Below are 115,343 nucleotides of genomic sequence, written 5' to 3'. Positions count from 1 at the left end.
ACCAAAATGGTGAATCTTCGCATAATTCTCTTTGTGCGGATACACATGTGTTCGGCAAAGCAGAAACATATTTAATTAATGATGTTCCTAAATGGATACGCAAACATTTGCCAGTAAGCAAAGATCCTAAAATGTGGCTTATGGGCGGCTTCTCACAAGGAGGCACTTGCTCAACGCAACTAGTTCCATCTCACCCTGATATATTCGGAAACATTTTTTCTGCCGGAGGGGAACTAGAACCAACGTATAAGAATCGCCAAGAAACAATTAATCATTATTTCAATGGAAACACATCAGAATATGAGCGACACGTACCTAGTGTGATAATGCGTAAAAATGCTCCTTTGAAACAAAATTATTACGCTATTGCAGGCTCATGGGATACTAAATCTCAAGCGAATCAGGCAACCATTGCATTAAGCGCACATCGCGCTGGAATGAATGTTATAACCATGCTTTCTCAAGGCAATGGTCATGATTGGCACACAGTAAAAGCTGGATTAAAAATAGCAATTGATCAATTCTGCAAAAAAACAGGTATTTCAAGCACTGCACCAAAACTTAATACCTACCAAAATGTACAAATTCTTATCAACCAGCAGGTGAATCGAGACTAATATGATGCTGTCTTTCTTTCATAAACGTTGTAAGAAAAATGATTCTGATTCTAAACATTCAGCAATTCGGCATACAAAAATATTGATGCACGATTTCATAGCTTGGATGCAACATAAAGTTTTTGCATTAACACTTACGTGCATTTTTATTGTTATAAATTGCATACATTGGGTTGTATTAACGCTTATGCATTTTTATACTTATGGCACAAGCGCTACTCTTGCACAATTGTTTATGCGGCATCATCGCTCAAAAGGTCCAAGCCTATTCTTCGGGCACGGAAACGTCACAGAGCTGCTGATAAAAGTATGTCATTCGCTTATTTTCGTAAATAATATGCCATCTCTTATGGTTAATTGTTTACTTGTTGCCGTACTTATTGGCGTTGCAGAAACTCGTATAAGTAGACTCAATATTATTTATATTGCAATATTTAGCACACTTATTGGCATAATTGTAGGATTAACAATCATAGGTAATCTTTCAATCATTATTCGAAACATGCATTGGATTACCAAGATTCCTATTCGACTATCTCCATTCACACTGTTTATTGGCGCTTTTATGGCTTCTGCATCTTACGAATCTATTTTGTGGCGCAGAAGAACTTTAGTAATTGGATACGCTACTACTTCAGCAATGCTTCTTTATAGTGGAAATCCTGGCGATTATTGCACTATTATTGCAGCTCTTACAGGGCACATCATCGGCAATATTATGAGCAAAACAAAAGGCGTTAAACGAAGTGTAAACTGGTGGGAAGGTACAGATTACGAAATTCGCAGGCTTTTTGCAGTAGCTCAGAGCATTATTGCATTAGGTCCAGTGTTGGCATTATCTTCGCGCTCTCACGCAGGAATTCTTACTACTCTTGGTTTGTTTATGTCACCGCAACTAGGCTCTAAAACATGGCTTACGCGATGCATGACAAATTACAGCACAAATAATTGTTTTCTTCATTCAGGTCTACATCACGCTGCAATTGGCGGATTATGGATTCGCATTCTATTACCAAGCATCACACTGATGATTATTGCGTGGGGAATGTTACGAGGGCGTAGACTAGCTGCATTAACTTCTATATTTATAAACGCACTAACTGTGCTATATGCAGGAATGTATTTCACTGTTTTGCCTTTAATTGCCACAAAACAAAATATTTTGGAACATCAACATAATGCTGTTGCTGTTGCTTTTATGCTTACAGCTCTCCCACCATTATTGCTTACTATTTTGTTGATAATTAATTTAAAGCATTTTTCTGTTCATACGAGCAAACTACAGGCACGTTTGGGACTAATAGCGATTTTTATAGCATTGTACATAACTGGCGCTGGATATGTTGCTTTTGGTCTTATGATACCTGAAGAATTTACTCCATCTGCTGATGTTTACCACTTATTGCGAGATTTACCAGGGCGCTGGATGCCTATGGGATTTGGAAACAGATCTAACGCAATGCTTCGCACTGAAACACCTCTATCTTCTTTACTAGCACAAAGCGTGGGCGTGATATTCTGGGCAATATTGTTTATTGTCTGCTTTACGTGGTTCCGCAGCAGCATCTCTACAAGCGAAAACGATAGAAAAAAAGCAAGCTCATTAGTAGAACTTGGCGGAAACACAATGAGCTTTATGACGACTTGGGCAAATAACCATTATTGGTTCTCTCAAAGCGGGCAATCTGCAATCGCCTATAGACTAAATTACGGTATTGCACTCACTCTTACAGAGCCTTTTGGAGATGAAAAAGAATATTCGCAAGATATTCGAGGATTTATTAAATTATGCGAACAAAATTCGTGGTCTCCAGCATTCTATGCTGTGCACGATAAAACGCGTCAAGAACTAGAAAAACTTGGATTTACTTCTATTAAAGTCGGAACAGACATGCTAGTAGACCCTAATGCTTGGCAGACGCGAGGGAAAAAATGGCAAGATATTCGTACAGCTATAAACAAAGCAAAACGAGATGGAATTGCCGACGTACTTACAACATATAACGAAGCCTCTTGGGACATACAGCAACAAATTGTAGAAATTTCAGAAGAATGGGCAGAGTTAAAAGCTCTTCCAGAAATGAAATTTACTCTCGGCGGACTTGACGAACTTCAGGATAGCCGCGTCAAAATTTTATACGCTATTAATGAAGACGGCAGGGTACTTGGAGTAACTAGCTGGATGCCAACATATAGAAATAATCGAATTATTGGTTGGACGCTTGATTTTATGCGTCACCGCACAGATAGTCCTAATGGGATTATGGAATTATTAATTGCTAGAATGGCAGAACGTTTAAGAGATGAAGGATTAGAAAACCCAGATTGCGCTGTAGAATTTATGAGCCTTTCTGCAGCACCTCTAGCTGGCATAAACGAAGACACATTGAACGAAAATGGTCAAAAATCTTCTAACGTTATTAATCATGCGCTAGAAATGATGTCTGACATTTTGGAACCAGCTTATGGATTCAAATCACTATATTTCTTCAAGAAAAAATTCCAACCATCTGCAAGTTCCGTATATGTTTGCTATATGGATTCTGCAAAATTAGCTCAGATTTCACTAGCTGTAACTCACGCCTATTTACCGGAAGCTAATCCTAAACAAATACTAGAAATGGTAAAATCATTGCGACCAAAAAGCAATGAAGCGAACAAATAATTTGTTAAGTTTTAGATAAACTTCGGCGAGTTCTCCCTAGTGTTGCGTAAAGTAACAAGTGCACGTCAGGGAGGTTCATCGTGTCAGAAGTAAAGCCAACCGTCGCTGTCGTAATGGGATCCTCAAGTGATTGGGAAACCATGCGTCATGCTTGTGAAATTCTAGATAAATTCCAAGTTCCGTATATGAAACGAGTTATTTCCGCACATCGTACACCAGAATTAATGGCAGATTTTGCGCATAATGCTCGCTCAAACGGTTTCAAAATTATTATTGCTGGAGCCGGCGGAGCTGCCCACTTGCCTGGCATGATTGCGGCACAAACCACGCTTCCTGTTATTGGAGTGCCAGTACGCTCGCATGCGCTATCAGGCTGGGATTCATTGCTTTCAATAGTACAAATGCCAGGAGGTATTCCTGTTGCAACTACTGCAGTTGGAAACTCTGGAGCAACAAATGCTGGATTGCTTGCTGTAAGCATTCTAAGCACAACTGATAATCGTCTTGCTAAAGAACTAGCAGAATATCGCAATGAACTAAAAGAAAAAGTCGAGGAATCAAATGCCAACCTTATCTGAAGTAACTAATGGCGCTGTTGAACGTTTAATGCCAGGATCCACTATTGGAATTATTGGTGGCGGCCAGTTAGGGCGCATGATGGCTATTGCAGCTCGCCATATGGGTTTTCGTATTGGTGTTCTTGATCCTACGCTTGACTGCCCTGTGTTCCAAGTAGCAGATTTGCAGGTTGAAGCCAATTACGACGATCCTGAAGGCTTGCGTGAGCTTGCTGAACGTTGCGATGTATTAACTTACGAATTTGAAAATGTTAACGCAGACGCACTTGATAAAGTTCGTCATTTAACCGCAATCCCACAAGGAACTGACCTGTTACGCGTAACTCAAGATCGCGTCAGTGAAAAAACGTTCATTAATAGTCATAAAATCGAAACAGCTCCGTGGCGTGAAGTAAATAATTTAGACGACTTAGATACTGCTATTGACGAAATAGGCTTGCCAGCAATTCTTAAAACTCGTCGCGGCGGCTACGACGGTCATGGCCAAGATGTTTTGCGTACAGAAGAAGACGTTGCTAACATTCACCATCGCTCGGATCGCGGAGGAAAATTCCCTCCTTCAATTCTCGAGGGTTTCGTTGATTTTGCTTTTGAAGCATCGATCCTGGTTTCTGGAAATGGTAAGGATTTCGTAACTTATCCTCTAGTAAAAAACGTGCATCACAATAGTATTTTGCACATGACTTTAGCTCCTGCAGTAGTTGATCCTGAAGTTGAAAAAACAGCTCACGAATTAGCTTTGCGCTTAGCTAAAGGATTCGAACTAGCAGGAACATTAGGAATTGAGCTTTTCATCACTAAAGATAATCGCGTAGTAGTAAACGAACTCGCTCCTCGCCCTCACAATTCCGGGCATTATACGATTGAAGCTTGCGATATGGATCAATTTGAAGCACATATTCGCGGTATTGTTGGTTGGCCTTTAAAGAAGCCTAAGCTACTTTCCCCTGCTGTTATGGTAAATGTTCTTGGACAACATGTGGCTCCTACGCGTTCGCTGATTTTGGAACATCCAGAATGGCATATACACGATTATGGAAAAGCTGAAGTTCGTAAGAATCGCAAAATGGGTCATATTACTGTGCTATGCGATAATCCTGTTGATGCCGCTGCCGCATTAGATGCAACAGGCTGCTGGGACGACGAACTAGACTAAAAACGACGAAAGGATGCGAAATGTCTAGTGAGCCTATGCGTAGACATACAAAACAAAAAGAAATAGTACTCTCCTACTTACGCGAGTCTCGTAATTTTGTTTCTGCACAAGATTTGCACAGAATACTCGCCAAAGACGGGGAGATTATTGGCTTAGCAACAGTGTATCGTCAACTTAATTCGCTTACTCAAAGCGGCGAAGTAGACACAGTGCGTTTTAACGGTCAGCAATTATTCCGCATTTGCGACGAGAATACGCACCACCATCATTTAGTTTGCGAACGTTGCGGAAAAACTGTTGATATTGAGCCGCCTGACGACGAAGGCTGGATTCATAAAGTAGCTGAATCTCACGGGTATACTGTGGTGGATCATACGCTAGAAGTATTCGGCTTATGCGAAAGCTGCCGCGAAGAAGATAAGTAACCTGCGCGCGTCTTATTGACGCGTGCAGACCTCGCTTGCGTTGAAAGCACACCGTGCTTTCAACCTTGAGCAAGCTCGGCACCATGAAAAATCTTGAAATGCGCTATGCTATTTCAAGATTTCATAGTGCCCCCGACGCGACTCGAACGCGCAACCAACGGATTAGAAGGCCGTTGCTCTATCCTTTGAGCTACAGAGGCAAACAAATGGTTATTATACCAAAAAACTACTATCAACGCGCCATAAAATTATAAATATCAAACGTTTATATAAAAATTGTTATTCAATAATCCACGCAAGTGACATCAACACTGCAAGGAAGAACACATTGACAATAGTATACGTGAGCAAATAACGCCCACGGTAATGCGAATACTGGTGTGTAATTCCCTTATAAGAAATAAGCGAAGCCATAGAAGCAATCAAAGTACCCATTCCACCAAGATTCGTGCCAATAATAAGAAGCTTCCACTGATCACAGAATCCAGAAAGCAGAATCGTCGTCGGCACGTTGCTAATAAATTGGCTTGAAGCAATAGAAACTTCCATCGGATGCGTACCAACCCACATTTGCGCAAGATCGCTAAATCCAGCAACTCGACGCATATTGCCAATAAAAACAAAGAACATAATAAACGTGAGCGGCAAAGCCCAATCTAAAACACGGAATACGTGGCGGTCGCAAACAAGGAAAGCTGCAACCATAATGAGCACCATAATCCAGTCAGGAATCCATCCACTAACACCACACAAACAAACAACAAACAGCAAACTATAAACAGTAACACGCCAGCGAGTAAAACTCATGCCGTAACCCATAACACGAATTTCATCAGGCTGCGGATGACCATGTGAAGGGGCCAACACGCTTTGCTCAATATCGTCACCATGCAAACCTGCAAACTGGTCAACTGTGCGCGACTTAAAGAATACGAATGCAAATACGATCATCAACAGTGCTGCTGTAATCGTATAAGGCGCCATAATCTTCAAAAAATCTTGCGTAGACATATGAGTCAACGCCTTTAAATACAGATTGTGAGCATTGCCAATAGGAGTGAGCATACTTCCAACATTGGCACCAATAGTCATAAGCGTAATTACAAGAATTGACTGCTTTTCAGCATTCGCCATTACGAGCACAGATAGTGCAAAAGGCACAAAAGTTACGAGAGCAACGTCGTTCGTAATCCACATCGCCGAAAAGAATGTTAACGACATAAGCACGAGCACCAAGCCGCGCTCAGTGCGCACATGCCTTAGCAAACGCGCACCAATAGATCGAAACACACCAATGCGCTGGAATCCGCACACAACCATCATAAGGCACACTAATTGCGAAATAGTGTTGAGATGAATATAACTCAAATATTGCGGATCTGGAGGTACCAAAAAACAGGAAATAACTGCCAAAATTGCAGCAACAATAAGAATGGTTTCACACTTGACCACATTCAACAGCCAGCGCTTCATCATTCCTCCGTAACGCAATAGACATAATGACTCTATTATACTAGAAACCCAGTCCCACAATCGGGTTAAATTCCCGACAAAATCGTTGCAATAACAATAAATTAGCAACTATTAATAGCGTGATTTAGCCTAAAGTAGCTAACATAAAATTCCGCCCTTTTTTATGACACGCGCATTGAAAAAATTGCATTTAAAGACAAGATTGCGTATATCATAATAAAACAAAGAATTTGTTGTCTACACAAGAAGCGAATTATGGCAGAAATAAACAAAACAGAAGATCAAAAGCTTGAACAAAAACTTGCTCGTCAAATGCATCTTCGTGAAAACCACAAGCGCAATACTGCAGATTTAGTTGTTGAATGCTTGGTAAACGAAGGAGTTGAAGTAGTATTCGGTATTCCAGGTGAGGAAAATATTCCGCTTCTTGAAGCAATTGAGCGCGATGGACGAATTCGTTTTGTGCTTACTCGCCACGAGCAGGGCGCTGGTTTTATGGCAGCGACATACGCTCATATTACTGGAAAACCAGGCGTATGCTTGGCAACTCTAGGTCCTGGCGCATTGAATTTAACACTTCCTGTAGCTCAAGCAAACGCAAGCACCACACCGCTTGTAGCAATTTGCGCACAAGGTAACGTTTCTAGGCTTTATAAGGAATCTCACCAAATTATTGATTTGGTTGCACTCTTCCAGCCAATTACGCAATGGTCTTCTATGATGCTTGCTCCAGAATCTGCGCCAGAAATGGTTCGAAAAGCTTTCTCAATTGCCGGTCGCAACCGTCCGGGAGCCACATGCCTTGTTATTCCGGAAGATATCAGCGAAATGCCAGCACCTGACAACGCAAAGCCTCTTCCACTTCCACATCCGCTGCATATTATGCCAGCGCCAGACACTATTGAAGAAGCTGCGAAAATTATTAGTCAAGCAAAGCAACCTATTATTTTGGCTGGAAACGGCGTTGCGCGCTCTCACGCTGAGGATCAGCTTCTTGCGTTTGCTGAGCAGCTTAATGTGCCAGTTGCAACTACTTTCGAAGGTAAGGGCGTTTTCCCAGATAATCATCCGAATGCACTTGGCGTAGTCGGCTTCATGCATCGCGATTACGAGAACTTCGCGTTTGACACTGCTGATTTGATTATTGCTGTCGGCTTCTCAATTCAGCAGTTCGACCCGAAGAAAATCAACCCAAATATTGATAAAACTATTATTCACATCAATACTTTTGTGGAAGATACCGACGCACACTACCCTACTGCGCTGAATATTATGGCGAATATTGGCCAAACGCTTAAAACTCTTACAGAAGTATTAAAGACACGAAACATTACTTTTGACGTAAGTCACCCACGTATTCGACAACTACTTACGGAAGAATTACATTCTTGCGAAAACGACGAAAGCATGCCAATGAAACCACAGCGCGTAGTTTACGATATTCGCCGCGCTGTTCCTGAAGGCACGAAGGTTCTTGTAGATACAGGCGCTCTTAAAATGTGGATGGCACGATTGTACCCAACTATGCACCCGAATACTTGCATAATCGACAACAGTCTTTCAACTATGGCTTGGACGCTTCCAGGTGCTGTTGGAGCTTCGTTTATTCGCGATAATTCCGGCAAAATTAACACGAAACCGGTTTTGGCTGTGATGGGTGACGGAAGCTTTATGATGAACGTGCAGGAAATTGAAACTGCAGTGCGCGTTGGCAGCCGAATGGTAGTTCTTGTTTGGGAAGATAACGCGTACGGCTTAATCAAGTGGAAGATGGAGCTTCATGCAGGCGAGCACGAGTACGTTGATTTCCATAATCCGGACGTGCCAAAACTAGCTGAAAGCTTTGGCGCGCGCGGTCATGCTGTTAAAAAACCGGAGGATTTGTACAACATGCTTCGTGAAGCGCTGGATCAGGAAAGCGGCGTCGACGTGATTTCTTGCCCAGTTGACTACAGTGAGAATATGAAGCTTATTGAAAAGCTCGGCGATATTGACTTTAGTAACTGAGTTTCAATAAATTTTTGCAAACAAAAGGCTACGTAATCACGCTAGATTACGTAGCCTTTTGTTTGTTAGTACAGTTTTGTACAAAAGATTGCATGAAAGGCTACATGATTTGCGATTGTAAGTTTTTGCGAGCCGCTTCCATTGAAGTAATTTTTCCTAGAAGCTCAAGCTTTTCCTGACCATCCTTGAGTTTCGCCATACGCACTCTAGCAGCACCGATTCTACGCATATAGCCGATATCAAGAAGGCGAATAAGCAGCTCGTTTGCATACTTACTTTCTGCACTCGTAGCTTTCCGCAAAAGATCTGAAGGAGATCCGTTTGAAACTTGCTGATTCTGTCGATTGCCGGTATCTTCCAATGTATCTGCAGGAGAAGGAAGCGGCAACGGCATTACAGAAAGTTCTGTAATAACGGATTCAAGCAAAGGACCTGCAGCTTTTGTCATCATATGCAGCCACAATCCTTGCGAAACATTGCCAACCGGCAATCCACCTGCAGCTACAAATGCTTGAAACAGCGTACGAAATACTGGTGTAATAAAATTATTCAAAGTCAATTGCGCAAACAATTTCTCATCAAAAGCAAGCGGAACTTGCAAAAGTAACGCCATAAATTGTTGTTCGCACATAAATACAGCATCATCCACACGATAATAATGCTGATTTTTAGCAGAACTTTTAATAATTTCCATACGCGAAGCTTTAAAACCTGCATTACGATCGTCATTAATTTGCTGACCAAAAGTTGGAATAACGTTATGCTTTTGCGCATAAGCATCGTCGTCACGCACTTTCAAACGTCTACGTGCAGACTCAACTTCATTGCGCATAACAGCTAAATCAACGCCAATTGAACGCACGGCTTTGCGCATATACAAGTCAAGCAGCGAACGGTCTCGAATTTGCGCAATAAGAGGAGCGACAGCCTTTATAGCGCCCATTTGACCAGTAGTGTACGAAGTCTCAAAACGATTAATTACTGTGTCAATAACGAAATCGTATAGCGGACTTGCATGTGCAACAAGCGAACGCACAGCCTCATCACCGCGCTGAATACGCAAATCGCAAGGATCGAGATTATTGTCTGCTACAGCAACAAAAGTTTGCGTCAAAAACGCAGAATCCAAACCAAAAGCGTGTAGCGCAGCCTTTTGACCTGCAGCATCACCGTCGAAAGTAAAAACGATGCGCGAACTTACAGACTGTCCATCCACCTTCAGTGGGCCAACAAGCTGAATTGCCCCCAAAGAATCGTCTGCAATAAGGCGGCGCACAATTTTTGCATGCTCAACGCCAAACGCAGTTCCGCAAGTTGCAACAGCAGTATCAATACCAGCCAAATGACATGCCATTACATCTGTGTAGCCCTCTACAATTACAACTTGACGCTTTTTTACAATATTTGCCTTAGCTAAGTCAATTCCGTACAGAACTTGCGTTTTTCGATACAGTGCAGTATCGGGAGTGTTAATATATTTCGCGCTAATAGAATCGTCATCATAAAGCTTTCTTGCACCAAAGCCAAGAGTTCGACCAGTCGAGTCGCGAATAGGCCAAGTTAAGCGGCCACGGAAATAATCATATATTCCGCGCTGACCGAGTCTAGCGAGACCAGCGTCGAGAAGCTCTTGACGCGTAAAACCTTTATTCGCTAAGTATCTAACTAAATTATCCCAGCCTTTAGGCGCGTAACCGCAAGAAAAACGCGCACTTTGTTGCGGAGTAAAGTTTCGCCCTGCAAGTAATTCGCGCGCAGGAGCTGCCTCTTGAGTGCCGAGATTTGAAACGAAAAACTTTTGCGCTTCTTCATTTGCTTCTAAAAGCCTGGCTCGCTTAGAACCGCGCGATTGAGAATCACTATTTTGCTCCTGCTTATAATGCATCTCAATGTGGTAACGATCTGCTAAAAACTCGACCGCTTCACGAAAATCAATATTCTCTTTTTGCTCAACGTACTTAAATACGTCGCCGCCAGCGCCGCAACCAAAACAATGCCACACTCCCAAGCTTGGTCGCACACTAAAACTTGGCGTTTTTTCATCGTGGAATGGGCAAAGACCTACAAAAGTGCCAGTTCCGGAAGGCTTAAGCGTCACTGTTGCAGACACAATGTCATACAAATCTGCCGCAGCGCGCACGCGCTCAATGTCTTCTTTCACAATCATTCCAACCATGCTATCTAGCTTATCGCAAATCTGCGGCGAGTGGTATTGCGCACATAACTTTAGTGTTTCAGCCACTTTTCACCGCTTTTCCAAAGCATAATACAAAAATAGGCGATGCGAACACAGAATATACTGCGTTAAGCACCGCCTTAAAATCAATTACTCGATTACAACAGATACAAATGCAATTTATAAACGCAATTTATAAGCATTAATACCTAGAAATAACTAGAGAAAAGATTAGCGAATAAACTATTTAGTGACGACTCTTGCAAAGAACAGCACCAATACCGGCAAGCATGGAAGCAGTGACAGCAGCCAAAACTACAGAAGAACCAGTATTAGGAAGTTTAGCAGTCTTATTGCTATCAATCTTATCGCTATCAATCTTATCGCTATCAGTCTTATTGTTATCAGCTTTACTATTATCGACACGATGCGGAATAGAAGTATCTACAGATTGAGTGTCAGCCGATTCAGAATTTTTTTGAGAATGTCCGAAGTAATCAATAGCAGCTACAAACCTATTGAGCGCGCCATCAAACTTTGGATGGTGCAAACTAAGATAATAAGATTCAGCTTCATCTGCCTTATTCTGAGCTGCGGCTTTTTCTTCTTCTGTAGAAGCGTTATCAACTTCATCTAAAGCTGCAACCCACTTAGCCTTAGCTTCGCAAATCTCATGATTTACTTCCAACAATGCTTTAGCTTCGGCGTACCCCTTAGCATTCGTATCGCCTGCGGAAACGATTTCATTTGCGCGAGACAATACTTCCAAAATCAAATTATCAACATCTTCTTCTTGACTATCATTGGAATAATCATCAGCCATCGCTGGAGTAGAAAAAGCTAATCCGGATAGCAAAGTTGCAGCAGCAGCGAATACTGCGATAGCTTTCTTGTTTAACATAATTTTCCTTTCTTCTTCCTTCTCACGTACAGCGTGCGAAGAATTTTGCACTAAAATATGTTAGTGTAACTTTGGGTCAAACATGTGACCTATATCACAAAATACCCCCCCCCTAGAAAATGAATGAAGTAGAAGGAAAAATAGAACAAAGCTATATAATTTTCAGGCTAAATTAATGACAGCAAATTTGCGAGAATTCACCATATAACTGATGCAAAACCGTCGAAAACACATAATCACTTGGTGAAATAAACAAAACGAGACGAAACTGTCGAAAACACCAAATCAACGATAATATCGACAAAATACGCTACGAAATCAGCGGAAGACGCACAAATCGCAAATAGTTGCGCAAGCCGCATCTTCCGCAATCTTTCGTAATCTTTTGCTACTTTACAATTCCCGATCTTTAATGAAACCAGTAAAATCAAACGGCTTCTCAACTAGGTAGTAAACGTTTGAATCATCCGGAGCTGGAGCAAAAGGTATTGCTTTATGTTTAGAAGTTGGAACAAAAGGATTGTCTCTCATATCACCATCTTTTGAAGCAACTGTTATCTCTGATTTACTGTAATATTTAGGATCTCTGCGCAAAATAAACGGACGATCCATATCCGGTTTAGTCTTGCCTTTGCCTTTAAAGAATCCGCTTGCTTCTAGTTCGTCGAGCTTTGCACTAACCGGAACAAGCACAAAATACGCGCGCATCTTATACGTTATACCCTTATTTACTCCCGGCACATCAATAAAGTTATTGCTAGAATAATCTGGATAATTGCTATCTAAATCTTGGTAATCTTGGAATTGTCCGTTAACACACAACCCCGAATGCACATTGTATACCTTATTGCCACAATAAGGATCTCCACCATCGCGAAATATTTCAGTCATGCCAGAATCACCAAAAATCAATGTATTGTGCAAAGGAAGAGAATTCTTATCTTCATCACTATCATCAGTATCAATTGCATCACCCAATAATTGCTGTGTATACTGCCACATTCCGAAACTGTGTGCATAATCTTTATTATTTTCATCATCTACTAAATCATCCATAGCATGAGTGCCACGAAGAAGCACTCTAGTATTCTCGCCTATTTCTGTATCATAATTTGTAGGTTCAAACTCTAAGCAATCTCCAGATTTAGTGCACCATTTTCCAACAAATGGAACTAATGTAGAAACTACAGTTGCTTGATTACTTTCACCATATCCACGCTTGCTAGTAAACATTTTCTTAGTTTCAGAAGCATCAGCGCCATAGTAAAGCGTTATGTCGGTATCTCCCCTATGTGATTGCCCTAATCCAAGATTAGACCCAACAATTTTGCCTAAGTGTTTTCGGGATGAATATTTTGGTACAAGTCTAACTTTGAATCCTTCATCAGACATCATTTTGTACGCTTCGTCTTTATCTTTATCGAATAATTCAACAGGAACAGACCTGCCGCTATCAGGATATTTATCTTCTTCTCCAACGCCTATGAAGATTTCTTTATTTTCATCTAAAGGCTCGCCTGGCATTGGGTTAGTTGCAGCAATTTTTCCAGGATGAAGTGAGGCTACTTTGTAAACTTTTACTGGAACTCCCATTGATTTTAATAGAGGCGCTGCTTCTTCAACAGTTTTTCCAATCACTCCCTTTTCCGGCATTCCAGGACCTTTGGATTCAACGACCGTTACAACGTGATTCCCGCGAATAACTTGCCCAGGTTTTACGTTTTGATATCGCGCAAAATTACCTGGTTTACTTCCTCCGAAATCTTTTATTACGTGAGTTTCAATACCTTTTTCTTGCAGTTCGCGTACAACATCTTGTGCAGATTGTGAGGCTTTTGCTTTAGGTACGACTATGCGATCACTTGGCGATGCTTTATGAAAATACGAAGAAGTAAAGAAGAAGATTGCTGCAGCAATAATTGCAACCGCTGCTATAACACATGCGCTTATAATAATTAGTTTGCGATTTTTTATAAGCGGAGTTGCATATTCAGGCTGAGCTATCTGAATTCCGGGCTGCATCACTTCCGTAGGCTGAGATTGTTCAACGTTATTCCCGTATGAAACAGAAGCACCACAGTTACCACAGAATTTTTCTCCAGGAATAATATTATTCCCGCAATTTGCACAAAACATCGTAGCCTTCTCTCGTGCGCGCAACAATCTCATCTACAGAAAAATCTAATTTCTATACTACAGCTACTTGCGCAATTTTTTAATGCGACAACAAACGCCGTGAATATTCACAGCAAATGTTTCCACATAACGCCGAAACGGCAACAAACGCCGGGAAAATAACACGGCAAATGTGGTTAGACGCGGCCAAATCACAGTGATTCGCCAGGAATTGCACTCCAGTCGAAAGGTTCTTCCACAAGATAGTACGCGTTTGAATCGTCCGGAGCTGGAGCGAACGGAACCGCGCGACTACGCTCCGTAGGTACAAAAGGATTAACCCAATCGCTTCCTGCGTTCTGGTCCATGCGCGTTTCTTTGTATAGCTTAGGATTTCTGCGCAAAATAAACGGTCGTGTCAAATCAGGCTTATTCTCAACTTTTCCAACGAAATATCCGCTATTTACAAGCTTATCGAATTTCGCACCAACAGGCACAACTACCATAAAATCTCGCATTGTATAGTAGAAACCAACACCATTGCCTGGATCATCTTGAATACGGTGATATTCGTCTGGATCGTTATCTGGATACTGAACGTATTTTCCATTCAGGCATGCGAATCCAGCACCCATAATAAAAGTATCCTCACCGCCGCATTCTATAACTCCTCCACCAGAATACAGTTCAACAGCACCAGTATCACCAGAAATAAGGTGATTTCTCATCATTGAACTATTTGGAAGATTCTTATCAAATACAGCGTAATCCGTAGGATCTTGGCCCGTTGAATTTAGTGTAAGAACACCTTTCATATTTATATAATCTTTGTGGTCTTTATCAGGTATTCTACCGTTTTTATCAGCAATATCTGCCGGTATAAGTTCCGTAATGTCCTTCTCTTCCGTGTCTAATTCGGAAACTCCACTCATAAAACGCGGAATAAGATTTATGCAATCGCCACTCTTCGTGCACCACTTGCCAACAAAAGAGCCTGCTCGAGTTACAAGATAAGCCGTTTCGTCTCCGAAAGTCATCGGCTCAGTCACCACATCCTTAGCTTTGGACGCGTCAACACCATAGTAAAGCGTTACGGCTTTAGGATTGCCTTTAGTGCCCAAAGCTGGGTAGGCGCCAACGATTTTGCCAAAATACTTTGCAGACGAGAACTTCGGGCGAAGATCCACGCTGAAAGGCTTAGAAGATAGCATGTCCTTGGCTTTGTCTTTATCTAATCCAAACACGTCAACTGGCACGCCATCGCACTTTTCGCCAACCGCAATATTTATTACGCCGTCTTTGCCAACAGCATTTCCAGGCATAGGGCTAGACGCAACAATCTTACCGTCTGCAGTATCGGTGGAAGGAACGTGATGCAGTTTTACTGGAACGCCCATTGACTTCACAATTTTCTTAGCATTGTCCAGACTTGCGCCAACAACGCCTTTTGCAGGAACACCCGGGCCTTTAGATCTTAGAATTTTTACAACTGTTTTAGTTGACACTTTAGAACCCGGCTTAACGTTTGCGTATCGAAGGAAGTTGCCCTTCTTTTCGGCGCCAAACTCGTCTATAACTTTCGCACGGAAACCCTTATTTTCCAAGGATTTTACAACTCCATCCGTATCGTCTCCAGCTTTTGCTTTAGGAATTTTAGCGTAGGCTTTTGCACTGGTTAAGTTTGCGATTGAATTAGGATTTTTTACGCAATATAAAACAGTGCCTGTAATTACAAGCGCGATTGCAAGAATAATGCTCGTAATCATAATTATGAGTTGCTTGCGATTATGAAGAGGGTCGAATTTGAAGGAATTATGAGATTGCGACGAGCTTGATAAGTTGGACGAGTTTAATGAGCTGTATGAATCGGCTACATCGCTTTCAACAACAGCTCCACAAAAACTGCAGAACTTGTTACCTTCATCAATCTTATTCCCGCAATTTGCACAAAACATTCTCAACCTTCTTCGCACACTTTAGTCTTTACAACAAATCTACACTCACAGCTCACCCAGAACAAAGCACTTAGCAAAAGCACCTAGCACAAAGCCGCGTGAAGAGTTGTAGCAGAACCGTCTGTAAGACTTGCCACCTGGTCGATTGCAACACGAAGACGCTCATCATCGTTAGTGCACTCGTTCCAATCTCCCACGAATACTTCCTCCATTGCATCGTGCGAGCGCGGCGACTTGCTCATAAATACTTCTACTAAATCTGTCAAAATTTTCTGTTCGCGCTTATAAACTTCACGCTCGCGAGGAGCGATTATAAAGTGCACAGCTAAGCTTTTCAGCATCACAATTTCGTAGGAAGTATTTTCCGGAATCACAAGGTTTGCGCGGTAGCGAACAAGCGGACCGTTGCCATAACGCTCACGCGTAGCGTGCTCAACAGAGCTTGCAAAACGACCAATAAGAGCACTAGTAATATTTTTCAACTGCGCTAGCGCTCGACGAGAACCGTCGAAAGAATTAGGAAACATGTGAAGCGAGCGCAAACGTTTCAAAGCATCCAAAAGTTTATCTACATCCCAACGTTCACCATACCATGCATGGGTTTCTTCAATAACTTCATCTACAACTTTTGAATCCGCAACTAAAGCAGGGTTAAAAGCGCCAGTTACAATCGCATCCTCAATATCGTGCACACTGTAAGCAATGTCGTCTGAAAGATCCATTATTTGACATTCCATTGGTTTTGCTTCGCGTGGAGCACCAATTTTCAGCCATTCAAACACATCTCGATCATCCGGATACACACAGAATTTCAAATCACGCTCGCCTTTATCGTGCGCTTTTGCTTCTTCTAATCCCCACGGATACTTCACTGCAGCATCTAATGCTGCGCGCGTAAGATTTACTCCTGCACTTCTACCGTTTTCGCGAAAAACTTTCGGTTCTAAGCGCGTAAGTAAGCGAAGAGTTTGTGCGTTTCCTTCAAATCCACCAATATTTTTCGCTAATTCTGCGAGCGCGCGTTCTCCGTTATGGCCAAATGGTGGGTGCCCTAAGTCGTGCGATAAGCAAGCGCAATCAACAACATCCGGATCGCATCCAAGCATTGCTGCAATTTGCCTACCAATTTGCGCAACTTCCAAAGTATGTGTCAAGCGAGTTCGAGCAAAATCATCCGAACCCGCAACTAAAACCTGGCTTTTTGCACCCAATCGACGTAGCGCAGATGAGTGTATGATTCGCGCACGATCTCGTTCAAAAGGCGTTCTCACACGAGTGTGATGAGGCTCACTCGCCCAGCGCTCAGTATCATGCAAATCGTATTCGCCAACGATCTCATTATCCGATGCAATTACTTCGTTGCACATACAGCACCTCTTTTATTTGCAATTAAGGCTAATTTAACCTTCTAAAAAACCAAGCAGCAACAAGCTATATAAGACTTTTTGCGTCCAATTTTGCAATATCGCTAGAAGATAGCACTTCGTAAGCATTGCGGTAAAGCCGCGGCACGCGAGGTCCGATTCCAGTCATGATTTCGTAGCTGATTGTTCCTGCAGCTTCTGCCCAATCGTCGGCAGTAGGCTCAGCAAATTCCACACCTCTTCCAGGACCAAAAAGCGTTACAGTATCGCCTTCTCGGACGCCTAACTCTGCAGCATCGCCTTTTAAATCAACTATGAACTGATCCATGCAAACTCGCCCTGAAACATTCAAAATTCGCGCACCTTTATTGGTTTCTACTCTAACCGGTCCGCCCTGCTTATCAACATGACGCGCACCTTGCATATCAAATCCGGAAGCAGATCGCAAAATTCCGTCAGCGTAACCAAGCGGCACAATAGCAGTACTCGTATTATTTGGAGTTAAATACGTGCGCCCGTAGGAAATTCCATGCCCTTCTTCTACAGCTTTTACAGTGCCAAGTTGCGCTTGAAGCGTCATAGCTGGTTGCAATCCATAAGTTTGAGAATCCCCCATTGCAGGATCCGGCTCGTATCCATACAAACCAATTCCTGGTCTAACAAGCTCAAAACGAATTTCTGGACGATTAAGCGTTGCAGCAGTATTCGCTAAATGGCGGATTTTAGGTGCCACAGATGCTTCTTTCATGCGATTTGTAAACTCGTGGAATTGTTGGATTTGCCGGTCGGTTGCATCTACAAATTCTGGAACATCAGGAGAATCTGCCACAGCTAAGTGACTCCATTGGCCAATAACCTCAATTACGCCTTCACTAGAGTATTGTTGCAATTTTTCTAGAGCGGCACTAAAACCTTCTGGCGTAAAACCGTTTCGTCCAAAACCAGTATCGACTTTTACGTGCACGCGAGCAGGTTTACCTAACTTTCGTGCAGCAAAAGCTACAGCATCAAGAGAGTCAACAGAGCCTACTGAAATATCGATATCTGCTGTAATCAGATCTGCAAATCTCGTAGTTGGAGCGCTAGTAAGCCAAGTGAGAATATGGCAACGGCTAGAATCAATACCAGCTGCACGCAAACGCAACGCTTCGTACGGTTGAGCTGTGCCAAGCCAAGTAGCACCTCCAGCCAAAGCCGCGAGCGCACTAGGAACAAGCCCGTGACCGTATCCGTCTGCTTTTACGACTCCCATAACTTCCGGCGCATTCTGACTAGGCTGCAAATCTTGCGAAACGCGCTCAACCAAAGTACGCATATTGTCTCGAAGCGCCTTCAAATCGACAATTACTTGCCCAGGGTATACGCTTAACGTGCGAGCATAGTTTGCTTCTAACATTGCCGCATTACGTGCACTATTACTTGCCGCATTACTTAAATCTGTACTCATAACTCACCTAACTGATTTAGTATGCTTTAATGCTACATGCTCTTTTGCATACTCTCCATAAGCTTTTTAAGAACACATGCGCATTTCATATGACATGATTAAGTGTTTGCACCCATTGGTATGCAATACGTACTGCACTGTGCGCACGATCTGGAATAACGACCAATCCACAACGACTAAACCCTGCACGCGTAATTACTTTTTGCATAATCACGTTATCTGGATGCGTATCAATGCGTACATTATTATAGTTTTGCTGCACCCAATGCAAGCACGCTGTTGCCATTTTTGGTTTTATTCCCGAAGATGCTAAGCGGTGAATTGTTACATAAGGGGAAATATCATCAAGCCATGCACCGTCAATACTGGCATACACTTCATCAACACCTTCGCATAATGCGAATTGCGCTAAAATACGCTCGTTATGCGATTCTGGATCCTCGTCAACAATCAAATAGAAACGTTTTAAACGAATATCCTCAATAACACTTGAAACAAGTGGAAAACTATTCCCCCACTGATGAGGATTGCCTGTAACACGCATAAATTTGCGAGCATTTTCATAAATATGCTCAATATTTCGCAAGTCACCAAGAGTTGCTTTTCTCAATGTTATATCTTCCATGCCAACCTCTAAAAGAAACCAAATAAAATCACGCAAAATTAGCTAATTATTACTTACACAAGTTTGCGCTCAAAAGGATCCGAACTAATTCCCTTCGCTAGAATATCTTTACACCATTGACTAGCACCAAATAAACTGTGGTCTCTATAGTTGCCGCAAGATTCAATAGTTGTTGCAGGAACATCATCCCAGGTGGCATTAAACGCAATAAACTCAAGAGATTCCTTTAAAGCGCGCGCCACATCTTCTGTGCTGTGTTCGCCCCAAGTTAGCAGATGAAAACCAGTTCTGCAGCCAAAAGGCGAGCAATCAATATAGCCATCAATACGCTCACGAAGTAACACTGCAATCATATGCTCAATTGTGTGCAAAGCTGCAGTAGGAATCGCTTCCTCATTAGGCTGCGTTAAACGAATATCATAGTTGGAAATAACATCCCCATTAGGACCTTTTTGCGTATTGATATAGCGCACATAAGGTGCTTTTACTTTAGTATGATCTAGTTCAAAACTTTCTGGTCTAGGTCTAGACGCATCCTGCTTATTCATAAGTATTCCCTTCACTTAACTACACAATAAACAACGTACTCTTTAACGTAGTGAGTACTTCTATAGTAGACGGTAGTTGCCTAATTAGTTGAAAGATTTATTAGTAGAAAGATTTATTTACATGATTGCTGCGTTTACAAGAGCACGAGTGTAGTCATTTTGTGGATTATTGAGCACATCATTTACACTGCCACATTCCACAACTTTTCCTTCATTAAGAACAATAACTCGCGTTGCTAAATGCCGGATCATACCCAAATCATGACTTACAAATATGCATGACATGCTTTTACGCTCGGAGCGAATGGATGCAAAAGCGTCTAAAATGCGAGTTCTTTCCGCAACATCAATTGCACTCATAGGCTCGTCAGCAAGCAAAACTCGAGGATTATTGATTAATGCGCGAGCAATACAAACACATTGCGCTTGACCGCCAGAAAGCTCGTGAGGATGACGTTCCAAAAAATCTTCAGGTTTTAAGCCTACTAATTTCAGCATTTCACAAACACGCTGCTCAATAGTTGCATCGTCTAATTTAAGCGATTTTTGCCATATTCTAAGAGGCTCAGCAACACTTTTTTGAACTGTCCAGCGTGGATCCAATGCGGCAAACGGATGCTGAAATACAAGCGACGATTCGCGTCTCATAAGCGTACAAGCATTTTTATTTACTTCTAATAAATTGGCATTATTTACAATTTCACCGCAATAAGTAACGTTTCCTTCGCAAAGAGTTTCAAGCCCCAACATAGCGCGTATAAGAGTTGTTTTGCCGGAACCAGATCCGCCAATAATCGCCAAAGATTCGCCGATATTAAGATTTAAATCTACGCCTCTTAACACTTCAGCACGAGTTTTTGCGCGACCTAAAATAACGTGAATATTTTTTGCATTTATAAGCGAATTTTCTTCACTATTGCCAATACGGGAATTAAATTTCTTAGAATCAACGTTTGCAGAACCAGTATTTGCAAAATCAACATTTGCAGAACCCACTTTTACAGAATCTAAATTTTTAGAACCTAAATTTTGCGCTCTAAAAGTCAACTTTTTAGCAGCACTCACTAATTGTTTAGTAGAAGAAATACGCGGATTATCAAGCAAATTCTTAATATTTTCACTATCGACCACACGCCCAGAATCAAGCACATAGCAACGATTAGCAGCATGCGAAAGCACAGAAAAATCGTGCGTTACAAAAAGCATTGAAGCGCCCATATCATCTACAAGTGAAGCAAGCATTCGCACAACTTCACTTTGTGTAACCGAGTCAAGCGCGGTAGTAGGCTCATCAGCCAAAATCAAACGCGGAGAAGTAATCAAAGCTGTAGCAATACCAACTCGCTGCTGTTGACCTCCAGAAAGCTCAAACGTGCGTTTAGATGCGAGATTTTTCGACAACCCTACTTTTTCAAGCATCATGCATACTCGATTGTGAATATCGTCATCATCTAGATTGTAATGTATTCGCAAAGGCAAAGAAATTTGTTTTTCAACGCTTAACATTGGATTAAGCGCTCTATTAGCCTGCTGAAATACTACACCAACGTATTTTCCGCGAATAGAAGCTAAATTTTCATCTTTTGCTTTCACTGTTTGAAAATTGCCAAGCATACAAGAGCCTGAAATTTCAGCATTTGACGGCAATAATCCAGTTATAGCTCGAATTAGCATAGATTTGCCAGAGCCAGAGGAACCAACTAAGCCAACACGCTCACCGTCAGAAATCTCAATTGATACGTTGTCAAGAATTAGTTTTCCGCCAAGTTTTAGCGTGAGATTTTGAATATTTAAGCTCATTTTTCCCCTACTTTATTCGTACTTTTTGATGAAGGATCTAAAACTTTGCGCAATACGTCACCAAAAAGATTAAGAGCAACAACAACCACAGTCACAATCAAACCCGGCCAGACAACCGATAAAGGATTTACGTGAATTAACGAAACAGAAGTAGCCAACACGCGCCCCCAGCTAGGAACTCCAGAAGGAACACCAATACCCAAGTATGTTAAGCCACTTTCAGCCAAAATAACAGTTCCTGCAGAAAGAGAAAGCTCAACAAAAGCAACAGGAATAATATTTGGTAAAACATGATGAATAAGAACATATTTACGCGAGGAACCTTGCAAAACAGCTGAAGTCACATAATCAGATTGCAACGCAAGCTGCGCACTAGGTCGTACAATACGTGCTAAATTCAAGCCATAGCCAGTTCCACAAGCAATAACAATCACAACAACACTAGCTCCAAACGGAACTGCAAGTATAAGCGCAATTAAAACAGTTGGAATAGAAATCAATGCGTCAACAGACATAATGCTTATTGTGCGAACAATTTGTGAACTAGAAATCATAAAGCTCAAAACAATAAACCCAATACAAGTAGCAACTAGAACAGTAGAAAAAACGAGAATCAGCTCAATTCTTGAACCTGCCATAAGCCAACTAAGCATATCTGAACCAGTGCCGTCCGTGCCAAGCCAATGCGAAAAAGACGGCTTCTGCCATACTTTAAAACCATTAGTTTCTAAAAGTGAGTACGGAGTCCATAAAAGCGAAAGCAAAGCAACAAAAAACCATATTGCAAACGTTAAACACACAAATTTACCGAAAGTAGCATTCCATATGCGCTTAAACAAAGTAGATTTTACTTTGATACTTTTTTTAGACATATTGCACATAAAAACTCACCTTATTCGCATGTTAGATTCAACAATAGGAAATTAATTCAAACTATCTTTAGATAACCTAGGGTCAAGTAGTCGATGGGTAATGTCAACTACAAAGCCGATTAGTAAGAACAGCGCAGCAAGCATAAAAAGCTCACCTTGCACTGCAATTAGATCGCGCAAACCAACATCTCGAACCATTCCCGTACCAATACCAGGTAAGGAAAACAGGTTTTCAATAACCATCACGCCCATAACCATATGAGCGAAAGTTAAACCAATAACAGATACAAGTTGAGGAAGAGCAAGTCGCAAACCAACACGCCACACAACTTGTTTGCGAGTCATTCCGCAAGCCATAGCTTGAGAAGCTACTTCACTTTTAACAATATTTTCAACAGTTGCAGCAGTGTAACGCATAAAACTAGATCCAACAATAAGTCCTACTGTAAGAGCCGGAATAAGAAGAGACGCAAAAGCTTCAGGAAATTCGCTCCAGCCATCTGTAGGGAAACCTTGAGTTGGCAACAAACTGAACACACCAATACCGCGTCCTAATAGCAAAATAAGTAGCATGCAACCCCATAATGCTGGAACAGAGCCTGCTGTAATAGCCAAAAAGCGCATAATTGCCTGTGAAAGTTTGCCTTCATGAGTAATTTGCAAACATCCAAGTGAAATACCAACTACTAAAGCAATAAACAGACCCAAAAGAATCAGCGGAAAAGTAATAGAAGCACGCATCGCAATAGTTGAACTTACAGAACGACCAGTTAACATAGACACGCCAAAGTCACCGCGGAAAACACCACAAATCCAGTCAACATACTGCGTAAAAAGTGGTTTATTAATACCAAGTTCTGCTCTAAGCTCCTCTACTTTTCCGCTAGGAGCGTTTAAGCCGGCCATAACTTGCGCAACATCGCCCGGAAGTACACGTAACGATATGAAAATAACTACAGAAATACCAAGTAAAGCAAGAGTAAACAGCAATACTCTGTAGCAAATCATGCGAAACATAAAATGCCTCCTTTCTATGTTCTTCTAGTCGAAACGCACCACAAATACACAAATTCGGGCACTAGTGCAGTTTGCGCGCTGCGCGAGTGTCTCATTTTGCATATTTTGAGACGCTCGCGCGGATTACGCTCGCACACTACGCTCTATGCGCGAAGGCAGGTCGTCAGCGTACACAACCACAACCAAATTCCCAATGTGCCCACATGTGAGTCTTCCCTGCCTTCGTCAATCGAGACGGAGGCAGACCTCGCTTGCGCTGAAAGCACACTGTGCTTTCAACTTGAGCAAGCTCGGCGCTCCGAGTTGCCTTCGCGCGCTACGCTCTATGCGCGAAGGCAGGTCGTCGCGCACAGCTAACACAAAATCAGTTAAGCCGCAGGTTGTATAGCGGCAAAATCTCTTGATTCATGTCAAAAGGCATTCCTTCAAGATTCTTCATTTTCGCAGTTACAACGCGATAGTTAAACAGCCAATCAGCAGGAGCATCCTCGCTAATAATTCGCGCAGCTTTAGCAAGCAATTTATTTGACTCTTTAGGATCCGCACAAAGCATAGCTTTAGCATACAAATCCTGGACTTGCTTATTGTCGTAACCGTAGTAATACGTAGGATCCGCCCACTGCCCAAAATCGTGACTCTCATTGTGATCAACCATCGACAAATCATACTGCTTATTCTTATAAACATCTTGAAGCCAAGTAGTAAACTCAACAATATTAACTTTCAAATTGATTCCAATAGGCTTCAATTGCGAGCGCAGCTGATCGCCAATTTGCGTGCCGTAAATATTCGGATAAGTAAGCGTCAAATCCATAGGATGAGATTCGTCAAATCCGACTTCCTTCATTAGCTCCTTAGCGCGCTGCAAATCATGAGGATACAGCTTAGTTAAATCCTCATAACCAGGGTCAAGAGAAGGAATTGGACCACCAAGAGCTAAATCCGTGCCGCCACGAGATGCAATAATTTGCTTGTGATCAATCGCGTAACGAATAGCTTTGCGCACGCGCTTATCCTTAGTACGTTCGCCTTTCATATTCATAGCTAGAACAAATTTATCTGTGCCATTACCTGCACTGACATCGTAACGCTTGGAATCATCTTTAAAAGGCTTAGCAAGTTGACCAGAAATAGGAGCTAATGCTTGCACAGAACCGGAAGAAAGTGCGTCAACCGCTGCGTTATCGTCAACAAAATAGCGAACTACTATCTTATTAGTTTGCGCACGATGAATACCTTTATAACGCGGATTTGCTTTTAAAACAACACGATCATTTGGCACAAATTTGTCAATTAAATACGGTCCAGAACCAACTGCTTGAGTTTTTGCATCATACTTTGCGCTTTTATCAAAAACTAAACCTGAACGACTGCAAAGTGCCCACAAAAGCTTAGCATTTGGCTCTTTAAGAGTGATTTCAAACGTGTAATCATCTTTTGCTTTAGCAGACTCAACTTTTCCAACCATGTTAGAGCCGCGATATTTTTTAGCAATAAGCTCGCTAAACGACCATTCTGCATCATGCGCAGTAAGCTTATTGCCGTTAGAAAATACAGCACCCTTACGCATGTGGAATGTGTAACGCAAACCATCTTTACTTACTTCCCAGCTTTGAGCTAACGAAGGAACTACCTGATTAGTAGCATTGCGAGCAACTAAGCCTTCATACACGTTACCAATAAGCAACTGGTCGAGTGAGGAACCTGATTGATTACGGATATCAAGATTCGTAGGAGCTAACTTTAGACCTATAGATATAGTTTTGTTCGAAATTTCCGATACTGAATTTGATTTATTTGGTTTATTAGATGTAGTAAGAGTTGCAAAAATTGCACTAAACACTACTACCAAAACAATAGCTAAGCTAAATAGCCAGATCTTGCCCATTTTGCGTTTCGAGCCTGAATAAGCATATTTTTCAGCTTCATTCAGCGAAGAGTCAGTGCTCGCAGCGAAAGAAGTGCTTTTATTAGTCTCATTGTTAGTTTTACCGGAGAATTTTTCAGTCGCGCCGTTTTCTTCGTGCACGCTTTCCTCAGGTTTGCTGTTAGCCATACCATAAACCTTTCTTAATGGCATATAAACATTATTTATTTATTATTATTTATTTTTTTATTTATTCTTTATTTATTTTTGTCTTATAGCTCGCCGCTTTATTGGAAATGCACATTTGCAAACATAACTATTTGCATACCACATAAACCCAAATACAAGTCGACTGCATTACTAATCGTAGTCGATTGACAAGCCAGTCTCACCTATGGCGCGTCCAAAAAATCAAATCATATTTTGTATATTTTTGTAATATTTTTATACCAATACATATGAGATATATCCTACGAATGTGGTTAAATTCCAACAGAACGTAAACTTGCAAACGTACGCAATAATCGACATAAGATTAAAGCGTAGAAGCGCGCAAATTCACGAAATATTAAGATGCATACACGTATCTCATATGTTAAAGCTCATATGTTAAAGCTAAAGCGAGGAATGATGGCTGAGAACTTGAATACTACGGTAACTGTGAACGAATCCTCGGATCCGCAAAACAAAAGCGGCGAAGACCGTACAGCATTGAACCGTCAACTGGCACAAATGCTTAAAGGCGGCGTGATTATGGATGTCACCACCCCAGAGCAGGCGCGAATTGCTGAGGATTCTGGCGCGTGCGCAGTTATGGCTTTGGAACGTATTCCTGCTGATATTCGCGCAGCCGGCGGCGTTTCTCGTATGAGCGACCCAGCAATGATTCACGGCATTCAAGAGGCTGTGTCTATTCCTGTTATGGCAAAATGCCGCATCGGTCACTTTGTTGAAGCACAAGTGCTTGAAGCTATCGAGATCGACTACATCGACGAAAGCGAAGTGCTTTCTCCAGCCGACGACGTGTATCACATCAATAAGCGCGATTTTGCTGTGCCTTTCGTTTGCGGTGCTAAGGATTTGGGCGAAGCTTTGCGCCGAATTAACGAAGGTGCTTCCATGATTCGCACTAAGGGCGAGCCTGGAACTGGAGACGTGATTCAGGCTGTGCGTCACATGCGCATGATGAATTCCGCAATTCGTAAGCTTACAAGCATGCGCGAGGATGAGCTTTTTGAAGAAGCCAAAAATTTGCGCGTGCCTTTCGAACTCGTAAAATACGTTGCACAAAACGGCAAGCTTCCTGTTGTTAACTTCGCAGCCGGCGGCGTTGCTACCCCAGCCGACGCTGCTTTAATGATGCAGCTTGGTGCCGAAGGCGTATTCGTTGGCTCCGGCATCTTTAAGTCTGGAGACCCAGCAAAGCGCGCTGCCGCAATCGTTAAGGCTGTAACTAATTACAAGGATGCCAAGATGATTGCTCAACTTTCCGAAAACTTGGGCGAAGCTATGGTTGGCATTAACGAGCAGGAAATCAAGCTTTTAATGGCTGAGCGAGGCGAGTGATTTTGTCAAACTCACCTACCAATACTGATAACTCCGCTCATACTGTAGCAGTTTTAGCTGTTCAAGGTGCTTTTCTTGAACATCGCTTAATGCTTGAAAAATTAGGCGCGCACGTTATTGAACTTCGTCAAGCGCGCGACTTGGAGCAGTCTTTTGACCGCTTAGTACTTCCGGGCGGCGAAAGCACTGTGCAAGCTAAGCTTCTTCGTGAGCAAAATATGCTCGAACCTTTGCGCGAGCGCATTGCAGGAGGGATGCCTGTTCTTGGCACTTGCGCAGGTTTGATTTTGCTTGCGAAAAACGTGGAAGGTGACGAAGTAAACGGTTTTGGCACTTTAGACGTAACAGTTAAACGCAATGCTTACGGACGCCAGCTCGGAAGCTTCCATTGCGAGGCTGAATTTGGTGAGCTAGGCAATGTGCCGATGACGTTTATTCGCGCGCCTTACATTGCAGAAGTAGGCTCTAATGCCAAAGCTCTTGCAACTGTAGATGGTCATGTTGTCGCCGCGTGCCAAGGAAAGCAAATCGGCACATCCTTCCACCCGGAGCTTGACGACGATATGCGAATCCATCAGCTTTTCCTGGATTTGTAATCGAATTTGCAAATAAAAACGTAAGTAAAGCGCCAGTTAAAGCGTAAATCTTAAATAAGTTACATACAAACCTTCGCAAGTAGCAATATTTGCGGAGGTTTTTGATTCTGAACATTGACACAGAACGAAAACTATCCTGCCTTCATATTTATCGACGAAGGCAGACCTCCCTCACATTTGGAGCACAACACAACCCAAAGCCCTCCAAGCACGAGCAAAATTACCCACGTTTGGAGCAAAAAACAACAAATAAACGATATTTACTATTAGCGCAAGTTTCGTTGATAAATCGAAGCCATACCTTTGAAAATAAGATCCGGATCGTAATAGTCAATCGATTGCACGTCATTTTCAAAAAGCCTACCCAAGCCACCAGTAGCAACTACCTTAAATGGCTCGTCTATTTCAGTTTTAAATTGTGCAATTGTACGCTCAATTCCACCCAAGAAGCTGTAATATAATCCAGCTTGCATTGCGAGTTTAGTAGATTTTGCAAGAACAGACTGCGGTCTAGCTATTTCCACTTCTGGAAGCTGAGCCGTGTTATCCCAAAGTGCCGCAGCTGCAGTACGAATACCTGTGCAAATAAGTCCGCAAGTAATAGCACCACTTTTATCTATATAGTTATAAGTTGTTGCCGTACCAAAATCAATAACTAATACAGATCCTCCATACTCACTAAACGCACCAACACAATCAGCTAAACAATCCGCGCCAAGAGTTCTTGGCTCATCAATACGAATATTCATACCGGTTTTAACACCAGGACCTACAATCATAGGATCAATATGAAGAAATTTGATAATACTAGCGCGGAATGAATGCATAACTTTCGGCACAACAGAAGCAACGATAACATCTTCAACATCGTTTATTGTAAATCCGCTTAAATGCAAAAATTGCGCAATCATAATGCCATACTCGTCTGATGTATGATTAGACTTTGTTGTCATACGATAAGTGCCAACAATTTGGTTATTTTCCAAAAAACCCAGCACAATATTCGTATTACCAATGTCTACTGCTAATAACATGTGTGTCTACTTCCTATATTGGCATTTACGGATTAATTAAGTTAATCTGCAATCATGCGCGCACGTATTGTATGTGTATTTATACTATCCTATTGTATTTATACTACTTTTGCTAATGATCTTACTTTTACGCAAAATTAAGCTGCTTTTACGAAATCACTTAATTTTAATACGTTACGAAATTATCTAACTACAAATCCTTGATTGTAACCATATTCTTGAAGATCTTTTTCCCACAATAAAAGACCATCTTTTAAAGAAATACGTTTACCAGGATCATCTGGAAGCCACAATTTACTTCCATCATCTTGAGTAACACCAGCATCAATCATGGCTTGCACGTTTAATCTAGCTAAAGATTTAACACTCCAGTCATATGCTTGACCCATAGTTGCTCTAAAATCACTTCGCGAATACACTTCAAAAGGCAAATACCTGTATCCCGTATCCACGCGATTAGCGGCATCTGCAAATACACGATTAAACTTCTGGCCGCCAAAATAAGGTATATCAATGCCTCGTGAATCACGAATAGTAGCTCTATCTAAAAATGACTTATCTCTAAGCGTAACAACATCTGCAGGAAACGCTCCACCATTGACACGAGTACGAATTCCATGCATATCATGGCATACAAAATTCACAAATCGCATTGCTGCTTCAGGCTTACGACTCGATTTAAGCACAGATAACGAAGAACCGCCCATTTCTGCATTACGCTTTTCTCCGTGCATAGTTGGCACATTCGTCACCTTCCACAATCCTGCAGTTCCAGGCACATTTTCCAGAAGCAAAGACGGCATCCAGGCTCCTGAGAAAACAGAAGCAATCTTGCCAGCTCCAACACCGTTCTTCCAGCGTTGACTCCAAGTTGTAGTTCTAATGTCAATCAATCCTTCATCAATCATTGATTGCCAGAACTTTGTAAACTCTTCAGTACCCTTATCTTTGCTCAATCTAACAGTAACTGTTTTCCCATCATGAGAAGTCATAAACGGGTGTCCACCTGCAAGCCAAATCATAGCGTTATAAAAACTTGCGTCACCTGAGTCTGCTGCAATATACACACCGATATCTTTAAGCTTACGAGCAGCGTGACGGTAATCTTCCCAAGTGTGTATTTTTGTGGCATCTACACCAGCCTGCTTAAACACGTCATCATTATAAAACCAAGCCATTGGGCCAGAATCCATCGGCAAACCGTAAACACGTCCACCAAGTTGCACAGAAGACCATGTTCCAGGAGTATAGAATGTGCGAGTATTTTTCACACGATCAGTAATATCTAAAAGCTGTCCACTTACAGCATATTGCGGAAGAGCAAAATATTCTAATTGAACAATATCTGGCACACCATAGCCATCTTGAATAGCACTATTAAGATTGCTATATCCGCTAGTATCTTTTACAGTTACATGAACATCTGGATTATGTAATTCAAATTCTTCAGCAAGTCGTTTCATGCTTGGTTCCCAAGACCAAACACTAATTTGAGTTCTAGAATCTTTAGTTCCGCATCCGCAAGAAAACAGCAAAGAAAAAACACAAAGTATCGACAGAAGCAAGCGTCCAAAATGATTGCGTTGTTGCAAAATTCTTGCAAATGCAGACATAAGATTTGCCATCCGTTACTTTATGTTACTCAACGTTGTTATGCGCTTACTCAACAGTTACAGACTTTGCAAGATTACGAGGCTTATCAACATCATAACCTTTTAACTTTGCCATATCCATTGCAAATAATTGCAATGCAACTACATCTACAAGAGGACTTAGCAAAGTCGCACATTTAGGACGCCAGAACACAATATCTGCATAGCGAGAAGCATCTGGATCACCCTCTTCTGCAACAGCTATAGTGAAAGCTCCGCGCGCTTTAACTTCTTCAATTCCAGAAATAACTTTCGCATGAAGCACATCACGACCGCGAGAAGATGGCACAATCACAACTACCGGCTCACCTTCATCTACAAGCGCAATAGGACCGTGCTTAAGCTCACCCGCAGCAAAACCTTCAGTAAACGTATACGCAATTTCCTTAAGCTTCAACGCACCTTCTAGCGCAACAGGATATCCAACATGTCGACCTAAGAAAAGGAAAGATTTAGCTTCCAGAGTATGCTCAGCAGCTTTCATAATTGATTCAGATTGTGTATCAAGTACATGCTGAATTTTATCCGGCATCTCTTTTAATTGCGCAACGATTTGCTGAATTTCGTCGCGATACATAGTGCCTTTTACTTGCGCCAAAAACAGACCAAGCATATAGGCTGCAACTATTTGCGCAACAAAAGCTTTAGTAGATGCAACTGCTATTTCTGGACCTGCATGCGTGTAAAGAACTGCATCAGATTCGCGCGGAATGCTAGAACCTTGCGTATTGCAAATTGCAAGAACTCGACTACCTTGCTCGCGCGCATGGCGCAAAGCCATAAGCGTGTCCATTGTTTCACCAGATTGCGAAATAGCAACAACCAGCGTGCGATGAGTCAAAATAGGATCACGATATCTAAACTCATGCGCTAATTCAACTTCTACAGGCACACGAACCCAATGCTCGATAGCATATTTTGCAACCAATCCGGCATAACTTGCAGTTCCGCAAGCAACAACAATAATTTTATCTATTGAACGCAAAACATCTTGGCTAATATGCACTTCATCTAGCACAATATTTCCTTGCGCATCAAAGCGACCTCGCAAAGTGTCAGCGACAGCATGTGGATCCTCATGAATTTCCTTATCCATAAAGGAATCCCAACCGCCTTTTTCTACTGCAGAAGCATCCCAATCAACCGTAAAACAAGTAGGATTTTCAACAATATTATTGTCAAAATCAGTTAGAAGCAAAGATGCCTTGCCGCTGCCATCTACATCTCCAATGCACACAGCTTGATCTTGACCAACTTCCAAGACTCGATCCGTATAAGCAACAAAAGCTGCAACGTCAGAGCCAAGGAAATATTCACCGTCTCCAAGACCTACGACCAAAGGCGAATCGTGACGAACAGCAGCCACAATACCAGGCTGACGAACGTCAACAGCAAGTAATGTGAAAGCTCCTTTTAACATTTTTGCAGTACGACGAAGAGCTGTGAATAAATCAGGCTTACCAGTTTCGTTTACAATATCATTCGCAATTTTGCCAAGTAATTTTGCAGCAACTTCAGTATCTGTTTGAGAAGAAAATTCGTATCCTTCTTCGTGAAGCTGCTCTTTTAATACAACAGCATTTTCAATAATGCCATTATGAATAAGCGCGATTTTGCCATCTGCACTAGTATGAGGATGCGCATTAATGTCACAAGGAGCACCATTAGTAGCCCAACGAGTATGACCAATAGCTGCACTCGCCTCAGGCATAGGGTTTGCATCAATATCATTGCGAAGAACAGATAAACGACCAGCTTTCTTTCTCACAGTCGCACATTTCATCCCAGGAGCAACTAAAGCTACGCCCGAAGAGTCATATCCGCGATATTCTAGACGCTCTAACCCACCTAAACAAACTTCTAAAGGTTTTGCACAAACTTTTCCAAAACCTGCGTATCCTACAATGCCACACATAATCTTCTATTGTACGTTATGCGAGCGAGTGCACGCCAGAGAAGCACACAAAAACTATGCAAAACTACATAAATAAGATACGTTTCTTACGTAAATTACAATACGTGATTTAGGAAATCTTTAAAACGATCAGTTTGCGGATTAGTAATAATATCTGCACTACCCTGCTCAACTATGACACCGCCATCCATAAACACAACCTGATCTGCAACCTCACGCGCAAAACCAATTTCGTGAGTTACTACAATCATAGTCATGCCATCTTTAGCAAGATTTCGCATAACGGTTAACACTTCACCTACAAGCTCTGGATCTAGCGCAGATGTTGGCTCGTCAAATAGCATAATTTCCGGTTTCATAGCAAGAGCGCGAGCAATTGCAACGCGCTGCTGCTGACCGCCTGAAAGTTCTGCAGGATAATGGTTCATACGCTCATCCATGCCAACTCGCTTTAGTTCTTCAATAGCTAAATCGCGCGCTTCTTGAGCTTTCATATGCATAACATGAACAGGAGCTTCCATAACGTTTTCTAAAGCCGTCATATGAGGGAATAAATTAAAACGCTGGAATACCATGCCAAGCTTCGCACGCTGTTGAGCAATTTCTTTGTCGTTAAGAGCCTGCAGACATTTCTCACCTTTATGCATTACTTGCTTTACACCGATGCGCTCGCCATAAATACTTATATTTCCTGCAGTCAAAGTTTCTAGTTGATTAATTAAACGCAATAACGTCGATTTTCCAGAACCGGACGGACCCAAAATAACTGTTACGCTACCTGGATTCACTGTCATATTAATACCGTTAAGTACATGCAATTGACCGAAAGATTTCTGCACGTCGTTAATAGCAACCGCAGGAAGATTAGATTTTGCTTCTACCATTTATTCACATCCAATTTGTTTGTTTCATGCAAAATTTAAAGTTTACAAAGAAAAATATTTAAAATTTAAGCTATTATGCGTTTATTCAGGCATTAAATCCGAGCATAGCAGCATCATTTCGTCCTTTAACATTTTTCCGTTTAGCATCTAATGATTGATCGCCGCGCTGATCAGAATCAGTATTAAGTTGAGCATGCTTTACAATATCTCTTGCTTCAAAACCTTTAGCAAAATGCTTCTCGAGCATGTATTGCAAAACCATCAAAATGGAAGTAATAATCAAATACCAAATACTCGCAACAAGAAGAAGCGGAATTGGTTTATAGATACGGTTAGCAATAGCATTTGTAGCAAATTGCAATTCAAGAGTAAACGGAACTGCAAGAACTAACGAAGTCGTTTTTAGCATACCGATTGTTTCGTTACCAAGCGGAGGAACAATAATACGCATTGCTTGAGGAAGAATTATACGCCTCATAGTTAAAGCTCTACCCATTCCAAGAGCCTTAGCAGCTTCAACTTGTCCACTATCGACAGCTTCCAATCCTGCGCGAACAATTTCCGACAAATAAGCGGATTCATTCAAAGACAAACCAACTACAGCAGCAGTAAGAGAAGTCATAATCACATTAGAATCAATAGACCAAAATTCTACAGAAGTAAAAGGAATACCAATACTAATTCTCGGCACAAGAACCGCAAACATGCCCCAAAATACAAGCTGCGTATAAACAGGAGTACCACGGAAAAACCAAATAAAGAACCAACTTACGCCACGAAGCACAGGATTAACTGACTTACGCATCATCGCTAAGCCTACAGCAAACACGATTGAAATTACCATAGCAATTAGCGTAAGAAGCAACGTCCAGCCAATACCAGAAAGCACATTATCGCTTATTAGATATATTCCGACTACTTGCCATTCAAAACGAGGGTTAGTAATAATACTGTAAAGAAGCGAACATGCTATTACAGCTACAATGACTCCGGCAATAATAGGTCCTGGCTTTTTTACTGGCAAAATACGTTCAGAGTTAGCTACTCCGGACTTGCTCTTAGCAGAGTTACCAATTAAAGAATTCAAAATATGCTCCAATAAGTACGTTTATACAAAAACAGCAAAGTAAAGAAACAATCTGAGCCGAGAATTAAATCACGACTCAGATTAACGATATCATTTTAGATAATTATTCGATTATTTGATAGCTAAAGTTTGATAGCTAAAGTTTTATAGTTTTGGATTAACTACAGACTTTTCAATAGCAACATCTTCAACGCCCCACTTCTTCAAGATATCCTTGTAGACGCCGGACTTCATAAGCTTATCAATACCAGCTTTTACAGCCTTCAACATCGCTGCATCACCCTTTTTAACAGCCGCTCCCATTGGTTCAGAATCCTTGCTGTTTTCCAAAATTTCAAGCTTTCCAGGATTCTTAATTGAAGCGTAACCGGCAACAGGAGTATCTGCATACATAACATCAGCGCGACCGGAAAGAAGTGCGGTAGTTGCGTCAGTTTGCTCCTTGAAGCTCATGATTTCAAGAGGCTTATTCCCTTTAGCTGCGCACTGTTTCTTTGCTTCTTCCATAATAGGTTCGCCAACAGTTCCAGTTTCCAAAGTTACTTTCTTGCCACAAAGGTTCTTTGGATCTACTTTAGTAGGATTTCCCTTACGCACTTCAAAAGACAAACCTGCGTTTGCATAAGTAATAAAGTCTACAGACTTCATACGTTCAGCATTTACTGTAAAACCAGAAATACCGACATTATATTTGCTTCCTATTGCTGGAATGATTGAGTCAAACTGAGCATGCATAATTTTTGCTTTTAAGCCCATGACCTTTGCAAGAGCCTTCGAAAAATCAATTTCGTAACCTACAGGAGTTTTACCGTCTGCAGCAAAGAATTCTGCAGGGGCATAACTTACGTTTACACCAACAGTTAACTCTCCTGTTTTTGCAACTTCTGCTGGTACCAATGCTGCAACAGCATCATCTTTTTGCACATGACTTATATCATAGCTACGAGCAATATCAGGGTCTGCTTCTTTAGAATCAGCAGGTCCACATGCAGCAATACTGCCAATCATTACTAAAGATGCAACAATAGCAACAGGCTTCATAGATTTAAACATAGTTCTTCTCCTCATGTATGTACTAAGAATCTATAATTTGCATTAATGTGTATAACTATACACGATAACCCTACAAATTCAACAGCCTTTTATACGATTATTGAATATACGAAGATACTCATGCAGTACATCTGCACAATAATTATGCTTTTCATAAACAAAAACTGCATATTATGCGCAATAATGTATAATATGTGCGTGTCGTATTGTCGCACTTTCTATCCCATGCAAAGCGCACATGCGTTTCAAAAACGTATAAAAAGAAGCATCAACTCTTAATCAATACTACGAGAACGCAGATTACGGTAACGCATTTCACGCAGAGCCTCTCGCTTATCTTGCTCCTCACGCAAAGCCTGACGCTTATCAAATTCCTTTTTACCGCGAGCTAAAGCAATTTCTACTTTTACGTAGCTTCCCTTAAAATACAAACGCAAAGGCACAACAGTGTAGCCTTTCGCCTCAGTTTGCCTAGAAAGCTTAGCAATCTCAGCAGCATGAAGCAGAAGCTTACGCTTGCGCTTAGGAGCATGATTATTCCATGTGCCGTTTAAATATTCAGGAATATTTGCTCCTTCAAGCCACATTTCACCACGACGATCAATATTCACAAATGATTCAGCTAAAGAAGCACGCCCTTCGCGAAGTGACTTAACTTCAGTACCAGTAAGAGCAAGACCTGCTTCATAACAATCTTCAATTACATAATCATGATGCGCTTTACGGTTTTGTGCCACAGTAACAGTGCCATCTTGCGCAGGCTTATTTGCCATAATTCCCCTCCAGTACACATCACACACAAAAGAAACTTGCCATAAGATACTACTATCTTATGGCAAGAACAATAAGTCGTAAATCTTACAACGTTTTCAATTTCAATAAATTGAAAACTATGAAGTGCTTATATTTAATAATGAATGTACTCATAATCGCCTGGATTATAAATAGTTTCATAAGCAGGGAATGTTGCAAAACCAGTTCCACCTTCAGAAATAAGAACTGATCCATCAGCATTCACACGTTCCACAACCGCAACATGTCCATATTGCCAATCAGCATTCCAATTACCAACACGTTGGCCACGAGCAAACACCATAACAGCACCAACATGTGGAATTCTATTAACTAAATATCCAAGCCTACGAGCAGTATTCGCCCACTCAGCACCATTACCCATGTAGGAGCCAACAGGCAGACCAAGTTGCGAACGACGCAAATAAGCCCATAACGTGCATTGACGAGCAGGATAAGCAGAACCACCAACAGTGTTTCCAGTATTATGCCCGTAGCAGAACTTAGAACCTTCTGCGCAATTTCCAGGAACAGTATAATTCATACCATTAGCAGCGCCATTAGAAAGTTGCATCGGAGGAAGGTAAACATTCTTCCCAGAACTTCCATTCAATTGCTGACGATTACCAGCATTCGGATCGGCTTTAGCGAATGACTTATTAGCAAGAGCACGCGCTTGAGCATCGATGGCAGATTTCATTGCTATAATTTCTGCAGCCTCACGCGCAGACTGAGAAGTCAAACTACTCTTTTGACCTTCCAGCTGCTTACGAATCTCTTCACCATGATCTCGCAAACTTTGCAAGGACTTTTTGCGATCATTGGCAGCTTTCGCAGCGATTTGAGCACTTTGCGCTTGGGCATCCGCCTGCTGCTTTAACTTGGTTATTTCTGCTTCAATAGCAGCCAAACGCTGACGACGATTCATAGAAGTATTCAACTTGATAGCAGCATCATTAGCAGCGTTTGCTTCACTTCTAGCAACAGCAGCCTCGGATTGTAACTTTCCAACAAACTGTTCTGTGGTAGTTGATTTAGTCACAATATCCATAACATTAGATGCCTGAGAACCATGGAAACTCTTACGAGCAAGCTGTGCTACAGCAGCCTTAGCATCATCAAAATCTTCACCAGTTTTTTTAATTTTCTCTTCCAAATCACGCTTATCTTTTTGTGCAGACTCTAGACGCTGCTGCGTTGATTCTACAAGACTGCGCGCCTGAGAAGCTTGCTCTTCTGCTTGTTGAGCAGCTCGTATTTGATTTGGAATTTTATGCTCATTTAAATCATTCAATTCAATGATCTTATTTGCAAGTTGTTTACTTACACCAGCAAGTTGGCGCTTCAAATTCTCGTTTCGTTGTATTTTGCGCCTATATTCCTTCATGTTGACAGCACTTGCTGTAGACGCATTAAATAATGCACCAGCAACACCAGCAAACATCATTGAAATAGCAACTATTAAACTCACTACAGTATGAGTGCGTCGAATTGCATACATGCTATGTCGATCTTCGCTCATATCACTTCCCTTTCAACATCACTATTGCGAATTATACCGTAATGCAAGGAATCACGCGAGTTTCTACTTCAAATCTTCTAAAATAGTACTTTTATAATACTCATACGAAAATAACGCAAATAATTACACACCTATTATTTTGCATTTTAAGCTTTTAAGTATCGCCTCAAAGCAATAGCAGAAGCAACTATAGATAACACCACTGCACCAGCTACAAGTATTGGAACGCATAGCCACACAGTTGTTTGAGTAACAAATGGCATCCAACGCACATTCTGAGCAAGCCAATCAGTTACAAAAATTTTAACTACTAAACTTAACGCAGCACCAGCAAGTAAAGAACCTACAAACGACGCGAACGCTCCTTCAAGAATAAACGGCATACGAATAGTCCAGTTAGAGGCACCAACTAAGCGCATAATTTCGGTTTCTTGACGACGGCTAGCAGCAGACATTCGAATCGTAGTGCCAGTAAGCATAATAGCTACAACAACCATAACCGCTGCAAGCACAATTGTCACAACAGTAGCGCGATTAAGTACACTGAAAACAGGATCAAAAATCTGACGCTGATCAACAACTTCTTCCACACCATCGCGTCCAGAAAGAACTTCTGAAACAACCTGATATTTCATAGGATTAGTAAGCTTCAAGCGCAACGAATCTTGCATGTCTGCCGCAGTTAAAGTACGTCCTTGATACATTCCGTTAGGATATTGCTTTAAGAATGTGTTTTTATAAAATTCATTGCGGCTAACATAAGTGATATTTGAAACATCATCGCCTAATTCTTGGTGAATAATATGCTCCAATTTTACAATTTCGGCACTAGTGGGCGCTTTCCCAGAAGCACAAGAAGGAGATTGGCTAGTTCCATCCGGGCACAGCCAGGCAACCACTTCTACTTTGTCATACCAGTCACCTTTTGCCTTGGTAATCTGCGCTTGCATAAGCACTGAAACACCAATAAAAAGGAAAGAAATGAACGTTACAAGCATAACCGAAAGAATCATCGAAACATTACGACGCAAACTAATGCAAGTTTCGGAAAAAATAAATCGTAAACGCATTACTCTGCTCCTTCAGTTTTATTAATGTCATTATTGCTATCGTCAACACTAATGTTCTCATTATTAGTATTTTCAGCTGCAACAGGTGGCTTAGGCGGAGCTGGAGGCATAGGAGGAAGCTGAGATTTACGCTCAGATTCAGCATCGGATTGCAACTTACTTTCTGCTTCTGATTGCGACTCATCGCTGGTTTCGGATTGTGATTCTCCGCTCACTTCAGAGTTTTCAGTAGATTCATTAGTTTCATTAGTTTCATTAGTTTCAGCAGTTTCATTAATTTCAGCAGTTTCGTGAGATTCGGCAGTTTCGTGAGATTCGGCAGTTTCATAGGATTCTTTATTATCTTCCGAAATCTCAACTTCTGAATCATTCTCTTCAACATCTTCATCATCATTTGAAGAAATCAATCCGCGTCCCCAAGTCATCGTTGTTTCCAAAGACTGGAACACTTCGCCGTAACGACCAGTTCTGCCAGAATGAACAGACTGAGCCAAACGTGCAATTCCTTCATTTTCTGAAGTGTCACTCTTCAACGATTGCGTTACCATGTCAACAACTTCACGCGCCTGAGCAGCACGTTGAGCTTTTTTAGAAAGCCTCTTATGACGTTCAGTATGCTCAGATTGAGCAATTGATTTTTGAGCATCACTATCTGATTGATCTTGAGAATTTTCAACAGTTTGTTGTGCTTTAGAATTATGCTCAACTTCACTATCCGGGAAATACAACGCAGAATCATATGATCCTTCACGCTCATCACGCACAATTTTGCCGGCATGAAGCTCCACAACTCGCTTACGCATTGAGTTCACAATTTCCTCATTATGCGTAGCCATAACAATCGTTGTACCAGTTCGGTTAATAGCATCCAAAACTTCCATAATTCCAAGAGAAGTAGTTGGATCCAAATTACCAGTAGGCTCATCTGCAAGAATAATTTGAGGGTGATTGACATATGCGCGAGCAATTGCAACTCGTTGCGCCTCACCACCAGAAAGCTCATGTGGGTAATTATTTTCTTTACCAGTCAAACCAACCGTTTCAAGAACACGAGGAACAAGTGAACGAATCGTAGACCGACTCGTGCCGATCACTTCCAAAGCAAAAGCAACATTTTGGTAAACTGTTTTATTATTAAGCAGCTTATAATCCTGAAAAATAAAGCCAAGAGATCTACGATACTGCGGCACCTGTCGGTTAGAAAGTCTGCGCAAATCGTTACCAGCTACGTGAATTTCCCCACCATTTGCTTCTTCTTCGCGAAGCAGCAAACTAAGCAATGTAGTTTTACCAGAACCGGAAGCGCCAACAAGAAACACAAAATCTCCGCGATCTACATGCAAAGACACATCGTCTAATGCAGGACGTGTACCTCGAGGATATATTTTTGACACATGATCTAATGAAATCAGCGACATTGTTTCAATTCCTTCCGAAGATTATGTGTAATTGTTGGTTTTTAGTTCTAGCTTTAGTTTTATTTAAGATTCTGCTTCAGCTTCTTTTTGAGCCGCAACTCGCTGCTCGTGACGCCAACGAATACCAGCTTCAATAAAACCGTCAATATCGCCGTCAAAAACAGCCTGAGTTTGCGAAGTTTCGTAGCCAGTGCGCAAATCCTTCACCATCTGATAAGGGTGAAGCACGTAGGAGCGCATTTGATCACCCCAACTTGCCTTAATATCTCCAGCAAGTTCCTTCTTTTTTGCAGCTTCCTCAGCATGCTTAAGCACAAGCAAACGCGATTGCAAAACTGCCATTGCAGCGGCGCGGTTCTGAATCTGACTTCGCTCATCTTGCATAGAAACAACCAAGCCGGTTGGCAAATGCGTAATACGAACAGCAGAATACGTAGTGTTCACGCCCTGACCTCCTGGCCCTGAAGCCTGGAAAGTATCCACGCGAATATCCGAATCCGGAATATCAATATGATCCGTAGCTTCAACAAGAGGAATTACTTCAACAGCAGAAAAACCAGTTTGGCGACGTCCTTGATTGTCGAATGGCGAAATACGAACCATTCTGTGAGTGCCACCTTCTACAGAAAGACGACCATACGCGTACGGGGCATCCACTTGGAAAGTGGCTGATTTAATACCAGCCTCTTCTGCATAAGACGTGTCCATCATCTTAGTTTTATAGCCGTTTCGCTCAGCCCAGCGCAAGTACATACGAAGAAGCATTTGAGCAAAATCGGCAGCATCCACACCGCCCGCACCAGAACGGATCGTAACAACCGCAGAACGAGCGTCATACTCGCCGTCAAGAAGAGTCTGAACTTCCATATCGTCCAACTCGTGAGCAATATTTCCAAGCTCTTCTTGAGCCTCATTCATTGAATCAGCATCGCCTTCTTCTTCACCAAGCTCAATTAAAGTCTTAGTATCTTCAATACGCTGTTCAACAGCTTGCAAACGCTTCAATTGAGACTGAGCTGCAGAAAGCTTACTCGTGACTTGCTGAGCATGCTCAGAATCGTCCCAAAGTCCAGGCTCTGCAGCCTGCTTTTCTAAATCAGCAATCGTAGCCTTCAACGAATCGACATCTAGTGCTTTAGAAATCAAAGAATACTTTGCTTCAACATCATTTAACGCTTGGGAAAAATCAAATTCCGCCATTTACTTAAAGTACCTCTTTACATACCTGTTTTACGCAATTACTACTCGCAAAATACTTACAAAATCAACTATTGATAAGTTTAGCGCACGGTCAAAATCTCAGGACCGTTTTCCGTAATTGCAATCGTATGCTCAGTGTGTGCACCGCGAGAACCATCAGCAGAGCGAAGAGTCCAACCATCCTTAGGATCCTGGTAAATTTCGTCAGTAGTCTTTAAGAACCATGGCTCAATTGCAATCACAAGACCTGGGCGAAGCTTGTAGCCATGGTGAGCAGTTCCATCGTTAGGAACATGCGGATCGCCGTGCATAATATGACCGACTCCATGACCGCCAAACTCAAGATTTACGCTATAACCATACTCGTGAGCAACGCAACCAACAGCTGCAGAAATATCGCCAAGACGGTTGCCAGGCTGAGCCATATTAATACCAGCCTCAAGAGCTTCCTCAGTGCACTTAATTAAGCGTAAATCCTCAGGATCAGCATGCTTTCCAACCACAAAACTAATAGCGGAATCACCAACCCATCCATCGACGTTAATTGCCAAATCAAGGGTCAACAAATCGCCGTCTTTAAGGTTATAATCAAAAGGAACTCCGTGAAGGACAGCATCGTTTACAGAAGTGCAAATATAGTGCGCAAAAGGACCTGTACCAAAATCAGGAGCGTAATCAACATAGCAAGAAGACGCACCTTTGCGGCTCATAATTCGCTGACGAACGAAGTCATCAATCTCAAGAAGATTCGTGCCAACTTTGGTCATTGCTTTCAAGTCTTTAAGAATACTACCGACGAAGCGACCTGCAGGCTTCATCGCTTCAATTTCAGATGGAGTTTTAAGTTCAATCATGCTTCAAGACTAACGCGCAGGCACGAAAATAAAGCAAAATATAGCGAAAATACTAACTAATAGTGTCGCTTAATACTTGTAAGCTAATCACATGTCTAACAACAATGAAAACAATAGTAATAATAGTAATAATAAGGAATCGCAGAAGGAAATTTCTGCTGTAGATTTCGACCCTGCCTCCTTCTCGTCGGCTACTCGTCCACAAGACGATTTATTCCGTTACGTAAATGGTCCTTGGATTGACACTTACACTCTCCCAGAAGACAAACCAATGTATGGTGCTTTCCACAAGCTTGCAGAAGATGCAGAAAAGCAAATTCGAGATATTTTAGAAAACGAAAATTGCCCAGCCAAAAAGTCGCAAACCTTATACCGTAACTATTTGGATACCGCATCTATTGAAAAAGCTGGAATTACGCCAATTAAGGGCGATCTAGACGCTGTGGATTCAGCAGAAACTAAGGAAGATTTGGTTCGCACTATTGGCGCGCTTAATCCGTACGGCGGTCCAGATGCAATGTTTTATTTTGGAGTTTACGGAGATCCTAAAGATCCTAAGACGAATATTATGCATATTGAGCAATCGGGATTGGGCTTGCCAGACGAAGCATACTATCGCGAAGATAACTACGCTCCAATTCGCACTGAATATGTAAAAATGGTAGCTTCGTTGTTGAGATTGGCTGGTTACGGAGATACCGCCACTACCCAAGCTCAAGCCGAGCGTTTTTTGAATGTTGAAACTAAAATCGCGAAGCATCATTGGGATAACGTGGCAACTCGCGATTCTCAAAAAACTTATAATCCTTGCAATTATGCTGATTTGGCAAAAAATCTTGAAGCGCTGAATCTCGACGCTTTCTTAGATGCTGCACAAAAAGCGTACGAAACTTGCGAAGAAGCAGAACATCAACCAATCAATCTTCGTGAAGCTTTTAGCAAAGTAGTAGTTCACGAGCCAAGCTTTATAGAAGGATTGAATAAGATTTGGCAGGAAACTAACTTAGAAGATTTAAAGCTTTGGGCACGCGTGCACGTGATTTTGTGCTGGGCAATCTTACTGAGTGAAGACTTTGCCGAAGCTAGATTCGACTTCTACGGCAAGGTGCTTTCTGGAGCCACAAAGCAACGCGACCGCTGGAAGCGAGCAGTCGGAGTTGTTGACGATGCTTGTGGCGAGGAAGTTGGACGCGAATACGTGCGATTGCATTTCCCTGAGTCTTCTAAGGAATATATGCAAGGCTTAGTTGACAATCTTATTAACGCTTACCGCGAGTCGATTTCTCACAGCAGCTGGCTTGGCGAGGAAACTAAAGCGAAGGCTTTGGAAAAGATTAGTAAATTTGAGCCAAATATTGGTTACACAAACCATTGGGTTGACTACTCTGCGCTAAATATTAAGGAAGACGCTGATTTAGTTGAGAATATGCGCGAAGTTTATCGATTTGGCTTTGGTAAAAATACTGCAAAAGCCGGAAATCCTGTGGATCGCGAAGAGTGGCAGATGACTCCGCAAACTGTGAACGCTTACTACGATCCTCTGCTGAACGTAATCGTGTTCCCAGCTGCTATTTTGCAACCACCATTCTTTAACCCAAGCGCTCCAGACGCAGCAAATTATGGTGCTATTGGTGCCGTGATTGGTCATGAAATCGGTCACGGTTTTGACGATCAAGGTTGCGAATACGACGGCGACGGCGTACTTAACAATTGGTGGACTGAAGAAGACAAAACCAACTTCACTGAGCGCACTAAGAAGCTTATTGAGCAATACAATGCTTTCACACCAACGCAGCTTATTGTTAAGTACTCTCACTTGAAGAGCAAAGAAGAGCGCAATGCGATGCCTCACGTAAACGGTGCTTTAACAATCGGCGAAAATATTGGCGATTTAAGCGGCGTGACCATTGCGCTTAAAGCATACGCTTTCGCCTTGCAAAAGAGCAAGGGACAAGAAATCAACGGAAGTGATGATGCTATTCGCGAAACCTTGCTGAACGCTCCTGAAGTAGATGGTTTCACTGCTTTGCAGCGATTCTTCTTAAGCTACGCGTTAGTATGGCGTTCCAAGGCTCGTAATGAAATTGCGGAACAGCTGCTTCAAATCGACCCGCACTCCCCAGCCGAATGCCGCACTAACGGCATTGCTCGAAACGTTGACTTGTTCTACGATGCGTTCGATGTTCAAGAAGGCGACGAGATGTGGCTCGACCCAAGCGAGCGCGTGCACATTTGGTAAAGCATCTCAAATTGAGCACAGAAAATAGAAAATAAGAAATAGAAAAGCCTGCAAGCGTTCTTTACTAATCGTTTGCAGGCTTAATTTATATAACCTTATAAGTTTTTATTCTTCCGCAGAGGCAGAACCTGCAGAAACAGCTTCTTCTGCAGCAAAATCTTGCGAAATAGTCTCATTTGAAACAGCTTCTTCTGCTACAACAGCAGTATTATCAGCAGCTTCTTTTACAGCAGTATCAGTATTAGCAACAGCAGTATTAGCAACAGCAGTATTAGCAACAGCAGTGTCTACAGAAGCAGCTTTTGTACGCGCATTTTTGCGTGACTTATAAAGTAAAATAGAAAATACAACTACAGCACAAAGAATAATTACCATTGCAATTACAGCAACCACCATTCCAGAAATACCAGTTTTTTCAGTATTTTTAGCGGAATCTTTACTATTTGCAATTTGAGAATTAACCTTATTGGCTAAATGCTTATTTTTCCCAAATGCTTTCTTTTTGTTAGATCTATCACCCTTATGTTTTTTCTTATTTTTATCGTCCTTCTTATCTTTCTTATCTTTTTTATCCTTGTCGTCCTTTTTATCCTTATCGGATTTAGCTGCCTTAGTATTATTCGCTACTGCAGCAGGACGCTGATAAACTTGAGGGCTTCCATAACCAATTTTGCCATCAGGATAGTCAATATCACCGTTATATTCCGACAAAGTTAAATCACCAACAATGCCGTACGGACCGCCTTGAGCTTCACCATAACCAAAGGAGATATTTCGTGGATTCAAGATTTGATACAAATGACCATTCTCGTCAGTAAAGGCACCACGAGTAGCGCGCAATGGTCCCTCTTCATTTTGAATCCATAAACGCATAGAACCAGCAAGATCTGTACCCCAGCTTAAGTTTTCACCCCAAGCTTTTCTACCATTAAAATCAGGTGCGCTTTTACCATCTGGAGCAAAATGACCAAATTTACCATGTTGAGCAGTCTCTTGTGCGCGACGATACGCATCCTCTTCATTTGCGGAATCGTATTGAATATTATTCACATAAGCTTGTTTAGTTAAACCGCAACGACTCACATAATCTTGCAAAGGAATTCCTTCAAAGTAAATACTACGATCGTCGTATAAACGCGAACGTGCATTACGAATTGAAGCCAGCACATAGCGCACTACATCAACAGATCGAACCCAGCCAACACTACGTGCAACGTTTTTTTGTTTAATAATCGGGTTTTTAATAGACAGGTTTGACGTAGACGAATTAGATGCTTCTTTGCTTAATTCTAACGAATTTATGCCCATCAAATTCATATTCATGGAGCTTTGTGCAGACAAGCACACAAAGGATACTACAGCAAGCAGGCTTATCAGCGAACATACAATATGCTTCACTACAGCACTTTTAACTATCGTATTCTTCGAATTCATTGAACTATTCGATTTAAAACCAAATGATTTAAATAAATTAGATGAGCATGAATTTACATGCATAGCTAAATTGCGCACCAATCCCTGCTTATTATTTTTCATAGTAAAAAACTCTTCTTCTGTTCATTCAATGCAACAAATATAGGTTAATAGTATCTCTTAATAAGGAATTATTGCGAAAATGCTTGCAATCTTGCTGTTTTACAAGTGATTTTATTGTCAATATTTTTAATAAATTGTGGTTAAAACATAGCTTTTAACCACAATAAAAGAATTTTCTAGAACAATTCTCGCAAAACATTCATAGTTGTTATTACTGCGGCATTTCCTTGTGGCTGCGAAGCTCAGGGGCAATGATGGCTCTGATTTCGGGGCTGAAATGGCTGCAGTCCAAATCGTGAAAGGATGATGAATATGGTACAACAACAGTCAACTGTGACTATTAGCGGATTTGTAGGCGCAGAACCAATAAGTTTTGGACGCAACGAAAATTCTCCTGCTTGTTCTCTACGAATTGCAAGCACACAATCTTATTATCGAAATGATGAGCAGCAATGGCATGAGCGTCCAACCACATGGATGACTGTGAAGGCGTATCGAACTTTGGCTTCAAACGTTCTTAAAAGCGTGCATAAAGGTGATGCAATTGTTGTTTCTGGAAATTTGAGTACTGAAAGTTGGACAAAAGACGGCAATGATTATAATCGCATAATTTTAGAAGCGGCTACTATTGGTCACGATTTAAATCGTGGAACTACTCAATTTACAAAGCGAAACGCTGATTCCGCTAAAAATGATCATACGAAAGAAAGTAATCAAGCACAGCAGAACAATAGGGCACAACAAAATAACTCTAACGCAAACATTTTGAATGATGAATTTGGGGGCGAAACTGATATTTAAGAAAAATAAAATCGCAACTCAAGAAATCCCTCAAACTCGCGCAACGGTAAGCAAATTAATATGAATAAAATAAAATAGCCGCCAAGAATCAACATTCCTGGCGGCAAATCTATTTATTCTCTATTTCGCAAATTAAGTATTTCCTAATTTACTGAAACTGAGATATCTACTACTTAATCACATGTATGTCATCAGAAGAAACCGATGGCTGACCATAAGGCAAATCACCACCATGATACATAATGCCATTAGGTTTCGTTGCAATAGTAATTCTCTTACCTTCGTATTGTTTGAAATTATTACTAGTTCCATCATTAGAGTCACTGATAAGCACAGCTACTTTATTAGCGAAAGTAATAGTTGGTCTTAAAGCACAATCCATAAAACCATTAGCCACTGTAACTGAAGATGGATTATCTAGCAAAAGAACAGTAAAGCGTGCATTATCATCATAAGTGTCTGGGAAGCCAGTAGTATCATCCTTATCAGCGCCAGGTAAGTTCTTAGCTTCTTCCTTACTTAAGGTCTTTATTGTTCCAGTGTAGACTTGGTAACCCTTTTCAATCCAATTCTGAACATTCTTATTATGCTCACGCACTTTTTGTGAATTCTCTTCATTATTCACTAATGCGTCAACGCCTCTCATGTCTGAAATTGAAATAAACGACGGCATTACTACTCTTGATAATTCATCAGTTCCTTGAACAACACCATCGCTTCCTAACGGATGCTCAACAGTTTCAGAACTAGTTGTGAATTTATGATGTTTATTTAGGCGATATATTGTTTTTGTCCAAGGCATATCTCCATCACTTGTAGCATCAGAACCAAATGGAGCAAGTGTAACTATTCCATCATGATTCTTGTTAAAATACAAAGTTGCATATGAATCGCTACTAGTGGTCAAATCTTCAGATTTTATAAGCTTTTTACCATCGTAAGAAGCAACACGAACACCATATGTAGCGTCTATCATTCTAGTAGTATCAGCGCTGCGCGAAGACGCAATCACTAAATCTGGGATAGAGTCTTTGTTTATATCCCATAGCGTGTAGTAATACTTCATGTCACTACTGTCGGAAGATTTGGTTTCGCTAAAATCTTTTAGAACTTTTTTATATTGTTTTCCAGCCTCACTAATTACGTTATTATGAGACCCATCAGCACTATTTACTCTTTTATTTAGATTCAAAAAACAAACTATTCCAGCAATTACCACAACTAATGCAACTACTGCCGAAATAATAATTGTTAATTTTGAATACTTACTTTTCTTATTCTTAGGCGCGTCTACAGGCTGCTCATAAACCTGAGGATACATCTGCTGTTCTGATTGGTTATAAACTGCTTGCTGTGGATTATTTATTTGTTCTGCAGAAGTTTGCGAACCAATAGAAGAATCAATCCTCGCTCCACACTCATTACAAAATTGCTGATCATCACTAATTTGTGATCCACATTTTTCACAAAACATATGTGTAACTTCTTCCTATTACGTATATATAAAACAAGTGGGATGCAAACGCAGAGCCCACAAGTTATTAATATTTCTCACGATTCAAAATTACGCATCAAATTTTACTTATTCAAAAGTATTTTGACACGCTCTACAATGCGGCTTGCAGCTTCGTCAACTGGAACTGCTTCAACATTTGAGCCGTTTCGATCGCGGATTTCAATCGTACCGTTGTTCACGGTATCGCGACCTACTACAGCAATCAGCGGCACGCCAACAAGCTCAGCATCCTTAAACTTTACGCCTGGAGAAACCTTTGGACGGTCGTCAAAGATTACTTCGATTCCCTGCTTACTAAGCTCTTCAACAACCTTTTCAGCAGCGTCGAAAGCAATCTGATCCTTGCCAGTAGCAACGACGTGAACTTGAGCTGGAGCAATTGCCATAGGCCATGCGAGACCAGCGTCGTCGTGATGTGTTTCTGCTAAGCATGCGATCACGCGGCTAACGCCGATACCGTAGCAGCCCATCCAAACTGGCACAGCTTTACCATTTTCGTTAAGCACACTTAAGCCCAAAGCCTTAGAATACTTTAAGCCAAGCTGGAACACCTGTCCGATTTCCACACCGCGTTCGAAGCTAAGCGGACCGGAACCATCTGGGCTCATATCGCCGTCACGAACCTGGGCTGCTTCAACAACGCCGTCAGCCTCAAAATCGCGACCGTAAACAGCGTTGTAAACGTGCTTTCCGTCTTCGTCAGCTCCTGTAATCCAGGCGCTTCCCTTCGCAACGTGAGCATCCATCAAGTAGCGAACAGGATTTTCAATACCACTACCCTCTTTGCGAGCTTGAGGACCTAATACGCTAAAACCAATGTAGCCCTTAACAAACTCAGGATGAGACTTCAAATCATCCTCAGTTGCTTCTTCGATTTCTGCAGGAGCAAACTGAGCTTCAAGACGCTTCATATCTACCTGGCGGTCACCTGGAATACCAATAGCAACAATTTCGCGCCATGGCTCCTCATGCTCGCCACCCTCAGCATCAGCCGGGTGCTTAACAGCAATAATCAGATTCTTCAAAGTGTCGTCTGCTTGCCATTCGCGGCCATCTTTACGCGGATGCAAATCGTTAGAGACCTTAACCAAAGCTTCAATCGTCTTAGCGTCTGGAGTTTCGAGCGCTTCTGCTGTAGGAGTTGCAGAATAATCAACCTCAGACATTTCTGGAGTGGTAAGAGCCTCAACATTCCAAGCTTTTCCGGAAGGAGCAAGAGCAAAAGTATCTTCACCAATTGGCATTGGAGCCAAGAATTCCTCAGAATCAGAACCGCCCATTGGACCGGAAACAGCGTGAACAATCACGTATTTAATGCCCAAACGGTTGAAAATTCGAGCGTAAGCAGCGCGCTCTTCAACATAAGCAGACTTCAAACCATCTTCGTCAATTGAGAACGAATAAGCATCCTGCATAATAAACTCGCGACCGCGGATAAGACCTGCGCGAGGACGGAATTCGTCGCGATACTTCGTTTGAATCTGATACAAAGTAACAGGCAAATCCTTATACGAAGAATACATATCCTTAACAAGGAGCGTGAAAACTTCTTCGTGCGTTGGAGCAAGAAGATAGTCAGCTTCATGACGATCCTTAAGGCGGAAAATGTTGTCGCCGTATTCTTCCCAACGGTTTGTAGCCTCATAAGGCTCACGTGGAAGAAGCGCTGGGAAGTGGACTTCCTGCGCACCGATACCGTTGATTTCTTCGCGAATAATCGCTTGAACCTTGTTTAAAACCTTGAGTCCGAGCGGCAACCAAGTCCACACACCTGGGGCAGATTTGCGAATATAGCCTGCGCGCTGCATAAGTTTTGCGGAAGTCACGTCCGCGTCTGCAGGATCCTCGCGCAGCGTACGAAGGAACAGCTGAGACATACGAAGTACATTGGAATTCATGCGTTCCAATCTATTTGCGCATGAGGACATAAACACTTGTTTACACAGCTAAACAAACAAGCCAAAGCAGCGACAAAAACCCAGTTAAAACTCCGGCAAATGTTCCTGAAGCTTTGCAGTAATGCTTCTGCGAACGGTGAGTATTTATTGCCTAGAGAACACTAGCGTCCGTGCTGTTGCACACACCACGCCAAGCACACCTACCACACCACAAAACAACGGTGGGTGAATTTACTAGTGGGAGATAGGAATTGCTTGGTCGAGCAATATAAAAGCGGAACGATAGTAATATCTTGTTGACGAATACTATTTTTGCAGAAAAAGTAAGTAAAAAAAAAAACTAAACTTAACTACACAACCGCTAAGTCTAAATAAGGTATAAGAGCGGAGCGCTGCGAGACAAGTAATTCCTATATCACACAACCACGCAAGAAACCCGCCAGCCAAAAACCAGTCCAGCGACAAAATCCGGAGAAAAAGCCGCGCGCCAGTAAAAACGCGTATCGCACTAAAACTCGTCATCGAAGGAAAACTCTTCATTATCTGCGTAATTGACAGCGCCAAAAATGTCAAACTCTTGCTGATTTGCAGAATCGCCCTCAAACTTATCTGTCAAAAATACAGAAGCACCATCGCTAGCAAGCATCTCACTCGCACGTTTGGAAGCATCGCGCAAAGATCCATCTAGTAGAACGGCATCAACTGAAACGCTAAACGCGCGATCGTTAATACCTTCCAAATAAAGACCGCCCAGATTTTCCACGCGAGAAAGCGCAACATATCCCATTCCAGGAGCGAAAGTTCTACGCAAATCCATTACCGCACTATCGAGCGTCATACCTTGCGACTTATGAATCGTAATTCCCCACGCGCAACGAAGAGGCACTTGATTTACGCTAGCAAGTACAGTCTCACCGTCCGTCATTTCCCACGCAGCTGGCTTAAGAGTGATAATATTTCCGTTTTCAAACTCAACAATCGGCCAGCCACCTTTAGATTCAGGCACAAAACGCAACACACGTCCAACAGAGCCGTTTACATACTGCTTTTCTTGGTCATTACGCAATGCCATCACAGCAGCTCCGACCTTCAAAACTAAACGCTCCGGAGCAAGCATATTCTTCTTTAAGCGCTCAACGAGATTTTTAGGTCCTGCTTCCGTTGCAACGAATTCGTGAGGCTCAGCATTAATTTCCGCAAGCTGCATATTATTTAAGCCATCTGCTTGCGCGTTCGTTGGGAAAAGATGTACTGCAACTTCGTCATCTTGCGGATACTCACCAAGACGGCTGGCCAACACTTGCTTATCGTCGTCACTTACTAGACCGCTACGAATATCTGTTAAAACATCAAGTAACTTACCGTCGTCTTGACGATGTTGCTCAGTTAAATAGCACACAACAGGTTTCAAAGCATCCCAGGCGAAAGATTCCGTAATATAGCCTTCCGGATTTTTTCCAGCTGCAGCATACTTTTCGCGCGACGAAATAAACTCCGGGCTCGGCTCGAACACGTCACGATTTCGCATAGAAGTGCTAACAGGAGGCAGCTGGAAGAAGTCGCCCGAAATAACTACTTGAAGCCCGCCGAAAGGAGCGGGATTTTTGCGCACTTTTCGGCATACTTCGTCAACCATGTCGAAAAGCCACGCGTGTATCATTGAAACTTCGTCCAGCACGAGCACGTCCGTGGCTTTTATGCGCTTTCCTCGCCTAGCTCTAATGGTTTTAAGAAGCGTATCCGTAAGTGCGTTTGCAACTCCAACTCCACTCCAAGAGTGAATGGTTTGACCGTTTAAATGAGTTGCTGCGATTCCGGTAGAAGCCGTTACAGCCACGCTTAAACCGTTCTTTCGCATTTCGCGAATAGCTTCGTTTAATACGTAGGTTTTACCTGCACCCGGAGCGCCGGTAATGAACGCGCTTGCACCAGCGTTGATTATGGTTAGAGCTTCGGATTGCTTCATCGGCAGTACCTTTTATTGTGTTTAATACGTTTAGTAGTCGCGCTTTTCTGCGGAATTTACGTCTTCTAGCGCCTCTCCGCGGCGTTCGTAGTCACGAAGCAAGCTCGTGCTTTCAATGTGCTGTGCGCCAGCTTTTGCTTGAGACTCACTTGGGCCTGGAGCTGGAACGAACATCATATCGCGGTAGTAACGAAGCTCGTCAATCGACTCAATAATATCCGCGAGCGCACGGTGACCGCCATGTTTTGCCGGCTTATTGCGGTAAACGTCCGGGTAAAGCCTGCGCGAAATTTCCTTCAACGTGCTTACGTCTATTACACGATAGTGCAGATTTGCCATTAAATCTGGCATGTAACGGTCGAGGAACTTTTTATCGGAACCGACGGAGTTTCCAGCAAGATGAGCTTTTCCGCGAGCCGGCAGGAAGCGCTTTACGTATTCAACTACCTGCTTTTGTGCTTCTTCCAAAGGCAAACCATTCTTATTCCACTCGTCAACAAGTCCGGAAGAAGTGTGCATATTGCGCACAAAATCGTTCATATGAGCCACAGCAGCTTCGCTTGGCTTAATCACTAAATCAATGCCGTCGTCCAAAACTTTCAGATTAAAGTCGGTTGGAACTACAGATACTTCGCATAATTCGTCGTGGAAAATATCGAGTCCCGTCATCTCGCAATCAATCCAAATTAAGCGCGACTCTTCCGGCGTAAACGTAAGATCTTCCTTAGCTTCAGCCATTTTCGTTCCTTTCCTAATATTTTTTCGAACCCATCAGCCTACATCTTCCCACCGACTACTAGACCCTAAAACTAATTAAACAAATCATCATGAGAACCAGTTCTAGTGAGTACAAGCTGCAATTCTTCTTTCTCAATCTTATAAATTAGAAGCCAATCCCCCTCAATATGAATTTCCCTATACCCTTTCCAATTACCAGTAAGAGAATGATCTTTATATCGAGTAGACAACAGTTGCTTATCTTGTTTCATTAGGGCATCGATTGCATGCTTGAATTTTATTGGATCTACATGCTTTTTCAATAAAGCTTTGAACTCTTTTTTGAATTGAGTTGTACGAAATACTGATTTAAGCATCTAATAAATCCTGCATAAGTTCATCTGTGTTATTAAATGATTTTCCCTCATGAGCTTCAGCTTGACGACGAGCTTCGTCAGAAAGATCAACTGATTCAGAGACTTTGCCAATATTAAAATTGCGAATTGCTTCATCCATACTTTTAAGAGTTCTAGAAGATATACTCTTTGGAATAGTAAGCTCACGAGGCTCTAATAAAATACAACCATTATCGCATTCTTTAACATTGTAATAAGGATATTTAGCCCCACGCAGAGTTACACGCTTTTTACTATCAAGACGCACGTCATAATCTTTTACTACTTCCACAAAATCACCTCATTTTTTAGTGGGATATCCCACTAACTATATAATAATTTTATCTGTCTTGTCAAAACAAAAAAACGACGAAAAGCAGGCAAGTTGTGAGTAACTTGCGTAACTTTTCGCCGTTTAATGCAAAAATAGTTGCGACTTACACGCGACTTACACGCGCAACTTACGTAATATGCACAACTTGCGCACCACGCGATTTAGTTGTGGAAACCGCTGTAGTTTGGTGCTTCTGCAGTCATCACAATATCGTGAGGATGCGATTCGCGAAGACCTGCATCCGTAATGCGAATAAAGCGGCCGCGCTCTTGCATTTCCTTAATATTGTGAGCACCAACGTAGAACATGGACTGATGCAAGCCGCCAAGCAATTGGTAAAGCACAGCGTTAAGTGGACCGCGATATGGAACTTCGCCCTCAACGCCTTCTGGAACCACCTTATCGGAGCTGGTAACGTCTGCCTGGAAGTAACGATCCTTCGAATAAGACTTCTTACCGCGAGGAGCCATTGCGCCAAGCGAACCCATGCCGCGGTAAAGCTTGTACTGCTTGCCGTGAAGAAGAACCTTCTCACCAGGAGCTTCCTCGCAGCCAGCCAAAGTACCGCCGAGCATAACGGTGTCAGCACCTGCAACCAAAGCCTTAGCAATATCGCCGGAATAGTGAATGCCGCCGTCTGCAATGCATGGAATACCAGCAGCCTTGCAAGCCTGAGCAGCGTCGTAAACTGCAGTAAGCTGAGGTACACCAACGCCTGCAACAACACGCGTAGTGCAAATAGAGCCTGGACCAACGCCAACCTTTACAGCATCAACGCCAGCATCAATCATAGCCTGTGCGCCTTGGCGAGTTGCAATATTTCCGCCAATAATTTGCACGCCGTCGAAAGCCTTATCTGCCTTAATGCGACGAATCATGTCGAGAGCCAAGCGAGCCTCGCCGTTTGCGGTATCGACCACAAGCACGTCAACTCCAGCTTCCATAAGAGCGCACGCACGCTGCCAAGCATCACCAAGGAAGCCAATGCCAGCAGCAACGCGCAAGCGACCTTGATCATCCTTAGTAGCATCCGGATACTGCTCAGTCTTCACAAAGTCTTTAACAGTAATCAAGCCTGTAAGCTTACCTTCAGCATCAACCAAAGGCAACTTTTCAATCTTGTTATCCGCAAGCAAGCGGTGAGCATCTTCCTTAGAAATATCGGAAGGACCAGTGACGAGATTTTCACGCGTCATCACGTCCTTAACTTTCAAGCGATCGTAATCTTCGGAAGCAATAAAACGCATATCGCGGTTGGTAATAATACCAACTAAATGATTTTCGCTATCCACTACCGGAAGACCAGAAATATGGAAACGCCCGCACAATTTATCTAAATCGGCGAGCGTAGCATCTGGGTGAACAGTAAGCGGGTCGGTAATCATACCGGATTCACTGCGCTTAACAATATCAACCTGCGCAGCTTGATCATCAATAGAAAGATTGCGGTGAAGTACTCCAATACCACCGTTACGCGCCATGGCAATAGCCATATCGGACTCGGTAACAGTATCCATAGCTGCCGAAATAGTCGGCACTTTCATGGTAATTTCGCGAGTCAGACGAGTGGAAGTATCCACTTCGGACGGAATAACATCAGTTTCGTTTGGAAGCAAAAGGACATCGTCATAAGCGAGACCGAGCTTCTCGAAAATTGGTGGAACAGGAGCATACACGGATTTCGTGTTAATATCAGTTGTAGCCATAGGGTTACTATACGTTTTTGCTATGACGTTTGCCGAAACTCCGAACGAAACGCTACGAATTGCGAAGTTCGGGCAGGCGACGACGCAAGTACGGCATCATTGTGAGCACAGTAAGCAACGCAGCAGCAAGGATCATTCCAACAAGCACATACACAGCTTTAAAGAACAAAATCATAATAGAGCCAAACGCAATTAGCGCAGCCCATCCCCATAAAATCAGCACAGCACCCTGCACAGAATGTCCGATTCTAAGCATGCGGTGATGCAAGTGCATGCGATCCGGATGCATTGGCGACTGCCCTTTAGCAACACGCCTAAAAATAGCCAAGCACATGTCAAGAACCGGCAAAAACAGCACAAGAATCGGCAACAAAATCGGCATAAATACAGGCAAATAAATACTCGTATGCACAGCCGACGGATCCAAATGACCGGTCATAATAATCGACGCGCAAGTAATTAAGTAGCCGATTAGCATGGAGCCAGAATCGCCCATAAAAAGTTTCGCAGGATGCCAATTGTGCATGATAAATCCAACGCACATACCTACCATTGCAACGTCAATAAGAGTTGCCATTGATGCGTAGGATGGCGACGTGCGCGCGAGTATGTAAGAGTATGTTGCGAAGGCAATGCCGCCGATTGCAACGATTCCGGAAGCCAGTCCGTCCAGCCCATCTACAAAATTTACTGCATTAATTGAAGCAACGATTAGTATTGCAGTTATTGCGATTGACACGCTTGGAGATGCCGTCACGAGCGAGCCGAGCGGCAAAGTTACGATTTGCAACCCTCCCCACGCCACAAAAACAGCTATAAGCAGCTGACCGGCAAGCTTTAGCATCCAATCTAAATCCCAAATGTCGTCGCATACCCCAAGCAGGCATATCATAACGGCTCCTGCTAGTACAACCCACGGCTGGTGCGTTCCTGCAAAAAGCCCGGAAATAAATGGCATAGAACTAGCGAATGCCATCGCAACTGCAAAACCAAAAAGCATACCTACACCACCCATACGTGGCGTTGGAATAGTATGCACGTCGCGAGCGCGAACTTTGCCAACAGCACCCATACGGATCGCAAGGTGACGAACAAGCGGCATAATAAGCCACGTAGCACCGCCTGCAATTGCTGCAATAAACAGGTATACCCTCATGAATGCGTCCTTTGCTATGCGATTACTTCGTTGGGTTTAGCAGCGTTTGCTAAATTTTTCGCTTGCTTATTTTGATTGTAGCGATTTGTTAGTACCAGAAATTTAGTATCAGAAATAAGTTAATAAACTTACTCACTTAACGCATTACGAATTTCGCACTCCGAAATCACACCTTCGCGCAAAATCACAATACCGTCTTTATCGCTTGAATCCGCACCAACTACCGTGCTTGCCACGTGCGAGCGAGTCGGACCTGCGTTCAAATACAGCGGAATTTCGTTGCCGAAAGCTTCAAATGCTTCCTCGACGCTGTCTGCACTTTCGTTACCACTGCGATTCGCGCTAGAAGCAGCCAGCGGGCCCGTAACGCGCAAAATTTGCATTAATTCCGGGCAATCAGGCACGCGCACACCTTGAGTTGATTCGATTGCTTGAGTTGTTTCAGTTTCTTGAGTTTTCTCATCAGTCTCATTCGTTTTGCACAGCGTTGCAAGTTTGGACGCAACCGAGTCCTTCTTAGCGCGCGCAATCGGAGAATATCCACCCGGAAGGAACTTTTTGCCTAAAATATCCAGCGGAGACGGCAAATACAGCCCAAGTTTTTCTAAATCTTCCACTCCGCTCATTAAAATTTGCAACGCCTTCGTGCGCGGTCTGCGCTTAAGCTCGTAAATTTTTGCAACTGCAGCTTCATTAAATGGGTCGCAAGCAACGCCATACACAGTGTCAGTTGGCACTACGATTACGCCGCTTTCGTTAATAATTTGCGCTGCCATTTGCAGTGATTCTTCGTTGATATTGCAAATTTTGCTCATTTTTGCCTCTTTTGTTGCTTTTGTTGTTTATTTTGCTTATTTTCTTCTATTTGATTCAAGTCATATATCTGATTCAAGTCATATTTTTGCGCAAAAGTGTATCGCGGTCTGCCTGTTAAGTCGTTTCCAACTCGAGTACAAACAAAACCTAGGCTTTCCGCGTACTTTTTAAGCGCATCTCCTTGCGAAATATCATGCTCCATAACCATAGCTCCCCCGGGTTTAAGAAGCGCAAAAGCCGCACGCATAATCTGCTCCGGAATAAGCAAGCCGTCCACAGAGCCGCCGTACAACGCAAGCGGAGGATCATATTCTCGCACTTCAATCTGTTCCGGCACTTGATTTTCCGGCACGTAAGGCGGATTCGTTATTACTAAATCTACTTTGCCGCAAATTGCGTGAAGTTCAGGAGTTAAATCTGAAATATGCGCTTTTGTTGCATCTGCAAGAACAGCATGGTATCGACTGGAAATCTGCATATTTTCGTAATTCTTTGCAGTTTCTTCAAAATTTTTTCGCAAATATTGAAAAGCTTCAGGAGATTTTTCTACAGACCACACTTGCGCGTCTGCAACTTCCGTTGCAATCGACAATCCGATTGCTCCCGAACCTGCGCATAAATCGACTACCGTAGGCTTGCTAATATGCGATTCACACAACCAATCTAGGCCAGCATCAACAACAACTTCTGTTTCCGGACGCGGCACAAAAACGCCCTTGCCAACGCGCAAATCCAAGTAGCGGAAAGGCGCGCGACCAATAATATGCTGCAACGGCTCGCGAGAAGCACGCCTAGATACAAAATCGCTATATTTGCTAGCATAATCGGGCGAAAAATTCTTGTAATCACCCATAAGCAGAGCTTTGTTCAGCTCAGCTAAGCTCACTCCGCAAGCGTGAGCCAGCAGCAAGCGCGCATCATATTCTGCTGACTCCACGCCTGCAGAATCAAGCTTTTTAACAGCATCGCGCAAAACTCGCAAAAGTTCTTGCATTTTAAGAATTGTTTAGAAATTTTAATCGGCTACTTACTTGGCTTGCGCTAAGCGGTCAGCTTCATCCGCCTGAATATCACTGTCGATAACAGGCTGCAAATCGCCGTCAAGAACCTGGTCAAGATTGTAAGCTTTGTAATTCGTGCGATGATCCACAATACGATTTTCTGGGAAATTGTACGTGCGGATTCGCTCAGAGCGGTCGAGCGAACGCACCTGTGAGTGGCGCATATCCGCCGCTTCTGCTGCCTCCTGCTCGTGCTTCATAGCGAGCAAACGAGACTTTAGCACGCGAAGGGCTGCCGCACGGTTTTGAATCTGCGACTTTTCGTCTTGCATGCTAACAACAATTCCGGTTGGAATATGCGTCATGCGAACCGCGGAATAAGTAGTGTTCACGGACTGTCCACCAGGACCGGAGCTCATGAAAATGTCGATCTTCAAATCTTTTGGATCGATTTCGATTTCGTCGTCATCTTCGTCTGCTTCTGGAAACACGATTACGCCGGCTGCGGAAGTCTGTATGCGCCCCTGCGATTCAGTAACTGGGATTCGTTGCACACGATGCACGCCACCCTCGTACTTCATGCTTGCCCACACGCCGTCTTCTGGAGCAGGAGTACCTTTTGCGCGAATCGCAAGCTGCACGTCTTTTACGCCGCCAAGTTCCGTTGAATTTTCGCTTTGGATTACGGTAGTCCAGCCGCGCTTTTCGGCATAACGCATGTACATACGCAATAAATCGCCAGCAAACAGAGCAGCTTCTTCGCCGCCTGTGCCAGCTTTAATTTCCATAATCATATCGCGCGCATCATCCGGATCCCTAGGAATTAATGCCGTGCGAAGCTTTTCTTTTGCTGCTGGAAGCTGCTCTTCTAAGCGCTTAGCTTCTTCAGCAAAATCTGGGTCGTCGCTTGCCATTTCGTTTGCGGCTTCAAAGTCGTCGCAAAGCTGCTTGTAATTTAGGTAAGCGTTTACGATTGAGCCGAGTTCTGCGTGCCTGCGGCCGAGCTTGCGAATAGCGTCCGGGTTTGACGCAACTTCCGGGCTTCCCATGCGACTTTCAATATCGCGATACTCTTCTAACGCGGTAACTGCTGCCGGGAATTGTTCCTCTACTGACTCAGCCATCATATTCCTTTGTAGTCGCGCTTAACGCGGATTGTAAATCAAAAATTTAAATGTTAAATGTAGAACACTAAACACACATGTTTAGCACATAAAACGCCAGCCCCGATTCCGCGAGTTACACGAAAACAGGGCTGGCGTCACAAAAGCTACTTAGTCTTCTTACCGTAGCGCTTCTCGAAGCGAGCCACGCGGCCGCCGGTGTCGAGAATCTTCTGCTTACCGGTATAGAATGGGTGGCACTTTGAGCACACGTCAACCGTCATGTGATCGCCATCAGCGGTGGAACGAGTTACGAAAGTGCTTCCGCAAGAGCAGGTAACCTGCACTGCGTGATAGTCGGGATGAATACCCTGCTTCATAATGTCTCCTATGGAATTCGGGCGACCCGGGTCGCAAAGCCCCAATAGCTAAGCGTGAACCGGAACCTTCGTTATTTTAGTCACCACCCTCGACGCGCTTATAATTCGTATAAAAATGGAGCGCATGAAAAATTCAAACGCTCCAAATTTAAATAAATTATTTATTATTGCGACGCTTGCGATGGTGCTTGCCAGTCTTTACTACCGCAAGACCAATTGCTGCGATTGCTGCCGACAAAATACCAGCAGATGCAGAAGAAACCGTGTCGCTACCAGTTTTAGCTAATTCCAGCTTTGCTTCAACAGTTTCTTTTAGATCCTTTTCTTGCTTCTTTTCATCCTCAATAGTTACGTCATATGAAATAGAAGAATCAGGAGAAGGAATAACTTGCTCAGGCGCTGGAGTTGGCTGCTCAGGCGCTGGTGCTGGACTTGGAATTGGTGCTGGAGTTGGAGAGTTTGGTTTGCTCTCAGAAATCACATCAATTTCAACAGCAATTTCCGCTTCGCGACCATACTTATCGGTAGTAGTAAACGTTAGCTCAACTTTTGGCTTTCCATTCACAATCTTAGGAGTGCCGGAAATCTTGCATACAGTACCAGCGCAGGTTGCGTTAATACCGTTTACAGAATTCGTAACCTCTGAGATTAACTCGTTAATGGTTACTTCCTTACCATCTACCGTAATCTTGTTAGTAGCATCGCCAGATCCTTCAGTCATGTTTTGCAAAGTAAAGTTCGTTAACATACCCTCGCGAGCAGAACCACTAAACTTAAACCTCATAGGAGCCATCTTCTCGAAGTTTGCAGTAATAGTGATTTCGTGTTTTGAGTGAGGCTTTGGCAGCGAAATCTCTGGATTTACTCCAGCATTGCGCAAAACCTGCTTCAAAGCTTCCAAACTAGACTTCTTGGAGCTGCGAATTATCTTTGCAACAAATGGCTTATCTGCTTCATCAGCAAGCTCAGCGAGCACTTCTCGCTGTTCATCAAGAACATAACTATCAATTGCGTTCTCAAGATTAGCAAATGTTAAGTCTATTCCTGCTTCTTGCATCAAATTCTTCAGCGCTTCTATTGAAGAATACATAGAATTGGAAATTTGCTTGGCAAGCCATGGTTTTCCAGCTTCTTTAGCAAGTTTTACAAGCAAAGTCTTTTCATGAACTTGCTCAATGACTTTGTCAACATCAATGCCATTTTGGACAAGCTTATCCTTAATCTTTTGTAAGGAATCATGAGACTGACGAATTTCAGAAGCTAGATCAGTCTTATGATTTCTTTCAGCAACCTGAGCTAATTCTTCACGCTTAGCATTGTAGACTTGCGCAGCATGTTGCTTTTGCGCTTCGTTCAGGAGATTTTGCAAAGCAGCAAGCGTAAATTTATCTGAGTTACGAATCAACTTTGCTACATATGGCATACCATCCATAATTGCCATTCGAGCCAAAGCTTCTCGTTCTTCTTCTGTGGCCTTGCGTTTATCTGCCAGAGCCGCTGGCTTTTCAGTCGTATCAGACGACCAATCCTTGAACATGTAGCCTTTATCGGCAAGCACATCTGGAACTGGCATAAGCAAATTAGTAGCGCCGTTTCGTACCCAATATACTGAAACTATCTTGTCGCCAGCACTCTCAAGAGGCGATTTTTGCAAACTTCCGCCCTTACCAGCTACATACGTCACCTTCGTGTAGTTCTTTTCTATGAACTTAGCCGCAGCAGTGCCCTTAGCCGGCAAATCGTTATCTGCAATCACGTTAGGCAAAACATACACATGCACAGGCAACTTAGTTGTAACAGTTTTTTGCTTTCCTGTAGTCTTATCAATTTCATCAGTAGGCTTAGTTACATTCACCATAATTGTTGAAATTCCAGGCTTTGAAACATCAACCTTAGCATTCTCATCTACAGATGCACTCACTTTAGGGTCAGCACTATGTACGAGCTTATTGACGTTTGGAATCTTATCTCCAACGCCAACAACTGTTTCTGGAATCTTCACACCATCAGCGCCATTTTGTTCAGCAACGAAAATGCGCGGCCTGCTGATATCCCAATTGTCGTGTAAGAGTATGTTTGACTTACGGCTCTTTGCATCATACATTTGCCACTTTGCAAAACCGGAAAGTTCTGCAGCAGTATCGTTTGCAACTTTTTGAGCAAACTTAATGTTATCTTCTTTATCTTTTCCGTGACGAATATACAGAAGTTTTGGCTTATACGAACCGTCAGCCCACGTTCTACCAAATCCTGGAAGGAATATGGTTGCAACGTAGCCATCTGGAATATCGTCTTGTTGAGAAGCGTCAATTACGTTTGGCACAAGCTTATAACGTGCTATAAAAGTGGTGTTCCCACTAAACTTCATACCAGCAATTTCAGCACTAGAATATAGCTTAATTTTTGGTGGATTCGACACAGTAGTAGGTGTTGGAGCCGCAGTAGCAACAAGTGTCACAACAGGGACTACTGATGCAGCAGTCTTTGTACCATTCGTAATATTTGGCGTGTTGGTCGAATTTGCTACAGGTGCAGTAGCTGCCTGCATCTCCCAGCCTTGGAACTCGTAATGGTATCCTTTCGCATCGTAATCCTTGCCAATAACCTGCGGTGCACGAACGCCACTAGCAGATTGCTTATATGCGTAGTACAACTCGCGCGAACCTTCAGCAAATTCACCCTTGCCATTTGGTGACTTATTATCACTCTGAGCATTTATAAAGTTGACTGAAACATACTTAGTCTTATCAAAAACTAGTTTGCGTTCAGCATTAGCACCAGTTTGCGTAGTATCCTGCGTATTCTCCTTCGGCAAGCTTTCTGGGTACATCAACTGATAAAGCACTTTTAAGCGTCCTACAAGTCTATAAGTCTTGTAATCCACTGCATCCTTATACTTAACTGTAACTTTCAAAGGAACAGTGTACAAAGCAGGCTTCTTAAGCATTTTTTGTTTTAACTTATTTTGTTCAGCTTCAGTTGGTAAATCGTATTCGACTTTTATGTCTTCTATGCCATTATTCACAGCAGCATCTGCTTTGAGCTGAGACATATTAGTTATAAAATCGGTTAGCTTTGGAAGCGTGTCAGGGTCATCTTGCACAGCAACAAGGTAATCAGTCTGCACTGCTGGCTCTGTCCAAGGGGTTTGATCTGCCACGAACTCTTGGAATGGTTCATTGACTTTCCAGCCATCTTTCCAATCACCGGTCACGTCAGCAACATCTTTAACTTCAGTAACTTTCTTACCGTCATTAAGCATACTGCTTCGTTTCCAAGTGCCAGTAGCTCCAGTGAGACTGCCTTTCAGCATCTCAAGAACATTCACTTGCTTTCCATTAATGATCTTCGTAATTTGGGAAATATCAGTGCCCTTCTTTACGTAGAACACTTTAGGTCCACTCGTGCCGTCACTCCACAATCGTCCTGGAGCAGGCTTGAAGATTGCAACTACAGCATCTTTAGGAACTTCACCGCCGTCAGAGGAACTCGAGAAGTATTCAATCTTCTTGTAAACAGCGTTATAAGTTATGCCGGAATTATCGTTAACCTTAACATCTTTATAACGACCTTCAGAATCGATATCGTACTTCTGCTCTGGATTCGGATTCTCAGCAGTCGGCTTTACAACATTAGTTGCCCAGCCCTTAAACACGTAGTGGTAATTATCGGCACTATGATCCTTACCGAAAGCTTGCGGCACACGGATTCTAACATCCTTACCTTTATAAACGTACGCAGTAAGCGTAGTGTCTCCGTCATCAGGATGATTAGAATTATCTCCATCGTGACCAATAATAGTGCCTTCATCGTTCTTACCGGTAAAGGTAATCGGCACGTACTCGTCTTTATGCTTGCTACCGTAGTCAGTAGCCTTAAACTTCTCCCACTCGCTTCCGTACACCAAATCCGGCAGCGTGCGGTACAGCACTTCAGTTTCAGCAATGTTGCCATCAAGATGCACTTGCACTTTAATCTTGTGCAAGCCTGGAGTGTTGTCAAACTTTTCGTCTTTACCGAATGAGAACGTAGCATCACTTGGATACTCATCAGCATTCGTTATAAGAGCTTTAGCTGCAGTTGGATCAGCCGGATTCAAAGTATCTATTGGCTTCAAAACCTTAGTATCAATTGCAACAGGAGCTTTTATCTTGAAGTTAGCAGTGTAAATTACCTCAGGATTGTTCTGCTCTTCGGAGCGAATCGGCAAGCGATTTACACCATCGGAATACTGAAGCGTATGCGAGCCAACTTCAGACGAACCGACTTTCGAAGTCCAGCCTGCAAACTCAAATCCAGGCTTTGCTTTCACTGTTGGAAGTGGCATTTGATAAGCTTTTGTGCCCTTAATTGCGTCGTACACAAGAGCAGAGCCGTCAGCTACATCCTTGTTCTGCCAGTCAACAACGCTGCCCATAGAGTCTTGACCATCAGCCACTTTAAACACGTAACGCGTGTAGTGATCTGGGCGAGCTTGATAATCGTCCTTACGCTTAAGCACGCGTACGTCATCATATCTAAATGTGATAGTACGAATATCGTCAGCTTTTTGCTTGCCGTAAGGATCAGTAACGTATTCAATACGCTGCTGCGTATTTTCTGGCTTAAAGCCTTCAATAGGCTTGTAGAATACTACGTCATACTTTCTATTTACAGAGCTAACTTCGCTTTCTGGAAGAAGCTCCTTTTCTTTACCGTCCTTACCAATAGTTACATAGCGAACTTTGTACTTGCGCATATTATAAGTTTGGTAAATAAACTCGCCAGTATTCTCAGATTCAGTACTCGAAGCTTCAAAGCTCGTGAAATGCTTATCTGGGAAGTGCGTTTCGTCACTATAGACTGCTTCCGCATTGTAGCGCAAATGCTCGCGCAAGCCGGAAACCGTTTGCTCGGCGGTATGGTCTACCATCGCAGCTTTGGCTTCTTTCGTAGCAGCATCCTTATAGTCAGAAATCGTGTATCCAGGCTTTAAGAATATATGCTTAAAAGTGCCCTTGTAGCGAGTATCCTTCACCCACACTGCGTTAAGCGTTATATCTTCTACTACTTTGTTGCCAAAGGCGTACGGCAAAGTTTTGCCATTCTTGTTGATTTCCCAACCGTAGAAGTCGTAGCCTTTGCGAGTTGGAGTGCCTATTTCATCCTTTTCGTCAATAACATGGTAGCGAGCGAACTCCTTTTTCTTAACTACGTTTGTGCCAGCTACCTCATTACCGTTTCCATCGGTATTTGGCATATTGTAGTTAAACGTTACCGTGTGCTTAATATTAGTTGGCTTACCCCACGCAGCATAAAGCTTAATGCCATTAACTGGCATTGTAACATCTTTAGCTTTACTTTTATCTTTGCTTTCACCTTTAGCATCTTCACTCTCGCCATTTATAAGCTGACTACCAGCTTGATCAACAGCCCAGCCTTTAAACACGTAGTCTTTTGGCAAATTGTTAGGACGAGTGATGGAGTAAGTTTTGCCGTTAAGTGTGAATGTGTACTTGCCATCGAACTGAGTTGCGGTGTTATCACCACCCTCTTTAGTTACAGAATCATCGTAAGACTTAACGTTGCCGTATAGCTCTTTGTCTTCGCCCGTCAAATCTTTTTTGCCGCGCTTAGTCAAGCTATACTCGTACGGCAATCTCTCTTTAGCAGCGACATTGCCATCTGTTATAGCATTGCCATCCGCATTATAAAACTGCACGTCGTACGACTTGCGGTCGTACCTAAACTCAAGTGGTTTGTTATCATTAAATTCATCTTCATCACCTTTATAATTTTCTTGTTCATCTACTGGAACGCCCCTATACTTTCGAAATGCTAAATGATACTTTTTAGCAAAAGCTTTCTGCTCATCCTCACTTAAATCATCCCAATTCCCATGAGCATGAGATTCGTTATACCACACTTCCAGATTATCTTTAAAGTCGTCTGAATCTAACGCATCACCAACTTTTGTCTTATCATAACCATCAGCAGGATTAAAACCAGCAATAGATGGAGCTGGATAATCATAGCCAGTGTTGGGAGTATCATCTTTGCTATAAGAATCGGTAGAAAGCTCATAATCGTCATCGCTTGCTGTACCACCCTTTTTAGCGGATGCAATACTTTGCTTCCTAATAATCACCTGTATAGGCTGACTTTGATCACTGCTATCAGCAGTAAGCAGACGCTGATTATCTTTTAACTCATATTGTTTTGCATCAGGATTCGAAGGGTCATCACTAATTTTAGGCGCTTGGTTCTTACCCACTACACGCCAACTAGGGTCAGCAAATTCTTCTTTAGTAAAACGATACGGAGGAGTGTCACGATACTTTACATCCCCCGCAAATCCAAGCTGCCACCCTAAAGAGCCTTTTCCCTCTTCACTAAAATATAATTCATTTACATCAGGCCAAATATCAGTAAGCTTTTGACCGTAACGAACATTTACGCGGTAGCCTTTATGGTTAATTTTAGCGCCATTATCATCCTCATCTTTACCTTTATACTTCGTTGAGCAACCGCCACCGCCAGCATAGCAATAAATAGTTGTTTTGCCGTTTTCATCTTTTCTTTTTATAGCAACATTGTCACCGCTATTGACGCCAGCAGGCTTAGCAAAAATAAGCTCGTACTCGTTGCGATCGTAAACTAAGTTAAGAGTGTTGTTTAAGTCGTTTGCGCAAAGCTTCGCTTTACTGCGTTTGCCTAAATCTGGGCGACCCTGCACAAGATTATGTTCCTCACTGTTAAGCTCTTTAGTCAGCTTCTTATTCACGTGGAAGTAGCGCGTGAATAAGTCCTTACCATTGTTGTTAGCATCACCAGGATGCTCAGTATCATACCCGTCTAAGCTTGTTACAGGCGTATCGTTCATCCAGTTGAACTTTGAAATTAAGCCATCTTTATGATTATTCGCATCTGTACCTTGCAGCTCTTCTTTTGTTAAGCCAAGCTCCGGGTTCGTTACATAATCAGCTTCGCTTTTACCATTAAGCTCATCAGTATCTTTAGCAACACCAGCATCATCCATCTTATCGAGCACAACGTCGCTATCAGTTTGCACATTCGTGCGCTCAACAAGACCAACAAAGTCGTAGTTTACAAGCGAATCCGGATGCTCTTTGTCTACCAAATCCGCCTTCTGTACCCACACGTTCACGCGGTAGCTGGTAGTATTGTTAGCTTCCCAAACTGCGCGGAATCGCACATTGTGATCCGGCATCTTGTAGTTAGTAGAATTTCCTTTAATTAGTGGACTACCAGAAGTATTTGATTGATTAGTATCCCCTGGTTTTACTACCTGCCACCCAAGGAACTTATGACCACGATATGTAGGTTCTGGAACCGCAGGCACTTCCTGATCATAATACACTTTTTGAGCAGTAACATCCGTGCCGCCAGCAGAATCGTAAGTAACTTCATACGCCTTACGATAGTAACGAAGGTTCAAAACTAGCTTGTCTTTTTCATCTTCAGAATCAGAAAGTGGCGAGCTAATAAGATTATGCTCCGGCTCGTAGCCTGGAATATACAGAGCTACAGCACTCACATCTGAACCAACAGTGCCAGTAACTTCAGTGACGTGGATACGTTCTTTTTTGCCATCTTTGTAAGTTACTTCAATAGTCTTGCCAACGCCAAGATTTGGAGCATCGTGAAACTCATCCTTATTATCGAGATCCTGCACCAAGTGACGCACATAGTACTTAGCTGTTTTAGGAGCGTAGTTGATATTCAACTCGCCGTAATACTGAATGCCGTCTTCTACTGCCGGTTGCGCAGATGATGAAGATTGCGAAGTTGTTTGAGATGACGAGGCTTGCGGGGCTTGAGCGCCGTTGTTAGCTCCAACAGCAGGCCTTTTCTTTACAGCATACTCAGTAATCAGCTTCTTACTCAAACGCAAGTAGCGCTTAGCATCCGCATCCGTACCGTCGTCAATAACAAACTTGCCTTCGTCGTTTTTAATGTAGTACTGATAATCCCCGGAATGGTATACAGATGGACGGTATCCAGCAGCCTGCGGAAGCTCAATGTATTCGTACTTACCATCTTTGTCGAGCTTATCGAAGTCTTCTTGGTCAATTGTAAGCTCATAAGGCTGTACAAGCTGCTTATTCGCAGCACCGCCAATCGTATAGCGAATTTGCAAATTGTACGTAGCTTTTGGCTTAGTGTCGGTTTGTACCTGTTCGTTGGCTTGCTCTGTGCTCTTCGCCTCTGGATTATCCGTATTCGGCTTAATTACCTGGCTGTCTGGATCAGTTGCTGCGTTATTAGTTGTTGTGCCAGTGTTCGGTGTGCCAGCGTTCTGTGTGCCAGAGGTCGGTGCAGGAGAAGGTGAAGGCGTTGGCTGATTGCTCGAAGTAGGCGTTGAGTGAGTTGTATCATTGTTCGGCGTAGAAGCAGATTGATTCTGGGAAGCAGAGTTTTGTGCAGTAGTTGAAGGCGTAGCGCTTTTATCTTTGCCTGTGGCACCTGTAGTTGCACCTTCTGCACTGCTTTGCGAACCTTGTGCATTGGTTCGTGCAATTGTATCTGTACCTGGGGTCGCTGCAGTTCCAGCACCAGCGTTAGCTTCTGTACCTGTTGAAGTTACAGGAGTAGACGATGCAGTTGTATTACCTGCAGGAGCCGCATCTGCAGCAGCTGGCTCTACGTTTGCAGGCTGCTGATTTTCAGCTGGATCAACGTCACCAGCATTTGCTTCCGGTTGCTTTGTTTCTGCTGGCTTCGCAGTTGGCGTTGATTCTGGCTTTACTTCTGCTGGCTTTGTAGCTGCAGTATTTGTAGTAGCCGGCTTATTATCAACATTCTGAACCGGTTTCGCAGTATCTGGCTTCGTCGTATCTGGATTAGTAGTATTTTGATGAGCTTGCCTATTAGCAGTCGCACTTTTTACAACAGAATTAGACACTGGCGCACTCACCGTAGCAGATTCAGCAGCACTTACTGTATTTTCAGTAACATTTGACTTTGAGCCTAAAGTTGCATTTTTAATCTCAGAAGTATTTGTATGCGTAGCAGACTGAACGTCATGAAGAGCTTTATCAGAATTTACAGACTTCACAGCACCTACAGAAGGCATAATAGGCATGGGAGAAGAAATTGCAACTGGGGTATTTTTCACACTAGTCAGCGGCTCAGAAGGAGACGCAGCCAATGCAGATGGAGATGCATTCGTTTTCAGCACAGATGCACCAGAAGTAGTTTCACTAGGTTTCTTATCTTCTTGCTCTTTGCGAGATCCCTCAGCCTCGCGCAACTGTTGCATTTGTGCATCATGACGCGCAAGCTCTACAAACTTTTGAGTTTGAGCACTCTTATTGAGCACGCCAGCACCCCAACGCTGCATGTTCAATTCGTCTACATCAGGCTTACCTTTGCCCATTTTTTGCGTCATATTAGACGCATCGATAATATCTTTTTGAGTAGGCTGAAGCGCGGAAGCTACAACAGATGGCAGCATCATTGCCAAAGTTGAAGCAACAGCAACTCCAGCAACTCCCTTACGCAAAGCACGAGAACGCTTCACCGCATGAGCCTTACGAAGTGTTCTTCTTGGTACCACATCACCGTGTAAATCTTTACGCTCTGCCATTATTTCTCCTCACTCCAACCAATTTCAAGTAGACCACGCATACTTATAAATCTTCATATGTATCATACATGAATACAATATATGGACATAAAATAAACATTTGTTATAATCTTTTATTCATTACAAATCAACTACAACTCATATTTACGCTTGGCAAATAAAATCACCTAACTAATAGTATACTAATCAATACCCCCCCCCAAAAAAAATCATCCGAACGACTATGCCGTGAGGAATAAGTGCTCAAGCAGTTCGTCGCGTTAAAATATGATACAATGTAGAAATGTGTGCTCTAGAGCAACAATTGTTTGAAAAATCAAAAGGGGTCGATCGGTTTCGACGGCGATCTGTTCGCCGCGGGGAAGCGTGCCGAGAATGCGGAAGTCCACTCGTAAACGTCCTTTCGCAAAAGAATAAGTGCTAAATCTAATCGCACTGAGTTCGCTCTCGCTGCCTGAGCTTCGCGCCAGGATTAACCAGTGAGCAGCTGCTCCGTTCACCCACTCACGTCTTCGGAGTGGTGCTGAACGTCATAAGAAGACTTGCTTGAATTGCCGAGCTGCAGGACAATTCAGGGACTTTGACTGTAGATATGCTCGCCATGAATTGTCTGCGATAACATGGGGGCAGAAAAACTGCCGCACGGCCAGCAGACTACGCACGTAGAAGACCGAGGGTACGGTCACCGGACCGGGGTTCAATTCCCCGCGACTCCACAAACGCAAAAACGCCACTGCTCAAACAGTGGCGTTTTTTGTAGCAAATCCCAATGTTGCCAAGGCTTAAATTAAACGTTAAAAGCATCTCCGAGATGGTGCTGAGTAGCGTGCTCAGTAGCGTCAGAACTATTGCAATCAAACTCCCCTGCATCCGCAGCATCAACAATCGCGAGCGCAGCTTCCGCAAGATCCGGTCGCAACGCGTCCAACCAGTAAATGCGTGCATCCCTACCAAACCAACCCATTTGTTTGCGTGCAAGTCGTCGAGTTTTTTGTGCAATATCCGCAAAAGCCTCATCCTCACTCCAAACGCCATCCAAATAATCCATAATCTGCTGGTAGCCAAGAGCACGAGCTGCAGTCACACCCAATCGCCCTCGAATTGCGCGCACCTCATCCACAAAACCCTGCTCACGCATAATTTGCGTACGTAAATCCACGCGCTTATCTAAATCTTCACGACGCAAATCTAAGCCAATTTGCACGCAATCAATCACATACTTATACTTCGGAAGCGTTGCGGAATAAGGCTTTCCTGTAAGCTCAATCACTTCAAGCGCGCGAATTGTACGTCGCGGATTGCGCGCATCCATATGAGCCGCAGCAACCGGATCCTTCTGCTTCAACTCATCAAACAGCGCACTCGCTCCCTCTTTGCGCTCGCGCTCCTCCAAAGCTGCACGAATAGACTCATCCGTGCCTGGGAATGTAATATCATCCACAGCAGCACGAGCATACAATCCCGATCCTCCAACTAAAATCGGCCTCACACCACGCGATTGCAACTCACTAATACACTGCCTTGCCAAAGTTTGAAAGCGCGCAACCGTCATCGTTTCTTCAGGATCAATAATGTCAAGCAAATGGTGTGGTACTTCCGCCTGCTCCTGCGCACTCGCCTTAGCCGTGCCAATATCCATGTAACGATACATTTGATACGCGTCTGCGTTGATGATTTCCGCACGAATCCCACGCTCAGCTAATTTTTGCGCAAGCACAATACCAAGACTAGTTTTGCCTGAAGCTGTAGGACCAACTATTGAAATTACTTTAGGAATATTATCCTGCTTATTTTCAGACAAAATACACTCCCCGTCAAAACACTTTCCTAGATTTTGCTTGCGCGCAATCACCTAAGATATTTATATCACGCTTTGCAAAGAATATTACATTTACATACGCACTCCCAGACGTTTAGCAGTTTTTATAGTATTATTAAAAGACGTGATACTTGATCGTCATAACCGCGTAAACGCAGCAGAACTCTATGCGCGTCTTCATAGCAACGAAGCAGCTAATGAAAGCAACAATTTAAGTAGCAATGTAAGCAATACAAAAAATCAACAAAATTGCTCCCAATGCGACAAAACTAATTCGCTTATGCTTCCTGAAGACCAAATCGACGAATTTGTAAACATGATGCAAATTTACGAAGGAGCAATGTACGAAATAAGTACAAAGCTCGAGATTCTAGATAGCGAATTTCAGGTGCGATTCTCTCACGACCCAATTCACCACATGGAACGCCGTCTTAAATCAGTGCACTCAATTTTTGAGAAGCTGCAAAGGCGTCATCTAGATATTTCCACACGCTCTATACGTGATAATCTTTTCGACGTAGCTGGAATTCGCGTAATTTGCAACTACTGCGACGATGTGTATTCTGTAGCACAATATCTTTCTAAACAAACAGACATTCAAGTATTGCAAGTTAAGGATTATATTAAGAATCCAAAACCTAATGGATACCGCAGTTTGCACGTAATTTATGCAGTTCCTGTGTTCTTGTCTTCTGGAGCACACTACACGCCAGTTGAAGTGCAATTCCGAACTATTGCGATGGATTATTGGGCTAGCTTGGAGCACGCTTTAAGATACAAAGCCGGTTTGCCAGATGCAAAGTTGGCTGAACACTCTCAAACTTTGCTCGATTGCGCGCATAGCTTGCAAAATATTGAAACACAAATGCAAGGTATTCACCGCGATATTAATGGTGCTCCTCAAGTTGAAGAGGCACCTAATAGTAAGGCATAATATCAATGCGAAGCGCAAGATTACGAAATACTAAAATCAGCTTATTGTACGAACGTATAAATTATGCTGTATTTTTTTAGCATTTTCCCAGATGCTTTAATTATAATTGTGTGAGAACGTTGTCTTGACAGCGTTTTATTTCATAGCTGTTAAGGAGAAATAATGACAAACTTTACTCAAGATTATTACGGAAGCGGTGCTCCTGAGGTTATTGACACTCAGGCAACATATGCTTTTGAAGAAGCAAAAAGAGTTTCAGTAGGACGCACTTATGGTGAAATGACGCTTGGATTGATTGTTACAACTCTTGTGGCACTGTTCACTCAGAGCGGTAATTTCTGGCTTAGATTTATGTTTGCAACCCGCGGATGGGGTTGGATGATGCTGGCAATTGCTCAGGTTGTGATAGCAGTTGTTCTTGGAACGCGTTTAATGAAGATGAGTGAGACAACAGTACGAGTTTTGTTCTATGCTTATGCTGCTTTAACAGGATTCACTTTAAGCTCAGTCTTTCAAGTATTTAGCCTTGGATCCGTGGCATTAGTGTTTGCTTTAACTGCAGGATTCTTCCTGTGCTTGACAATGCTTGCACTTACTACAAAAAAGGATTTGCTTAAAGCTGGTCCAATTTTAATGGTTGCATTACTTGTATTCGTTGTTGCGCAAATTATTATTTCGTTTATTGGGCAAGATACTGGAACCATGCGTCTTATGGCTGGAATTGGCATCGTTATTTTTGCAGGTTTAACAGCTTATGATGCTCAGCAAACTCGCGCATTACTTGCACAATATGAAAATCAGCCTGAAATGGTTAAGAAAGTATCTATTTTCTGCGCATTCCAGCTGTTCTTGGACTTCATTAACATGTTCATCTACTTGCTAGAGTTGCTTGGAGATAATAGAGATTAGTAGTTCTGATTTTCTAAACACAAAAACCCTGCTGAATTCGTTCGGCAGGGTTTTTATTTATGTGTTCTGTGTTCCAAACATGGGCGCGACGACATGCTTGAGCGCAGCATTGCGCGCGCGAAAGCAACTCGGAGCGCCGAGCTTGCTCAGGGTTGAAAGCACAGTGTGCTTTCAACGCAAGCGAGGTCTGTCTTCGTCAATAAAGATGAAGACAGGGCAGGTTCGTGTGGTTGGGTTTTAGAAACTGGGTTGTGTTTTGTGTGCGCGACGACATGCTTGAGCATTAACCACAACCGTGCTTCGCATGCCAAATCGCGCTTTGAAGGAGCTTGAAATCATTGGGATTTCAAGCTCCTTCAAAGCGCGCACGAACATAATAAAGACCCCGCGAGGAAACTCGTGGGGTCTTTATTAAGCCTTAGCTAATATTTTCAGTTAGAGAAAATACTAGGCAAGAATCTTGGTCACACGACCGGAACCAACGGTACGGCCACCTTCACGAACTGCGAAGGTCAAGCCCTCTTCCATTGCGATAGCCTGGATCAACTCAACAGTGAAGGTTGCGTGATCGCCTGGCTGAACCATCTCAACGCCGTCTGGCAAGGTGATAACGCCGGTGACGTCGGTGGTGCGGAAGTAGAACTGTGGACGGTAGTTGGAGAAGAACGGCGAGTGACGGCCACCTTCATCCTTGGTCAAGACGTAAACTTCGCCTTCGAACTTGGTGTGTGGGGTCACAGAACCTGGAGCAGCCACAACCTGACCACGCTCAACGTCGGTACGGTTGATACCACGGAGAAGAAGACCAGTGTTATCGCCAGCCTCGGCCTCATCCATCTGCTTGTGGAAGGTCTCGATGGAGGTAACGGTGGTGGTCTGAGTTGGACGCAAACCAACAATCTCAACTGGGGTGTTGATTGGGAGCTTACCACGCTCAACACGACCGGTGACAACGGTACCACGACCGGAGATGGTGAACACATCTTCGATTGGCATCAAGAATGGCTTGTCAAGATCGTGAGTTGGGGTTGGGATGTACTCATCAACAGCCTTCATGAGCTCCTTGACGGTCTCTACCCACTTCTCGTGATCTGGAGCGTCATCGTGCAAAGCACCGTAAGCAGAGGTGCGGATGACTGGGCAGTCGCGATCGAAGCCGTTTTCTTCGAGGAGGTCACGAACCTCTTCTTCGACGAGGTCGATAAGTTCTGGATCATCAACCATATCGCACTTGTTCAAAGCAACGAGGATCTTCGGGACACCGACCTGCTTAGCGAGCAAAACGTGCTCACGGGTCTGAGCCATAGGACCATCGGTAGCAGCAACCACGAGGATTGCGCCATCCATCTGAGCAGCACCGGTGATCATGTTCTTCACGTAATCAGCGTGGCCTGGAGCGTCCACGTGAGCGTAGTGACGCTCAGCGGTCTGATACTCGATGTGTGCGATGTTAATGGTAATGCCGCGTTCCTTCTCTTCTGGAGCGGCATCAATCTGATCGAAGTCATACTGAGGGTTCAGATCTGGATACTCGCCATGCAGCACCTTAGAAATAGCCGCGGTCAAGGTAGTCTTACCGTGATCAACGTGACCAATGGTACCAATGTTAACATGCGGCTTAGTACGCTCGTACTTTTCCTTTGCCATGTGTTTGTCCTCCTGGACGTCTCGTAGTTTGCCTCACACATTTGTGAGAGGTCTTTCGCTACATATTACTGGGTTTCTGGGTTAGGTGCCACTTCGGTGCCAGAACCCAGTCAACGTAGGAAATTCTAGCGTTGACCGGGGACAGAAAACACCGAAGTAGCGTGCGCTTTATTCGCCGCGCTGAGCCTTAATAATCTCGTCCGAAACGGCCTTCGGGACCTCCGCGTAAGAGTCCATCTGCATGGTGAACATTGCGCGGCCCTGAGTCTTAGAACGAAGATCGCCAATGTAGCCGAACATTTCGCTCAGCGGCACCTTGGCATCGATAACTTTCACGCCAGTAGCATCAGTCATAGACTGGATGTTACCGCGACGAGAGTTCAAATCGCCCATGACATCGCCCATGTACTCTTCTGGAGTACGGACTTCGACAGCCATAATTGGTTCGAGAATTACCGGATTAGCCTTAGGAGCAGCTTCCTTGAAGCACATGGAACCTGCAATCTTGAAGGCCATTTCCGAAGAATCGACATCGTGAGTCTGACCGTCGGTGACGGTTGCTTTTACACCCACAACTGGGAAGCCAGCCAAAACGCCGGATTCCATAGCTTCCTGCACGCCTGCATCGATTGAAGGAATGAATTCCTTGGTGATGTGGCCGCCGGTAACTTCGTTGACAAACTGGTAGGTTTCGCCAGATTCTGTGTCGAGAGGCTCGAAGTTCATCAAAACCTTTGCGAACTGACCAGAACCACCGGTCTGCTTCTTGTGAGTGTATTCCTGGTTCATAACAGCCTTACGAATCGTCTCACGGTAAGCAACTTGTGGCTTACCAACGTTCGCTTCGACCTTGAACTCACGACGCATACGATCAACGATAATGTCAAGCTGAAGCTCGCCCATACCGGAAATCAAAGTCTGACCAGATTCCTCATCGGTCTTAACCTGGAATGTAGGATCCTCGTCAGAAAGCTTAGCCAAAGCCAAGCTCATCTTTTCCTGATCAGCCTTCGTCTTTGGCTCCACAGCAACCTCGATAACAGGATCTGGGAATGTCATGGATTCCAAAGAAATTGGGTTCTTTTCGTCGCACAAAGTATCACCAGTGCTGACGTTCTTCAAACCAACGAAGGTGTAGATGTTACCAGCTTCAGCTGAATCTACAGGATTTTCCTTATCAGCATGCATCTGGAAGATCTTACCAACGCGTTCCTTCTTGGACTTCGTGGAATCGTACACGGAATCGCCTGGCTTTACTTCGCCAGAGTAAACGCGCACGAACACGAGCTTGCCATAGAATGGATGGGTTGAAATCTTGAATACCAATGCTGCGAATGGATCTGTATTAACTGGCTTACGGTCAATTTCAACGGATTCATCGCCTGGCTTGAAGCCCTTAATAGATGGAACATCTTCTGGGCTTGGGAGGAAGTCGACAACAGCATCCAGCATTGGCTGAACACCCTTATCCTTGAATGCAGAACCGCAAGTTACTGGGAATGCCTTACGCTCAATGGTAAGCTTACGGATACCAGCGCGCATTTCTTCTTCAGTAAGTTCGCCAGTTTCAAGATACTTCTCAACCAGCTCATCGTCAGCTTCAGCAACCTGATCCATAAGCTCAGCACGATACTGTTCTGCACGTTCCTGCAAATCTTCAGGAATGTCAACGGTGTCATAGTGAGCACCCATATCGTCCTTAACGTCATTCCAGACGTAAGCCTTCATACGAATCAAGTCAACAACGCCGACGAAGTCGTTTTCAGCACCGATTGGAAGCTGAATAACGAGTGGAGTTGCACCGAGCTTCTCCTTGATGGTCTTGACAGAATAGTAGAAATCAGCGCCAAGCTTATCCATCTTATTGATGAAGCAGATACGTGGGACGCTATACTTATCAGCCTGACGCCACACGGTTTCGGACTGAGGTTCCACACCTTCCTTACCATCGAAGACTGCTACAGCACCATCGAGCACGCGAAGGGAACGTTCCACCTCAGCGGTGAAGTCCACGTGGCCTGGGGTATCGATGATGTTGATCTGATAGCGATCATCAACGTCATGAGTCTGACGCTTCCAGAAGCAGGTAGTTGCAGCAGACTGAATAGTAATACCGCGCTCCTGCTCCTGAGCCATGAAGTCCATGGTAGAAGCACCATCATGAGTTTCACCGATCTTGTAGTTCTTACCAGTGTAGTAAAGAATACGTTCGGTGGTAGTAGTCTTACCAGCATCAATGTGCGCCATGATGCCGATATTACGAACCATATTCAGGTCGTTAAGCACATCTTGTGCCATATTCTTATCCTTAGCTCTTTAAGATACCGATTATCTTGTGGATTACCAGCGATAGTGAGCAAAAGCCTTGTTTGCTTCTGCCATCTTGTGGGTATCCTCGCGGCGCTTCACGGAAGCACCCAAGCCATTGGAGGCATCGAGAATTTCGTTGGCCAAACGCTCAGCCATAGTCTTTTCACGACGAACACGTGAGAAGTCAGTAAGCCAGCGGAGGGAAAGAGTGTTTGCACGAGCAGGCTTAACTTCGACTGGAACCTGGTAAGTTGCGCCACCAACGCGGCGAGAACGAACCTCAAGATTTGGACGAATGTTATCAAGAGCGCGCTTCAATACAGAAACTGGCTCCTGCTCGGTCTTTGCCTTCACCTGCTCAAGAGCGGTGTAGACGATGTTTTCTGCGATGGACTTCTTACCATCGAGAAGGATTTTGTTAATCAACTGAGCCACGACGGTCGAGCCGTAGATTGGATCAGGAAGCAGTTGATGCTTTTTTGCAGGTCCTTTACGTGACATGTTTTACTTCGCCTTCTTTGCTCCATACAGGGAACGACCCTGCTTGCGGTCCTTGACACCCTGGGTATCTAATGCGCCACGCACGATGTGGTAACGCACACCTGGGAGATCCTTCACACGGCCACCACGCACGAGCACGATGGAGTGCTCCTGCAAGTTGTGACCTTCGCCTGGAATATAGGCGGTTACTTCAATACCAGAGCTGAGGCGCACACGAGCAACCTTACGAAGCGCGGAATTTGGCTTCTTAGGAGTGGTGGTGTACACACGGGTGCACACGCCACGACGCAGCGGGCTACCCTTCAAGGCCAAAGTCTTTGACTTTTTCGGCTTGGCCTGACGTCCTTTACGGACAAGTTGTTCAATCGTAGGCAACTTAAGTTCTCCGATTCATTGTTATTTTCTATTTGGTGAAAACCGCCACACTGCAGCACACCATAACCAAAGAATCGGTTAAAGAGTAAAAGCCACAGTCCACCGGCCCGATGGCCCTCGCGCCTCCAGCCACACATTACTGCGCACTATCTTTGGCACTTGGGATATCCCAACACGCACGCCTATAACATAAGGCACGCCGTTGGCACACACGAATTACTATTATACACCTAATCTTGACAATGCAATTAATAAAGTTTTAAAACCCTATTTAAGAATTGGACGCACAGGAGCAGACACATCTAAGCTGCGTTTGTTTCCAATTTTACTAGGATCATCAATAATCTTGGCAACAATAGCTTTCTTTAACTCAATCTGAGACGAATTGCCCCATATAATAGTTTTTTTAACATCCCCTAATTCTGTTTCGACAGAATCTTGAGTTTTTGCACTAACTCTCGTAACTCTAGCTCGCAAAGATTCCGAAAGTGAACTAACAATTTTTACAGCTTCAAGTACCGCTCTATTATTCAAACTTCTTTGCACATTTGAAACTTCAATAACAGGTATTCCTTGTGTTGTAACTTGAGCTACGGCATTTAACACGCGACCTTTAGCGTCAACAGCAGTTAATTTATTGCTATCTCGAGTTTTGAGCATTGCTGCAGGACGTTGCGCATGTACAGAAACATGCAAACCATTAGGAAAATTCTTAGAAACTTTTGCTTCAGTTACGCCAGGAATATCGTTAAGTTGGTTAATTACTTCTTGAGAAGAAACTAAAAATAGTGATTTACCAACCTGAGTTGACGCAATTGAAGCAATTTTTTGCTCACTCACCCACTCGTTAGATCCAGAAATACTTATATCGCTAGACTTAAGAAGAAAAACTGGCGAGAAGAATAAAAACCAAACAATCGCCGAAACAGAGGCAATCACTGCAAGAATTGCAAGAATTCGTTTAACAGTAAATTGCAAATAAGCAGATTTACGTTCTTTCAAACGCTCTCGAAAATTAATTATTCTAGGACGAGTAATCATTCCAAGAGAACCAGAAGTTTGACTTAAAGTTTTTCTTACAAAATCAAGCTTCGGCAAAAGTCTAGCGTCAACAAACTTACCTTGATGATTTTTTTCATTAACATCAGCTACTCGTATTTGCGATGTGTTTTGGCTGATTATATGCCTTTGGAAACGCTGGTCTTTGCGCAACGACGAAGCAGATCTAGGTTTAGAAATATGAATTTTTTCATCACGCGTTTTTTCGATAGTAGATTTTTTTATATTAGATTTTCCGATATTAGATTTCGCACCACGCGCTATGCCACGCAATACACCACTACGCAATTCATTATTAAGCAATTCAGCGCTACGAGACGCACTACTACGAGACGCAATGCTGCTTGATTTATTACTACGAGACTCTTCAGTACGCGCAATATTAAGACTTGAAACGGTACGACGATGCGAATTATTTGCATCAGCATCGTACGATTTGCTTGACCTCACGCGACCCATAATTGCCTCTCGTAATAATTTATTTATATTTTAATCGCTTAGTTTCAAAGCACTACAATGCTTCTAGCATAACAGACGTCATAGCAGTAATACTTCCTGCACCAACTGTAAGCAGCACATCACCAGATTTTGCACGCAAAGCCAGTTTCAACGCAGCTGCGCGCATATCGTCAACCGCTTCAATTTTTACATCAAGATTCTGTGATTTTGCAGCTTTAACAATAGTTTCAGCATTAATATTTGGAAAATCTTCCTGCTTTTCGCGAGCTGGGAAAATTCCTGTAACAATTACATCGTCTGCAAGAGCCAAAGATTTTGCAAACTCATTAGCAAAAGCCTGCGTTCTGGAGAACAAATGAGGCTGAAACAGCACGCGAAGAGTAGAAGAAGTGTACTTTCTTCGAGCAGCGCGCAATAATGCAGCTATTTCAGTTGGATGGTGAGCATAATCGTCCACAACTGTTACACCATCAACACATCCACGAATATCAAAACGACGAGACGCACCTCGGAAGCTTTCTGCACCACGAGCCGCATCTTCTGGATTCATACCGAGCAATACTGCAGCAACAATAGCTGCAGAAGCATTAAGAGCATTATGCAAACCTGGTATTAACAAGCTAACTTGCACCTTGTTCGAACATTTAGCATGTTCATCCAAAATTTTTTCTGGCAATACAAGCGTAAACATTTCTCGACCACTTACAGCTTGCTCATTTTCATGCTCAATACTTGCGAACATAGCTAATTTTTGTACGCGCGAGCTAACTTTTAGGCTCCAAGTATCCAAATTACCGTAAACAATTGTTTTGTTTAAAATATTATCCGGCATAGCTTCAAGTACTTTTCTAGCACCTTCGTCTTCTGCACAAATTATTACGTTATTAACAGCATGACTTACGTGCTCAACAAATGCTTCTCTGTATCGTTCACTAGAGCCGTAATGATCCAAGTGATCTGCTTCAGCATTTGTTACGATTGCAATACTTGGACTGTATTTTTCAAAACTTCCGTCAGATTCGTCAGCTTCAGCAACCATAACAATTCCATTACCAGCATGACCGCCGTCTAAAACTGTTCCGTCTGCGGCTTGAATAGATCCGCCGATTGCGTAGCTTGGATCAGCCAAATCGCCTACTGCAGCCACAGTTAATATATGAGAAAGAAGTGAGCTAGTAGTTGTTTTACCATGCGCTCCAGCAACAGTCACACCAGTTTTTGCAGATAATAATAACGCAAGAATATCGCTGCGATGAACAAGTTTTATGCCGCGCTCATGTGCTGCCATAATCTCCGGATTGCTCGGTTTAATAGCACTTGAATACACGAGTACATCTGCATGCTCAACATGTGAAGCACTTTGTCCAATTTCTACTTCAATACCTAATTCTTCCAAGCGTTGAGTGTGATCATTTGCTTCACGATCGCAACCGCTTACGCTTACGCCCTCTTCATGCAACATTTCTGCCAGAACACTCATTCCAGCTCCGCCAATGCCAATAAAATGCACTCGCCCTAGTTTTGAAATAGTTTGCGAATCATCAAATGCTGATTTTACTGGGTTTAAATCAATATTATTATGAGATGAAGTTGTATTGCTATTAAGTTTAGTCATTACTTTCTGCCTTCTTTTGCGATTTCAAGAATACGCTTCGCCATAACGTCTGCAGCATCACGAATACCATAATTCCAAGATTTAGTGCGCATAGCTTGTAATTGCTTTTTGTTTTGCAATAAAGCTAATCCTTCATCTATAAACCACTTCGCATTGAAATCAGCATCATTTACCATTAATGCTCCCCCTGCATTTACTACAGGCTCAACATTGAAACGCTGCTCGCCGTTGCCAATAGGCAATGGCACGTATACAGCAGGTAAGCCAAGTGCAGAAATTTCTGCAACCGTTCCAGCTCCTGCACGACATATAACTAAATCTGCACAAGCAAAAGCCCAATCAATACGCTCTAAATATTCTGCAATATGATAATCGCCACAACCAGCATGCTCTGGTTTAATATCGTTTATTTGCGATTCACCTACTTGCTTTGCAACTATATCTCGCACTTCTTCCGCTTTTGCGCGACCAGTCAAGTGAATTACTTGCGCATGTTTTAAAATATCTCCTGCTGCTGCAGCAACAGCTTGATTTATGCTTTTTGCACCCAAAGATCCGCCGGTAACAAGAATAATTGGACGTTTAGGGTCAACGCCAAGTTTTTGCGCACCTTCAACGCGAGCGGAATCATAATCTTTTTCTAATCTTTCACACAATTTAGAAATAGCAGGTCTAAGAGGTAAACCAACTCTTTCAACTTTGACACCTTTTCGTGTGCGCAAATCAGTATTCCCATAAACTGTTCCAACAGCATCAGCCCAACTTGCACCCAAGCGATTTGCCATTCCAGATTTAGCATTCTGCTCGTGAATCACAATAGGAATATGCTGCGCATGAGCTTGAGAATATACTGGAGCAGAAGCATAGCCACCGAAGCCCACTACTATATCTGCTTTTCTAGCGGCTAGTATATTTCGCACTTTGCGTTTTTCGCGCATCCATCGAATTGGAAACTTAATTGCATCCAAATTTGGCTTACGTGGGAACGGCACTTTTTCTATAGTGTCAAGTTCGTATCCTGCATTCGGCACAAGACTTTTTTCCAAACCAACTTCTGTGCCAATTACACTAATTAACGCTTCAGGATTGAGCTTTTTAATCGCGTTTGCAACAGAAAGCAAAGGATTGACATGACCTGCAGTACCCCCGCCTGCAAGAACAATATGCACTTCCTGCTCAATAGCATTATCAAACTTCATTTCACTACCCTTGTTATAACTTTCATATTATAAAAAAGTTGTAAATACTTACTACTTCGATATAGTAAGTTGCGGATTGGAACGCATAAGACCATCAGCTACGCCAATTGCAACCAAACACATAACAAGCGAAGATCCACCTGCGGACACAAACGGCATAGGCACTCCCATAACCGGAAGTATTTGCACAACAACAAGAATATTAACTAATCCTTGGCCTACAATCCACGTTGCAATACACATTAATACGATTGAAATAAATTGCGATTTCGCTTTTAATGCTGAAGATAGTATGCACCAACCAATAATTACGTATAGCAAAATTACTGCTGCTGCAACCAAAAAGCCCATCTCTTCGCCAATAATAGCGAAAATAAAATCATTGTGAGCGTAAGGCAAATAATTCCATTTTTCACGAGAATTTCCGATGCCAACGCCTAATAGTCCACCAGAAGCCATTGCATATTGAGCGTGAATTGCTTGGAAGCAAACGCCTTTAGCTGCTTTTGCATCGCATCCGTGCAAAGTAGCAAGAATACGTCGCATACGATTTTGGCTTGTCAAAACAAGCATAGCGACCATAGCAATAGCAATAAAAATACTTCCTATCAGCCAGCGCGTAGGGAATCCACCAAGATAAAAAGCTATAAGTGCAATAAGAATAATAATTAAAGCAGTACCAAGATCCTTACCTGCAATAACAAGCAATAACGATACGCCGAGTCCTGCTGCTACAGGAATATATGCGCGCATTTGCACACGCTCATATGCTTGTTTTGCAGCAATCAAAGCTATTGGAAGCCAAATACATAATGCAAGTTTTGTAATTTCTGCAGGCTGCAAAGTAATAGGGCCGAAAGCAATCCAACCAGCATTACCATTAACTTCACGTCGTAAACCTGGAACAAATGTTAAGAACTGTGCAATAACAGAAATAATGTAAATAACAGCAACGTATCGTCTATAAACTGTAACTGGAAGTCGAGAAGCGAAAATATAGCCAATTAAGCCTAAAACGCAATACATTGTTTGGTTTACGCCTTGACCCCAAGGCGCAATTCCGTAGGTAATCATAGTTACTGAAGAACTAGAAAACACCATGAATAAGCCAAAAATCGACAGTATAACCACTGATACTCGCATGCCGTATAAGCACCACAGTGGGTTAGTTAAACTGCGCAAGCCAACATATTTCTTTAATTCTGAATCTTGAGTTTTGCGCTCTAACGAGTTTTTTGAGTAGTCTTTCTTCGAGGAAAATATTCCAGATACAGTATGCGCTAATTTTGCGTATTTAATTGACTTTGTCGGCTTTGCTGTATTTGCTGGTTTCGCTATCTTTGTTAGCTTTGCAGGTTTCGCAGGATTTACAGTATTTACAGGATTTGCTTGCTCTGCAGGCTTTACAAAATTAGCCCGTTTAGTTTGTTTCGCTTGTTTCGCAACTTTCGACTTCTTTACATCTTTTACAAATTTTACAGATTCATTGAAAGAAGAACCTACAGATCTGCCAACTTTAGTAACGGACTTACTTACAGACTTTCCTACAGATTTGCCTAATTCCTTACCCGCTTTGCTTGCATACGCTCCTACTTTGCTTATGGACTCACCTACTTTACTTGCTGAAGTCCTAATAGATTTTTTAAAAGATTCAAATTTTTGTTTTTGGGAAGAATGAGAAGAATCTGAATCTGCTTCAATATGATCTTCCATAATAACTTCTGAGACTTTGCGCGCTAATGAACGCAAAAACTTTTTAGGCTTATTACTGTTGAACACCATGATTATGCACCCATCGTTGAGATTCTTTAGCAAAACGATTGCCGCGATCGGCGTACGAAACAAATTGATCCATAGAGGCACAAGCAGGAGCAAGCAGAACAACATCACCAGGCTTAGCATAACGCCCAGCAGCTTCTACAGTTTGACGCATAACAGCCTCACCGAATGAAGAATCAGGATTTACAAGCGAAGTATTCTCAATATTCTCACAAACTAAGTCATCAACGCAATCATATGATTTAGCGCAAGAACCATCCTGTGAAACAATAGTTACTGGAATGTGAGGAGCTGAACTGTGAAGAGCTTCAACAATTGGACGTTGATCTATTCCAATAACAACAACTGCTTTAATCACATGAAGTTGGTTTGCAATTAAATCTTCAAAATGACCACCTTTAGCTAAACCGCCAGCAATCCAAACAACCGAATTATTAGCAAAACTAGCTAAAGATGCACAAGCAGCATGAGCATTAGTTGCTTTAGAATCATCTACAAATCTAATACAATGCGAAGGATTTTCATCTTCAGACATCAAAGTCGCAACTGTTTGAATGCGATGACCTCCAGGAGCAAATTCGCGTAAAGCACGAACTGAAGAATCTACGTCACCAGTTAAACCTAAAGATAAAGCTAACGCAGTAAGAGCATCAGCTAATAAATGCGGATACACACTGCCATCAGGCTCGCACAGATGTTTTAGCTCACGCAATTCGACAATAGGTTTTAGAGTGCCTTTAGTTCCTCCAGCAACACCGCTGTTATCGACAATCCAACCGTCTTTTACGCCAATTTCACCATCTTTAGGCTCTCCTAACGTAAAACCAATCTTTTTACAACCATCAGCAACTTGTGCACAATCTGCCAATTTGCTTACACGCTCATCTTGAGCATTGTAAACCAAAGCTTTTTGCACATTATTAAATACTTTTGACTTGTCACGAGCGTACGCTTCCATACCACCATGCCAATCTAAATGATCAGCAGCAATATTAGTAATAGCAGCACAATCAAGAGCTAAAGAATCAGTGAAATGCAATTGGAAAGAGCTTAATTCAACGCATAAAGCATCATGCTCACATTCCAAAGCAGCATGTGACACAGACTTTCCAATATTTCCCACGGCTGGAGCATTTAATCCGCAAGCGGTTAGCATTGCAGAAGTCATTTCTGTAGTAGAAGTCTTACCATTTGTGCCAGTAATGCCAATCCAATAAGCAGGTTTATTCGTGCGCTTAGAAGGTACGCGCAAGCGCCACGCTAATTCAACTTCGCTCATTACTGGAATATTGCGCGATGCAGCTTCTTGCAAAAATGGCGTGCGAGGGTTAAATACTGGAGATGTAACAACAGCATCGATTTTAGACCAGTCTATTGCTGAAAAATCATGTATATCGGCATCAGGCTTATTTTCGTCTGCAGTCACAGTCTCAGATCCAACAGCGCGCAAAACCTCAGCTGCGCCACGACCCGAAACTCCAAGACCTGCAACTAATACACGCTTAAAAGCAAATGCTTTATCGCTTGTGCACGACTTACAAGTAGATTCAGACGAAACAGATACTTCATTGCCATCGACAATATTCATATTGAAGCCTTCCAATTTTTGAAATTAAATAAGCAAGCCAGAATGCCCTGCCCAATCGGCGTAGAACATCATAAGTGCAGAAAGCACAAACATAAGCTCAATCATCCAGAATCGCACAACAACTTTAGTTTCCGTCCAGCCGAGCAATTCAAAATGATGATGAATAGGAGCCATTTTGAACACGCGCTTATGCGTAGCTTTAAAGAATCCAACTTGAATAACGTCACTTGCAGCTTCCATTACAAATAATCCACCCAAAATCACAGCCAAAAACTCTGTGTGAGTTGCAATAGAAAGAGCTGCAAATAATCCGCCTAAAGCCAACGAACCAGTATCTCCCATAAATACTTGAGCAGGATTCGAATTAAACCACAAGAATCCAAAGCAAGCAACAGCAGCGCAAACAGCAATAATAGTTAAATCGAGAGGGTCAGAAACAGCGTAAGAGAATCCAAAATGACCACCTCCACGCACATGGTAGCTTTCCCAAAAAGCAATCAAAGCGTAACCAGCAAAAGCAATCATAGAAGATCCAGAAGCTAAACCATCAAGTCCGTCAGTCAAGTTTACAGCGTTAGACCAAGCAGCAATAAGGAAATTAACCCAAACAATAAATACTACGATTCCTACACCTTTACCGAGTATAGAAAAATCAAAAAATGGTTTTTCAATAAAACTCATTCCAGGTTGAGCGCTAGCAATACCAGATTGAGTTGGCAATAACAATGACAAAAGCGCGTAAATACTTGCAAAAATAATTTGACCAGTAAACTTCGCATGTACAGAAAGACCAAGATTCTGCTTTTTACGAACCTTAGCAAAATCATCAATAAAGCCAAGCAAACCCATTGAAAGCATTGCAAACAGCACCAAAACAGCAGACCATGAAGGCGAGCGACCAACAGAAACATATCTATAAAGAGCAGAAGCAGCCCAACCTGCTACTACAGCAAAATTAATAACAACACCGCCCATAGTTGGCGTGCCGCGCTTTACTAAATGAGATTGTGGTCCATCTTGACGAATGTACTGACCGTAGTGCAAACGATGCACTAAACGAATAAGCAAAGGTGTGCCAACAATCGTAACTACGAGCGACACCACAATTCCTACAATAAGCGCAATCACCGCTTAACCTCCGTTTACTGTTCCGTTTGCTATAATACTTAATTTATTAATTTCACACTTATATTGAGCATCGAGCAGTTAAATATTTGCCCAATGTTCAGCAAGCACGCTCAAGCCTGAAGCATGAGAGCCTTTCAATAACACAACACTACTCGGATGCTCGGCCACAAGTTTCCAAACAATATCATCAGCCTCATCCGCACTGTGTACAAAATAGACTGCCTCATGAGAAGAAAGTAGTTTATTATTCCAAGAAGAACGCGCACCTTGAGCAATACAGTGAGCTAATTTATCTAAGTCAGAGTCCGTTTTTGAACCAACAGCAACAACCGCATCGACACTCGAATTTGCCACATATTCTCCAATATTTGTGTGCAATTCATCTTCGTTGCTGCCAAGCTCCAACATAGAACCAAGAACCGCTATACGGAAAGGTTTCGAAGATGCACTACAAGAATCATTTTCATAAGCGCACAAACCATCGATTCCTGCTTTCATAGAATCAGGATTTGCATTAAAGGAATCATCAATAAGTGTAAATTTCTCGTCATTCTTAGAAACTGTACTCAATTGCATGCGATGCGGGCTAATATGCGAAACTTTAGACAGCACAGAAGCAATATCATCTAAAGTCATTCCCAAATATCTGGCAACATTTGCTGCTGCAAGCGCATTCATAACATTATGCTCGCCTTGTATAGCAAGATGCACTTCAATATGATTCACTAAATCAGAAGAATTAATGCGTTCAGTGATAGTAAAAACTGCTTTACCAAAAGAATCTAACTTTATATTGCTAGCTGAAAGTTGGTAGTCATCTTTACTAGCTGATTCCAGCAATCCATTTTTAGCATTTCTACCAAACCAGCGCACATGCTTATTTTCTACAAGACAAGACATTGCAGAAACTCGCTTATCGTCGGAATTTAATACTGCTATGCCATGTGGCAAAAGCCCACGCACAATCTCACTTTTTGCTTGCGCAATTCGCTCAACTGAGCCAAATTCACCTAAATGAGCAACACCAACTTTAAGCACTATTGCGAGATCCGGAGGAGCAATATGAGTTAAATTGGCAATTTCGCCAACATGGTTAGCACCCATTTCTGCTATTAGAAACCGAGTATTACTGCCAACTTGCAAAGCAGTAAGAGGCAAACCAATATTATTATTAAAAGATCCAACAGGAGCAACTGTTTCGCCTAGCGTGCTCAACAAAGCCTTCAACATATCTTTCGTTGTTGTTTTGCCAACGGAACCAGTGATACCAATAATAGTGAAAGGTTTGTTAAGATTGCGGCGAAGTTCCAAATTATGTTTAGCTAGCAAACCCAGCGCTTCTACAGAATTATTAACAACTATTTGATTGAGATTAGTGCCTTCGACAACATGTTCAACAATAGCTACAACAGCTCCAGATTTTTCAGCATTCTTTACATAATCATGACCGTCAACATGTTCACCAACTATAGCTACGAACACAGAACCTTTACGGATTTGACGAGAATCACTAAAAACGGAATTTGCAACTAAATCTGTGTCACAACTATTAAACTCGTGCATTTCCCCATGAACAGCGTTAGCAATTTCGCTTATATTCATAGGCATCATATCAGCATAATCTAAACTCTTAGCATTGCTAGCACACGAAGTTTCAACACAACTCATAACATCCTCCAAATTAGCCACATAATTAAAAGCCCTTAAACAAAACTCACGCAATTAATTTATTTGAAAACTCGAATGAAATCAGCGCTTCAGCACAATTCAGTGCAATTCATGCGAAACTCGCAGCGCACTTTTAATAGTCCCACGACGAACACCAGCAGCTAACACCATTGCAATAGATAATGAAAGATGCCGCTGTACATCATTGCCACCAATTTGATCTGCTAATTCAGCTAATTCGTCAGACTCAGCCGATCTAGTAACGCAATAAGCGTGCTCTCTTCCAGAAAAACCATAACGTTGACGCAACGCATAAAAACTCATGCCGGTTGCATATGCCGGGTAAAGCGGTGAGGAAGATGTCTTTGCGCTAATTTTCACATTTGATGCTGCATCTTTAAATTCAGAATTAGGTTCAGATTCAGAATTAGTATCAGAGCTATCTTTAGACTCAGTATCAGATTGAGAATCAGATCCTGCGCCAGAATTGCTTTCATTCTGAATTTGCTCAACGCCAAGAACATCAATATTAACGGATTGCAACGCATTCTTAGCTAAAGTTGCAGAATTAAGTGCAATAACAACAGCTGCGGCACCATCTTCTGCACACACGGATAAAGCATGCTGTACATCGGCAATATTTAAAGGATATTGCAAAGACAATTCACGCTGTAATGAAGTAGATCCAGCATCACTAATAACACCAACAGGATTGCCTAACATATGCAAAAAATCAGCTAATCGCAAAACGTTAGCATGGATCTCATCATCATCGTCACCAGCAATCGCAAATATTGCAACGCATGAAGAAGGATCTGCATTAATATCGCAAGCAAGCTTGCCCAAAGCAACTGGATTAGCAGAAGAAACAAGCAAAGGCAGACCTAAATCTGCAGCCTCACCACGAAATTCTGGTGAAACTAATGCAGCATATGCCCCAGCATCACGTGCAGCCTCAAGCTGACGACGATCAATATGACCAATTGGCACAAATAATCCACCAGGACGTACATGACGCACATCATGAGCAATAGAAGTAATAGTTACCTCTGAAGCAAACGCAGGAACAACTTCAAAACCATAATTTTTTGCAGCAAAACCTAGCGTCACTCTAATTCTAGAGTATTCATCAACCGCACTCATTGCACACCCTACTTTATAGACAACAACATTGTAATGCGTACACTACCAATTCACAGGAACAGGATTTGTGCGTGGAGAAGAAGCTGGAATATCATACTTTTGCATTAAGAATTCTCCAATAGTTTTGAACAGTGGACCTGCAGTCATACCACCATAAATACCTTGTGGATCACGCAAAACAACTGTTATGACGAAGCGAGGATTATCTGCTGGTATAGCACCCGACCAGTCGCTGATTGTAGAGCTAAGTTTACCATCAGCGCCAGCAACTTCAGCTGTACCACTCTTTGCAGCAACACGATAACCATCGACACCAGCAAATCTATGATAATGCTCACCAGAATTTTCCAAAGCATTCATCATTTGTACAGCAACATTTTCATCCAAAACGCGCGTTCCTGCAGGGCGAGAAGACTTTGTAACCCTACCATTAGGATCTATAACGGATTTAACTATTGACTGACGCAATCTCACGCCTTTATTTGCAATAGTTGCAATCGCATTAGTAAGCTGCAAAGCATTCACTGCATAACCCTGACCAAACAGAACGGTATCTTTTTTACGACCATCCCAAGCTTGAACGCTAGGAAGCAAGCCGCGAGATTCTCCTTGTAAATTCAATCCCGAGTACTGACCAAGACCAAATTTATAAAGATACTCATAGCGTTTATCGATCGGATATTTTTCACCAGCCATAACCATACCGACGTTAGAAGATTCTGAAAGAATACCAGCTAATGTCCAACGCTCAACACCGTGGCTAACAGCATCATGGAATGCTTGACCGTTCTTATTGAGAGTATTAGGAACAGCAAATTTATCAGTAAGCTTATGCGCACCAGTTTGTAACATTCCAGACATTGAGAAAGCTTTACCAATAGAACCAGGCTCAAAGGTTTGGCTTACAGCTCTAGAAACATTCACCTTAGCTTGCGTTGTTCCAGCTTTAATCTCATCAGTATCTTCCAAAGCAAGTATTTCGCCAGTACGAACATCTTGCACTATTGCAATACCCCAAGTTGCATGATATTTTTTCTTGCCATCAAGCAAAACTTTTTTAACATACCAATCGACATCGCTATCGATTGTGAGCTTAACATCGCTTCCGTTGATTGCAGGCTTAGATTCAGTTACAGTACCAGGAATTTTCTCATTTCCTGCATTATTACCTTGATAACGCTGATATCCGTCTACGCCGTTCAAAGTTGCATCTTTAGTAAATTCAAGACCGGTAACACCAACCTCACCTTTACGATCTTTAATATCTTTACGATTAACTTCATCGGCATTAGCAACAGCACCAATCACAGATCCAAGAATAGGACCGCTTGAATATACTCGTTCACTACTGTTCTCTGCATAAATACACCCAGAAAGATTCAAATCGTCAATGGCACGTTTCATTGCAGGAGTCACGTTACGTTTCAATAAAACGTAACGACCAACGCCAGCCAGCTTTCCACCAAGTTCTACAGAGCTCATGTGCAAAATCGGAGCAAGCAAACGGGCGACCGCCACAGCGCCCGTGCCTTCTACAGGCTTGCCATTAAGCATATGACAGTTATGCTCGGTTTGTTTTGTGCAAGGAGTCGGCACAAAAGCCTGAGCATTAAGTGGATCTCCAATAATATTAAATCGCTCAACACTTTGAGCCAACACAGCACCATTAGCATCAAGTATGCGACCACGACGTGCAAGAATTGGTCGCACACGACTACGCTCAGCCTGAGCTGCTTGCGCTGTTGAACGAGCATTAATAATCTGTATAAAACTTAGCTTTACTATTGCACTAACACCAATTAACGCAAAAACAATTGCAATTACGGTGCACTTACGCGCAAATATCTGCTGAGAAGCGAAACGTTGTTTGATTAAGTGGCGCATCAATGTTTCTCCTGTTTTGCTTTCTGTTGATATTGACGATTTTGTTGTTCTTGTTTTTGAGTTTTATTTGAGTTATTAGTTTGTTTTTCGTGCTTAGTTTTCTCAGAATGACCATGTTTTCGTTTTGCTGCATAATCACTCAAGTCAATAGAAATAGAACCTTGTTGCGGAACCATTCCCATTCGTTGCGCTCTTGCAGGAAGCTCAGATTCCAAAGTATCTAATTTCGCTTGACGAGCTTCCACATCCTGATGCAAACGAGAAATACGCATCTGTACTGCAGTTTGGTCGAAGGAAATCTCTGCCATTTGCGTACGCAAAAGAAGCGAAGTCAACAACGTAACAACCATAAAAATCACAATAATCATGCAATTTATAAGAGGTACTTTGCGCGTATTGCTCCATGTCATAACCTTGCGGAATCGTTCAAGCACAGCAGAAGATTTACGTTGAGATGGGTTAAACGCCGAAGGAGCAGAATTATGTACGTATTCTTTACGAGTCGAATTATCTTTAGTACGACCAGCTGGAGCTGAAGCAAAAGACGCAGAAGAGCGCAAAACACGATTTTGCATGTTCAATACCATGTCAGCGACCTCCTTTTATAGCTTTACGACCAGCCGCCTCATCTTCAAGCCTTGGAATCCAACGCTCAGGAATAGGTCGGCATAATTCGACAGCGCGCAAACGAACTGAAGAAGATCTAGTGTTATGAACAATTTCTTCTTTAGAAGCCTTCATGGCTCCGCGAGTAAGAGCTTTAAAGAACGGCTGAGCATCGTCAGGAATAACAGGCATGTTTGCAGGAACATCGACGGTTAATCCTTGATTCATAAAACGTTTTACAGCTGTATCTTCCAATGAATGATAAGATTCAACAACTAAGCGACCATACTCACGAAGATGCAAAGCAATTTTAGGAAGAGTACGGTTCAATTTATCTAATTCACCGTTCACTTCAATACGCAAAGCTTGGAACACTCGTTTTGCTGGATTTCCAGTAGCGCGATGAGCTTTCGGAATTACAGAGTCAACTAAGCTAACCAACTGACCCGAAGTAGCAATAGGCTCCGTAGCGCGAACTTCAACAATACGACGAGCAATAAGAGACGCAAAACGTTCTTCACCATACTCGCGGAAAATTCTAGTTAATTCTCGAGAATCATAAGTAGCTAAAATCGTTGCGGCAGTAGTTGCTTGCGTTGTATCCATACGCATGTCAAGTGCTGTATCGTGAGAATAAGAAAAACCGCGATCAGTTTCGTCAATTTGCAAACTTGAAAGACCCAAATCCATAAAAGCAGCATCAATACCGTCAATGCGGTTTTCTCGTAGTACTTCATCAATCTCATCGAACGCCGCATGTGCAGGAATAAAACGATTCTCAAGGCCTTCACTACGCATTCTTTGCGTTGCTAACGAAAGTGCTTCAGCATCACGATCAATACCAATAAGTGTTGCAAAAGGCGCAGCTTTAAGAAAAGCAGTTGCATGACCAGCAAGACCTAAAGTGCAATCTACTACTATTGCGCCTTTATGTTGCAAAGAAGGAGTAACTAAATCAACACAATCTTGCAATAATACCGGTGCGTGAATAGCTGTAATGTCTTTCATAACATCAGTCATCACATCACCGCCGGAAGTACATCGTCAGCAATATCCGCATAACCTTGCTCACGATCGGCAAGATACTCTTCCCAAGCAGATTTATTCCAAATCTCTGCACGCGTACCAACACCAATAACAACAATTTGATCGCCCAAATTGGCGTAATCTCTTAACATTGGCGGCACAACAATGCGTCCCTGCTTATCTGGCTCTTCATCAACAGCGCCAGAAAGGAACACGCGAAGATAATCGCGAGCTGACTTGTTGCTCATAGATGTGCGCTGAATTTGCGTTGTCATACGCTGGAACTCAACCATAGGCAGCACGTAAACACAATGCTCTTGACCGCGAGCCATAACAAAACCAGTTCCGAGCTGAGAACGGAATTTTGCAGGAAGAGCAACACGACCTTTATCGTCAATTTTTGGAGTATAAGTGCCTAACAAAATAGGTGTTGCTGGATGAGTTGACACAGCTTCTTGATATTGAGAAGCATAAAAAGGTGCAACTGGCATAGCTGCAGCTTGTGCAGACGAATCAGCAGCGCCGGACGGAGTGGAGGTGAAAACCGGTGCTGGCATATATTGCTGCATTGCTGGCATAACAGTTGGAGGCATACCATAATAACCCTGAATTGACTGCTTAGATTGTATAGGTTGAACAGGCTGAACGTATTGTTGCTGAGGCACTTGTGAATCTTGCATTTGCAGTGGCATCTGCGATTGCTGAGAGACATTTGGATCAGCAGCTGATTGAGCCTGATTTATGGAATGCGCAGAGGAAGAATTGGCGTTATTGCGCGGTTGCTTATTAGCAGCACGACGTGCCATACTCCACCTCCTTAACTCAACATGTACTATGCCATTTACACGTTGCTCACCATTTTACCCCATTCCTCCCCAAAAATCCCCACTTTTTTACAAAATTTTTGATTTTTTTGAAGCAAATCACCAATAGAAAACAAAAGACCCTAAAGCAGCGCTCAAGCAGGTCGTTACGAACGCAGTCGACCATCTGCACCAGTAACAAAAAACGACCAAAACTGTACAGCGGCGTAAAGAAACGGTCGCCTACGCGCGAAAAAACGGCAGAAACTGTACAGCGGCGTAAAGAAAAAGCCGTTTGCGCGCCAGAAAACGACAGAAACTGTACAGCGGTGTAAAGAAACGGTCGGCTACGAGCGAAAATCCGACAGAAACTTTACAATCGCGCTGCTAGCGAATCGATACACGCGTTAAATATTTTTGCAGTCAATAGAAAATGTCGAAAACATCTTGCGATTATGTATTTTCGACAGTTTTGGCTTGCGTTTTGTTTATTTCACCAAACGATTTGGTATTTTCGACATTTTAGTAAGCTGCAAAAAATCGTGGAAAACGCTTGGAACGCAGCGCGACGTCTGCAGCAGTGTCCCAAAACAAGCTACAAACGCCGGAGAAAAAACTCCAGCAAATGTTCATGAAGCTTTGCAGTAATGCTTCTGCGAACGGTAAGTATTTATTGTCTATAGAACACTAGCATTCGTGCTGCTGCACACACCACACCATACGCACCTACCACATCACAAAACAACGGTGAGTGGATTTACGAGTGGGAGATAGGAATTGCTTGTCGAGCAATATAAAAGCGGAACGATAGTAATAATCTTGTTGATAAATACTATTTCTGCAGAAAAAGTAATTAAAAAACTAAACTTAACTATGCAACCGCTAAGTCCAAATAAGGTATAAGAGCGGAGCGCTGCGAGATAAGTAATTCCTATATCACACAGACACTCCAGAAACCCGCCAGCCAAACGCCAGGCAAAACAACTACAAACGCGGCAAATACTTCTCAAGTTCAAAAGGCGTAACCTGGCGACGGTACTCTTCCCACTCTTGATGCTTATTGCGCAAGAAGTACTCAAAAGCGTGTTCACCTAATACGCTTGCAACGAAGTCCGAGCGCTCCATAATCTTTAGTGCTTCATCCAAGGATTCTGGCAATGGCTGAATACCCATTGCTTGACGCTCAGCATCAGTAAGCTCCCACACATCGTCGCTAGTTGGATCGCACAAAGTCATTTGCTTTTCAATACCATCCAAACCAGCAGCAAGAAGCACAGAGTAAGCAAGATACGGATTCGCTACAGGATCTAGCGCGCGGAATTCCATTCGGCAAGAATTACCTTTACCAGGCTTGTATTGCGGAACACGCAGAAGTGCAGAACGGTTGCTATGACCCCAGCAAACATAGCTAGGAGCTTCCGCACCACCCCACAAACGCTTGTAAGAGTTCACATACTGATCAGTTACAGCGCAAATTTCTGAAGCATGATGCAAAATACCAGCCGCAAATTGACGCGCAATAAGAGACATATTAAATTCTTGACCAGCCTCATAAAAAGCGTTCGTATCACCTTCGAACAAACTCAAATGCGTATGCATACCAGAACCAGGCTGATCAGTTAAAGGTTTTGGCATAAAGCTTGCGTACATTCCGCGCTCAAGAGAAATTTCCTTAACTACAGTGCGGAAAGTCATAATATTATCCGCGGTAGTAAGAGCATCTGCATAACGCAAGTCAATTTCGTTTTGACCAGGACCACCCTCGTGATGCGAGTATTCTACAGAAATACCCATTTGCTCAAGCATACTGACTGCGCTACGACGGAAATCCATAGCCGAACTTCTAGGAACATGGTCAAAATATCCACCCTCATCAATCGGCACAGGAGCTTTGGACCAATCATCCTGAGCTTCAAACAAATAAAACTCAATCTCCGGATGCACGTAAAAAGTAAATCCTTTTTCTTTCGCTTTTGCGAGCGCAGTCTTTAAAACGTGACGAGGGTCTCCCAGCGAAGGCTCTCCGTCTGGAGTTAGCACATCGCAGAACATGCGCGCTGTGCCTTCCGGACCTCCATGCCATGGAAGAATTTGGAACGTCGACGGATCCGGCTTCACAATCATATCGTCTTCTAGGACGCGAGTCATGCCTTCTATTGCTGAGCCGTCGAACCCTATTCCCTCTTCAAAAGCTGCTTCTAATTCAGCAGGGGCAATAGCAACGGATTTAAGCGTGCCTAAGACGTCCGTAAACCAGAGTCGAATAAAACGCACGTCTCGCTCTTCAACAGTACGTAGAGCAAACTCTTGTTGTCGATCCATAATAAGCCCCTTGGGTATCATCCGGTTGTATGCATAGTCACGCACATATGCATATTCACATGCAATTGTAGTGTATTATTTCGTATTGCGCTTCATATGTTGAGCTTATATGCAATGAATTTACGTAATTGTAATGAAATTTCTACTTTCTAACGCAACTTCTTCAATTTAATATGACAATTAATTGCTCAAATTATTTTTACTTTCTTTTGCCATATTTTTGAAATAGCTCGTACGCGTTTGCATCGCTTAAATCGTCACTATTGAACATTTCTATATTTTGTTTTGAAAGAGTTTGAACTGTTTCCATGCCAATAGCTAAATCTTCTACTGCACGCGACCACACAGCTAACGCCATAGGCGCAACTATTTCTTGCGGTTCGCAATTATATTCGTAAACTTTTGCAGTTAATTTATCAGCTCTATTTGTAATGAGCATAACATCCATTCCACGGAAGAAATCAACAAATTTTTGCACTGCTTCTTCCGGCTCATTGCCGTCCAAATTTTTTAATACCGCAACAGCACCTTGCTCTTCATCGAAGCATCGTGCTGAAACACTAGCCATTTTGCAAAAAGCAGCCAACAACTGCGCAGGCTGCACATACGTAATCATTAACGCAACTTTTGCCTTATTTCCAAGCAGGCCTTGCAAATCTTCTTCAAAATTAGCTTCTTCAATATTGCGCATAGCTTGATCAAGAAAATCATTTTCTTGATTATCGTCGCTTTTTTGGTTATTTTCTAAATTTTCGCTATTTAAATTTTCTTGCGACTCTTCTTTAAATTCACGTTCAAATCCCGCGAGCGCATTATCTAATTCCGCATCAGTAAAAGAAGTGCGCACAGAATCGTCATTATTGCGTTCGTCGTCATTGTTGCGTTCGTCACCATTGTTTAACATATTCGTTATTTCCTCCCCTTTCAATGAACTTCTTAAAACATACCTAGTTTTATATTTTATCAAATTAGTAGTGCATATTTTCTACGCACTAGGCAAACAACTAGATCCAAAAACAATTTTCATTTCAGCAAACAAAGAAGTATCTCGCTTTACACGGAAACGATCCCCAAACGTAAGAACTTGCGCCTTGCCAGTATCATCGACAAGAGCCAAGCGCACTTCACAGCAGCCTGGGTGTCGGCTCAAAATGTCACTTAATTGCGCAACATGACCTTTATCTAGAACTTTACGCGGAATAACAACTGTTAAAGGTCTTTCATCCACTGATTCAAGAGTTGGTATTTCAAACTCTGTAGCACGCATTGAAACAGTTTCATCACGCACTTCAACTTGTCCACGAATACGCACAACTTGATCAATTGCAAGTTCTTGCGCTGAAGCTTCGTACACTTTGCCAAAGAACATGCATTGTATTGAACTTTCCATGTCTTCAACTGTGACAATCGCCCAAGCGTTACCTTTTCGAGACACTCGCCTATCTACGCTTGTAACTAGGCCTGCAATAGTTACTTGCTGACCGTCACTCATAGTTCTCGCTCTGTCGATCAGTTGAGCGATTGACATCTCACGTAAATCTGCCAAAACTGCAGACAATCCGCTTAGTGGATGATCAGAAACGTACAATCCAAGCATTTCTCGCTCAAAATTAAGCTTTGTCTTTTTATCCCACTCTTCAACATCCGGTACAGTAATTTGCATATCTCCCATACCGTTGTCGTCATCCGAGTCAGAAGACGAATCAAGATCAGCAAATAAATCAAACTGACCCTCTGCCTGCTTACGCTTAAGCGCAATCACAGAATCAATTGCAGGATCACAAATTTGAAACAGCGCACGACGATTTGAATCAATAGAATCAAAAGCTCCAGCTTTAATAAGTGATTCTACTAAACGCCGATTAAGTGCACTAATAGGAACACGTTGTACGAAATCCATAAAGTTTACGAAACGTCCGCGCTCACCTTCGCGCTCAGTAATAATATCGTTTACTGCTTTGTCTCCAACGTTACGAATAGCACCCAAACCAAAGCGCACAACATCTCCAACTGCGGAATACTCAAGAACAGACTCGTTTACATCAGGTTGCAAAACTTGAATACCCATGCGCCTTGCCTCGCCCAAGTACAGTGCAGTTTTGTCTTTATTCGTACGTTCGTTTTGAAGCAAAGCTGCCATAAATTCCACAGGATAATGCGTTTTTAGGTATGCAGTCCAGTAAGAAATCAAGCCATAAGCTGCAGAATGAGCTTTATTAAACGCGTAACCAGAGAACGGAACCAAAACATCCCACACAGCTTGTGCAGCTTCTTCAGAATATCCGTGAGCTTTCATACCTTCAAAGAACGGCACTTGCTCTTTTGCCAGCACTTCCGGCTTTTTCTTGCCCATTGCTCGACGTAACACATCTGCTTTACCAAGACTGTATCCTGCTAAAATACGCGCTGCAGACTGCACCTGCTCCTGGTAAACAATCAAACCGTAAGTTTCGTCCAAAACTTCCTTTAACGGCTCAGCAACTTCTGGATGAATAGGGATAATATCTTGCAAACCATTCTTGCGCTTAGCGTAATTCGTATGCGAATCCATATCCATAGGACCAGGCCTGTAAAGTGCAATCAAAGCCGAAATATCGTTGAAATTATCCGGTTTCAAAGTACGTAGAAGCGCACGCATACCGTCGGAATCAAGCTGAAAAACGCCTAAAGTGTCACCCCTAGAAAGCAGTTGATAAGTAGCTTTATCGTCTAACGGAATCTTAGTATAATCAATCGGATCCTTCCCATTATTTTCAATATTTCGCAAAGTATCGCGAATAACCGTTAAGTTAGAAAGCCCCAAAAAGTCCATTTTTACAAGACCGAGCGTTTCACAAGTGTGATACTCAAAAGTTGTAGTAATAGTACCGTCAGTGCGCTCTAAAAGCGGCGAAGTGTTTGTAATTGGCTCCGAACCCATGATTGTTGCACAAGCGTGCACACCTGTTTGACGAATCAAACCTTCAATGCCCTTAGCTTCTTCCGTAATGCGATGAGTATCTGGATCCGTGTCGTACATTTCGCGAAACTCGCGCGCTTCAGCATATCGCTTTGATTTTTCGTCGAAAATATCGTGCAAGCTCATATCTTTGCCGTTTTTAGCAGGAGGAAGAACTTTCGTAATTTTTTCGCCCACTGAAAACTCGTAGCCCATAATACGCGCAGAATCTTTAAGAGCTTGCTTCGTTTTAATAGTTCCGTAAATAACGCACTGAGCAACTTTATCTCTACCGTATTTTTCGCCCACGTATTCAAGAACTTTAGCTCGACCATCCGGGTCAAAATCAACGTCAATATCAGGCAAGGATACTCGCTCTGGGTTTAAGAAGCGTTCGAAAATCAGACCATGCTTCATAGGATCAAGCTCTGTGATGCCCATTGCGTACGCAACCATAGCACCTGCAGCAGAACCACGACCAGGACCTACCATTACACCATGCGCTTTAGCCCAATTAATATAATCTGCAACAACTAAAAAGTATCCACAGAATTGCATTTGGCAAATAACACCGCACTCGTAATCGGCCTGCTTTAAAACTTCCATTGGGATGTTGTTATTGTAACGACGCTCCAAACCTTCCTCAACTTTTTTAAGGAATAGCGAAGTCTCATCCCAACCCTCAGGACAGTCAAATTGCGGCATAAAAGCGCCATCTTCACCGTCGTCGAACATAACATTGCATCGACGAGCAATCTCAAGCGTGTTATCGCAAGCTTCTGGAAATTCTTTAAAAAGCTCACGCATTTGCTCAGCGGACTTCAAATAGTATCCTGAACCGTCAAACTTAAAACGGTCAGGATCGTCAAGCCTAGAACCAGAATTAATGCATAACATAGCATCTTGCGCTTCACGATCTTCTTCATGAACGTAATGCAAATCGTTCGTTGCAAGAAGAGGTGCATTAAGTTTTTTTGCAATTTCAAGCAAGTCTTTAGTTACGCGCGTTTCAATAGAAAGCCCGTGATTCATAAGCTCAATAAAGAAATTGTCACGCCCGAAAATATCTTGAAACTCGCCAGCTGCTCGTAAAGCCTCTTTGAACTGACCTAAACGAAGACGCGTTTGAATAATTCCAGAAGGGCATCCTGAAGACGCAATTACACCTTTTGAGTAAGTTGAAAGCACGTCTTTATCCATACGCGGGTAGCGCATTACACGGCCTTCAAGATTTGCAACAGACGAAGCTTTAAGAAGATTTGTTAAGCCGGTATCGTTTTCCGCCCACAAAGTCATATGCGTAATTAAACCGCCGCCAGAAACGTCATCTGCACGCTGATCTTCCGTGCCCCAATGCACGCGACTTTTGTCTTGTCTTGCTGTTTCCGGAGTAACATACGCTTCTATGCCAATAATTGGCTTAATTCCAGCTTTTACAGCCGTACTCCACATTTCGTACGCGCCGTGCATGTTGCCATGATCCGTAATTGCAACAGCCGGCATACCTAATTCTTTAGCGCGCGCTACTAAATCAGGTATTTTTGACGCACCATCTAGAAGTGAATAATGCGTGTGATTGTGTAAATGCACAAAATTGGTTTCCGGCTGAGTCATAAAAGATATTCTATAAGCGAAAGTTGACTGAAAAAATGCAAAAACGTTACTTTAATAATGCTCGCATAGCTTCTAACGCGTGTTGCAAATCAAGAGGATAATGCGACTTAACAGTCACTGATTTACCCGTGCGCGGATGCGTAAAAGTAAGTTCCATAGAATGCAACCATTGACGTTGCAACCCAAGTTTTTGAGCCAAAACTGGGTTCGCTCCATACATTGAATCCCCAACCAAAGGATGACCTATAGACGAAAAATGGACGCGTATTTGATGCGTACGACCAGTTTCCAAATTAACGCTTGCTAACGTTGCTTGACCAAAACGCTCAAGCACATCCCAGTGTGTAACAGCAGGCTTGCCGTCCGAAGTAATAGTAAAACGAAAATCAGATACTTTTGCGCGACCTATAGGAGCCTCAATAGTAGCTTTATCTTGCGCTAAATCTCCTTGAACAAGCGCATGATACGTTTTTTTAACGATATGCTTTGCAAACTGATTTTTCATTGCTTCATAGGCAAAGTCTGTTTTGCAAACTAGCATTAATCCGCTTGTTCCAACGTCTAATCTGCTTACGATTCCTTTGCGCGATTCGTCGCACAGCGTTGTTTTTATATCTATTCCAGCAGCTTCTAGGCATTCTGGAACTGTCGGCCCGCTCCATCCTTTTGCTGCGTGAGAGGCAACTCCAACAGGCTTATCTATTACAACAACATCGTCGTCGCTGTAAATGATTGGAATATTACATACAGAAGATTTATTATTCCGCTCTTCTTTTCGTTCTGTACTTTCTTTTTGATCAACAACAATCGTATCTCCATCTTGTAAAATGGAGGATTTTTGTGATTTTCTACCTAAGATTTTCGCTTGGTTACGCTCAATAAGAGATATCGCATTTGCACGCGAAACTCCCATTAGCTTTGATAAGCAAACGTCAAATCTGCAGCCGGAAAATTGGCTTGTAACTTTAAAGCAAATATCACTCATCGGCATGCTCTAAAAGAGGAATCCCAATCAAAATAAGGCATACAACTGCGATTCCTGCAAACATAAGCTCAATATCCGCAACGTTCCCAACAGACCAACCGTAGTTTATAAAATCTACGACTTTGCCATTCAAAAAACCTTGAGCATATTGCGCTCTATCAATGAGGTTTCCAAAAGCTCCAGCAAACGCTAGAGCAAACGCAATAGTCCAATACAAAGATTTTGTGTGCTTAATAGCCGCTATCATGGCACCACAAGCAGCACAAGCTAATACGCTAATAACCCATGTAAAAGAAGAACCTAAGCCAAATGATGCTCCAGGATTTCGTACAAGAGTTAAAGAAAGCAAGTGCGGCACAAGCTCAATGTTTTTCCCGTCACTAAGCGTCGACAAAGCCCAGAGTTTTGTTATGCGATCTAGCACAACACCAATAAAAACAATCAGTGCAAAAACGGCTACGCGAGTACGTAGCCGTTTCACACGCACATCTCTATGCGTCAATATTTATCCGATCTTTAGTAATTCAAATAGTATCGGTGCAGTGCGCAACATTTTAAAATATCAGTTACGCACTGCTAAAAACTACTCTTGCTTACCAGATTCCTCACCCTGCTTCTGACCTAATCCAGCATAGGTATTTTCATCAGAAACTTGAGCAACCAATTGACCAAGGAAATCAGTCAAGCGAGTACGATATTCAGTTTCAAACTGCTTGAGGCTCTGAATATTCCCTTCAATAACTTGAGTTTGCTTCTCAAGATTCTCACGTACCTGACGAGCATATGCATCAGCAGCTGTACGAGTTGTAGAATCATAGTCTGCAGCACGATGCTGTACTTCAGCCTCATACTGGTCAGCTTGATCGTGCGTCTGCTTAGAGTAATCATCAGCAGCTTGACGAACCTTACCAGAGTAAGCATCAGCTTCATTGTGAGCACGAGCAGCATAAGAATCAGCATCGCTGCGAGTACGAGTAGAGTAATCGTCAGCATCAGCATGAGTCTGTTTGCTGTACTCTTCAGCTTCAGAACGAGTACGTGCAGAATATTCATCCGCCTTAGCAACAGTTTCATTATAACGAGCTTGGCTTTCTTCAACAATTTGCTGAGCCTTAGCCTTGCCCTTATCTACATATTGATCATGCAATTGCATAGCAAGAGTCAACATTGCAGTTGCACGTTCTGGCTCAGAACCTTGTGCTTCTGCACCAGCACCAGCAATCTTTTGCAAGCTACCTGTTTCAGTATTTGGCTCCATCTTAGCAACCTGCTTTCGAAGCTGCTCTTCACGTTGACGGGACTCTTCCAATTGCTTGGAAAGTTCCTCAATCTTAGTGTTTTCTTGCTGAGTGACAACAAGCTGCTGACGAACAGTTTCAAGCTCGCGACCCAAGTTTTCGCTGCTTGCACGGAAGTCGTCACGCTCGCGAGTAACAGTTTCAAGCTCTTTTTGAACCTGCTTAGCATTGTCTGCTTGAGCAGTTTGAGCAGTCAACTGATCTACCTGTGCACCCAAACCATCTAACTGTTCCTTCAACTGCTGGTTTTGAGCAGTCAAAGCACGATTACTTTCTTCAGCTTCACGCAACTTAGTTGCAGTAGCTTCAAGTTGAGAAGCAGCTTCATTTGATTCACCCTGCTTCTTAGAAGCATTACGCAATGCCTCATTTTCTTTAGTTAAGGATTCTACCTTAGAAGTTAACTCAGCAATCTTCGTATTCAAACCCGCAACATCACGGCCAAGAGATTGCGTGGAAGCCCCTAGGCCCTGCACTGCCTGCTGACCGAGTGCTTCTATTGTTTCTGTAACCTGATCGAGAAACTCGTCGACCTCGTCAACGTCATAACCTCCCTTAAAACGTACAATTTGGAAGGTATGCTCTCGAATGTCCTTAGGCGTCAACAGAGTCATATGCTTTACACCTCGCTTTTTGGGCACAGCCCTTTGATATATATCTATTCGATGCTATCACGTCCGCAGAAAATTAGTGCGGTTAATACAAAAATTTATGTAACAAAACGCCGCTTTTATAAAAATTACGCGTTGAAAAAACGTAAACTCATCTATAACCAAATTTGAAGAACGTACAAAGCAAAATATAAAAGCATATAACTTACGTCAATACTAATATTTCCACAACGAGTTGGCGGAATAAACTTGCGCAATACGCGTAATGGCGGTTCTGTTGTGAAATAAATAATCCGTATTAGAAAATTAAAAACACCTCTAGGACGCATACGAGGAACAAGCACAAATAACCAATCTGCAACCATTCGAATAATCATTATTATCAAATAAGCGCGTATAATCACACGCAATATAGATAACGCAACAAATATCATTCGAACATCACCTTACAAAATAATACAACTGACACATTCAAGTTAAGCATACGCTGCAGAATCAAAATGCAAGAATAACAGATGCTATGCAACAGATGCATATCATTAAACTTCAGTTTTACGAGATATAATCTCACTGATTGTATTGATATTATTCAAAAGGAAGGTCGACAATGACTGTTCTCGTTACAGGTGGATGCGGATACATTGGAGCACACGTAGTTCACGCCTTACATGAAACAAAGCAAAATGTCGTCGTCGTTGACGATTTAAGCTACGGAAAGCCTACAAGAATTGAAGGCGCACGTCTTTATGGTATGGATATCTCTTCTCCTGATGCAGGAAAGCGACTTGCGCAAATCATGAAAGACGAGAATGTTGATGCTGTAATTCACTTTGCTGCTAGAAAGCAAGTTGGAGAATCCGTAGAAAAGCCACTTTGGTATTATCAACAGAATATTAACGGCATGCTTAATGTGCTTGAAGGCATGAAAGATAGCGGAGTTAAGAAGCTCGTATTTTCTTCTTCTGCAGCAACTTACGGCGTACCTCCTGTTGAAGTTGTACCAGAAGATGTTGTGCCAATGTTGCCAATTAACCCTTATGGTCAAACTAAGCTTTTTGGCGAGTGGATGGCACGTGCTTGCGAGCATACATATGGAATTCGCTTCTGTGCATTGCGTTACTTCAACGTAGCTGGATGTGGCCCGGTGGAATTGGAAGATCCTGCGATTTTGAACTTAATTCCTATGCTTCTTGACAGACTACAGCGAGGAAAAGCACCTGCTATTTTTGGCGACGACTACCCTACTGCTGATGGTACTTGCATTCGCGACTATATTCACGTCTCTGATTTAGCAGACGCGCATATTGCGGCACTCACGTATTTGGATCGCGACGAGCGCAAGTACGACGCTTTTAACGTAGGAACTGGCAAGGGTACGTCTGTGCGCGAAATTGTTGACGAAGTACGCAGAGTGACCGGTTTGCCATTTAAAGAAACTGTTCTTGATCGCAGAGCTGGAGATCCTCCACAGCTTATTGGCAGCACGAAGCGAATTAACGAAGAAATGGGATGGCATGCTCGCTACGACGTTAAGGATATCGTAGAATCTGCTTGGGCAGCTTGGCAGGCAAATCCTGAGCATCATATTGATGTTGATTCGTGGAAGCAGCTTGACTAGCGAATAAAACAAAACGCGCGGCACAAATCGTGTCGCGCGCTTTTTGTTGTGGCTCCGAGCGGGATCGATCCGCTGACCTAGCGATTTTCAGTCGCTCGCTCTACCAACTGAGCTACAGAGCCATGATGAATAAAAAACCCGGCGAACCGGGTATTCTACTAATCGCGACCCCGGCCGGACTTGAACCGGTGACCTCCGCCGTGACAGGGCGGCGCTCTAACCAACTGAGCTACGGGGCCGTGGCTTTGTTCTCTCGAACAGCCGAGTCACTATCTTACAGAATCCTTAGCAAAATGCAAGTGCCGCGCGTGTTCGGCGTGTTGCAGCACAAAATCAAGCTATTATTCAAGCTCAACAGCTCCAGTGCAAAGCTGATAATACTCCCCACGTTTTGCCAATAATTCCTCATGTGAACCGCGCTCAATAATGCGACCGTGATCCAGCACCATAATCACATCAGAATTGCGCACTGTAGACAGCCTGTGAGCGATTACAAATACAGTGCGCCCTTCCATCAAAGAATCCATTCCATGTTGAACTAATTCTTCAGTATGCGTGTCAATCGATGAAGTTGCTTCATCGAGAATTAACACAGGCGGATTTTCTACTGCAGCACGAGCAATAGAAATAAGCTGTTTCTGACCTTGAGAAAGCCCTTCACCACCATTGTTAAGCTGCGTATTGTATCCGTCAGGAAGATGAGAAATAAACGCGTCAGCATGAGCCAATTTTGCAGCTTGAATACAATCTTCGTCGCTAGCATCAAGATTTCCATAACGAATATTGTCCATTATTGTGCCTGTAAATAAATTCACATCTTGCAAAACAGTGCCAATAGCGTGGCGCAAATCCGTTTTGCAAATATCGCGCACGTCAATGCCATCATACAAAATTTGTCCATCATCAATGTCGTAAAAACGCGTAAGAAGGTTAGCAATAGTAGTTTTTCCAGCACCTGTAGCTCCAACAAGAGCAACTTTTTGACCAGGTTTTGCAAACCACGTAATATCGTGCAAAACTGGATGATTTTCTTTGTAACCAAACACAACATCCGTAAAACGCACGTCGCCTCGAAGCAAAGTATAGCGACCATCTTTAGAAGTGCGAGCATCTCGCTTTGCATGGCACACAATCTCTTGAGCCATTTCGCTTAAGTTTTGAGCGCGCTTTTTAGCTTTAGTGCCATTATCTTGTTTTGATCTTTTCCAAGCCCAATAAATATTGCTTCCTTCAGATTGTTCGTCTACTTCTTCAAGCACATCAAATGCTGATTTTTCTTCAAGATCTTCATCAGACTGAAGTACACGCACTTTAACTAATTGCACACTGCCAGAATCAAGTTCTGGCTTTTCATCAAGTAACTCAAAAATACGAGAAGCTCCTGCAAGAGCCATCATAAGTGCGTTAGCTTGCATTGTAATTTCGCCAATAGGGTTAATAAATGCGCGCGAAAGTGCCAGCAAAGATATAAGCGTACCCAATGTAAGAGTACTAGATCCAGATAATCCCAGCGTTGGCAGACCCACTGAAGCAGCCCACGCACCAAGTAAAGCAATTAATACATAAAGCAAATAGCTTGCATTACTAATAACAGGCATTACGTTATTTGCATAAGAATTCGCACTTGCAGAAATTTTTTGCACTTTTTCTATGCAATTATCTAATTTTTCAATAGAATCTGCTTCATGATTGAAAATTTTAATTACTTTGCTTCCAGTTGCAGATTCTTCAACAAACTCATTTAACTCGCCTAATGCATGCTGAAATTGTTCAAATAAACTGCCAGATTTCTTTAGCATAAAACGCACTAAATAAAGCAATATTGCAGTGAATATAGCTACAAAAACTGCAACCGGAAGCGATAAGCACATAATAGATATAAACGCTGCCAAAATTGACATTAGTGCAGAAAAAGAGTCAGGAAAAGCCCACGAAATTGCTTCACGAAGAACCTCAGTATCGTTTGTGTAACGGCTCATAATATCGCCATAACCTTGAGAATCTAAGTAACGCAATGAAAGCTTCTGCTGATGCTTAAACATAGAATCTCGCAAATCACGCATAACACTTTCAGATATATTCGCAACAAGCCTGCTCCAAAGCCAAGAACAAAACACGCCAACAACATAAACACTTGCCATCAGAATAATCATGCGAACAAGAGGCGTCCAATCCTGATTATGCTTACCGACAAGCGGAAGAATATACGAGTCGACAAGAGATTGCAAAAACATTGCGCTTGCAGCTTGCACGATTGCGCTAACTATTATTGATGCAATAATTACGCAAATTTTAACTCGATACACAAGCACATAAGAGGCAAGTCTGCTAAGAGTTTTCCAACTAATAGCTGAATCATTTTTAGAAGAGTGAGCCGTTTTATTCTTAGCCATTGTTATTTAGCTCCTTCTTCTTTAGTTGCGCTAGTTATGCGACTTTTTTCTTGAGAAACCGCCATATTTCTGTAAATTTCACAAGATTTAAATAATTCATCATGCGAACCGTTAGCAACAACACGACCATCTTTAAGAACAACAATAATATCCGCATGTTCGATTGAAGATATGCGCTGAGCAACGATAATTTGCGTAGAATCAGGCATAAACTTTTTCAAGCCATCGCGAATTTTACTATCCGTTTTCATATCAACCGCACTCATCGAGTCGTCGAGGATTAAAATTTTCGGCTTCCTCAAAAGTGCGCGCGCAATGCACAAACGCTGTCGCTGACCACCGGAAACATTCTTACCACCCTGGTCAATATGCGTATTGTAGCCGTCTGGTAAATCTTTAATAAACTCATCAGCACAAGCAATTTCGCAAGCTTGACGCAAATCATTATCGCTTGCTTCCGCCCTACCCCAGCGAAGATTTTCTGCAATTGTGCCACTAAACAAAATATTTTTTTGTAGAACAACACCAACTTCTTCACGCAAACTAGAAGAATCATAATCGCGAATATCTTTTCCGCCTACAAAAAGAGTGCCAGAAGTTACGTCATAAAGTCTTGCAATTAATTGCACTAAACTTGATTTTCCAGATCCCGTTGCACCAACAACGCCAACAGTTGCTCCAGAAGGAATAGATATATTTATATCATGTAAAATTTCCTGTTCTGCTGGAGTGGATTCATCTGTATTATCTGATTGAGGATAGCGTAGCGAAACATTTTCAAAACGCACAGAAGCGTCAGAAAGCTTTGTAAGTGGATGCTTGGAAACAACTTCAGTATTTCGAGATTGCAAAACATGTGAAATACGATGCATCGAAGCTCGAGCTGTTAACGACATTACAAAAACTGCAACTAAATTCGCTAAAGCAAACAAAATTTGCAAAGCATACACTACTAATGCAGCAAGATTTCCCGTTGTTAAACCAAAAGCAGGATTATTTCCTGAAGCCACAATTTCGTGCGAAGCCAACCACGCAATAAGCAGCATGCCAGAATAAAAACATAAGTTAAACAAAGGAATACTGCAATTTAACACATACTCAGCTTTAATAAAATAATCATAGATTTTATGCGAAATACGCGTAAAACGACTTATTTCATAATCAGAACGCACATAAGACTTTACGACGCGAATATTATGCAAATTCTCGCCAACTCTATTATTCATCTCGTCAATCATTCGATAAATTCGAGAAAATGCTGGAGCAACTATACTCGCACCAAAAGCGCCAATTGCACCAACAATAGGCACGAATGAAAGAAAAACCCACGAGATAGCAGGGCTAATTGAAAAAGTAAACCACCAAGCAGTGATGATAATCATAACGCTGCGAACACCAGAGCGAATAATCATTTGGTAAGCAAATTGCACATTTGACACATCGCTAGTCATACGCGTAACAACAGTGCCGCTAGAAAACTTATCTAAATCAGAAAAACTTAAACCTTGCAAGCGTGAAAACATGTTGTGGCGCAAATTTTTACCAAAACCAGCACTAGAATGCGCGCAGCAAATACCAGAAATAATGCCTGTAATCATTGCAATTGCAGCAAAAATGAGCAATTGCAAACCATAATATTGCACAGCTTCTTGGGAACGTGACATAATGCCAAAATCAATAAGATTTGACATTACTGTAGGGATCTCAATTTGCATAGCAGCTTCAACGAGAATAGTAACAACTGTTAAAACGCCAAGAAAACGGTACTTTTTTAAAGATAACAGAATCGTACGCAATGCGCGAGGAGGATTATTGCTAATTTTTCGTGAATTGTTCTTCGGCTTTTCTGCCATTGCATCCCTTCCCCTACATAACGTCATGTGTAGGTTTAATAATATCACTTCTTCAAATACATATTTGAATTATTGCGCATGGCGCATTTCCGTATTGAGTTACTTCATTACCAAATGCATAAATAGATGAATCTTTGACATAGTAGTATACAGACAAATCACATACGAAAAAGTGCTTCTACACATTCAAATTATAAACAACGATTGATTTCATCTTATAAAAAATTATATAATAAAAAAAATGTATATTCGCATGTATAAAGAGGTACTGTCATGAATATAAAAAAGCTATTAATAGAATACTTACTTGCTCAGTAGCATTATCCATGTCTTTTTTACTATCATTGCAAGTTCAAGCCAACACCCAAGAAGAAACTTATGAGTAACACAAAGATAGTTGGCGCTGTAGCACAGCAGAAAGGCATTCGTGTCGACTTGCAGTGAGAATTTCCACATTAATATCAACAATTATGTGAGGAACAATATGAACAGCAAACACATAGTTCTACTGCCAATAACGCTGCTTTGTTATATTTCGTCAGCTATTTATTTCTTTAAACAATTGAAGGACTTAAAAGACGATAACACTTGTATTAATACTGTTAGTCTCACCATTCAAGCATTCATCCTATTAATATTACTAATCTATCTTTTATATTTATGCAAAGAAAAAACATACCCAACTGTATATCGTTTAGTTACAGTATTTATGAGCATAGTTAGCATAATTCTTTTGACAGTTTGCAATACAGATGTTACTAGGTTAATTATATTTAGCTTAACATGTGTATATGTATGCATTCTTATAATCGTCCACAAACATTGTTAAATATATCGTATGAGTGGCGCATTCAATAGGATTACGAAGCATCACCTTCGCCTTGCGCGCGGTCTTTTCCGTAAATTGACGGAATAAAACGCTCCTGATCGTGAAGCTTTTCCCAGATTACAGGAGGATTTTGCGGATTTTCCAACGACTTTGGCACGTCAATAATTCGCTGATTACTAGAGCCGCGGAATTGCAGCAGCGAATCGTGCAAATCTTTCATATAACGGCCGTCAACAAGAATATCAATGTAACGTAGCAACTCAAGCTTATCAGGCGTCTCCCCTTTGCGCATAAGCTCTTCCCAAGTGTATCCAGTCCAACTCCAAATGTCTTTCGTATGACCAAATTCGCTTCTAATACGCTTGCAAAGAGGCAATAAAATGCCAGTATTAAGCAGCGGCTCGCCGCCAAGAAGCGTTAAACCTTGCACATAAGGCTGCGCCAAATCTTCCATGATTTGATCTTCAAGCTTTTGAGTATAAGGATGACCTGCGCGAAAATCCCAAATCGACTCGTTATAGCACTCAACGCAATGGAACGGGCAGCCGGAAACGTAAAGCGAACAACGAATCCCCTCGCCGTCAGTCATCAAAAAACGCTTGTAATCGGCGATCATCCCCTGGCTCATGCGCTCACTAGACCACTGTCCTGCGCGAGGGTTATTGGAAAGAGAGGTAGGAATCCACGGTCCACGATTCACGTCTGCAGGCGCAAAATCGTGCAAACTCATGCGAGCCATATCCAACCCCCTTCCAAACCGAATAAGCAACTAAAAAATAAACGACCAAATTTGCGAAAATAAAATAAATCCAGCCGTTAGAAAGTGCAATCACAAAACGCAATACATTTCTAACGGCCAGATTATCACCAAACAACAAACACAAGAAAAGCTATTTATTTAGCTAAATTATCTAGTCATACTTATTTTACTAAGTTTCAACATAGTAAATTAGCTAAGTTTATTTTGTTTCCTCATACCATTCACGAGACTCACCGTTGTTAAGAGTCACATGGCCAGTTTCGCCAGACATGTGCTTTACGCGGTGAGCGATTTCTTCGTGACGTCCGTGAACCATTGGGCGCTGAACAGGATTGCCCAAGTAGCCGCAAGTACGCTTAGTCACATTGCACTTATCTGGGTCGCTGTTGCCGCACTCCGGGCAACGGAAGCCTTCTTTAGTCGGCTCAAAATCGCCCTGGAATCCACAAACGAAGCAGTGATCGATTGGCGTATTCGTACCCAAGTAACCGATGCCAATCTTGTAAGCGTAATCCCAAACAGCTTCCAAAGCCTTAGGATTCGCCTGCAAGCATGGGAACTCGCAGTAGTTAATAAAGCCGCCGGAAGCAAGATACGGGAAGTCAACCTCGTAGCGAAGCTTCTCCATAGGAGTTGGCTGCAACCAAACCGGGTAATGGAAGGAATTAGTGTAGAAGTCGTGATCGGTAACGCCTTCAATGCGGCCGAACTTCTGACGATCCATACGGTTAAAGCGGTCAGTCAAAGACTCAGCAGGAGTTGAGTAAACAGAATAATGGTAGCCTTCAGCCTTTGACCACTGCTGGCAAAGCTTATTCATGCGGCGAACCAAAGAAAGCGCAAACTCCTTGCCTTCCTCATTCCAGCTGTGATCTTGCATCCAATCCTTGCCGAAGAACACTGCAGTAGTTTCGTACAAGCCAATGTAACCAAGCGAAACTGTAGCGCGCTCGTTACGGAACAGCTGATCCACACTTTCGTTAGCTTCCAAACGACCAAAAGCACCGTAACGGAATAGCGTTGGAGCGTTTACAGGAGTTGCTTGCTTGCAACGCATAATACGGAATCGCAAAGCTTGGTGAGCTACTTCCATACGCTCGTCAAAAAGCTTCCAGAAGCGAGTCACATCGCCGTGAGATTCAAGAGCAATACGTGGCATGTTAACAGTTACAACGCCAAGATTCATACGACCGTCTTCAACGTCCTTGCCGGTCTTTGGATCAATCCAACCCTGAAGGAATGAGCGGCAACCCATAGGAGCCTTGAAGGAGCCAGTAATCTTAATAATATTCTCGTAGAACACAACATCCGGATACATGCGCTTAGTAGAGCACTCAAGCGCAAGCTGCTTCAAATCGTAGTTCGGGTCGCCAGCGTCTGCGTTTACACCGTGCTTAATAGTAAACACAAGCTTAGGGAAGATTGCAGTATGACGATCTTTGCCGAGACCACGAATACGGTTAAGCAAAATAGCGCGCTGAATTTCGCGAGCAAACCAAGAAGTGCCCAAGCCAAAGCCAACAGTTACGAACGGAGTCTGACCGTTAGAAACACGGTTGGAATTAATTTGATATTCCATCGTTTGCATAGCGTCGTAAATAGCTTTACGCGTCATAATCTTTGCATAAACTTCACGAAGCTGATCAAGCTCACTCAAGTTTTCGTCAAAAGGAGTATCAGCAGGAAGTGGATCTCTGTCCAAGCAATGAAGATTCTTAGGCTCCTGAGCTTTTAGGCCGTCAATCATATCTTTTGCGACTTGAATTGGCGTGGAATCAGGAATCATAGCGTGCGCCATAGCAAGATTTTTGTCGTAATCGCACTTAGCATAAGGCTCAAGCATCTCGTCAGCGCGATTAACAGTCTGACCACCATATTGCGCTCCAGCAATATCCTTAATAATTTGCGTAACCTGAGTTGCAGCAGTACCAATAGACTTTGGGCTATCCATCATTGCGTTACCAAGAGCAAAGCCCTTAGCAAGCATATCGCCAAAATCAGGAAGCGAGCAGTTGCTCATGCAAGTAAATGGCGAATAATCAGCGTCGTGGAAGTGAATATCACCCTTCATATGAGCGTTAGAAACTGCGTGAGGAAGCATAGAGAACGCAGAAGCCTTGGAAACAGCGCCTGCAAGAAGATCGCGCTGAGTTGCATAAACATTGGAATCCTTATTTGCGTTTTCGCGAACAAGAGACTCATCACGATTTACAAGGCGGTTAACAGCCTCGTTGATATCGGTAGCTTTAGCGCGGTCGATATCTCGGTTCAGTCGGTAGCTCGTGTAGCAGCGAGCAACCTCGTAAAGATGATTCTCAATAAGACTGTGCTCAACCAAAGTCTGAATATCTTCGATTTTTGCTGGACCATTGTAACGATCCTGAATCTCAGCTTCAATATGATCTGAAATATCGCGAATCATCTGCTCTTCTTGCGGACCGACTTCCTTGCCTAAGTCCTTAAAAGCAGCCTTAATTGCCATAATGATATTCAGCGGATCAAAATCAACTACGCGACCATCGCGCTTTTCGACCTGCACACGAGAAACTGGAGCTTCAACTACATCATCCGTACAATTTTCTGCGCTTGTGACAGCAGTTTCTTCCAAAACCTGCATCGGTACAGACCTTTCTTAAACACTGTTCCTTCTAGCAAATTTTCTCGTTGCAAACATGGGAACTATTTCTAACGACTCGCTCTACTATAACCCAACTCATGCACAATATCTAGGGCAAGACGCAAAGATAACCACCTATATATAGTGATTTGTGTCATAATCGCGATTTTTGAGGCGTGTCCTGGTGTGTCGTAATTGATAAACAATAAATTACTTAATACACGCCGTCAAATGTGCGCACTTCGTGACGCTTTGATATATTGAATCACGTGGAACAGATAGCTTTTCAGCATGCACAGGAATTCGGATTCCAACCAGGAGACATTGTGCAACAATGGCTCTGGGATGACGATGTTGACGAAACAATTTGCGAAAGCATCGAGAAACTTACCGGCGAAGAGTTGGTAGATGAAGATTACGACGCTGCTGTTGATGGTGTGATTATTTGGTGGCGCGACGGCGACGATGAAGATGAGCTCGCGGACACCATTATGGATGCCACAAATATGCTTGACGATGACGCGCCTATGTGGGTTCTTACTCCAAAACCAGGTCGCGAAGGTTCCCCAAGTTCTAGCACAGTTCAATCTGCAGCAAAAACAGCTGGCATGAACGCAGCCACTCCGTTAACCGTAAGCGCTGACTGGAACGGCGTGCAACTGCGCGCATTTGGTAAAGGTCAATCTAAGTAGTATTTGCTAGTTGACGTAACTAGCTTAACCGACTATTGACTTGCGTAACTGCCTGGTTAACTGCTTATTTGCTTAATTGCTAGCTCGGCTTCTTGTTAAGTCGCTTATCGCTTGCTTATCGCTGGCTAACTTGCTGCTTACTTTTGTAGTATTGCTACTGTTTTTGTCAAAAACACCAAATCAGCCGATACTTTCGACAAAAAACAGGACAATTTTGTAAAAAACACATAATCATTTGCGAAATCGACAAAACGCACAAGAATAGCGCAAATAAAAGCGCGAGGAGAGAAATATGCAAGCCCCGCGCCACAACAGACAAGAAAACTAAAGCTGAAACAAATACCGGAAAAACACAGCATTTGTTTCTAAAGCTCACGATTGTTATGCAAAGCGAACAAACTTACGACCGTTACGCAATACCGCCAAACTAACGACCGAAGTGATGAACACGACTACCACGCTCGCCACGTTTACCGCGCCAACTGCGTTCGTTGCGTTCACTACGTTCACCGTGCTCATTACGACTGCTGCGACCGTTACGCTCGTCACGCTCACTCTCACGCCCGCGCCCACTGCGTTGCCCACGTCCACGACCGCGACCACGACCCTTACGCTTCTGCTGCTCCGGCTCCGGCATACTCCAGCCTTCTTGAAGCTCAGCAGCTTCACCCACAATCTCATCTAAAACTAGCGAAGCAGGATTCACATCCTCAGCTTTCGCATGAATTCCAGCCTTGCGAAGCATCATATGGGCAGCGCGCTTTTGATTAGGAAGCACAAGCGTTACAACATCGCCTTCTTCACCAGCTCGAGCAGTGCGACCCGAACGATGCAAGAAAGACTTAGGATCCTCAGGAGGCTCAGTTTGCACAACTAATGCAACGTCGCTAATGTCAATACCTCGCGCAGCAACGTCCGTAGCAACCAACACACGTACCAAGCCTTCAGCAAACACAG

General features: G+C 42.7%; 81 protein-coding genes, 3 tRNA genes, 1 other RNA gene and 1 pseudogene (2 of these 86 running past the window's edge). 15 read left to right on the top strand and 71 right to left on the bottom strand.

Annotated features, from left to right (window positions below):
* The 5 genes from HXT58_RS01645 to HXT58_RS01625 form a co-directional block, all read left to right on the top strand.
* Window positions 1–617, top strand: partial view of an alpha/beta hydrolase gene (locus HXT58_RS01645; protein ID WP_064340224.1) — the final stretch only. It extends 763 nt beyond the left edge of the window; only the last 617 of its 1,380 coding nucleotides appear in the window; the start codon falls outside the window, past its left edge; it ends in the stop codon at window positions 615–617.
* Window position 618: 1 nt separating this feature from the next.
* Window positions 619–3,282, top strand: coding sequence for a bifunctional lysylphosphatidylglycerol flippase/synthetase MprF (locus tag HXT58_RS01640; RefSeq protein WP_410295814.1), 2,664 nt, complete (start codon window positions 619–621; stop codon window positions 3,280–3,282).
* Window positions 3,283–3,395: 113 nt separating this feature from the next.
* Complete coding sequence (gene purE / locus HXT58_RS01635) at window positions 3,396–3,860, top strand: 5-(carboxyamino)imidazole ribonucleotide mutase (protein WP_217430206.1); 465 nt, start codon at window positions 3,396–3,398, stop codon at window positions 3,858–3,860.
* A complete protein-coding gene (purK, locus tag HXT58_RS01630) occupies window positions 3,844–5,016 on the top strand; it encodes a 5-(carboxyamino)imidazole ribonucleotide synthase (RefSeq protein WP_004106000.1) in 1,173 nt (390 codons plus the stop codon). Before purE ends, purK begins: the two co-directional genes overlap by 17 nt.
* A gap of 20 nt (window positions 5,017–5,036) precedes the next feature.
* Window positions 5,037–5,441, top strand: a complete 405-nt coding sequence (locus HXT58_RS01625) for a Fur family transcriptional regulator (protein WP_004106002.1) — start codon at window positions 5,037–5,039, stop codon at window positions 5,439–5,441.
* Between the two features lie 127 nt (window positions 5,442–5,568).
* Here the strand turns inward: HXT58_RS01625 and HXT58_RS01620 are convergent.
* Both HXT58_RS01620 and HXT58_RS01615 read right to left on the bottom strand, forming a co-directional pair.
* Window positions 5,569–5,641, bottom strand: a tRNA-Arg gene (locus HXT58_RS01620).
* A gap of 79 nt (window positions 5,642–5,720) precedes the next feature.
* Window positions 5,721–6,914 (bottom strand): SLC13 family permease, encoded by a 1,194-nt coding sequence (locus tag HXT58_RS01615; RefSeq protein WP_064340223.1) that lies wholly within the window; start codon window positions 6,912–6,914, stop codon window positions 5,721–5,723.
* Window positions 6,915–7,226: 312 nt separating this feature from the next.
* On the opposite strand from HXT58_RS01615, the gene HXT58_RS01610 reads away from it, so the two are divergent.
* Window positions 7,227–8,921: an acetolactate synthase large subunit gene (locus tag HXT58_RS01610; RefSeq protein ID WP_032835521.1), complete on the top strand. Its 1,695-nt coding sequence runs from the start codon at window positions 7,227–7,229 to the stop codon at window positions 8,919–8,921.
* A gap of 100 nt (window positions 8,922–9,021) precedes the next feature.
* Here HXT58_RS01610 and dnaG read toward each other — a convergent pair whose 3' ends face one another.
* The 12 genes from dnaG to HXT58_RS01550 all read right to left on the bottom strand — a co-directional run bounded on the left by dnaG (window position 9,022) and on the right by HXT58_RS01550 (window position 25,797).
* Window positions 9,022–11,163 carry a DNA primase gene (dnaG, locus tag HXT58_RS01605; RefSeq protein ID WP_410295813.1) on the bottom strand — a complete coding sequence of 714 codons (2,142 nt, stop codon included), beginning with the start codon at window positions 11,161–11,163 and terminating at the stop codon, window positions 9,022–9,024.
* 181 nt (window positions 11,164–11,344) lie between these two features.
* Window positions 11,345–11,998: a hypothetical protein gene (locus HXT58_RS01600; protein ID WP_116442783.1), complete on the bottom strand. Its 654-nt coding sequence runs from the start codon at window positions 11,996–11,998 to the stop codon at window positions 11,345–11,347.
* A 393-nt stretch (window positions 11,999–12,391) separates the two neighbouring features.
* Window positions 12,392–14,134 (bottom strand): PASTA domain-containing protein, encoded by a 1,743-nt coding sequence (locus HXT58_RS01595; protein ID WP_116442784.1) that lies wholly within the window; start codon window positions 14,132–14,134, stop codon window positions 12,392–12,394.
* 191 nt (window positions 14,135–14,325) lie between these two features.
* Window positions 14,326–16,068: a PASTA domain-containing protein gene (locus HXT58_RS01590; RefSeq protein WP_116442785.1), complete on the bottom strand. Its 1,743-nt coding sequence runs from the start codon at window positions 16,066–16,068 to the stop codon at window positions 14,326–14,328.
* 83 nt (window positions 16,069–16,151) lie between these two features.
* Complete coding sequence (locus tag HXT58_RS01585) at window positions 16,152–17,435, bottom strand: deoxyguanosinetriphosphate triphosphohydrolase (protein WP_004106024.1); 1,284 nt, start codon at window positions 17,433–17,435, stop codon at window positions 16,152–16,154.
* Window positions 17,436–17,499: 64 nt separating this feature from the next.
* Complete coding sequence (gene alr / locus HXT58_RS01580) at window positions 17,500–18,879, bottom strand: alanine racemase (protein WP_064340221.1); 1,380 nt, start codon at window positions 18,877–18,879, stop codon at window positions 17,500–17,502.
* A gap of 85 nt (window positions 18,880–18,964) precedes the next feature.
* Entirely contained in the window at window positions 18,965–19,504 is a 540-nt protein-coding gene (locus HXT58_RS01575) for a histone acetyltransferase (RefSeq protein WP_032842431.1), read from the bottom strand.
* A gap of 53 nt (window positions 19,505–19,557) precedes the next feature.
* Window positions 19,558–20,052 carry an S-ribosylhomocysteine lyase gene (locus tag HXT58_RS01570; RefSeq protein ID WP_004118906.1) on the bottom strand — a complete coding sequence of 165 codons (495 nt, stop codon included), beginning with the start codon at window positions 20,050–20,052 and terminating at the stop codon, window positions 19,558–19,560.
* A gap of 117 nt (window positions 20,053–20,169) precedes the next feature.
* The gene (locus HXT58_RS01565; protein ID WP_064340220.1) at window positions 20,170–21,852 is read right to left on the bottom strand and encodes an ABC transporter ATP-binding protein; all 1,683 of its coding nucleotides are present in this window, start codon (window positions 21,850–21,852) and stop codon (window positions 20,170–20,172) included.
* Window positions 21,849–22,733, bottom strand: coding sequence for an ABC transporter permease (locus tag HXT58_RS01560; protein ID WP_004118899.1), 885 nt, complete (start codon window positions 22,731–22,733; stop codon window positions 21,849–21,851). Before HXT58_RS01560 ends, HXT58_RS01565 begins: the two co-directional genes overlap by 4 nt.
* Window positions 22,734–22,775: 42 nt before the next feature.
* Window positions 22,776–23,741 (bottom strand): ABC transporter permease, encoded by a 966-nt coding sequence (locus tag HXT58_RS01555; RefSeq protein WP_064340219.1) that lies wholly within the window; start codon window positions 23,739–23,741, stop codon window positions 22,776–22,778.
* Between the two features lie 364 nt (window positions 23,742–24,105).
* Entirely contained in the window at window positions 24,106–25,797 is a 1,692-nt protein-coding gene (locus tag HXT58_RS01550; RefSeq protein ID WP_064340218.1) for an ABC transporter substrate-binding protein, read from the bottom strand.
* A gap of 543 nt (window positions 25,798–26,340) precedes the next feature.
* Here HXT58_RS01550 and pdxS point away from each other — a divergent pair.
* Together pdxS and pdxT are read left to right on the top strand one after the other, a co-directional pair.
* Window positions 26,341–27,174 carry a pyridoxal 5'-phosphate synthase lyase subunit PdxS gene (pdxS, locus tag HXT58_RS01545; protein ID WP_064340158.1) on the top strand — a complete coding sequence of 278 codons (834 nt, stop codon included), beginning with the start codon at window positions 26,341–26,343 and terminating at the stop codon, window positions 27,172–27,174.
* Window positions 27,171–27,770, top strand: coding sequence for a pyridoxal 5'-phosphate synthase glutaminase subunit PdxT (gene pdxT, locus HXT58_RS01540; RefSeq protein ID WP_004118885.1), 600 nt, complete (start codon window positions 27,171–27,173; stop codon window positions 27,768–27,770). The genes pdxS and pdxT overlap by 4 nt, the downstream gene beginning before the upstream one ends.
* A 266-nt stretch (window positions 27,771–28,036) precedes the next feature.
* Here pdxT and HXT58_RS01535 read toward each other — a convergent pair whose 3' ends face one another.
* The 12 genes and pseudogenes from HXT58_RS01535 to map form a co-directional block, all read right to left on the bottom strand.
* Window positions 28,037–28,804 (bottom strand): type III pantothenate kinase, encoded by a 768-nt coding sequence (locus HXT58_RS01535; RefSeq protein WP_004107486.1) that lies wholly within the window; start codon window positions 28,802–28,804, stop codon window positions 28,037–28,039.
* A gap of 182 nt (window positions 28,805–28,986) precedes the next feature.
* Window positions 28,987–30,417 carry an ABC transporter substrate-binding protein gene (locus tag HXT58_RS01530; RefSeq protein WP_421775656.1) on the bottom strand — a complete coding sequence of 477 codons (1,431 nt, stop codon included), beginning with the start codon at window positions 30,415–30,417 and terminating at the stop codon, window positions 28,987–28,989.
* Between the two features lie 46 nt (window positions 30,418–30,463).
* The gene (gene glmS / locus HXT58_RS01525; protein ID WP_004118863.1) at window positions 30,464–32,371 is read right to left on the bottom strand and encodes a glutamine--fructose-6-phosphate transaminase (isomerizing); all 1,908 of its coding nucleotides are present in this window, start codon (window positions 32,369–32,371) and stop codon (window positions 30,464–30,466) included.
* A 95-nt stretch (window positions 32,372–32,466) separates the two neighbouring features.
* A complete protein-coding gene (locus HXT58_RS01520) occupies window positions 32,467–33,255 on the bottom strand; it encodes an amino acid ABC transporter ATP-binding protein (protein ID WP_101886097.1) in 789 nt (262 codons plus the stop codon).
* A gap of 85 nt (window positions 33,256–33,340) precedes the next feature.
* On the bottom strand, window positions 33,341–34,342 hold the full coding sequence (locus HXT58_RS01515; RefSeq protein ID WP_112928750.1) for an amino acid ABC transporter permease: 1,002 nt from the start codon (window positions 34,340–34,342) through the stop codon (window positions 33,341–33,343).
* 144 nt (window positions 34,343–34,486) lie between these two features.
* Window positions 34,487–35,395, bottom strand: coding sequence for an ABC transporter substrate-binding protein (locus HXT58_RS01510; protein ID WP_004118845.1), 909 nt, complete (start codon window positions 35,393–35,395; stop codon window positions 34,487–34,489).
* 275 nt (window positions 35,396–35,670) lie between these two features.
* Window positions 35,671–36,168, bottom strand: a complete 498-nt coding sequence (gene smpB, locus HXT58_RS01505) for an SsrA-binding protein SmpB (protein ID WP_004107461.1) — start codon at window positions 36,166–36,168, stop codon at window positions 35,671–35,673.
* Window positions 36,169–36,302: 134 nt separating this feature from the next.
* Window positions 36,303–37,709 carry a CHAP domain-containing protein gene (locus tag HXT58_RS01500; protein ID WP_004107459.1) on the bottom strand — a complete coding sequence of 469 codons (1,407 nt, stop codon included), beginning with the start codon at window positions 37,707–37,709 and terminating at the stop codon, window positions 36,303–36,305.
* A gap of 146 nt (window positions 37,710–37,855) precedes the next feature.
* Entirely contained in the window at window positions 37,856–38,779 is a 924-nt protein-coding gene (gene ftsX / locus HXT58_RS01495; protein ID WP_004107457.1) for a permease-like cell division protein FtsX, read from the bottom strand.
* A gap of 404 nt (window positions 38,780–39,183) precedes the next feature.
* Window positions 39,184–40,197, bottom strand: a pseudogene (gene ftsE / locus HXT58_RS01490) (cell division ATP-binding protein FtsE); the annotation flags it as partial.
* 63 nt (window positions 40,198–40,260) lie between these two features.
* On the bottom strand, window positions 40,261–41,397 hold the full coding sequence (gene prfB / locus HXT58_RS01485) for a peptide chain release factor 2 (protein WP_004107453.1): 1,137 nt from the start codon (window positions 41,395–41,397) through the stop codon (window positions 40,261–40,263).
* A gap of 80 nt (window positions 41,398–41,477) precedes the next feature.
* Window positions 41,478–42,251, bottom strand: coding sequence for a type I methionyl aminopeptidase (gene map / locus HXT58_RS01480; protein ID WP_004107450.1), 774 nt, complete (start codon window positions 42,249–42,251; stop codon window positions 41,478–41,480).
* A 91-nt stretch (window positions 42,252–42,342) separates the two neighbouring features.
* Here map and HXT58_RS01475 point away from each other — a divergent pair, with 91 nt between their 5' ends.
* Window positions 42,343–44,490, top strand: a complete 2,148-nt coding sequence (locus HXT58_RS01475) for a M13 family metallopeptidase (RefSeq protein WP_101886099.1) — start codon at window positions 42,343–42,345, stop codon at window positions 44,488–44,490.
* 105 nt (window positions 44,491–44,595) lie between these two features.
* Here the strand turns inward: HXT58_RS01475 and HXT58_RS01470 are convergent, their stop codons facing one another.
* Window positions 44,596–46,026 (bottom strand): CAP domain-containing protein, encoded by a 1,431-nt coding sequence (locus HXT58_RS01470; protein ID WP_415706015.1) that lies wholly within the window; start codon window positions 46,024–46,026, stop codon window positions 44,596–44,598.
* Window positions 46,027–46,338: 312 nt separating this feature from the next.
* Here HXT58_RS01470 and HXT58_RS01465 point away from each other — a divergent pair, with 312 nt between their 5' ends.
* Window positions 46,339–46,827 carry a single-stranded DNA-binding protein gene (locus HXT58_RS01465; protein ID WP_004118831.1) on the top strand — a complete coding sequence of 163 codons (489 nt, stop codon included), beginning with the start codon at window positions 46,339–46,341 and terminating at the stop codon, window positions 46,825–46,827.
* 169 nt (window positions 46,828–46,996) lie between these two features.
* On the opposite strand, the gene HXT58_RS01460 is transcribed toward HXT58_RS01465, so the two are convergent.
* The 13 genes from HXT58_RS01460 to HXT58_RS01400 all read right to left on the bottom strand — a co-directional run bounded on the left by HXT58_RS01460 (window position 46,997) and on the right by HXT58_RS01400 (window position 69,404).
* Complete coding sequence (locus tag HXT58_RS01460) at window positions 46,997–48,301, bottom strand: zinc ribbon domain-containing protein (RefSeq protein WP_234025930.1); 1,305 nt, start codon at window positions 48,299–48,301, stop codon at window positions 46,997–46,999.
* A 104-nt stretch (window positions 48,302–48,405) separates the two neighbouring features.
* Complete coding sequence (locus tag HXT58_RS01455) at window positions 48,406–50,241, bottom strand: proline--tRNA ligase (protein WP_421775643.1); 1,836 nt, start codon at window positions 50,239–50,241, stop codon at window positions 48,406–48,408.
* Between the two features lie 508 nt (window positions 50,242–50,749).
* A complete protein-coding gene (locus tag HXT58_RS01450; protein ID WP_421775642.1) occupies window positions 50,750–52,207 on the bottom strand; it encodes a PIF1 family DEAD/DEAH box helicase in 1,458 nt (485 codons plus the stop codon).
* Window positions 52,208–52,237: 30 nt separating this feature from the next.
* Entirely contained in the window at window positions 52,238–52,945 is a 708-nt protein-coding gene (gene orn / locus HXT58_RS01445; RefSeq protein ID WP_004118810.1) for an oligoribonuclease, read from the bottom strand.
* Between the two features lie 71 nt (window positions 52,946–53,016).
* Window positions 53,017–53,301, bottom strand: a complete 285-nt coding sequence (locus HXT58_RS01440; protein WP_004136925.1) for a type II toxin-antitoxin system YafQ family toxin — start codon at window positions 53,299–53,301, stop codon at window positions 53,017–53,019.
* Window positions 53,294–53,611 (bottom strand): hypothetical protein, encoded by a 318-nt coding sequence (locus HXT58_RS01435; protein WP_116442794.1) that lies wholly within the window; start codon window positions 53,609–53,611, stop codon window positions 53,294–53,296. The genes HXT58_RS01440 and HXT58_RS01435 overlap by 8 nt, the downstream gene beginning before the upstream one ends.
* Before the next feature lie 203 nt (window positions 53,612–53,814).
* The gene (guaB, locus tag HXT58_RS01430; protein ID WP_112928771.1) at window positions 53,815–55,359 is read right to left on the bottom strand and encodes an IMP dehydrogenase; all 1,545 of its coding nucleotides are present in this window, start codon (window positions 55,357–55,359) and stop codon (window positions 53,815–53,817) included.
* Window positions 55,360–55,411: 52 nt separating this feature from the next.
* Window positions 55,412–56,515: an MraY family glycosyltransferase gene (locus HXT58_RS01425; RefSeq protein WP_415706011.1), complete on the bottom strand. Its 1,104-nt coding sequence runs from the start codon at window positions 56,513–56,515 to the stop codon at window positions 55,412–55,414.
* 128 nt (window positions 56,516–56,643) lie between these two features.
* Window positions 56,644–57,330: an L-threonylcarbamoyladenylate synthase gene (locus HXT58_RS01420; RefSeq protein ID WP_415706009.1), complete on the bottom strand. Its 687-nt coding sequence runs from the start codon at window positions 57,328–57,330 to the stop codon at window positions 56,644–56,646.
* Window positions 57,327–58,325 (bottom strand): peptide chain release factor N(5)-glutamine methyltransferase, encoded by a 999-nt coding sequence (gene prmC / locus HXT58_RS01415; RefSeq protein ID WP_415706006.1) that lies wholly within the window; start codon window positions 58,323–58,325, stop codon window positions 57,327–57,329. The genes HXT58_RS01420 and prmC overlap by 4 nt, the downstream gene beginning before the upstream one ends.
* 33 nt (window positions 58,326–58,358) lie before the next feature.
* A complete protein-coding gene (prfA, locus tag HXT58_RS01410; RefSeq protein ID WP_004118799.1) occupies window positions 58,359–59,456 on the bottom strand; it encodes a peptide chain release factor 1 in 1,098 nt (365 codons plus the stop codon).
* A 146-nt stretch (window positions 59,457–59,602) separates the two neighbouring features.
* The gene (gene rpmE, locus HXT58_RS01405; protein WP_004118797.1) at window positions 59,603–59,815 is read right to left on the bottom strand and encodes a 50S ribosomal protein L31; all 213 of its coding nucleotides are present in this window, start codon (window positions 59,813–59,815) and stop codon (window positions 59,603–59,605) included.
* Between the two features lie 157 nt (window positions 59,816–59,972).
* Window positions 59,973–69,404 (bottom strand): InlB B-repeat-containing protein, encoded by a 9,432-nt coding sequence (locus HXT58_RS01400; RefSeq protein WP_415706004.1) that lies wholly within the window; start codon window positions 69,402–69,404, stop codon window positions 59,973–59,975.
* A gap of 322 nt (window positions 69,405–69,726) precedes the next feature.
* Between HXT58_RS01400 and ssrA the strand changes: the two genes are divergently transcribed.
* Window positions 69,727–70,123, top strand: a transfer-messenger RNA (tmRNA) gene (gene ssrA, locus HXT58_RS01395).
* A gap of 68 nt (window positions 70,124–70,191) precedes the next feature.
* Here the strand turns inward: ssrA and miaA are convergent.
* Window positions 70,192–71,205, bottom strand: a complete 1,014-nt coding sequence (miaA, locus tag HXT58_RS01390; RefSeq protein ID WP_415706002.1) for a tRNA (adenosine(37)-N6)-dimethylallyltransferase MiaA — start codon at window positions 71,203–71,205, stop codon at window positions 70,192–70,194.
* A gap of 142 nt (window positions 71,206–71,347) precedes the next feature.
* On the opposite strand from miaA, the gene HXT58_RS01385 reads away from it, so the two are divergent.
* Together HXT58_RS01385 and HXT58_RS01380 are read left to right on the top strand one after the other, a co-directional pair.
* Complete coding sequence (locus tag HXT58_RS01385; protein ID WP_004107417.1) at window positions 71,348–72,157, top strand: GTP pyrophosphokinase; 810 nt, start codon at window positions 71,348–71,350, stop codon at window positions 72,155–72,157.
* Between the two features lie 162 nt (window positions 72,158–72,319).
* Complete coding sequence (locus HXT58_RS01380; RefSeq protein ID WP_004118787.1) at window positions 72,320–73,066, top strand: Bax inhibitor-1/YccA family protein; 747 nt, start codon at window positions 72,320–72,322, stop codon at window positions 73,064–73,066.
* A gap of 447 nt (window positions 73,067–73,513) precedes the next feature.
* Here the strand turns inward: HXT58_RS01380 and tuf are convergent, their stop codons facing one another.
* From tuf to HXT58_RS01265, 23 genes are all read right to left on the bottom strand, one after another.
* Window positions 73,514–74,713 (bottom strand): elongation factor Tu, encoded by a 1,200-nt coding sequence (tuf, locus tag HXT58_RS01375; RefSeq protein WP_004118785.1) that lies wholly within the window; start codon window positions 74,711–74,713, stop codon window positions 73,514–73,516.
* 168 nt (window positions 74,714–74,881) lie between these two features.
* Window positions 74,882–77,011, bottom strand: coding sequence for an elongation factor G (gene fusA, locus HXT58_RS01370; RefSeq protein WP_004107409.1), 2,130 nt, complete (start codon window positions 77,009–77,011; stop codon window positions 74,882–74,884).
* Between the two features lie 42 nt (window positions 77,012–77,053).
* Window positions 77,054–77,524, bottom strand: coding sequence for a 30S ribosomal protein S7 (gene rpsG, locus HXT58_RS01365; protein WP_004107405.1), 471 nt, complete (start codon window positions 77,522–77,524; stop codon window positions 77,054–77,056).
* Window positions 77,525–77,527: 3 nt separating this feature from the next.
* Window positions 77,528–77,899: a 30S ribosomal protein S12 gene (rpsL, locus tag HXT58_RS01360; protein WP_003813881.1), complete on the bottom strand. Its 372-nt coding sequence runs from the start codon at window positions 77,897–77,899 to the stop codon at window positions 77,528–77,530.
* 267 nt (window positions 77,900–78,166) lie between these two features.
* Entirely contained in the window at window positions 78,167–79,417 is a 1,251-nt protein-coding gene (locus HXT58_RS01355; RefSeq protein WP_415706000.1) for a cell division protein FtsQ/DivIB, read from the bottom strand.
* A gap of 52 nt (window positions 79,418–79,469) precedes the next feature.
* Window positions 79,470–81,032: a UDP-N-acetylmuramate--L-alanine ligase gene (gene murC, locus HXT58_RS01350; RefSeq protein WP_415705998.1), complete on the bottom strand. Its 1,563-nt coding sequence runs from the start codon at window positions 81,030–81,032 to the stop codon at window positions 79,470–79,472.
* A complete protein-coding gene (locus HXT58_RS01345; protein ID WP_415705996.1) occupies window positions 81,032–82,231 on the bottom strand; it encodes a UDP-N-acetylglucosamine--N-acetylmuramyl-(pentapeptide) pyrophosphoryl-undecaprenol N-acetylglucosamine transferase in 1,200 nt (399 codons plus the stop codon). The genes murC and HXT58_RS01345 overlap by 1 nt, the downstream gene beginning before the upstream one ends.
* A 51-nt stretch (window positions 82,232–82,282) precedes the next feature.
* Complete coding sequence (locus tag HXT58_RS01340; RefSeq protein WP_407645751.1) at window positions 82,283–83,494, bottom strand: peptidoglycan glycosyltransferase FtsW; 1,212 nt, start codon at window positions 83,492–83,494, stop codon at window positions 82,283–82,285.
* Window positions 83,495–83,996: 502 nt separating this feature from the next.
* Window positions 83,997–85,598 (bottom strand): UDP-N-acetylmuramoyl-L-alanine--D-glutamate ligase, encoded by a 1,602-nt coding sequence (gene murD, locus HXT58_RS01335; RefSeq protein WP_174143294.1) that lies wholly within the window; start codon window positions 85,596–85,598, stop codon window positions 83,997–83,999.
* 24 nt (window positions 85,599–85,622) lie between these two features.
* On the bottom strand, window positions 85,623–86,726 hold the full coding sequence (gene mraY, locus HXT58_RS01330; protein ID WP_004107386.1) for a phospho-N-acetylmuramoyl-pentapeptide-transferase: 1,104 nt from the start codon (window positions 86,724–86,726) through the stop codon (window positions 85,623–85,625).
* Between the two features lie 78 nt (window positions 86,727–86,804).
* On the bottom strand, window positions 86,805–88,394 hold the full coding sequence (locus tag HXT58_RS01325; protein WP_415705994.1) for a UDP-N-acetylmuramoyl-tripeptide--D-alanyl-D-alanine ligase: 1,590 nt from the start codon (window positions 88,392–88,394) through the stop codon (window positions 86,805–86,807).
* Window positions 88,395–88,493: 99 nt separating this feature from the next.
* On the bottom strand, window positions 88,494–89,537 hold the full coding sequence (locus tag HXT58_RS01320) for a UDP-N-acetylmuramyl peptide synthase (protein ID WP_116973240.1): 1,044 nt from the start codon (window positions 89,535–89,537) through the stop codon (window positions 88,494–88,496).
* A 42-nt stretch (window positions 89,538–89,579) separates the two neighbouring features.
* The gene (locus tag HXT58_RS01315) at window positions 89,580–91,421 is read right to left on the bottom strand and encodes a peptidoglycan D,D-transpeptidase FtsI family protein (RefSeq protein ID WP_415706056.1); all 1,842 of its coding nucleotides are present in this window, start codon (window positions 91,419–91,421) and stop codon (window positions 89,580–89,582) included.
* A complete protein-coding gene (locus HXT58_RS01310) occupies window positions 91,421–92,008 on the bottom strand; it encodes a hypothetical protein (protein WP_415705992.1) in 588 nt (195 codons plus the stop codon). The genes HXT58_RS01315 and HXT58_RS01310 overlap by 1 nt, the downstream gene beginning before the upstream one ends.
* A 1-nt stretch (window position 92,009) precedes the next feature.
* On the bottom strand, window positions 92,010–93,035 hold the full coding sequence (gene rsmH, locus HXT58_RS01305) for a 16S rRNA (cytosine(1402)-N(4))-methyltransferase RsmH (protein ID WP_415706054.1): 1,026 nt from the start codon (window positions 93,033–93,035) through the stop codon (window positions 92,010–92,012).
* A gap of 11 nt (window positions 93,036–93,046) precedes the next feature.
* On the bottom strand, window positions 93,047–93,859 hold the full coding sequence (mraZ, locus tag HXT58_RS01300; protein ID WP_004107368.1) for a division/cell wall cluster transcriptional repressor MraZ: 813 nt from the start codon (window positions 93,857–93,859) through the stop codon (window positions 93,047–93,049).
* A gap of 981 nt (window positions 93,860–94,840) precedes the next feature.
* The gene (glnA, locus tag HXT58_RS01295; protein WP_004107357.1) at window positions 94,841–96,178 is read right to left on the bottom strand and encodes a type I glutamate--ammonia ligase; all 1,338 of its coding nucleotides are present in this window, start codon (window positions 96,176–96,178) and stop codon (window positions 94,841–94,843) included.
* A 199-nt stretch (window positions 96,179–96,377) separates the two neighbouring features.
* Window positions 96,378–97,082, bottom strand: coding sequence for a hypothetical protein (locus tag HXT58_RS01290; protein ID WP_004107354.1), 705 nt, complete (start codon window positions 97,080–97,082; stop codon window positions 96,378–96,380).
* A gap of 81 nt (window positions 97,083–97,163) precedes the next feature.
* Window positions 97,164–100,730 (bottom strand): DNA polymerase III subunit alpha, encoded by a 3,567-nt coding sequence (dnaE, locus tag HXT58_RS01285; protein WP_004107352.1) that lies wholly within the window; start codon window positions 100,728–100,730, stop codon window positions 97,164–97,166.
* 46 nt (window positions 100,731–100,776) lie between these two features.
* Window positions 100,777–101,715 (bottom strand): RluA family pseudouridine synthase, encoded by a 939-nt coding sequence (locus HXT58_RS01280; protein ID WP_415693658.1) that lies wholly within the window; start codon window positions 101,713–101,715, stop codon window positions 100,777–100,779.
* Entirely contained in the window at window positions 101,708–102,202 is a 495-nt protein-coding gene (locus tag HXT58_RS01275) for a signal peptidase II (RefSeq protein WP_004107349.1), read from the bottom strand. Before HXT58_RS01275 ends, HXT58_RS01280 begins: the two co-directional genes overlap by 8 nt.
* 96 nt (window positions 102,203–102,298) lie before the next feature.
* On the bottom strand, window positions 102,299–103,627 hold the full coding sequence (locus HXT58_RS01270) for a DivIVA domain-containing protein (RefSeq protein ID WP_004107347.1): 1,329 nt from the start codon (window positions 103,625–103,627) through the stop codon (window positions 102,299–102,301).
* A 152-nt stretch (window positions 103,628–103,779) separates the two neighbouring features.
* Window positions 103,780–103,989, bottom strand: coding sequence for a YggT family protein (locus tag HXT58_RS01265; protein WP_421775655.1), 210 nt, complete (start codon window positions 103,987–103,989; stop codon window positions 103,780–103,782).
* 242 nt (window positions 103,990–104,231) lie between these two features.
* Between HXT58_RS01265 and galE the strand changes: the two genes are divergently transcribed.
* Window positions 104,232–105,242 carry a UDP-glucose 4-epimerase GalE gene (galE, locus tag HXT58_RS01260; RefSeq protein ID WP_101886115.1) on the top strand — a complete coding sequence of 337 codons (1,011 nt, stop codon included), beginning with the start codon at window positions 104,232–104,234 and terminating at the stop codon, window positions 105,240–105,242.
* Between the two features lie 49 nt (window positions 105,243–105,291).
* Here galE and HXT58_RS01255 read toward each other — a convergent pair.
* From HXT58_RS01255 to nrdD, 6 genes are all read right to left on the bottom strand, one after another.
* Window positions 105,292–105,364: transfer RNA gene (locus HXT58_RS01255), tRNA-Phe, on the bottom strand.
* 43 nt (window positions 105,365–105,407) lie between these two features.
* A tRNA-Asp gene (locus HXT58_RS01250) sits at window positions 105,408–105,481 on the bottom strand.
* Between the two features lie 102 nt (window positions 105,482–105,583).
* A complete protein-coding gene (locus HXT58_RS01245; protein ID WP_004107341.1) occupies window positions 105,584–107,635 on the bottom strand; it encodes an ABC transporter ATP-binding protein in 2,052 nt (683 codons plus the stop codon).
* Between the two features lie 2 nt (window positions 107,636–107,637).
* Window positions 107,638–109,488: an ABC transporter ATP-binding protein gene (locus tag HXT58_RS01240; protein WP_101892127.1), complete on the bottom strand. Its 1,851-nt coding sequence runs from the start codon at window positions 109,486–109,488 to the stop codon at window positions 107,638–107,640.
* Window positions 109,489–110,348: 860 nt separating this feature from the next.
* Window positions 110,349–111,056 carry an anaerobic ribonucleoside-triphosphate reductase activating protein gene (gene nrdG, locus HXT58_RS01235; RefSeq protein WP_082851874.1) on the bottom strand — a complete coding sequence of 236 codons (708 nt, stop codon included), beginning with the start codon at window positions 111,054–111,056 and terminating at the stop codon, window positions 110,349–110,351.
* 220 nt (window positions 111,057–111,276) lie between these two features.
* Window positions 111,277–113,694, bottom strand: a complete 2,418-nt coding sequence (gene nrdD / locus HXT58_RS01230) for an anaerobic ribonucleoside-triphosphate reductase (RefSeq protein ID WP_004118729.1) — start codon at window positions 113,692–113,694, stop codon at window positions 111,277–111,279.
* 269 nt (window positions 113,695–113,963) lie between these two features.
* Between nrdD and HXT58_RS01225 the strand changes: the two genes are divergently transcribed.
* Complete coding sequence (locus HXT58_RS01225; RefSeq protein WP_004107331.1) at window positions 113,964–114,386, top strand: DUF3052 domain-containing protein; 423 nt, start codon at window positions 113,964–113,966, stop codon at window positions 114,384–114,386.
* A 427-nt stretch (window positions 114,387–114,813) separates the two neighbouring features.
* Here HXT58_RS01225 and HXT58_RS01220 read toward each other — a convergent pair whose 3' ends face one another.
* Window positions 114,814–115,343 carry the end of a DEAD/DEAH box helicase gene (locus tag HXT58_RS01220; protein ID WP_112928787.1) on the bottom strand. The gene runs 1,399 nt beyond the window's last position, so only the last 530 of its 1,929 coding nucleotides appear in the window; its start codon lies beyond the right edge, outside the window; it ends in the stop codon at window positions 114,814–114,816.

The sequence above is a fragment of the Gardnerella sp. KA01000 genome (genome assembly GCF_049244035.1).
Lineage (GTDB): Bacteria > Actinomycetota > Actinomycetes > Actinomycetales > Bifidobacteriaceae > Bifidobacterium > Bifidobacterium leopoldii.
This window is presented reverse-complemented; position numbering and strand designations above follow the sequence as displayed.

Bases quoted from the DNA above. Each gene is read 5' to 3' on its own strand.
- HXT58_RS01440 (WP_004136925.1), bottom strand. From the start codon at position 53,301: ATGCTTAAATCAGTATTTCGTACAACTCAATTCAAAAAAGAGTTCAAA.
- HXT58_RS01625 (WP_004106002.1), top strand. From the start codon at position 5,037: ATGTCTAGTGAGCCTATGCGTAGACATACAAAACAAAAAGAAATAGTA.
- pdxS (WP_064340158.1), top strand. From the start codon at position 26,341: ATGCTTAAAGGCGGCGTGATTATGGATGTCACCACCCCAGAGCAGGCG.
- purE (WP_217430206.1), top strand. From the start codon at position 3,396: ATGGGATCCTCAAGTGATTGGGAAACCATGCGTCATGCTTGTGAAATT.
- guaB (WP_112928771.1), bottom strand. From the start codon at position 55,359: ATGGCTACAACTGATATTAACACGAAATCCGTGTATGCTCCTGTTCCA.
- glnA (WP_004107357.1), bottom strand. From the start codon at position 96,178: ATGGATCGACAACAAGAGTTTGCTCTACGTACTGTTGAAGAGCGAGAC.
- purK (WP_004106000.1), top strand. From the start codon at position 3,844: ATGCCAACCTTATCTGAAGTAACTAATGGCGCTGTTGAACGTTTAATG.
- glmS (WP_004118863.1), bottom strand. From the start codon at position 32,371: ATGTGTGGCATTGTAGGATACGCAGGTTTTGGAAAAGTTTGTGCAAAA.
- HXT58_RS01585 (WP_004106024.1), bottom strand. From the start codon at position 17,435: ATGTGCAACGAAGTAATTGCATCGGATAATGAGATCGTTGGCGAATAC.
- HXT58_RS01265 (WP_421775655.1), bottom strand. From the start codon at position 103,989: ATGGTTGCAGATTGGTTATTTGTGCTTGTTCCTCGTATGCGTCCTAGA.
- orn (WP_004118810.1), bottom strand. From the start codon at position 52,945: ATGGCTGAAGCTAAGGAAGATCTTACGTTTACGCCGGAAGAGTCGCGC.
- HXT58_RS01325 (WP_415705994.1), bottom strand. From the start codon at position 88,394: ATGAGTTGTGTTGAAACTTCGTGTGCTAGCAATGCTAAGAGTTTAGAT.
- map (WP_004107450.1), bottom strand. From the start codon at position 42,251: ATGATTGAACTTAAAACTCCATCTGAAATTGAAGCGATGAAGCCTGCA.
- HXT58_RS01600 (WP_116442783.1), bottom strand. From the start codon at position 11,998: ATGTTAAACAAGAAAGCTATCGCAGTATTCGCTGCTGCTGCAACTTTG.
- rpmE (WP_004118797.1), bottom strand. From the start codon at position 59,815: ATGAAGCAGGGTATTCATCCCGACTATCACGCAGTGCAGGTTACCTGC.
- alr (WP_064340221.1), bottom strand. From the start codon at position 18,879: ATGAGTACAGATTTAAGTAATGCGGCAAGTAATAGTGCACGTAATGCG.
- fusA (WP_004107409.1), bottom strand. From the start codon at position 77,011: ATGGCACAAGATGTGCTTAACGACCTGAATATGGTTCGTAATATCGGC.
- mraZ (WP_004107368.1), bottom strand. From the start codon at position 93,859: ATGGCACGTCGTGCTGCTAATAAGCAACCGCGCAATAACGCCAATTCT.
- HXT58_RS01355 (WP_415706000.1), bottom strand. From the start codon at position 79,417: ATGGGTCGCGTGAGGTCAAGCAAATCGTACGATGCTGATGCAAATAAT.
- HXT58_RS01500 (WP_004107459.1), bottom strand. From the start codon at position 37,709: ATGAGCGAAGATCGACATAGCATGTATGCAATTCGACGCACTCATACT.
- HXT58_RS01470 (WP_415706015.1), bottom strand. From the start codon at position 46,026: ATGAAAAATAATAAGCAGGGATTGGTGCGCAATTTAGCTATGCATGTA.
- HXT58_RS01575 (WP_032842431.1), bottom strand. From the start codon at position 19,504: ATGGAAGATATAACATTGAGAAAAGCAACTCTTGGTGACTTGCGAAAT.
- HXT58_RS01565 (WP_064340220.1), bottom strand. From the start codon at position 21,852: ATGAGCTTAAATATTCAAAATCTCACGCTAAAACTTGGCGGAAAACTA.
- HXT58_RS01290 (WP_004107354.1), bottom strand. From the start codon at position 97,082: ATGTTAAACAATGGTGACGAACGCAACAATGACGACGAACGCAATAAT.
- rpsG (WP_004107405.1), bottom strand. From the start codon at position 77,524: ATGTCACGTAAAGGACCTGCAAAAAAGCATCAACTGCTTCCTGATCCA.
- HXT58_RS01380 (WP_004118787.1), top strand. From the start codon at position 72,320: ATGACAAACTTTACTCAAGATTATTACGGAAGCGGTGCTCCTGAGGTT.
- prmC (WP_415706006.1), bottom strand. From the start codon at position 58,325: ATGCAAGAACTTTTGCGAGTTTTGCGCGATGCTGTTAAAAAGCTTGAT.
- HXT58_RS01315 (WP_415706056.1), bottom strand. From the start codon at position 91,421: ATGCGCCACTTAATCAAACAACGTTTCGCTTCTCAGCAGATATTTGCG.
- HXT58_RS01550 (WP_064340218.1), bottom strand. From the start codon at position 25,797: ATGGCTAACAGCAAACCTGAGGAAAGCGTGCACGAAGAAAACGGCGCG.
- smpB (WP_004107461.1), bottom strand. From the start codon at position 36,168: ATGGCAAATAAGCCTGCGCAAGATGGCACTGTTACTGTGGCACAAAAC.
- HXT58_RS01310 (WP_415705992.1), bottom strand. From the start codon at position 92,008: ATGGTATTGAACATGCAAAATCGTGTTTTGCGCTCTTCTGCGTCTTTT.
- galE (WP_101886115.1), top strand. From the start codon at position 104,232: ATGACTGTTCTCGTTACAGGTGGATGCGGATACATTGGAGCACACGTA.
- murD (WP_174143294.1), bottom strand. From the start codon at position 85,598: ATGAATATTGTCGATGGCAATGAAGTATCTGTTTCGTCTGAATCTACT.
- HXT58_RS01280 (WP_415693658.1), bottom strand. From the start codon at position 101,715: ATGAGTGATATTTGCTTTAAAGTTACAAGCCAATTTTCCGGCTGCAGA.
- murC (WP_415705998.1), bottom strand. From the start codon at position 81,032: ATGACTAAACTTAATAGCAATACAACTTCATCTCATAATAATATTGAT.
- HXT58_RS01270 (WP_004107347.1), bottom strand. From the start codon at position 103,627: ATGACTCTGTTGACGCCTAAGGACATTCGAGAGCATACCTTCCAAATT.
- HXT58_RS01615 (WP_064340223.1), bottom strand. From the start codon at position 6,914: ATGAAGCGCTGGCTGTTGAATGTGGTCAAGTGTGAAACCATTCTTATT.
- HXT58_RS01450 (WP_421775642.1), bottom strand. From the start codon at position 52,207: ATGAAGCAATCCGAAGCTCTAACCATAATCAACGCTGGTGCAAGCGCG.
- HXT58_RS01240 (WP_101892127.1), bottom strand. From the start codon at position 109,488: ATGGCAGAAAAGCCGAAGAACAATTCACGAAAAATTAGCAATAATCCT.
- HXT58_RS01535 (WP_004107486.1), bottom strand. From the start codon at position 28,804: ATGTTATTAGCAGTAGACATTGGTAATACGAATATTGTGCTGGGTTTT.
- HXT58_RS01610 (WP_032835521.1), top strand. From the start codon at position 7,227: ATGCATCTTCGTGAAAACCACAAGCGCAATACTGCAGATTTAGTTGTT.
- nrdG (WP_082851874.1), bottom strand. From the start codon at position 111,056: ATGGCTCGCATGAGTTTGCACGATTTTGCGCCTGCAGACGTGAATCGT.
- prfA (WP_004118799.1), bottom strand. From the start codon at position 59,456: ATGGCTGAGTCAGTAGAGGAACAATTCCCGGCAGCAGTTACCGCGTTA.
- HXT58_RS01520 (WP_101886097.1), bottom strand. From the start codon at position 33,255: ATGGTAGAAGCAAAATCTAATCTTCCTGCGGTTGCTATTAACGACGTG.
- HXT58_RS01475 (WP_101886099.1), top strand. From the start codon at position 42,343: ATGTCTAACAACAATGAAAACAATAGTAATAATAGTAATAATAAGGAA.
- HXT58_RS01320 (WP_116973240.1), bottom strand. From the start codon at position 89,537: ATGAGTGCGGTTGATGAATACTCTAGAATTAGAGTGACGCTAGGTTTT.
- HXT58_RS01465 (WP_004118831.1), top strand. From the start codon at position 46,339: ATGGTACAACAACAGTCAACTGTGACTATTAGCGGATTTGTAGGCGCA.
- tuf (WP_004118785.1), bottom strand. From the start codon at position 74,713: ATGGCAAAGGAAAAGTACGAGCGTACTAAGCCGCATGTTAACATTGGT.
- nrdD (WP_004118729.1), bottom strand. From the start codon at position 113,694: ATGCAGGTTTTGGAAGAAACTGCTGTCACAAGCGCAGAAAATTGTACG.
- HXT58_RS01245 (WP_004107341.1), bottom strand. From the start codon at position 107,635: ATGGCTAAGAATAAAACGGCTCACTCTTCTAAAAATGATTCAGCTATT.
- HXT58_RS01425 (WP_415706011.1), bottom strand. From the start codon at position 56,515: ATGAGGGTATACCTGTTTATTGCAGCAATTGCAGGCGGTGCTACGTGG.
- dnaE (WP_004107352.1), bottom strand. From the start codon at position 100,730: ATGACTCAGCCGGAAACCAATTTTGTGCATTTACACAATCACACGCAT.
- HXT58_RS01345 (WP_415705996.1), bottom strand. From the start codon at position 82,231: ATGAAGTTTGATAATGCTATTGAGCAGGAAGTGCATATTGTTCTTGCA.
- HXT58_RS01460 (WP_234025930.1), bottom strand. From the start codon at position 48,301: ATGTTTTGTGAAAAATGTGGATCACAAATTAGTGATGATCAGCAATTT.
- HXT58_RS01530 (WP_421775656.1), bottom strand. From the start codon at position 30,417: ATGTCTGCATTTGCAAGAATTTTGCAACAACGCAATCATTTTGGACGC.
- HXT58_RS01400 (WP_415706004.1), bottom strand. From the start codon at position 69,404: ATGGCAGAGCGTAAAGATTTACACGGTGATGTGGTACCAAGAAGAACA.
- HXT58_RS01510 (WP_004118845.1), bottom strand. From the start codon at position 35,395: ATGTTTAAATCTATGAAGCCTGTTGCTATTGTTGCATCTTTAGTAATG.
- ftsX (WP_004107457.1), bottom strand. From the start codon at position 38,779: ATGCGTTTACGATTTATTTTTTCCGAAACTTGCATTAGTTTGCGTCGT.
- HXT58_RS01560 (WP_004118899.1), bottom strand. From the start codon at position 22,733: ATGTGCAATATGTCTAAAAAAAGTATCAAAGTAAAATCTACTTTGTTT.
- rsmH (WP_415706054.1), bottom strand. From the start codon at position 93,035: ATGAAAGACATTACAGCTATTCACGCACCGGTATTATTGCAAGATTGT.
- HXT58_RS01420 (WP_415706009.1), bottom strand. From the start codon at position 57,330: ATGAGCAAAATTTGCAATATCAACGAAGAATCACTGCAAATGGCAGCG.
- HXT58_RS01595 (WP_116442784.1), bottom strand. From the start codon at position 14,134: ATGTTTTGTGCAAATTGCGGGAATAATATTATTCCTGGAGAAAAATTC.
- HXT58_RS01590 (WP_116442785.1), bottom strand. From the start codon at position 16,068: ATGTTTTGTGCAAATTGCGGGAATAAGATTGATGAAGGTAACAAGTTC.
- HXT58_RS01570 (WP_004118906.1), bottom strand. From the start codon at position 20,052: ATGAATAAGCAGGATGCGTCTAGACCTAGACCAGAAAGTTTTGAACTA.
- HXT58_RS01455 (WP_421775643.1), bottom strand. From the start codon at position 50,241: ATGAATTCCAATGTACTTCGTATGTCTCAGCTGTTCCTTCGTACGCTG.
- HXT58_RS01640 (WP_410295814.1), top strand. From the start codon at position 619: ATGATGCTGTCTTTCTTTCATAAACGTTGTAAGAAAAATGATTCTGAT.
- prfB (WP_004107453.1), bottom strand. From the start codon at position 41,397: ATGGCGGAATTTGATTTTTCCCAAGCGTTAAATGATGTTGAAGCAAAG.
- HXT58_RS01555 (WP_064340219.1), bottom strand. From the start codon at position 23,741: ATGTTTCGCATGATTTGCTACAGAGTATTGCTGTTTACTCTTGCTTTA.